This window comes from Porphyrobacter sp. MBR-155, from assembly GCF_040547625.1.
In the GTDB taxonomy this organism is placed as follows: domain Bacteria; phylum Pseudomonadota; class Alphaproteobacteria; order Sphingomonadales; family Sphingomonadaceae; genus Erythrobacter.
In genome coordinates, this window is sequence record NZ_JBEPQB010000001.1 from 225914 (window position 1) to 335563 (window position 109650).

Genomic DNA, 109650 nt, shown 5'->3' on the forward strand with positions numbered 1-109650 from the left:
AAGCATGACGAAAATTACGTGCCTAAGGAACTCGAAGGCATGGGAACCGCGCAAGCGGCAAAGATGGCCGCTGATACCACGGTGGGGCTGACGCAATGATCGCCGAAATCGGACTGGCCGCGCTGTGGCTCGCCGCTGCGCTGGCGGTGTTGCAGATGGTGTCAGGCGCGTTTGCGCTGCGTAGCGCAGAGGGCGAGGCCAATCCGCTGGCGATCTATGCTCGGCCCGCCGCTGTGGTACAGGCGCTGTTGGCGGGGCTGGCCTTCACGATGCTGGTATGGGCGTTTGCGGTCACTGATCTGTCGATCAAGCTGGTCGCGGCCAATTCGCATTCGATGAAGCCGATGATTTACAAGCTCACCGGAACATGGGGCAATCACGAAGGATCGATGCTGTTGTGGGTCGGCGTGCTGGCGCTGTCGGGCGGCTTGCTCGCCCTGTTTGAGCGCCGCCTGCAAGAACGCACCATGGGCGCGACGCTGGCCGTGCAGGGGTTTGTGGCGCTGGGGTTCTATGCGTTTCTGCTGTTGTCCTCCAACCCGTTTGAACGGCTGCCGGTGCCCGCGATCGAGGGTTCCGGGCTCAACCCGCTGTTGCAGGATATTGGTCTCGCGTTTCACCCACCCACGCTTTACGCGGGCTATGTCGGGCTGTCGGTGGCGTTCAGTCTGGCGATGGGCGCGTTGTTGACGCGTGAGGTCAATCCCACCTTCGCCCGAGTGATGCGCCCGTGGGTGCTGGGGGCGTGGGTGCTGCTGACCTTCGGGATCACGGCGGGGTCATACTGGGCCTATTATGAACTCGGCTGGGGCGGCTGGTGGTTCTGGGATCCGGTCGAAAATGCCTCGCTGATGCCGTGGCTGGCGGCGACTGCGCTGCTGCACTCTGTGGCTGTGCTCGCCGCGCGCGATGCGCTGCGCACGTGGACGATCATGCTGGGCGTGCTGGCGTTCTCGATGTCGATGCTGGGCACGTTTCTGGTGCGTTCGGGCGTGCTGACGAGCGTTCACGCCTTTGCGGTCGATCCGCAACGCGGAGCGTTCATTCTCGTTCTACTCGGCCTATATATCGGCGGGGCCTTCACGATTTTTGCCCTGCGCGCAGGCGCGGTGGCGGAAGGCAAGCGGTTTTCCTTCAGCAGCCGCGAAGGTGCGCTGGTGTTCAATAATGTGATGCTGTCGGCGATCCTCGCGATCGTGCTGCTCGGCACACTCTATCCACTGCTGACCGAGGCGTTTGATGTGCGGGTGTCGGTCGGCCCGCCCTATTTCAACCCGGCGAGCGCGATGTTCGCGATTCCGATGTTTCTGGTGATGGCGGTCGGCCCGCTGCTGCGGTGGAAGGAGGACAACCCCCGGCGCATCCGGTTTGAAGTGCTGCTCGTCGCCGCCATTTTGATCGGCGTGATCGGGCTGGTGAGTTTCTTCGGCCAATTCGCATTGCTGCCGCTGCTGGGCCTCGGGCTTGCCGCAGCGCTGGGTGTTGCTGCGTTCCTGCCGCTGCGAGGGCGCAGCCTGACCCGGGTGCCAGTGGCGACGTGGGGCATGGTGATGGCCCATTTCGGGATCGCGGTGTCGCTGTTCGGCATGGCCAGCGAAGCCGCGTTCACGCAAGAACGCCTCGCCGCAGTGGCCCCCGGCGGCAGCGATCAGGTGGGCGATTTCACCTTCACCCTTGAAAACGTAACGCCGGTGGCCGGACCGAACTGGACAGCGATTGAAGCGCGCATTGCCGTCAGCCGCGATGGCGGCGCCCCGGTCATCCTCACCCCGCAGGCGCGCAATTTCTGGTCGCCGCCGCAATCGACCAGCGAAAGCGCGCTGCTCACCCGCTGGAACGGGCAACTGTACGCGGTAATCGGCAATCAGGCCGCAGACGGACGCTGGCAGATCCGGATGTGGTGGAAGCCGTTTGTGACCTTCATCTGGTATGGCGGGCTGCTGATCGCGCTGGGCGGGGTGCTGGCGATTATCGGCAGGGTGCGGGTCGATATGAAGCGTCGCAAGGCGGTATCGCTGGGCGATGAGCGTCGCGCAGATATTGAGGCGCTGGGCACAGCGCCGGTGCCCGCGGAGTAAACGGCCATGCGCTCACGTCTGTTTCTTGGGGTGCCGCTCGCCCTGTTCGCGTTTTTCGCTGGGCTGGCGGGCTATATGCTCACTCAGGATAAATCCGAATTCGTCGAAAGCGCGATGATCGGCCAACCACTGCCCGATTTCGCGCTCAAACCCGCGTTTGATGGGCTGCCGGGGGCCGCGCGCAGCGATCTGGTTGGCGGCCAGCCGCGCCTGCTCAATATCTGGGCAAGCTGGTGCCTGCCCTGCATCGCCGAGGCCCCGCAGCTTGAAGCATTGAAGGCCCAAGGGGTAGAGATCGTCGGCATTGCCATTCGCGACCGGCCCGAAGATGTCGCCAATTTCCTCGCGCGTCATGGCAATCCCTATACCCGGATCGGCGCGGATGATATTTCCGAAGTGCAGCTTGCCATCGGCTCTTCAGGCGTGCCCGAAACCTTCGTGATCGATGCTGCGGGCGTCATCCGTTACCAGCATATCGGCGATATCCGCGAGAGTGATATTCCGGTGCTGTTGGCAGAGTTGGAGGAGGCCAGATGATCAGGGTGCTTCTTGCCTTTCTGGCGGCGCTGATCGCTTTGCCGCTCTCCGCGCAGGGCACCATGCCGCCCGCGCCCTATGCCTATAATCAGCTCGACGACCCAGCCCTGGAGGCTCAGGCAACCGCGCTGATGCACACACTGCGCTGCCTCAAATGCCAGTCGCAGTCGATCGCCGATAGTGACGCGCCGATGGCAGGCGATATGCGCCATCAGGTGCGCAGCCGCATTCTGGCAGGCGAAAGCCCCAAGGAAATCCGCGCGTGGTTGATCGCGCGATACGGCGATTACGTCAGTTACAATCCCACAATCAGCGCCAGCACATGGCCGCTTTTTGCCATCCCGGCACTGTTGATCCTGATCGTCGCTGCGGTGCTGCTGCGGCGACTGGGTAGGCGACGTAGTGATGCAGGAGATTTGCCATGATCGATGGCTGGCTGGCCGTGGGTGCATTGGCAATTGCGGCGTTTGCGTTTGCCGCGCTGGCACTGCGGCTGCCGCGCGAAGGTTTTGCGCTGTTCGGCGCGGTGCTGATGTTCGGCTTGGCCGGATACGCGTGGCAGGGTGCGCCGGGACAGCCCGCAGCGCCCAAGCAAGCGGCGGCTGCGGCGAGCAATCAGGGCGAGGCGATGGTTGAAGGCCGCGCCGCGCTGTTTGATCGCACTCTGCCGCCGCCCAATTACCTGCTGACGTCAGATGCCTTTGCCCGGCGCGGTAAATTTGCCGATGCTGCCGCGCTGCTGCAAGCCGGTTTGGAGGCAAATCCTGATGATCAGGAAAGCTGGCTCGCGCTCGGCCTTGCGCTGGTTGGCCATGCCGATGGGTTTGTAACTCCGGCGGCGTTGCAAGCGTTTGGCCGGGCGCGATCGATTGATCCTGCCCATCCGGGGGCGGAGTATTTCCTCGGTATTGCCTATCTGCAAAGCGGTGAGATCCGCGCGGCGCGCAATGTCTGGGCTGGACTGCTCGAACGCACGCCTCCCGATGCACCGTGGCAGGAGGAATTGGCGGATGATGTCGCGCGGCTGGACGATATGATCGCGCGCGCGCCGATGCTGCAAGGCCAGTGATTGCGGCGTGTTGCAGGTGCGAATGCGGAGTGCTAGGCGGCGCGCCACTCCAGCCTGAGTGCCTGTGACGAGTCGTTCTGGCGGGATGGGCAGTACCGACATACGGGAAATCCGATTGATATGACCCAAGCTGCATCACCTGCCCACCAGCCACCGTCGGGTGGGAAAAGCCACAGCGCGTCCAAAACCGCGCTGGCGGTGGGCGCGATCGGCGTCGTGTTCGGCGATATCGGCACCAGCCCGCTCTACGCGTTTCGCGAAACTTTTTCGGGAGCGCATAAGCTTGCGCTCGACAATGCCCATATTCTGGGCGTGATCAGCCTGATCTTCTGGTCGATGACGCTGGTCGTCTCGATCCAGTATGTCACCATCCTGATGCGGGCCGATAACAAGGGGCAGGGTGGTAGCTTGGCGTTGGTTGCGCTGATTTCGCGCAGTCTGTCGACATCGAAATATGCCTGGATCGCGGTGCTACTGGGCGTGTTTGCGACCAGCCTGTTCTATGGCGACAGCATGATCACCCCGGCGATTTCTGTATTGTCGGCGGTTGAGGGTTTGAGCGTTGTCGACAGCCGGTTTGAACGCTTTGTCATCCCCATCGCGCTGGTTTTGCTGGTGTTTCTGTTCGTGATACAAAAGCGCGGCACGGCCAAGGTTGGCGCGCTGTTTGCGCCGGTGATGATCGTCTATTTTACGGTCATCGCCCTGCTCGGCGGTTGGCAGATCATCCAGACCCCGGCGATTTTGTGGGCGCTTAACCCCTATCACGCGATCAACTTTTTCATGCTTGATGGCTGGCTCGCGTTCCTTGCTCTGGGCAGCGTGGTACTAGCGGTGACGGGGTCAGAGGCGCTGTATTCCGACATGGGTCATTTCGGGCGCGGGCCGATGCGGTTGTCGTGGTTCGGCTTTGTCATGCCCTGTCTGCTGCTCAACTATTTCGGTCAGGGCGCGATGGTCATGGGTCTGCCGCCCGAACAGGCTGCGCAGGCGATTGAAAGCCCGTTCTTCTTCCTAGCCTCCGAACAATGGCGTCTGCCGTTGGTATTGTTGGCCACGGTTGCCACGTTCATTGCCAGCCAGGCTGTCATTTCAGGGGCGTTTTCGATTACCCATCAGGCGATCCAGATGGGCTATATCCCGCGCCTTAGCACCCGCCACACATCGGCAACCGAAGGCGGACAGATTTATATTCCGGTGATCAACTGGGCGCTGATGGTGGCGGTGATCGTGCTGGTGCTGACATTCCAGACATCATCCAACCTTGCCAATGCCTATGGCATCGCGGTGACGGGTGCGGTGACGATCGACACGTTGTTGATGGCGGTGCTGCTGGTGGGCGTGTGGAAATGGCGCTGGTGGTACGCGACCCCGGTGGTGCTGCTGTTCCTGATTGTTGACGGGGCCTATTTCGCCGCCAACCTCACCAAGGTTGCCGATGGCGGGTGGTTCCCGCTGGTGGTCGGCCTGGTCGCATTCATCCTGCTGACGACATGGGCGCGCGGGCGCAAGCTGATGCACGAACGGATGAGCGAAAGCGCGCTACCGCTCGAAATCTTTGCCAAATCGGCCAAGAATTCCACGGTACGCGTTCCCGGCACCGCAATCTTCATGGCGTCCAGCACTGCGGGTGTGCCCTCCGCGCTGCTCCATAATATCAAGCACAACAAGGTTCTGCACGAACGCGTGGTGATCCTGACCATCAAAATTGCGGATGTGCCCTATGTTGATCCCGACGCGCGCTGCGAGATGACTGAACTTAACGACGGGTTCTATCGTGCAGTGCTGCACTATGGCTTCATGGAGGAAACCGACGTCCCGCTCGGCCTCAAGAAGATGGAGCGGTGCGGCGGCACATTCGACATGATGCAAACCAGCTTCTTCCTGTCGCGCCAGACCCTGCTGCCATCCGAAAAGCCGGGAATGCCGCTGTGGCGAGAGAAGATCTTCGCGTGGCTGCTGAGGAATTCGGCGACCGCGATGGATTTCTTCAAGCTGCCGACTAACCGTGTGGTGGAATTGGGCAGCCAGGTCGAGATTTGAAAGCTGCCAGTTCGCCCGAACATCAATCAGAATGATGCGGGCAAATCAGCGATAATTTCTGCCGCCAACTGGGAAGGTGGTTTCTGCGAACTATCGACTTCGATGTCATACCGCATTTTTGAATGTACAATCGCAAACTGTCCGCGCGCCTGACCGATGACCCGGTCGCCTCGGTTGATCTCTCTGCGCTCAAGTTCCTCAAGCGAGCAATGCAAGCCGACAAAAACGGTTGGCAGCCCGTCAAGCACGTCGCACCAGTCTTGGCGTAATTCATCCGATAGTATGACTTCATCGCAGATGAGGTCGATACCGCTGCGCGCAATGGCTGCAACGGATCGGTGATGAGCCTTCAGGCATGCAAGGCCAATCGGCCCGAAGTTGAGGCGCACAAGACCCCGTTCGTCACGGTCGAAGAAAAAGCCATCGCGATTGTTGTGGAGACGCGCGGGCAACATCGCAAATGCATCATCAATGCCCGTAACGCAATAGGGCCGCGCCAGCTGCTCCTGAAGCGCGCTTGCGATGCTTGTTTTGCCCGATGACGTTGTCCCGTTGAGAAAAATCAAACCCATTGCGCGCCTCAGCCCCCCGTCGGCGGTTCATTCTTCAGCGGTTCGTCCCGTTCTTCAAAGCTCAGCCCGTGCTTCAGCAGCATCGGGATCTGGCTGAAGGTGAACAGGAAGGTCAGCGGCAGGAACACCCACAGCTTGGCCCATAGCCAGCCTTCGAAATCCATCTGTGCGCGCAGCACTTCGTTGAGGACGGCGAGGGCGAGGAAGAACACACCCCAGTTGCGCGATAGTTTGAGCCAGCCTTGATCTGAAAGCCCTTCAAACGCGGCTTCGAGCAGGATTTTCAGCAGCGCGCGGCCCATGAAAAACCCGCCCAGCAATACCACGCCGAACACCGCGTAGATGATCGTCGGTTTCAACTGCACGAAGGTCGGGTCGCCGAAAAAGATAGTCAGGCTGCCAAAGCCGACGATCAGTGCGGTTGAAAACCACAGCATAGGCGATACCTTGCCCAGCCGCCACTTCGACACAACAAGCGCAATCACCGCTGCGACCATGAACGCGCCGGTGCCATAGATGATCGCGGCCAATTCGCCCGCAGGGCTGGGGTCTTCGGGCGCGCTCCAGCGATAGACGCCGAGAAACACCAGCAATGGCCCGTAATCGACCGCGACATTAATCCAGCTGGATGCGGCTTTTTTGGTTTCGTTCTCGCTCATTACTCTCTCAATCCGTCATTGCGAGCGGCGCAGCCGCGCGGCAATCCAGTTCCAAAGCCCCCGCCATGGCGGAGCTTGCCGCTCTGGATTGCTTCGCTGCGCTCGCAATGACAAGGTTTACTAAGCCACCCCGGCAATTACCCGCGCGACCAGATCGGGGTCGAACGGGCGCAGGTCTTCGATCTTTTCGCCCACGCCGATGGCATGGATCGGCAGGCCATATTGTTCTGCCGCGGCGACCAGCACGCCGCCGCGCGCGGTGCCATCCAGCTTGGTCATGATCAGGCCGGTGACGCCGGCCACCTCCTTGAACACCTCGATCTGGGCGAGCGCATTCTGGCCGTTGGTGGCGTCTAACACCAGCACCACGTCATGCGGAGCCTCCGCGTTCAGGCGCCCGAGCACGCGGCGGATCTTCGCCAGCTCCTCCATCAGCTCTTTCTTGTTCTGCAAGCGGCCCGCGGTGTCGACGATCAGCGCGTCGATCCCGGTGTCGGTCGCCTGTTTCACGGCATCGAACACAATCGCCGCCGGATCGCCGCCTTCCGGCCCGCGCACCAGATCAACCCCCACGCGTTCGGCCCATGTTGCCAGCTGGTCGATGGCCGCCGCGCGGAACGTGTCGCCCGCCGCCAGCAGCACGCCGTAATCATCTTCCATGAACAGGTGCGCCAGCTTGGCAATGGTGGTGGTCTTGCCGCTGCCATTCACCCCGATCACCAGGATCACCTGCGGGCGCGGGAAGGCCGTTATTTCGAGCGGTTTGGCGACCGGACGCAGGATCGCGGCGATTTCCTCAGCCACAGCTTCGCGCAGTTCGCAGGTGGTGATTTCGAGCCCGAAGCGTTTGTCCGCCAACCGTGCGCGGATGCGCCCTGCCGCTGCCGGGCCAAGGTCGGACATGATCAGCGCGTCCTCAACTTCGTCAAGCGTGGCATCATCCAGCTTCGCGCTGCCGCCCACACCTGACAGGTTGGCGGTCAGGCGCTCTGATGTCTTGGCAAAGCCGCCCAGCAGGCGCTGGGTCCAACTGGTTTCGCTCATACGAGCAGCCCTTCTTCGGTCCCGCGGATTGTGATGTCGATAGTTTCGCCTGCGCGCGCTGCGGCGGGCAGGGCAACGCGGGCGTAATTGGGGGCATAGCCGGTGCCGTCACGTTCGGCGAGGACGCAGAGAGTTTCGCCCACCAGCCCGCCCAGCCAGTTTTGGCGGCAGGCGGCGGCGCGCGCGCGAAGTTCGGCGGCGCGGGCCTTCACGAGCGCGCGCGGCAGTTGCGGCATCCGCGCGGCAGGCGTGCCGGGGCGCGGTGAGAAGGGGAAGATATGGGCGTGAACAATGCCGAGTTCGTCGATGATGCTGAGGTTGTCGGCATGGTGCGCCCCGGTTTCTGTCGGGAAGCCCGCGATCAGATCTGCGCCCACCGCGATGTCGGGCCGCAGCGCCTTTAACCGGGCGACCAGTTCCACCGCATCGCGGCGCAGATGGCGGCGCTTCATCCGCTTGAGGATCAGGTCTGCGCCGTGCTGTAACGACAGGTGCAGGTGCGGCATCACACGCTGTTCGTGGGCGATCAGTTCGAACAGGCCTCCGTCAATCTCCACCCCATCAACCGATGACAGGCGCAGGCGGGCCAGCGCAGGGAAGGCATCAAGGATTGCGCCGACCAGCACGCCGAGCCGCGGCGCGCCGGGCAGATCATGCCCCCACGAGGTCAGGTCGACCCCGGTGAGCACGATTTCGCGCGCGCCTGCCAGCAGATGCGCTTCAACCTCGCGCAGAACCTCGATCACCGCGACAGACCGGCTGACCCCGCGCCCCTGCGGGATCACGCAAAAGGTGCAGGCATGATCGCAGCCGTTTTGCACCGCGATGAAGGCGCGGGTGCGGGCAGGGGCAATCGCAGGCGCATCCCCCGCAACGTTCCACGCGCGCGGATCGAGCTTGGTTGCGTTCGCCACCAAGCCATCAACCGCGTCCATTGCGCCGATTTCGGCCCGGTCGATCTCTGCCGCGCAGCCGGTGACGATCAACCGCGCGGTGGGGTGATCGCGGCGCGCGCGGCGGATAGCCTGCCGGGTCTGGCGCAGCGCCTCACCCGTGACCGCGCAGGAATTGACCACCACAAGGTCTTGCTCGCCCGCCAGCATTGCGCGCATCCGCTCGCTCTCGGCGATGTTCATGCGGCAGCCGAGGCTGATGATATGTGGCGCGTTCACGCGTAATCGTCCCAGTTGAAACTGCCGCGAAACGCCTCGGTCGCAGACCCGCTCATCTTGATCGAGCCGCCGGGCTGCCAATCAATCACCAGATCGCCGCCGGGCAGGCTGACCCGCACCGGACTGTGCACAAGCCCACGCCGGATCGCGGCGACCGCCGTGGCGCAGGCCCCGGTGCCGCACGCCCGCGTCAAGCCAGCACCGCGTTCCCACACCCGCAGGCGCAGATGATCCGGCCCGGCCACGCTCGCCACATTCACATTCACCCGCTCTGGAAACAGCGGGTCATTTTCGATTTCGGGGCCGAGCGTGTCGAGCGGCACCGCATCGGCATCATCGACAAAGAACACCGCGTGCGGGTTGCCGACATTGACCGCCATCGGGTTTGACAGATCGTCATTCTCTATCGGCCACCCCACCGGCATCGCCAAGGTGTCCATCGGATAGGCCAGCGGGATCGCATCCCATTCAAACCGCGGCGCGCCCATATCGACCCGCGCGCCGCCGTCCAGCGGCTCCAGCGCAATTGGCCCGCCAGCGGTTTCGATGGTCACGGCCTCGCCATGCAGCAGCGCCACCGCGCGCGCCGCATTACCGCAGGCTTCCACTTCGCCGCCGTCGCTGTTGAAAATCCGCATCCGGAAAGCGAGGCGATCACTTGGTTCGAGCAGCACCAGCTGATCGCAGCCAATGCCCGTTCGCCTGTCCGCCAGCGCGCGCGCGAATTGCGGCGTTATTACCGGCAGCGCATCGGCGCGCGCGTCAAGCACGACAAAATCATTGCCGAGCCCGTGCATCTTGATGAAGGGAATACGCATTGCCACTGCTGCGCATCTATGCACCGGCAGGCTTCGCGTCCAGTCCTGTGCGCAAACACAGTATCAGGCGCGATGTCAGGCGGTGCGAGCCTGCGTCTGCGTGTCGTCCATATCGCGAACACGCTCCGGCGCTGCGGCTGTGTTCAGCTGTCCAGCCGCCCCCAGCCGTGTGCGCACCGCTGCGGCATCTTCGGGCTGGCCATAAAGATAGCCTTGCGCCTTTAACCTACCCATTGATTTGAGCGCATTGAGGATTTCCTCGTCCTCCACACCTTCTACCGTGAGGGGAAGATTAAGGCCGCGCCCAAGCGAGATAATCGCCTCGACGATACCCGACTGGCGATCAGGGTCGCGCAGTTCGCTGACAAAGCTGCGGTCGATCTTGATCCGGTCAAATGGCAGGTTGTGCAGGTGCTCAAAGCTCGAATAGCCTGTGCCGAAGTCGTCGAGGCTGATCTGAATGCCTTGATTGCGCAAGCTGGCGACCATGGATCGCACAAGCCCGATATTTTCGTGCAGACAGCTTTCAGTGATTTCGATCTCAAGCCGCTGGGGCGGGAAATTGGCTTCGACCAGCTTTTTCAGTAAGCGCTGAGCAAACCACGGATCGCGCAGCTGCACTGGTGAAATGTTGATCGACAGCGTCAGTGCATCGTCCCATTCGCGCGCGTCGCCAAAGGCCTGCTCCATCAGGCTTTCCGACATCGCGGTGATCAGACCGATTTCCTCGGCGATGGGCACGAAGATTTCAGGTTTTATCAGCCCGAGCTGCGGCGAGCGCCAGCGGGCAAGCATTTCGAAACCCAACAGGGCGCCGGTTTCCACGTCCACCTGCTGTTCGTAGAAAGGCACGAATTCGCCCCGCGCAAGTCCCTGACGAATCCCGGTTTCGATCTGGTTACGGAACCGCAATTCGTGTTCCATGCTGGCATCGAACCAGAAATAGCGGTTACGGCCCTGCTTCTTCGCATGGTAAAGCGCCATATCAGCGCGGTGCATCAACGCAGCGGCATCGACAACGGGATCGATTTTGCCCTCAGGACTATAATCAGTGGCGAGGCCGATCGACGTGGTGAGTTCGATTGTCAGTTCCGGCAACTCGAATGGGAGCGATACCCGCTCGAACAGACGTATCACCAGATCATCGACTCGTTCATGCTGCCCGGCAGGATAGGTCATGACAAACGCGAATTCGTCACCCCCCAGCCGTGCCAGCTTCGCCTCGCGCGGGAGCAGCGCCTGGACGCGCTCACACAACATCACCAGCACAGCATCGCCGATGGTATGGCCGTGCATATCATTGATATGTTTGAAATTATCAAGGTCAATCATGCAATAGGCTAGCGCTTCACCACGCATAGCAGCATGCACACGCGCCTGTTCGGTCGCCTCAACCATGCTGCGCCGATTGAGGCAGTGGGTCAGTGGATCGGTGGAAGCGAGCAAGTGAGCGCGTTCCTCGGCCCGTTTACGCTCGGCGATTTCAAGGGTGAGTTCGCGGTAACGCCGCCACCCGAAAATGACCAGCGCGACATTAAGCAGCAAGGCGTTGACCAGCAGCACATCGGGCTTGCTTTGGCTATACAGCACCGCGGCAAACGCCTTGGGCAGCACTGAGCCCCCGGTGCCAACCAGCAGGATGATGGCCGCAACTGCAATCCCCAAGGCGATGAAATCGCGCTCAGCGGTTTCGAGCGGGCTGTCTGGCTCGTGATTTTTCAAATCGTGTGCCCCGTGCGAATGGCGCTGATGGGCTGGTTATACCCGGCGACCTGCGCGATAATTCGCAGATCGCGCTAAACATCGGGTTAACCGGGGACACAAAAGGTGGCCGGGCGGGGATTGGCTTTCCAAGCCATCGTCCAACTGTGACTCCCGCTACTGCAAGTGATTCCACTTGGCCTGAAATTGCTCTAACGCGGGCGCCGAACCGCAAGGGAGCGTGTAGCAACATGGCCTATTGGCTGATGAAATCCGAACCGTTCAAATATAGCTGGGACGATCTCCTCGCTGAGGGTGAAGGCACATGGGACGGGGTGCGCAATTATCAGGCGCGCAACAATCTCGCCGCGATGCAGGTGGGGGATGAGGCGTTCTTCTACCACTCGCGCGAAGGACTGGAGGTTGTTGGCATTTGCACTGTCAGCGTGGCCGGGATCACAGATCCCACCGATGAAACCGGCAAATGGGCGGCGGTGAAAGTGAAGCCCAAGCGCAAATTCGCCTATCCGGTGCCCCTGGTGGCGATCAAGGCCGAACCGCGCCTCGCCGATATGCAGCTGATCCGCCAGTCACGCCTGTCGGTGTCCGGGGTGACGCCAGCCGAATGGCAGGTGATCTGTGAGATGGCAGAAGGCTAGAAGGGCGATCAGGCGGTCGCCTGTGCCCGTGCGCGCAGGCCGCTGATCGTCGCGCCGCTGGCGGCGATGCGTTCCAGATCGGTTTTGACATGGATCAGGCGCAGACCCGCACGGTCTTTCGCTTCGGTTAGTGCGGCGGTGAATTGCGCGGTCGTCTCGGCCGCCGCGCTCCACGCGCCGTATGCTGCGCCCAGGGCCGCGAAATCGGGGTTGGTGAGCGTGGTGGCGGACACGCGGCCGGGATACTCACGCTCCTGATGCATTCGGATCGTGCCGTAGGCGCCGTTGTCGATCACCACCACGATCAGATTTGCGCCATATTGCGCGGCGGTGGCGAGTTCCTGACCGTTCATCAGGAAATCCCCGTCTCCCGCCACGGCAACCACGGTGCGCGTCGGGTAGCGCAGCGCAGCGGCGACGGCGGCAGGCACCCCGTACCCCATCGCGCCGCAGGTGGGGGCGAGCTGGCCGGGATAGGCGGTGTAACGCCAGTAACGGTGCCACCACCCGGCAAAATTGCCCGCGCCGTTGGCGATGATGGCGTCGGTGGGCAACAGGGCGCGCATGGCAGTAACACAGACGGCCAGATCAAGCGCCGCGTCTGGCGCGGCAGGGGTGGCCCATTCGAGCCATTCGCGGTGCGCCTCAGCCCCGGCGTCGAACGGAATAATTCCCGCATCCTCCCACAGCGCGGCGCATTCGGCGAATTCATCGACCCCGCAGCACAGCGCCAGATCGGTGCGATAGACCCGGCCCAGTTCTTCTGGATCAGGGTGGATATGCACCAGCAATTGCCCCGGATGATCGAGGGTAGGGAGGGTGTAGCCCTCGGTCGTTGCCTCACCCAGCCGCGCGCCGACCGCAATGATCAGATCGGCGTTCCTGACCCGCTCGACCAGCTTGGGGTTGGGGCCATAGCCAAGGTTCCCGGCATAGACCGGACTATCGGGCGCACACGCATCCTGACGCCGGAAAGCGGTCGCCACAGGCAGTCCAATCCGTTCGGCAAACTGCTGAAAATATGCCCGCGCCTTGGCATTCCAGCCCGCGCCGCCGATGATCGCCACCGGGCTGGCCGCATCGGCGATCAGATCGAACAGCGCGCTCATCGCATCGGGGCAGGCGGCCTGCGCGCTGCGGGTGACGAATGGGCGCGGGGCGATGCTGGCAGGCACCTGTTCGACCAGCATATCTTCGGGCAGGACCAGCACCACCGGCCCCGGCCTGCCATTGATCGCGGTTGCATAGGCGCGGGCGATGTATTCGGGGATGCGTGTGGGATCATCAATCCGCGCCGCCCATTTGCAGATGGGGGAGAAAAAGGCTGTGAAATCGACCTCCTGAAACCCCTCGCGTCCCTGCATTGCGCGCGCCACATCGCCGACGAACAGGATCATCGGCTGCGAATCCTGATGCGCCACATGCACCCCGATGCTGGCATTGGTCGCGCCGGGGCCGCGGGTGACGAACGCCACACCGGGGCGGCCTGTCGTCGCCGCCTGCATCGCCCCGTCGGCGCAGGCCATGAACGCCGCGCCGCCTTCCTGTCGGCAAGTTACCACTTCGATCTGAGGCCGGTCGGGCAGCGCATCCAGCACCGCGAGAAAGCTTTCGCCCGGCACGGTGAAGATCCGTTCACACCCCTGCGCGGCAAGGCAATCGACCAGCAATGCAGCCGCGCTGTTGAAAGAATTGGGGTGCGTGGAATCAGGCACGTGACACTCTCCCGACTGGTCGTGTTCGGCGTCTACATCTGACGCCAACCGCGCGCAAACCCGCCCTATGCGCTGTGCCCGGTTAATGGGGCGGGCGTTTGTGTCCCATGCTGCGACAGCGGCCGCAAGGGCGGTTCCAAAAGGTTAAGAAAGTCTTAAATTCGATTTTCCCGCAAGAGGAGAATCAGAAATGCGTCGCAGTCTCGTGCTTAGTGATGAAAGCGCCCGCCACTGGTTCCGTTCGAGCCTGCCGCCGCATGTGAAGCGCGATTTGCTGCCGATCCCGGCTGAGGCTTTATGGCGGATGACGATGTCGGACGTGCGCGGCTTTGCCAGCACCTACGTTGCGCTTACCGCGGCGATTTTCGTCTTCATTCTCTAATCGAAATCCGGTGCGCGCAGCGCTTCGGTAGCGTGCAGCTTGCGCGCCAGCAGCGCGGCAAACAGGCACAGGATCAGGCTGACCAGCAATTGTTCCTCCAGCGGGATGCCAAAGAAACCGAGCGCGCCTGCAACCCCTGCGCCCACCACCATGAACAGCGACGAGATAAAGTTGTTGGCCGCGACCGAACGCGAAGCCTCGCTCTTGTCGACGCGGGTGGTGAGGAAGGCATAAAGCGGCACCACGAACATCCCGCCTGCCACTGCGATCAGCAGCAGATTGGCGGTCAGCGCCAGCGCCAGCGGCTGGACGAGGAACTCGGTCACGGTGAACAGTTCGCCTGACGGTTGCAGGTTCCATGCGCGGCACAGCAGATAGAAGGTGATCAGCAGGCCGCCCATCACCAAAACCGATTTGGCCGAATAGCGCGCCGAAATATCGCCTTTCAGCAGCGCGTTGATCGAAACCGATCCAATCGCAATCCCCGCCGAAAACGCCACCAGCAGCACGGCGGCCACCTGTTTGTCAGCCAGCAGCACGTTTTTGGCGAGCGGGATGAACTGCACCGACAAAATCGCCGCAATCGTCCAGAAATAACTGATTGCCAGCACCGAGTACCGCAGTTCAAGATTGCCCATCGAAAAGGCGATGAGCGATTTTGACGCGCGGATCGGGTTCCAGTCGACCTTGACCTCGGTCGTCTGCGCAGGCGCGGGCGGTACCCAGCGACACACCATGTAGCCCACCATTGCGATGGCGATTACCGCAATTGTGCTCGCCATGATTGGCAAAGCGCCGCCCAGCATCATGCCGGCCAGGATCGCCACATAGGTTCCGGCCTCAACCAGCCCGGTGCCCGCAAGCACTTCGTCTTTTTTCAAGTGTTGCGGCAGAATCGCGTATTTGATCGGGCCAAAGAAGGTGGAATGTACCCCCATCGCAAACAGCGCTGCGAACAATAGCGGGATGGCAAGCGAATCCACCTGCATCCCGCGCGCCGCCAGCACCAGACCGACCGCGCCAACCGACATGATGATGATTTCGGCAAATTTGATCCAACGGATGATTTTGGTCTTGTCGCGCATATCGGCCAGTTGGCCTGCAGTTGCGGAAAACAGCACGAAGGGCAGCACGAACACCGCGGTCGCTATTCCGCTGATGAAGGTTTCGGTCTCCGGCGAATCATACACCTGATAGACCACGAATAGCACCATCGCGTTCTTGTAGAGATTGTCGTTCAGCGCATTGAGCAACTGAGTGAGGAAAAGCGGCAGAAAACGCCGCTGGCGCAGCAGATGCGTCGATGTGGTCATGCGATGGTTTTGCTCATGCTGCCTCGCGGGTTCTTCGCGCCATAGCGCGCGCCCGCAGTTTCACAAGAGCGCCGCCGTAATCACGCTTTGTCGGGGATGGCGGGGCAGGGGGCTTTTGTCAGCGCCAAGTGCGCGCTAATGCAAGACCCAGCCATGTCGAGCCTGCCCAACATCCTTACCCTGTCGCGCATCTTTGGGGTGCCGTTGCTGGCGTTCTTCCTGTGGTGGCCCGATTGGCGGCTCGGCTATCTGATCGGCTTCGCGCTTTATTGTGTGATTGCGCTGACCGATTTCTTCGATGGCTATCTGGCCCGTGCGCAGGGGACGGTGTCGAAGCTGGGGATTTTTCTGGACCCGATCGCCGACAAGATCATGATCGCTGCGGTCATTCTGGTGCTGACCGCGCAAGGATACCTGCGCGGGCCATATGTTGGCGATATTCACGTGATCGCCGGACTGGTGATCCTGATGCGCGAAATTGCGGTCAGCGGATTGCGCGAATTTCTCGGCGGGATTCAGGTGTCGATGCCGGTATCAAAGTTGGCCAAGTGGAAGACGACATTTCAGCTGGTCGCCATGGGCGCGCTGATTCTGGGCGGGGCGGTGCATGGCCCGCCATGTCAGGCGGTGGGTGATATGTGCCGCACATTTGGCGAAAGCTGGATTCATGTGGTGGGGTTGGTGGCGCTGTGGGCCGCAGCGGCGCTGACTTGTATTACCGGGTGGGATTACCTGCGGGTCGGTTTGAAGCATATGGATTGAGCGGCGGGCACGCCGGCGACGGCCGGGAGGCGTCTGAGGGCTCTAACAAAGAATCGCGCCTTATGGCGCGTATTGCGCTCGCGCAGGTGAGCGCCTAAAACCAAGAAGCGCCAAGGTAACGGGAATGCGGTTAAAATCCGCAGCTGTCCCTGCAACTGTAAGCGGTGAGTATGCGGTGTGCGCTCCTCTAGCGGGAGCAGCCACTGGAGCGGCAACGCTCTGGGAAGGTGAGCATCGGATGCGCTGATCCGTGAGCCAGGAGACCGACCGGGGCGTGTCGCTCTTTGCTTGGCTCAGGGATTGGTCAGGCGCGGAAAAACACTTCTGTTGTGAGCGACATCACCGGGCCTTGGGGAATGAAACCCTCGCGGTCTTCATGTTGCTGATGACGGGAGAAATCCGTGAGAAATTTTGCATTTTTGAGCAGCGTCGCTGGGGCGGCGCTGGTTTGGGCTGTGCCTCTGGCTGCGCAGGACAATAGCGCGCAGGAGGAGGGCAACGTCGCGCCCCTTTTTCTCTACACCACCCGCGACGACATCATCGTCAGCGCGACGCGGTCGGGCGATCTCATCCCGCCCGAAAAATACACCGGCTCGGTCAGTGTCATCACCACGCGGCAACTCGAAAACCGCCAAACCCGCGACATTGCCGATGTGCTGCGCGATGTTCCCGGCGTTGCGGTGGCAGGCATCGCAGGCCAGACCCAGATCCGCCTGCGCGGCGCTGAGGCCAATCACGTCCTCGTGCTGGTCGACGGGATTGAAGTGTCCGATCCCTTCGCGGGCGAGTTTGATATCGGCACGCTTCAGGCCGAGGTCGGTGCGCGGGTCGAGGTGCTGCGGGGTGCGCAGTCGGCGCTCTACGGCCCGGATGCGATTGGCGGGGTGGTCGCCTACGAAAGCGCCAGCGGGCGGGCTGTTCCGGGATTGGCCGCGCGGGTCGAAGGCGGCACGCAGGCCACCGTCAACGGCGCGCTGCGTTACGGCGCGTTTGGCGATAGCTGGGACGCGGCGCTATCCGCCACGGTCGTCAGCACTGGCGGGCAGCCCAACGCCAGAGGCGGCACCCGCGATATCGGGCGCGATAGCTACACCCTTTCGGGCAAGGGCAGCGTGGACGTGACGGGCAGCTTCGCCCTGCGCGCCGCCGCCCGCTTCATCCGCACCGAGGGCGAGTTCAACGACAGCGATTTCGACTTCGCCAGCCCCACCTTCGGCCTCACCATCGACAGCCCCGGCACCGGCTACGTCAACGAGGCAGTCTATGCCCTCGTCGGCGCTCGGGCCGAGGCGCTGGAGGGGCGCTGGACGCATGATCTGTCCGCCCAGCGGGCCGAAATCGACCGCAAGACCTTTGGCCCGTTCGGCCCGACATCGGGGAGCGAGGGCGACCGGATCAAGGCGTCCTATGTCACCGCACTGCGGCTGGATACGGCGCACAACCTCACCTTCGCCGCCGATTGGGAGCGCGAGCGGTTCCGCAATGCCGACCCATCGGGGTTTGCCTTTGCCGGGCGACGCGCGATCGAGACGGTCGGGCTGGTCGGCGAATATCGCTATGCAGGCGCGGCGGTCGACCTGACGGCGGCTGTGCGTCACGATCTCAATGACAAGTTCCGCGATGCCACTACCTTCCGGGTGGGCGCGGGATACCGCCTTACCGATACCACCCGGCTGCGCGGCGCGGCGGGTTCGGGCGTCAAGAACCCCGGCTTTTTTGAACTCTACGGCTTCGTCGACGGTCGCTTCATCGGCAATGATGCGCTGCGGCCCGAAAAATCGACCGGGTGGGAAGTGGGCGTGGATCAGGACGTGGGTGACAGCGCGCGGCTATCGGTCACATATTTCGACAGCGAGTTGGAGCGCGAGATTTTCACCACCTTCCCGGCCCCCACCTTCATCGCCACTCCGGCCAACCGTGTGACGACAAGCCAGCAGCGCGGGGTGGAAGTGTCGCTGGCCGCCAAGCTGGCCGAGCAATGGCGCGTCGATGCGGCCTATAGCTACTTGGATGCCGAGGAGGATGGGGTGGAGGAAGTGCGCCGCCCTGACCATATCGCCAGCGCCGCGCTGACATGGAGCGCGCCCGGCGATGCGGCGTCGGCAACGCTGGTGGTGCGGCACAACGGCGCGACGCCCGATGTGGCCTTTACCGATCCCAGCTTTGTGCCGGTGCCGGTGCGACTGGATGATTACACGCTGGTCAACCTTAATGCGCGGGTGAAGCTGGCCGAGGGGATCAGCGGCTTTGCCCGCGTCGAAAACCTGTTTGATGAGGATTACGAACAGGTGTTCAGCTTTGTGTCGCCGGGGCGGTCTGCCGTGGTGGGAGTTGAAGCGCGGTTCTAAATCCAAGTGTGCGCTCCCGCGCAGGCGGGAGCCTTGTTCGTCATTGAACGAGATCCCCGCCTGCGCGGGGACTCACCCCTGCTTTTTCTACCCCCTCGCAATTGCAGCAAGAAATGCGTAGGGGACGCCGATGCATTTTCTCGACCAAGCCAAGATCTATGTGAAATCCGGCGGGGGCGGCCCTGGGGCCGTTTCTTTCCGGCGTGAAAAATACGTCGAATATGGCGGGCCTGACGGCGGTGACGGCGGGCGCGGGGGCGATATCGTGTTCGAAGCCGTCGCCGGCCTCAACACCCTGATCGACTTTCGCTACACCCAGCATTTCAAGGCGCCGCGCGGCGGGCACGGGATGGGCAAGGACCGTACCGGGGCCTCGGCCAAGCCGCTGGTGATCAAGGTGCCGGTCGGCACGCAGATCATTTCCGAAGACAAGGACGAAGTGCTCGCCGATTTCACCGAAGTCGGGCAGCGCGTCGTGCTGCTTGAAGGCGGGATGGGCGGGCGCGGCAATGCCAGCTACAAAACCTCCACCAACCGCGCCCCGCGCCAGCATCAGCCGGGCATCGCGGGTGAGGAATTGTGGGTGTGGCTGCGGTTGAAACTGCTCGCCGATGTCGGGCTGGTCGGCCTGCCCAATGCCGGCAAATCGACCTTCATCAACGCGGTCAGCAATGCCGGGGCCAAGGTCGGCGATTATGCCTTCACCACGCTGGTGCCCAAATTGGGCGTGGTGCGGCACAAGGGGCGCGAATTTGTGCTGGCCGACATTCCCGGCCTGATCGAAGGCGCGGCCGAAGGCGCAGGGGTGGGCGACCGTTTCCTCGGCCATATCGAACGTTGCCGCGTGCTGATCCACCTGATCGACATCACCGGCACCGAAGCGGCTGACCCGGTCGAAGCGATGCGCGTGGTCGAGGAAGAACTCGCGGCATACGGCGCGGGGCTGGAAGACAAATCGCGGCTGGTGGCGCTCAACAAGCTCGATCTGGCCGACGCCGAACTGGTTGAAGCCTTCCGCGCCGAACTGTTGGCGGCAGGGGCGGAAAAGGTGTTCGCAGTATCCGGCGCGACCGGAGCGGGCATTCCCGAACTGCTCGACGCGGTGCTCGGCTATCTACCTGATCGAACCTCAACCGAAACCAAGGCGGTCGAAATCGAAGATATGGACGCCGACGGGGCGGCCGACTGGTCGCCGCTCTGACAATCGAACACCAGATACCTTAGAGGAAGCCATGAAAATCGAGTCGCTGCTCGACTTCCGCGAAATAGACAAATGCCCCCGGCTGGTGATCAAGCTGGGGTCGGCGCTGTTGGTGCATGGCGACGGCGAATTGCGTTATGAATGGCTGCGCAGCGTCGCCGCAGAGGTGGCTGGCGCGCGCGCACGTGGGCAGGAAATCATCGTTGTGTGTTCCGGCGCGGTGGCGGTGGGCGCGGCCAAGCTGGGGCTGCCCGGCGGGGGGCGCGAAACACTTGCCCATGCACAGGCGGCGGCGTCTGTCGGGCAGGTGGTGCTGATCGCCACCTGGGCGCAGTTGCTGGCTGAACATGGGTTGATGGCCGGGCAGATGCTGCTGACACTTGACGATCTGGAGGGGCGGCGACGTTACCTCAACGCTTCGGAAACCTTGCGCCAATTGCTGGACAGCGGGGCGGTGCCGATCATCAACGAAAACGATTCCATCGCCACCTCCGAAATCCGGTTTGGCGATAATGATCGACTGGCCGCGCGGGTGGCGCAGGCGGCGTCGGCTGATGGCATCCTGCTGCTGACCGATGTCGACGGGCTGTATGATCGTGACCCCGCCCACCCCGAGGCTGAAATCCTGCCCGAAGTGCGCGGCGTGACCGATGAAATCCACGAGATGGCGAGCGGCGAATCATCGTCGGGCAAGGGTTCGGGCGGGATGACGTCCAAACTGCTCGCCGCGCAAATTGCCGAGCGTGCCGGGATCGCGCTGGCGATTATCAAGGGCGTGGACGAAATGCCGATAGCCTGCGCGATGGCGAGCGGCCTTGGCACCGTGTTCCTGCCGACGCGCGATGACAATGCGTGGAAAAGCTGGATCGGCGGGCGGCTGCGCTTCAACGGCGGGATCCGGGTGGACGCGGGCTGCGTCGCAGCGCTGGGCCGCGGCAAGAGCATCCTCGCCGCTGGAATCACCGAAGTTTACGGCAATTTCGAACGCGGCGATGTGATCAGGGTAGAAGATTTAGATGGCAGGCTGATTGCCAAGGGCATGGTCGAATATGACTGGAACGAATGCGAAGTCATCAAGGGCCTCCGCCGTGAGGAATTGGTTGAACAACTGGGCTATCTGCCGCGTTCCTGCGTGATCCACCGCGATCATCTGGTGCTGATTTGAGCATGCCCGCATGAGTGTGCTGGCGATCACAGGCGCAACCGGATTTGTCGGCAGCGCGGTGATGGAAGCGGCGCTGGCGGCAGGGTATCAGGTGCGGGCGCTGACCCGCCGTGCGCAGCCAGAATGCGCCGGGGTGGAATGGGTGCCGGGCGATCTGGCTGATCGGGCCGCGCTTGCCGCGCTGGCCCAAGGCGCGGATGCGGTGATCCACGTTGCGGGCCTTACCAACACCCCCGATCCGGCAAAGTTCGAGACGGCGAATGTCACCGGCACCGCCAATGTCATCGCCGCCGCGAAGGAGGCTGGCACCCGGCGTTTGGTGTTCGTTTCGTCACTGGCATCGCGGATGCCTGCGCTGTCAGCCTATGGCGCGTCCAAGGCGCGGGCCGAAACTTTGGTGGAAGCCAGTGGGTCAGACTGGACAATCGTGCGCCCACCTGCGGTCTATGGCCCGCGTGACCGCGATATGCTCGACCTGTTTCGCGCGGCGAAATGGGGCGTGGTGCCGTTGCCGCCGGGCGGCGCGACCTCGATCATCCACGCCGATGATCTCGCGGATTTGCTGGTGGTGCTATCAGGTAACGCCGCGCCCACGCGCAAGCAAATCTACGAACCCGATGATGGGCGCGAAGGCGGGTGGAGCCATAAGGAACTGGCGCAGGCGATCGGCCATGCGGTGGGAAAGCGCAGCGTGTTCGCCCCGCACCTGCCGCGCATGGTGCTGGAATCGGCTGCGGCTGCCGACCGCCTGCTGCGCGGTGATCGGGCCAAGCTGACGGCCGACCGGGTGGGTTATATGTGCCACCCCAACTGGATCGCACGGTTTGATCGGGCGGTGCCGCCGGGCGTCTGGCAGCCGCGCATTGCCGGTGAAGAGGGGCTGAAGGCGACCGCGCAGTGGTACGCCCGCGAAGGCTGGCTCTGAATAAATACTCGACATAGCTATCGGAAGTCTTATCGCTGGGGGTGGGGTTGCAAATAGCGGCAAAAACAATTGCCATCATTCGTATTGTAAATTGGGGGAAATCATGAAGAAATTTGCATTTATAGCCGTGCTTGGTGCTTTGGCGGCCTGCACACCGGAAGCCGAAGCTCCGACTGAGTCGGCAGTCGAAGAAACCGCAGCGGCCATGACTGCTGCTGATGGCGGCACGCCATATGGCACTTTTCGCATCACCGAATCAGACGGCAAAGTCTTCATGGAAGATATTCGCGAGGACGGCACCTGGACCAGCACCGCTGCCGATGGTGCGGTAACAACCGGAACCTGGGAACAGAAAAGTGCAAACCTGTATTGCACTACCAAGGATGAAGAAGGTGCCAAACAGGTTTGCCATGAAGAAACCATCGATGAAAACGGGGTCTGGACCTCGAAGAACCCGGATGACGGCACGGTTGTGACGGTCGAGCGGGTCGAAGCCTGATTTTTACTGATCGGCGGGAAAGCGATGTCTGGTCGCTTTTCCGCCGCATCACTTCACAAAAACGGTTCCTCGCCCGGCCTGTGGATGCCGCATTCGGTTTTGTCCCAGCCCTTCCACCGGCCTGATCGCGGGTCTTCACCGGGCGCGACCTGGGTGGTGCAGGGCGAACAGCCGATTGACGGATAGCCAGCCGCGATCAGCGGATGGCGCGGCAGGTCGTGCTGGATGAAATAGCCTTCGATCTGGCCCGCATCCCAATCGATCAGCGGGTTGATCTTGAGCCGCCCAGCTGCGTCCGACGCATCCACTTCAAACCGCGGCAGATTGGCGCGGGTGGCAGCTTGGAACGCCTTCCTGCCGGTGAAACTGGCATCGTAATGTGCCAGCGCTTTTTCCAGCGGCCGCACCTTGCGGATTTCGCAGCAACCATCGGGATCATAAGACCAGCGCAACCCGGTTTCGTCCCGCGCCGCCAGATCAGCCGGATCAGGCGTCAGCACCACAAGGTTCAGCCCCAGCAGCTGCACAAGGCGATCACGATAGGCCAGCGTCTCGGCAAAATGCTTGCCCGTGTCGAGGAACAGCACCGGCACTGACGGATCAACGCTGGCGATCAGGTGCAGCAGCACCGCGCTTTCCGCGCCGAAGCTGGACACAATCGCCAGATCGCCCGCCAGATTATCGCTGATGACGCTTTCGAGCATATCCCGCGTCGTGCTGCCCCGGAACATCCGGTTCAATCGCAAGGCATCGTGATCGGTAAAGCGCGGCGCGAGGTTCAGCGTGTCGCGGGTGCGCGCGGCGGTGGGCAGCGACAGTTCAGGCTTCATGGCGTTGGTCCGCGATGGTGCGGCGCGTATCTGCGGCGCGTTGATAGACATTGTCCCATGTGGCGAAGGCGCGGGCGGCGTCGTCTTCGTCCAGCCGCTTGTCCGGGGCGAAACTGTCAAACCCGCAGCGGCGCATATGGCTAAGCTGATCGATCAACACATCGCCCACCGCGCGCAATTCGCCCGAATAGCCCGCCTCACGCAGAATCCGCGCCGCCGAATAGCCGCGCCCGTCGGTGAAGCTGGGGAAATTGATCTCAACCAGCGCCAGCCGGTCAAGGAAGGGCAGCAACAGCCGCGCATCATCGCCCGGTTCGATCCGCACGGCGGTGGCGTTGGTCTGATCGCAGCAGGAGTCCACGGTGACGGTGCCGTGATCGACCGGTTCATCATCGCGGAACCGGAACTGCACTTCGTCGGGGCTGGTGCCGAGATCGCGGGACTCAACCATACAATGCCTCCTTGAACGGTTCCATGCCGATCCGGCGGTAGGTGTCGATGAAGCGTTCGCCATCAGTGCGCGCGCCAAGATAGACGTCGGTGACAGTCTCGACCGCCGCGATCACGCCGTCTTCGTCAAAGCCGGGGCCGGTGATCTTGGCGAGGCTGACGTCCTCCGCCTCAGACCCGCCCAAGGAAAGCTGGTAATTCTCGGTGCCTTTCCGGTCGACGCCAAGGATGCCGATATGGCCCGCGTGGTGGTGCCCGCAGGCGTTGATGCAGCCTGAAATCTTGAGCTTCAATTCGCCCACCACTTCGGTGCGTCCGCTCTTGGCAAAGCGTTCAGAAATGCGCTGCGCCAGCGGGATCGAGCGGGCATTGGCGAGGCTGCAATAATCAAGGCCGGGGCAGGCGATGATATCCTCGATCGTGTCCATGTTCGGCGCGGCGAGGCCAGCTGCATTGAGCACCGTCCAGATCGCGGGGAGATCGGCAATGCGGACGTGCGGCAGCAGCAGGTTCTGGGTGTGCATCACCCGCAGCTCGTCAAAACTGTATTCGCGCGCCAGCCGCGCCACGATCCGCATCTGATCGGCGGTGGCATCGCCGGGAATGCCGCCCACGGGTTTGAGGCTGATGACGGCGGAGACGTATCCCGGCGCCCTGTGCGGGTGGGTGTTCCGGCGCACCCACAATCCAAACCCGTCATCCCAGCGCAGGCTGGGATCTCCGGCGGCCTTGCTCTGCAATTGCTCCAGGTCCCAGCTTTCGCTGGGATGACGAAACGCGGGCGGTGCGAAATATTCCGCAATCCGCGCCAATTCCTCACGCGGCGGCTCCACCCCCACGCTCAGCAGATGGGTGAATTCCTCCTCGACCTGCCGCGTATATTCCGCCGCGCCGAGTTCGTGGACGAGGATCTTGATCCGCGCCTTGTATTTGTTGTCGCGCCGACCGTAGCGGTTGTAGACCCGCAGGCACGCCTCGGCATAGGTGATCAGCTGATCGATCGGCACGAAATCGCGCACCAGCGGCGCGATCATCGGGGTGCGGCCCATGCCGCCGCCGACATAGAATTGCGCGCCTGTTTCTCCGGCTGCGTTCCGCACAATGCGGATGCCGATATCGTGCAGCCGCATCGCCGCACGGTCTTTTGCGCTTGCGATGACGCAGAACTTGAACTTGCGCGGCAGGTAGGTGAATTCGGGGTGAAAGCTCGACCATTGGCGCAGCAATTCGGCATAGGGGCGCGGGTCGACTACCTCGTCAGCCGCCGCGCCCGCGAAGTGATCGGCGCTGATATTGCGGATGCAATTGCCGCTGGTCTGGATCGCGTGCATCTCGACTTTGGCAAGGTCAGCCAGCGCGTCGGCGGCATCCTCCAGCTTGATCCAGTTATACTGGATGTTCTGCCGGGTGGTGAAGTGGCCGTAGCCGCGGTCATATTTCTCGGCGATGTCGGCCAGCGCCTCCATCTGGCGCGCATTGAGCGTGCCATAGGGGATCGCCACGCGCAGCATATAGGCGTGAAGTTGCAGATAGAGGCCGTTCATCAGCCGCAGCGGCTTGAACTGGTCTTCGGTCAAGCGGCCTTCCATGCGGCGGCGCGCCTGATCGCGGAATTCTTCCACGCGGGCATCGACCATGGCCTGATCGTATGAGTCGTATTGGTACATCAGATCACCCAGTCCCAGCCGGTTTTATCCGCAGTCGGCACCGCCAGATCGCGCCGCACCGTCGGGCCGAGCGCGCGCACGCGGTCTTTGATATGCGCGGGGCGAACATGGCCTGCCGCGTCGATACTGGCGTCAATTGCGTATGGCACATTGACCCGGCGCGCGGCCTCTTCGCGGGCGAGGATTTCTTCTGCGTCATCACCTGCATCGACCGCATCATCGACGAACAGCGACCAGCCGGAGCCGTTCCACCACACCACCGCGCCCGAACGCAGGTCATTGCCGGTGAGGATTTTCATTGCGCGGCCTCCTTCGCGAGCGCTGCGACGGCGTCATTTTCACGCGCCGTAACCTCACCAATCACGATCAGCGCGGGGCTTTTCACCGCTTCGCGCTCAACGAGATCGGGCAGGCCTGCCAGCAGCCCGCGCAGCACCCGCATTTCGGGGCGCGCGGCGTTTTCGATCACGGCGATGGGCATATCGGGGGCAAGCCCGTCTGCCATCAGCTTCTCGGCAATTTGCGGCGCGTTGGAAACGCCCATGTAGATCACCAGCGTGCGACCCGCGCCCGCGAGGCCTGACCAGTTCTGTTCGCTCAATCCCTTGCACTGACCAGCTACAAAGCTGACGATGCTGGAAGCGTCGCGGTGCGTCAGCGCAATCCCGCTCGCTGCGGCCGCGCCGTTAGCCGCCGAAATGCCGGGGATGATTTCGACCGGAACGCCCGCCGCGCGCGCGGCCTCGGCCTCCTCACCGCCGCGCCCGAAGATGAACGGATCGCCGCCCTTCATCCGCACGACATCGCGGCCCGCCAGCGCCTCATCCACCAGCAGCGCGTTGATATCATCCTGCGCCATGGTGTGGCGCGCGCGGCGTTTGGCGACCGAGATCAGCCGCGCATCGGGTCGCACCAACGCAAGAATATCGGGGCCGACAAGGCCATCATGCACGATCACCCGCGCAGCTTCGATCAGCCGCGCGGCGCGCAGGGTGAGAAGGTCTGCCGGGCCAGGCCCCGCGCCAACCAGATAGATGGTGCCAATCTGCATGACACTGCAAATGGGCGAGCGTGCGCTGCCGTGCCAGCGAGAATGGATTGGAGCCGTAAAAGCCCAGCTATCGGATCGAGGGCTCGTCTGCCTGCTTGCGGCTTTCGAGCGCCGCGATCAGCGCCTTCATTTGTTCATTGTCGCGCAGGTTGATGTCGCGCTGCGGGAAGGGGATTTCGATCCCGTTTTCCTTGAACAGCCACCACAGGTTTTTCAGCACTTCGCTGCGGACATTGCCCACCCCGTCTTCGGGATCGGTGATCCAGCAATGGATGGTGAAATTGACCGAGCTATCACCATATTCGCTCATCCACACGGTGGGCGGCGGGGTGTCGAGCACCCGGCGCGCTTTCTTCGCCGCTTCCAGCATCAGTTTTTCGGCCAGTTCCATATCGGCATCATAACTGACCCCGACATTGACCTGAAAGCGCACATTTTTGGAAGAATAAGACCAGTTTTCAACCTGATTGATCATCAGGTTTTCGTTGGGAATCAGATATTCGCGTTCATCACGGGTGGTGACTGATACCGCGCGGATGCCGATCTTGCGGATCTGCCCAAAGGTGTGGTTGCCCGCCATGTCGCTGACCGCGATCACATCGCCCGGCTTGATCGATTTATCCATCAACAGGATGATGCCCGAAATCAGATTGCCGAAGGTCTTTTGCAGCCCGAACCCGATGGCAAGCCCGAACGCACCCGAAAACACCGTGAGCGCGGTGAGATCGATCCCGAGCAGATCGACGCCCACGAAAAACGCCGCCACCCAGATGATGATCGTGGCGATTTTCTCGGTCAGCACGCGCTGCGTGCCGTCAAGCGCGGTCAAGCGGCGCAGCGCGCTGCGCGTCAGCCGGGTGGCGAACCATGCGATGGCCAGCACCAGCAGCACGGCCACCAGTGCGAACAGGATGTCGAATGCCGATACGCGCCAGTCACCGACTGCCACCGCCCAGCTATCCAGCCGGTTGATGATCCCGCCGATGGTCTCGTTAGTCGCCGCAATATCTGCGCGCGCGCTGTCTGCGCCGCTGACGATTTCGGCCGGGGCGGGGGCTGGGGTTGGGGCCAAGACGGGGGAGGGCGTGCTCATCCGACAGTCTCCAAAGCCTGCGCCAGATCGGCGATCAGATCATCCGCATCCTCCAACCCGATGGCGAGCCGGATCGCCGGGGCGCCGGTGCCGGGCATGATGCTGCGATGATCCTCGGGCCGGATCGGCAGGGCCAGGCTTTCATACCCGCCCCAGCTATAGCCGATGCCGAACAGTTCCAGCGCATCGGCCACGCGGGCAGAGGCCTGCGGATCATCGCTCGTCAGCACGAAGGCGAACAGGCCGCACCCGCCAGTGAAATCGCGCTGCCATAGTGTGTGGCCGGGATCGGACGGCAGCAGCGGGCAGAGCACCCGCGCCACCTGTGGCTGGGTTTCCAGCCACTGCGCGATTTTGAGCGCGGTGCGGGACTGCGCGTCGAGCCTCAGACCCATGGTGCGAAGGCCCCGTGCAGCCAGCGCGGCATCATCGGGCGAAACCACCTGCCCCAGTTCCTGCGCGGTGCGGCGCAGCGCGGTGTACCAGCGTTTGCCCGCGCTCGCCGCGCCCATCATCAGATCGGAATGACCGCCGACGTGTTTCGACAGGCTCATCATCACGATATCGCAGCCGTGGCTAAGCGCGGCAAAGCCGAGCGGCCCCGCCCAGGTGTTGTCGATCAGGCTGACCGCGCCATGTTCGCGCGCGATAGCGGCAAGGGCGGGCACGTCGCACAGCTCAAACGTCAGGCTGCCGGGGCTTTCCAGCCAAACCGCGCGCACCGGATCGGCAAACAGCGCGCGGTAAGCATCGATATCGCGCGGGTCGAAGAAGGTCGTCGTCACCCCCATCCGTTTGAGCAATCCGGTCGCCATGCTGCGCGATGGGTCATAGGCATTGTCTGCCATCAACAGGTGGTCGCCGGGTTTGAGCACCGCCAGCAGGCACCCGGCAATCGCCGCCACCCCGCTGGGATAGAGCACCGTGCCGTGCGCGCCGGGTTCAATCTGCGTCAACGCTTCGGCCAGCGCCCACTGCGTCGGCGCGCCGCGCCTGCCGTAGAAGAACTGCCCGTCAGCATTGTTACCGCCCGCGGCGTGGCGATCAGCGTCCTGTTCATACAGGTGGGTCGATGCGCGCCACACCGGCGGGTTGACCACCGGCCCGGTCCATTCCTTGCGCCGGCCGCCGCGCACCAGCTTGGTCGCGGGTTTCAGATGTTTGCCATCGCCGCCGCTCATGCAGCCGGTCCTTGCGCTTTGGGCGTGGCGGGATCGGCGCTCCATTCGCTCCAGCTGCCATCATAGAGTGCAATGTCGTGCTTGCCGATCAGGTGAAGCGCGAACAACAGCACGCTCGCCGTCACCCCGCTGCCGCAGGTGGTGGTGACGGGGCGCGTCAGATCGACCCCGGCGGCGGCAAAGGCAGCGCGCAGATCAGCGGGCGATTTGTAGGTGCCGTCCGCGTTCAACACCTCGGTAAACGGCAGGTTGAGCGCGCCGGGAATGCGCCCGTTCGGCCCGCCATGCACCGGATCGGTGCCGCTGCCGAACACCCGGTCGGCACTGCGCGCGTCGAGCACCTGTTCGGCCTGCGTATCCAGATTGGCGAGCATCTGCGCCTTGCTGCGCACGCTGCGCGCCGGGGCAAGGGGGGCGGGGGATGCCGGGGCGATTTCGGGCGCGGAGCCTTCCATCGCGCGGCCCTCGCCGCGCCACTTGGCCAGCCCGCCATCAAGGATCGCGACCTTATCCCACCCGCAGGCGTGCAGCATGAACCACGCCCGCGCCGAGGTGCGGATCATGCTGTCATCATAAAGAATGATGGTGTCGTTCGGGGCGACGCCTAGTTCTCCCAGCCGCTCCGCCAGTTGTTCAGGGCGAGGCAGGGCAGCAGGCACGCTGGAGGTCTGATCGACAAGGCTGGCGAGGCCCAGAAACCGCGCGCCGGGGATATGCCCGTCGGCAAATTCAGCCGCAGCATCGCGTCCGGCAGCGGGCAGGTGATGCGAGGCATCGAGGATGGCAAGGCCCGCCGCATCGCCTTGCGCGGCAAGCCATTCGGTCGAGACCAGATCGGGGATGGGGTTTGTCATGCCGCATCCCTAGCGCGCCAGTGGCGCTGGCGCAAAGTGCAAGCTTGGCTCTATGCGCTTGCACCCATCGACCAATCGCGGCAACAGCGCGGCATGGAAAGCACACCTGAACAGCCCGCGGCCAAGCCGACACTGGCCCCGCAATTCCTTGGCAAGGATACGCCCATGCCAACCTCGCCAGAGGATGCGCGGCTCGATTACGTGCCTAACCCGCGCCCGGGCCACACCTATCTGGTGCGGTTTGCCGCGCCCGAGTTCACCTCGCTCTGCCCGGTGACGGGTCAGCCCGATTTTGCCCATCTGGTGATCGATTATGTGCCGGGTGAGACGATTGTCGAGAGCAAGAGCCTGAAATTATTCCTCGGCTCGTTCCGCAATCACAATGGCTTTCACGAAGATGTGACGGTCGGCATCGGCGCGCGGCTGTTTGATGAAATGCGCCCGCAATGGCTGCGAATTGGCGGATACTGGTATCCGCGCGGCGGCATTCCGATCGATGTATTCTGGCAATCCGGCACGCCGCCCGAAGGGGTGTGGCTGCCCGATCAGGGCGTCGCCCCCTATCGCGGGCGCGGTTGATCGTGTTCGGGTTTGCCAAGCCAAGCCCGAATCACATCGCCAGATCCAGCTGCAAGAAACGCGGCGCGGTTTTGTTCGCGGCGCGCCATTTCGCCAACGGGAATGCGCCTGCGCCCAGCGCTGCCAGCGGGATGCCCGCTTCGGCCAGCGAATAGGGTGAAATCCGATTGCGGGTCATGAACCCACCCCCGCCGTCGCTGATCAGCGTGGTTTCGAATTGCAGTCCCTGGCTGCTTTCGGAGGCATTCACCACCTTGCTCACCACCAACTGGCCGTGGCCCAGATCAAGCACCACGTCGGTGCCAACCGGCACCCCGGCCAGCCCGGTTATGCGCGCGCCCGATTTGGACAGGTTGCGCAGGATCACCTGATAATAGTGATCCTCATGAATCAACCCGACCTTGCGGAAGATCGAAATGCGATCGGAACGGTGGCGCGGCGGGCCGTTCGGGGTGACTTTCATGGCGCAGTTGCTGACCTGCGCCAGCACTTCTTCCTGCGGAAGCGCCTGCGAATAGATATAGCCTTGCACCAGATCCGCGCCGCGCTGCTTCACCAGGTCAAGCTCGTCCATTGCCTCGACCCCTTCGGCGACGGTTTCCATGCCCAGCGCCTTGGCCAGCGCAACGATGGCGGTGATGATCGCCGGGTTGGTATCGCCATTTTCGGTGCAGCCGCGCACGAAGCTCTGGTCGATCTTGAGCTTGTCGAAATGCCCGTGCTTGAGATAGCCGAGCGATGAATAACCGGTTCCGAAATCATCCAACGCCAACCGCACCCCCAGCTTTTTGAGATCGCGGAAGATCGCGTCCACTGTTTCCAGATCACCCACAAACACGCTTTCGGTGATTTCCAGCTCCAGCCGCGATGGTGACAGACCGGACACTTCGAGCGCAGCGGCGATTGTATTGCGGAACCCAGCCCGAACGAACTGCTTGGCAGAGACATTCACCGCGACCTTGATTGCCTCGGGCCATGCCATCGCGTCGATGCAGGCCTGGCGCAGTGCCATGTCTCCGATTCTGATTATCAGATCGTCATTTTCCGCAATCGGGATGAATTGCGTTGGGGAAATCACCCCCTGTTCGGCGTCATGCCAGCGCAACAGCGCCTCAAAACATTTGACCTCGTTGGTGACCGGATCGACCAGCGGCTGATAGGCGAGCGTGAGGTCGCCCCGGTCCACTGCATCGCGCAGGCGGTCGCCCAGCACCGCCGTGCGCGAGGCTTCATCGCGCAGTTCGGTTGTAAAAAAGCAGAAGGTGCCGCCGTTGGTGCCTTTGGCGGAATAGAGCGCCATGTCCGCCGCGCTTGTCAGTTCGTCGGTGTCGATCCCGTCATAAGGCGCAATCGCAATCCCCACCGACGTGCCGATAATCGCGCGGCGTCCACTGACCTGATAGGGCTGCGACACCGACTGGACGATCCGGTTGGCCAGTTCGCTCAGGATCCCGCGGTCATCCATGTCGGGCAGCAGGATCTGAAATTCATCGCCGCCCAACCGTCCGACCTCGCCGCGATCCTTGACGATAGCGGTCAGACGCTGCGCGACCTGTTTGAGCAATTCGTCGCCCGCCGGGTGGCCCATCGTGTCGTTAACCTGCTTGAACCGATCGAGATCCAGCATCATCAGCGCGCAACTGCGCTTGGTGGCCCGGAACGCGGCCAAGGTTGCGGTCAGCCGTTCGTTCAGTTTCCGACGGTTGGCCAACCCGGTCAGCTCATCAACCTGCGATTGCCGCGCGATCTGCGTTTCGTAGAAATACTGGCCCGAAATATCGACCGCGCTGCCGCGGTAGCCGAGAAATTCGCCGGTGGTATCCAGCAGCGGCCGACCATTCAGCCGCCACCAACGGGTGGTGCCGCGGCCGCCTTCGAACGCGACGATCTGTTCTTCCAGCTTCGACCGCGCCTTGAGCTTGAACGACAAGGAACGCTGGGTCGGGGCGCCCGGCTCGTTATCGATATCGCGGAACGTCTGTGCCATCGGTTTGCCGATCAGGGATTCGCCATCCTGACCAAGGTCTTCGAGCGCGCGCTGCGACAGGAACGTCAGGCGATCATCGGCATCGGTCGCCCAGAACATGCCGACGCCAAGTTCTTCTATGTCACTGAGCACTGCCGTGCGTTCGGGCCGGGCGTCACATGGCGCCGGGGCGGGAACATCGGCCTGCGCCTGCCCAGCCTGCCCGCGCACGGATTTGAAGAAGCCCAGTGCCATTGCCTGTCCCTGTTTTTACGTCGTCATTCGTGCGTGGGCTGCACTGCTGTATCGGCCACTGACCTTGGTCATAGGCAAGGTTCACCCCGCCAGCAGGCCTATAGCCCCGCCGGGATTGAAAAAACGTTACAGCAACTTGCGGTGGGGCCGTGGGCAAGAGGGTTTGTTCGTGAGGTTGGGGAGATGCCCCGTCGCTTGCGCTCGGGAGTTTCGATGGAAAACCATCCCCCGGATGGTTTTCTCTGATCGAAACTGGTGCCGGCTACAAGATTCGAACTCGTGACCCCCTGATTACAAATCAGGTGCTCTACCAACTGAGCTAAGCCGGCACATGGCTTGTCCGAACGCGCCTTAATCTTACAACGCGCCGAAAGTCCAGCCTTCGGTGTGGGCGATGGCCGGGGTTAGGCTGGGCGGGTGCCACAGATCGCGGGTTTCGTGGACGCGGCGCAGCCATGCGGCGGTGATCAGGGCGTCGGAGGCATGGTCGTCAATCGCGCCTGCGCCCTGCACCGGGGCGGTGTCCAGCGTATCGAGCGCCTTGTTCAGCGCCTCGTAAGTCCGCAGCTTGGTTGCCGCGCCGGTCATCCCGCCAAGCCGCGCCGAAAGCGAGGTGTAGATTTCAGTCACCACCGATCCGCTGTCCGGCAAGGGATCGACCGGCCACACCGGCACGCGCCCAGCCAGGCGGTGCAGCATCCGCATTCCGGTGAGGCTCGATTTGCCGACCTGCGCCGCGCCGACGAGGTTGAAATTGCTTACCGGCCGCACGCCCTGCGCCCGCTGCGCGGCCTCGGCCACCCGGAACCGCCCTTCGCGGGTGGCTGCGCCGGGCAGGTGGAAGCGGTCGCCCTGATGATCCTTGCCGTGGCGGAAATAGCGGGCGGCCTCGGCGTGGGTGACGAAACCGCCTGCCTCAAGGTTGGGATCGCCGGCGCACAGGCGGTCGATCATGGCCCACAGCGCGCGTGCATCGCCGGGGCTGGCGTCCCACCCGGGAAAGAACGCGCCTGCATCGGCGAAAGGCAGGCTGATGCCGAGGTCGAGACCGACCAAACTATCGCCGGGCAGATCGCACAGCAGCGCCAGCACTTCGCTGCGCGCCCAGCCTTTCGGATCGGGTGGGGCGATCAGCAAGGGCGGCCCGCCCTCGGCCAAGGCAACAGCGAGCGCGATGCCTTTCTGGCGCGGGCCTTTCGCGCCTGACCAGTCGATCGCGAGGAAGTGGGAGAAGCGCAAACCTAGTGTGCGCTCCCGCGCAGGCGGGAGCCTCCGGCGGCTCGGCGCAATCTCGCCCGAGATCCCCGCCTGCGCGGGGACTCACATTTCATTGTGCCGCTCGCTGCGCAGCTTGTCCCAGTACTCCAGCCGCTTCTTCACCTCACGTTCGAAACCGCGTTCGACGGGCGTGTAGAACACCTGCGGTTCCATCCCTTCGGGCCAATAATCATCGCCCGAAAAACCATCAGGCGTGTCGTGATCATAGGTATAGCCCTTGCCGTAGCCGAGGCTTTCCATCAGCCCCGTGGCCGGGTTGACGATGTTCATCGGCGGCATCAGGCTGCCGGTGTCCTTGGCCGATTTCCACGCGGCTTTCTGCGCCAGATAGGCGGCGTTGGATTTGGGCGCGGTGGCGAGATAGAGGCACGCTTGCACCAGCGCCAATTCGCCTTCGGGGCTGCCGAGGAAGCGGTAAGCCTCCATCGCTGCCATGCATTGGGGCAGGGCGTGGGGGTCAGCCAGCCCGATATCCTCCACCGCCATCCGCACCAGCCGCCGGGCGAGGAACAGCGGTTCTTCGCCAGCGGTCAGCATCCGCGCGAGGTAATAGAGCGCGGCCTGCGGATCGCTCCCGCGCACCGCTTTGTGCAGTGCGGAGATGAGGTTGTAATGCCCGTCGCGGTCCTTGTCATACACCGCGACGCGGCGTTGCAGGAACGCGCCCAGCGCCTGCGGGTCGAGCGGCTCGGAAAGCCCGGCGGCATAAAGCGTTTCGGCCTGCCCCAGCACAAACCGCCCGTCGCCATCGGCCTGCGCGATCAACGCGGTGCGGGCCTCTGGCGTGAGGGGGAGGGGGCCTTCGAGGTTTTCCGCCTTCGCCAGCAGCGCCGCCAGCGCGCCTTGATCCAGCCGGTTCAGCACCAACACCTGCGCGCGGGAAAGCAGCGCGGCGTTGAGCGCGAAGCTCGGATTCTCGGTGGTCGCGCCCACCAATGTCACCACCCCGCGTTCGACAAACGGCAGGAACCCATCCTGCTGCGCGCGGTTGAAGCGGTGAATCTCGTCCACGAACAACAGCGTCTTGCGCCCCGCGCCCGCGAATTTCTCGGCCTCGGCAAAGGCTTTCTTCAAATCCGCCACGCCCGAAAACACCGCGCTGATCGCGGCAAAGCGCATTCCCACCGAGTCGGCCAGCAGGCGGGCGATGCTGGTCTTGCCGGTGCCGGGCGGCCCCCACAGGATCATGCTGGAAAGCCGCCCCGCCGCCACCATCCGCCCGATGGCGCCTTCGGGGCCGGTCAGATGTTCCTGCCCGACGACCTCGGCCAGCGTCGCGGGGCGCAAACGGTCGGCCAGCGGCGCATCGGCGGCCGCCGCGGTCAATGATGGCTCAGGTGCGTCTTGTCCGAACAGATCAGTCATTCATCGGGCGTGATAGGCGCATGGTCGGAAAAAGAAACAGCCGACCGCTGCGCCCCTTGTCAAGATAGGTCTAAGATATATCTTGGATGTATCACAACGCACGGAGGAACGGGCAATGAGCTGGAACAGATATGGTCGCGGCAATGGCTGGGACAAATTGGGCGAAGCCATCGCAATGATGGCGGCAAGCAATGCAGCGGGCAATTTCGCCGGCCCGCGCATGAAGATGGGCTGGCGCTGGGATAACGACGAGGCCGGAGACGACGAGGATGGCTCTCGGCGTGGTCGCCGCCAACGGCGCGGGCGGATGTTTGCCACTGGCGAATTGCGGCTGGCGCTGCTGGCGCTGATCGCGGAGCAGCCTTCGCACGGTTATGAACTGATCAAGCAGATCGAGGAAATGACCGGCGGCGGCTATGCCCCCAGTCCCGGTGCAGTCTATCCGACGCTGCAACTGCTGGAAGATGAAGGCGCGATTGCCGAGGCTGAGGCTGAGGGCGCGAAAAAGCCCTTCGCTGCGACTGACGCAGGCCGCGCCGAACTCGACGAACGCAAGGACGAGGTCGATACGCTGATGCGGCGTCTGGGCCGCCATGCCGAGCGCGCGCACACGGTGCGATCACCCGATCTGTTCAGGGCGATGGGCAACCTTGCCAACGTGCTGAAAAACCGCGCGGTCAGCGGCAAGCTGGACGAACGCACGATCAACGAAATCGTCGACATGATCGACGAAATGGCCAAGCGGATCGAGCGGATTTAGGCTCGGATTGCACCCGAGGTCGCAGGCGCGTATCTTTCCTCCATTCGGGTCGCACCGGATGGGGGAGGGAACGCCTGTGAACACTGAGACAATCGGCGGCGTGCGAACGCCGTGGCACCTGTGGCTGGCGGGCATTGCCACGCTGCTGTTCAATGCGATGGGGGCGATGAGCTATACCATGACGCGGCTGGACAAGCTGGCCGATCTGGGCATGACGCTCGATCAGATCGCTTTCATGGAAAGCTATCCTGTGTGGGCCAATGGGCTGTGGGCGCTGGGTGTGTGGGGCGCGTTGGCCGGGTCGGTGCTGCTGCTGCTGCGCTCGCGTTTTGCGGTTGCAGCCATGGTGGTCGCGCTGGTCGGCCTGATCGGCACCACGTTCTATAATTATGCGCTGGTCGAGGTTCCGCCAAGCATGCAGGCTCCCGCGCTTGACGTCGCGATCTGGGCGGTGACGCTGTTTCTGCTGTTCTACGCCCGCCGTATGGCGCTGGCAGGGGTGCTGAGATAGCCCAAACGCCAAGCAGGGGTTGCAAAGCGCAGCCTTTGGCGAACCGTCAGGCCACTTTCGTCGCCGCGCTTGCCCGCGCCGCGCGGCGGGATTCTATCACCCGGATATAGGTATCGGCGACCACTTGGTTGATCGCGTCCCAGCTGTATTCGGATGCCCGCGTTTCGCCCGCCGCCCCGTGGGCCGCACGCAACGCCCGGTCGGTGCAATAGGGGGCAATCGCATCGGCAAAGGCCGCTGCGTCGGCATCGGTGCTGCCCGATGGGGCCACCAGCCGTCCGGTCACGCCCTCTGCCACCAGACTGGTGCTGCCGGTCGCGCCCGCAGCCACCACCGGCAACCCGCTCGCCATGGCTTCAAGGGTGACGTTGCCAAAGGTTTCGGTGACGGACGGGTTGAAGAATATGTCCCCACTGGCGAGCGCCTGGCCCAAACCATCACCGGTCTTGAAGCCAACGAAGGCCGCGCCGGGCAGGTTCGCTTCGAACCAGCCGCGCGCCGGGCCATCGCCGATCACCATCACCTTGTGCGAAACTTTGCGGCGGCGCAGTTCGGCGATGGTTTCGGCAAAGACATCCAGCCCCTTTTCCATCACCAACCGGCCCAGAAACACGATAGCGACATCATCATCGGCAAGCCCGATGCTGCGCCGCCATTCCGGGTCACGGCGGGCAGATGAGAAGATCGTGCGATCCACCCCCCGGCTCCACAGCCCGATATCATCGTGCATCCGCATCGCGTGTAATTCGTCGATCATGCTCTGCGACGGGGCGACCAGGGCATCGCAGCGGTGATAATAGCGCCGCAGCATATAGATGATCAGCGGTTCCAGAAACGCCATGTTGTAATAGCGCGGGTAGGTTTCAAACCGGGTGTGCACCGATGCGAGCACCGGCACATCATGCGCCAAAGCCCAGCGCAGCGCCGCGTGGCCCGATGGGTCGGGCGATGACAGGTGGACGATATTGGGCGCAAACTCAGCCAGATCACGCTTTACCCGCGCGCCCAGATGGGTCGGCATCCGGTAATCGCCGCGCCCTTTGACCGGCATCGGCACATTGGGCAGGCCGACGAGATCACCCGTGGCGGCAAAATCGGGGTTGGCGACCTTGGGCGAATAAATGCGCACCGCCGCGCCATTGCCGAGCAGCGACCGGACCAGGCGGTTCAGCGCCTGATTCGCCCCGTCGAGGGTGTAGTTATAATTGCCGCTGAACAGGGCAATACGAAGATCGGAGGTGTCCATTGATCGGCCTGATTAGTAACATTCGGTTCACTTGGCGAGAGGGGATTGGCTGCCGGATCGGGGAGGTTGGCAAATCCTTCATTGACTTGGCTCGCGCCGCCATTAGAGCGGCCAGCGGGCCACGCGGTCCCAACGCCGCGCGAGCTCTCTGCAAGGAGAGAATACATGACTGAGTATGCAAGCGGGCTCATGCACGAGCCTGCGCTTAAGCCTGAACGCCCGTTCTTTTCGTCGGGCCCCACGGCAAAATTCCCCGGCTGGTCGCTGGATAAGCTCAAAACTGAATCGCTAGGTCGCTCGCACCGCTCGTCGCTGGGCAAGGCGCGGCTGAAATATGCGATTGATCTGTCGCGCGAACTGCTGGGCATTCCCGATGATTACCTGATCGGCATCATGCCCGCGTCCGACACCGGCGCTATCGAGGCGGCGATGTGGGCGATGCTTGACCCTGCGCGCCCGGTGACGGTTGCCGCGTGGGAAAGCTTTGGCAATGTCTGGATTCAGGACGCGGTGAAGCAGCTCAAACTGCCCAACCTGCAAGTCCTCACCGCCGATTATGGCGAAATCCCCGATCTCACCACCATCCCGCAAGCCAACGACGTGGTGTTCACCTGGAACGGCACCACCAGCGGCGCGATGATCCCGAACACCGACTGGCTTGAGCCGGGCCGCGAAGGGATCACCATCAACGACGCCACCAGCGCGATCTTCGCGCAGGAAATGGACTGGTCGAAGCTGGATGCGACGACCTATTCGTGGCAGAAGGTGATGGGCAGCGAGGCGCAGCACGGGATGCTGATCCTGTCGCCCAAAGCCGTCGCCCGGATCGAAAGCTACGATCCGCCGTGGCCGCTGCCCAAATTGTTCCGCATGAAAAAGGGCGACAAGCTCAACCTCGGCATCTTCGCGGGGGAGACGATCAACACCCCGTCGATGCTGGCGACCGAGGATTATATCGCGGCGCTGGAATGGGCCAAGAGCATCGGCGGGCGCAAGGCGCTGGTCGAGCGGGCCAATGCCAATGCCGGAATCGTGAAAGACTGGATCGAGGCGACCCCGTGGCTGCGCAACATGGCGTCCGACCCGGCGCAGCAGACCAACACCGGTGTGTGCATGGTGTTTCAGGGCGAGTGGTATGACAACCTGTCGCCCGAAGATCAGGCCGCGGTGCCCAAGAAAATCGTCAAGCTGCTCGAAGACCGCAATGTCGGCTTCGATTTCAACGGCTACCGCGATGCACCGCCATCCTTGCGCATCTGGTGCGGTTCGACCGTGGAGCAGGAGGACGTGAAACGTCTGCTGCCGTGGATCGAGTGGGCCTATGAAAGCGTCAAGAACGGCTGATAGCTGCCGTTAGTCTTTGCGTCGCCCCGGCCCCGAGCCGGGGTCCCGCTTCTCTATATCCCTCCCGCAAGCGAAGCGGGATCCCGGATCAAGTCCGGGATGACGAGTGTAAGGTATTTCCCATGACCAATGCCCAAACCAAACCCCGTGTTCTCATTTCCGACAAGATGGACCCCAACGCCGCGCGCATTTTTGAAGAGCGTGGCTGCGATGTCGATGTGATCACCGGCGAAACGCCCGAACAATTGATCGCGCGCATCGGCGAATATGATGGCCTTGCGATCCGTTCGTCGACCAAGGTGACGGCGGCGATCCTTGATGCCGCCACCAATCTGAAAGTGATCGGCCGCGCCGGGATTGGCGTCGACAACGTCGATATTCCCTATGCCAGCGGCAAGGGCGTGGTGGTGATGAACACCCCGTTCGGCAATTCGATCACCACCGCCGAACACGCGATTGCGCTGATGTTCGCGCTCGCGCGGCAATTGCCCGAAGCCAACGCGAAGACGCAGGCGGGCGAATGGCCCAAAAGCGGGTTCATGGGCGTGGAACTGACCGGCAAGACGCTGGGCCTGATCGGCGCGGGCAATATCGGGTCGATCGTCGCATCACGCGCGCTGGGCCTGCGCATGAAAGTGGTCGCCTATGATCCCTTCCTGACCGAAGACCGCGCGGTCGAAATGGGCGTGGAAAAGGTCGATCTCGACACGCTGCTGAGCCGCGCCGATTTTGTCACGCTGCACACGCCCTTGACCGACGAGACGCGCAATATCCTCAATCGTGATCGGCTGGAAAACGCCAAAAAGGGCATTCGCATCATCAACTGCGCGCGCGGCGGGTTGATCGACGAAGCGGCGTTGAAGGATTGCCTCGAAAGCGGTCAGGTCGCGGGCGCGGCGCTCGATGTGTTCGCGGTTGAACCGGCCAAGGAAAACCCGCTATTCGGCGCGCCCAATTTCATCTGCACCCCGCATCTTGGCGCATCGACCACCGAAGCGCAGGTCAATGTCGCCTTGCAGGTGGCCGAACAGATGGCCGACTATCTGGTCAACGGCGGTGTCACCAACGCGCTCAACATGCCGAGCCTGTCGGCGGAAGAAGCGCCCAAGCTGCGCCCCTATATGGCGCTGGCGGAAAAGCTGGGCAGTCTGGTCGGTCAGCTTGCCCACGGCAACCTCACCCGCATCAGCATCGAACGCGAAGGCGCGGCGGCGGAATTGAATGGCAAGCCGATCACGGCGGCGGTGCTGGCGGGGTTGATGCGGCAATATTCCGACACGGTGAACATGGTCAACGCGCCGTTTCTGGCGAAAGAGCGCGGGCTGGATGTCAGCGAAATCCGCCACGAACGCGATGGCGCGTACAACACGCTGATCCGGGTGACGGTGGACACCGCGCAGGGGCAGCGTTCGGTTGCGGGCACGCTGTTCGGCAATGAAGCGCCGCGTCTGGTCGAAATTTTCGGGATCGGGATCGAAGCTGATCTGTCCGGGCACATGCTCTACATCGTCAACGACGACAAGCCGGGCTTCATTGGCCGGATCGGCACGTTGCTGGGTGCGCGCGGTATCAATATCGGCACTTTCAACCTTGGCCGACGCGAAGCGGGCGGGGAAGCGGTGCTGCTGCTCAGCCTTGACGAAGCCCTGACGCCGGACGTGGTGGCCGAGGCCGAAGCGCTTGACGGGGTGAAGCTGGTCAAGGCGCTGGGGTTTTAGGGAAGGCTTGCATTTCATCGTCACCCCGGCGAAGGCCGGGGCCCAGAAGCGCGGGGCGGGCTGGTTCCCGGCCTGCGCCGGGATGACGTACGAGTGAAAATGACCAAACCCAACGATCTCCTCCCCGAAGGCCTCGAAGACCGCCTGCCGCCCGAAGCGGCGCGGATTACGGCGGCGATGCGCGCCTGCCTCGCTGTGCTCGATGCCCACGGCTATGACCGGGTGCGCCCGCCGCTGCTCGAATTCGAAGCCTCGTTGGCAGGGCGGATGGTAGGTATCGCCAAGGGTGAAGGGCGCTCGATGTTCCGCTTCGTCGATCCGGCGAGCCTGCGGACGCTGGCGCTGCGCAGCGATATCACCCCGCAGGTCGGGCGGATTGCGGCGACCAGCCTTGCGGGTGCCGCGCGCCCGCTGCGGCTCGCCTATTGCGGCGATACGGTGGTGATCAAGGCGAGCCAGCTCGATCCCGCGCGTGAACGCCTGCAATTGGGCGCCGAACTGATCGGCGCGGATAGTGTTGCCGCCGCAAGCGAGGCGGTGATGCTGGCGGTTGAGGCGCTGAAGGCCGCCGGGCTGACCGGGATTTCGGTCGATTTCACGCTGCCTGATCTGGTCGATACGCTGAGCGCCCACGCCCTGCCTCTCGCGCCCGACAGCATCGAAGCGGTGCGGCGCGAGCTGGATACCAAGGATGCGGGCGGATTGAAGGCGGCGGGCGGTGAGGCCTATCTGCCGTTGCTCTATGCCACCGGGCCGTTTGCCACGGCGCTGGCGGCTTTGCGCGAAGTGGACGCGGGCGGGGCGCTCAAATCGCGGCTCGATGGGTTGGCGGCGATTGCAGCGGCGGTGGGTGATGCGGCCCGCATCACGCTCGACCCGACCGAACGCCACGGGTTCGAATACCAGTCATGGTTCGGGTTCACGCTCTATGCCGATGGGTTGCGCCGTGCGGCGGGGCGGGGCGGCACTTACCGGATCGCGGGGAGCAATGAACCTGCAACCGGGTTTACGCTCTATCTTGATCGGCTGGCCGAGGCCGCGCCGCAGCCCGAAGCGGCGCGGATGGTCTATCTGCCGCTGGGCCATGACCGCGCGGCGGCGGCGGCGCTGCGCGCGCAGGGCTGGCGCACGGTCGCGGGGCTGGCCGAGGATGAGGATGCGCGCGCACTGGGCTGCGGGTTTGTGCTGGACGAAGGCGGGGTTCGCGAACTTTGAAGTTATCGTCGCCCCGGCCCCCGAGCCGGGGCTTGGCTGGCCTTTTCGCCGTCATTAAGAAGTGTTATTTCACTTGGCATACCTAAGTCGGTTGTAAGGTGTTAAAGGAACGCCTTAAAGCGAATTTGGAACCTCTGGTATATGATCGCATCAATAACCGGACGCACATTTGCAGCCTTCGCAAACATTGGCCAGATGATCGCGATGCTGCATGAGATTCAAGAAAATGCTACCGAGTTAAATATCCAGTTTATGCCGTTCCCTTGGCAAACGCTAAGAGACGATCTGGAGGACATTGAGCGCATTGCTTCTGAACTTAGCTTGGATGCAACGCAAGAATCGTTGCGCTATGCAATAAATCTCTGGGAGCGCGGCTTTGGCGATGTTGGAGGCATTGTTTCGCTTTCAAAGAGTGACACTGAGCGACTATCGTGGACTCTCCAAATGGTACGGATGAATTTTTCCACCCAGATGCAATCTAGGTTGGTTTTGGTCATGGGAACGAAGCACGCTCATTATCTGAACAACGAAGACCCGCCGTTTGGCCATCGAGTGGAGGATGTTTTTCCCACCTCAAGCGAAGAGATTTCAGAAGCAGCTAAATGCCTTGCTCTACAACGGCCCACCGCAGTCGTTTTTCACTTGATGCGCGCAATGGAACTGGCGGTTCAAAGAATGGCTCAGTTGCTGGGCCGCGATAATCCTGAATCTAAAGTTTGGGGGTTCATCCTCTCGGATATTGATGCCGAAATCCAGAAAATGCCAAAAGGTGCGGATCGCGATGCATGGTCAGCTTGCCACACGCATTTATATCATGTGAAACAGGCTTGGCGGAACGACACCATGCACCCCAAAACAACCTACACCGAGGCTCAGGCCGAAGTTGTGTTTGATGCTGTCAAGTCCTTTATGACCCACCTCGCGGATTTGGCACCTTCTGGCACCCACAGATCCAGCGCCTGCAACGGATCGCTGCCATAAGATAGCGTTTGCGGGGCAGGAGCGTTGATTGGCGCCATGACGCCGCTGTGCCGCGCCGCACCATCACGCCCGCCGCGTGCCTGCATCCGTTCGCGCAAAGCGGTGCGGCAGGTTTCCGACAATTCACCAGCCTTTTCACGCAGGCAGGTGCGCATTTGCGCCCGATCACGCTGCCCGTTCTGCGCGCACAGCGCGGCAATTTCCTCGCGGCAGTCGGCAGGCAGGCGTGCGCCCGCGCGTGGATGGGCAAGGATCGGGGCCGCCAGCACAGCGGCGGCGGCAACGGCTATCATGGCTTTGGCGGAAGTGTTCATCGCAGTTCCTCACAGGTGGCTTATGCGTTCCCAACGGCGCAACCGCCATAACCCTTCGTCATTGGCCTTCGTCATTGGCCTTCGCATTTGGCCTGCGCGCGCTTGCCCTGCCGCCTTCAAACGCCTACGCGCCTGCCCGGCCAAGCGCCACCAACCAGACCGCCATCAGCTAAGGATAAACATGGCCAACGTCACCGTGATCGGCGCCCAGTGGGGCGATGAAGGCAAGGGCAAGATTGTCGACTGGCTCGCCAGCCGCGCCGACGTGGTCGTGCGCTTTCAGGGCGGGCACAATGCCGGGCATACGCTGGTGATTGACGGCACGACCTATAAACTCAGCCTGCTGCCTTCGGGGATCGTGTCGGGCACGCTGTCGGTGATCGGCAATGGCGTGGTGCTCGATCCGTGGGCGCTGCGCGACGAGGTGAAGAAGCTCGAAGGCCAGGGCATTGCGATCACTGACGAGAACCTGGCGGTGGCGGACAACTGCCCGCTGATCCTGCCGCTGCACCGCGATCTGGATGGCTTGCGAGAGACTGCGGCGGGCAAGGGCAAGATCGGCACCACCGGGCGCGGGATCGGCCCGGCGTATGAAGACAAGGTTGGCCGCCGCGCGATCCGGGTGTGCGATCTGGCGCATCTCGATTCGCTCGACCCGCAGCTTGACCGGCTGTGCGCGCATCACGATGCCTTGCTCGCAGGGTTCGGCCAGCCGCCGGTTGATCGGCCTGCGCTGCTGGAAGAATTGCGTGAAATCGCGCCGTTTGTGCTGCGCTTTGCCCAGCCGGTGTGGAAACGGTTGAAAAAGGTGCGCCGCGCGGGCGCGAAAATCCTGTTTGAAGGCGCTCAAGGGGTGCTGCTCGATGTCGATCACGGCACCTATCCGTTTGTCACATCGTCCAACACCGTCAGCGGCACCGCGGCCAGCGGCAGTGGGCTTGGCCCCAATTCGACCGGTTTTGTGCTGGGGATCGTCAAAGCCTACACAACCCGCGTCGGCTCTGGCCCGTTCCCGACCGAGTTGGAGGACGATATCGGCCAAAGGCTGGGCGAACGCGGCCACGAATTCGGCACCGTCACCGGGCGCAAGCGGCGCGTTGGCTGGTTCGATGCGGTGCTGGTGCGCCAATCCTGCGCGATTTCGGGCGTCACCGGGATTGCGCTGACCAAGATCGACGTGCTCGACGGGATGGAGCGGGTCAGCATCTGCACCGGGTACCGGCTGCGCGGGAAGGTGTATGATTACCTGCCCAGCCACGCCGCCGATCAGGCCGAATGCGAACCGATTTACGAAGATATGCCCGGTTGGAGCGAGAGCACAGCGGGCGCGCGTTCTTATGCCGATCTGCCCGCCAACGCGATCAAGTATATCCAGCGGATTCAGGAATTGATCGAATGCCCGGTGGCGCTGGTGTCAACCTCGCCCGAGCGGGACGACACGATTTTGATGCGGGATCCGTTTGTGGATTGATCGCCGGGGCGTTGCGGGGTTATCCTGCCCGGATGATCCGCCGCGCTGCCCTTGCTGTCCTTGCCCTTGCCGCCTGCGCGGGGGCGCTGCCGTCGGCGGTGCCTTTATGGGCGCGCAGCGGCGATCAGATCGCGCCGCAACGCGCCTTTACTTATGTTGATTACCTGCTGGTCGACAAATCCGAACGGCTGATGATCGGCTATGCAGGCGGCCAGCCGGTCAAGGTCTGGCGCGGCTTGCAATTCGGCGGTCAGCCGCAGGGGCACAAGCAGTTCGAAGGCGACGAACGCACGCCCGAAGGCCGCTATGTGATCGAAACGCGCAATCCCGCCAGCGCGTTTCACCTCAGCCTCAAAATATCATACCCCGCGCCCGCTGACCGCGCCTTTGCGCAGGCCTATGGCCGATCGCCCGGCGGCGAAATCTTCCTCCACGGGCAGCCTAACGCGCTGCCGATGGGCCGGATGCCGGGCGATTGGACCAATGGCTGCATCGCGTTCTCCAATGCTGAGATTGAGGAGCTGTGGCGGATCGTGCCCGATGGCACGGTGATCGAAATCAGGCCCTGACCCGCGATCAGCGATCCTTTTCGTTCAGCATCGCGATCTGCACCTGCAACCGCTTCACTTCGCGCAGCACGGTCAGCATATTCACCCGCTCGAACATCCATTGCTTCAGAAAGCCCTGCATGATCAGCAGCGCGAGCGAACTCAGCCCCCAGCCAAGGATGGCATCGGTGCCTTCGGCGGTCACTGCGCGATAGATGCAATAGGCAAGCCCCAGGCCGATGGCGATGGCGAACACAAAGCCCAGCTTGGCCCAGCCGCCCAGCGGCCCTTTCCAGCTGTCGCCGATTTGCTGGAACATGCCGCGATCCGAATCGAGGCTGGCGAGGAAGGCGTGATCGTCGGCATCAAGCGCGGCGGCGATCCGTTGGTCATTGCTATTCATAGTGTGTCTCCGTGGGTAGGTTCGGGTTGGGATTCGCCCAGTGCAACCTTCAATTTGCGGCGGGCGTGGAACAGGCGGCTTTTGGCGGTGCCTTCAGCAATGCCTGCGGCGTCGGCGATTTCGCGCAGGGTCAGGCCCTCGACAAAATACAGATGGGCGGCGAACCGCTGATCGGGCGGCAGCGCGCCAAAGGCCTGCTGCAACGCGATGCTGTCACCCTGCTGGGGCGCGGCGGGCGGTTCGGATTGATCATCCAGCGCATGGCCGGACTCCCTGGCACGCTCGCGGATCGCGGCGCGCAGGAAATCCGCGCCCTTGCGGTGCAGCACGCCAAAGGCATAGCTGCGAAACCGTGCCGGATCGCGCAGCCGGGTGATACCTTTCCAGATCCCGATCCAGCATTCCTGCACCAGATCGCGCGCGATTTCGGCATCGCCGGTATAGCGCAGCGCCGCACGCGCCAGCCGCGGGTTCCAGCGCGCATGGAGCCGCTCCATCGCGCGGCCATCACCCTGCGCCACCAGCAGCACCAGCAATTCGTCAAAAATCGCGCCGGAATTGGGGGCGGGGTCAGGGTGGGGAGAATTGTTCATCACAACAGTAGTCTCTCACAGCCACGGAAAGGTTCAATCCGGGCTGCCCGAAATCGGTGGGTGGGGGTGAAATTCTTGACCTGAATTGATTTTGTTCTATTCTTGTTCTGACATCGTTGGAGTCGCACCCATGTCGAACGACGTTTCGAAACAAGCTGATTTTTCCTATGACAGCGCCCGCGATGCCGCCGGGCCGCCCGCAAGGGTGACGATTTATGGCGGTGATGCGGGTGTGCGGGCGCAGATTGCCGCTGATCTGGGTGAAGCAGGGTTCCGCAGCATCGACGGCGGATCGGTGGCCGCGCTGATCGATGGGCCGATAGCGCTGCTTGGTAATGTAAAGGTGGTCCATTGCCCGGCAGATGGCCCGCACGGGCTGGATGGGGCGATGCTGGATGGGCTGAAGATGCTTGATACGCGGGTAGCGCGGACAGGGGCGAAACTGATCGCGGCGACCAATATGGCGGGGCTGGATTATGTGTTTGCGGTGCTGGATCAATCCGCGCCGCAGATTCTGGTGTCGCCCAGCCGCGCTGAACGCCTGATTGCGGTGGGCCGGGTGATGGGCGAAGCGGTCGCGGCGCGGGTGCGCGAAATGGGGGAGGAAGACCGCGTGGCCCTGCTGCGCCTGTCGCAGCAGGTCGAAGCGATTGCCCATTCGCTCGATCGGATATCCCACACAGCGCCGCCATCTAAGGGCGCGGGCGGGCTTGGTGAATTGAAGCGTGATTTTCACCCGCAGGAAAGCGCGCATGGCTTTGGCGAAGCGCGGGGGCAGGCGGCGCTGCCCGATCCGCGCATGGTGCGGCAGATTATTGCCAACCGTCAGGCGCGTGGGCAGTTTTTCGATCCGGCACTGTTCGGCGATCCGGCGTGGGACATGCTGCTCGATCTCACCGCCGCGCATGGTGAAGGGGCGCAGGTCTCGGTCACTTCGCTATGTATCGCAGCGGGCGTTCCGGCGACCACCGCGCTGCGCTGGCTGACGCAGATGGTTGAAAGCGGCATTTTCATGCGGGTGCCCGATCCGGCGGACAAGCGGCGGGCGTTCATCGCGCTGAGCGACAAGGCGATCACTGCGATGGCGGGCTATTTCGCACAGCTTCGCACGCCGGTTGAATTGGCGACTTAGGCATCGTCCAACAGATCGGGGCGCCAACGCAGAATCAGGGTGAGGCCGGTTGGGTGGGCGTTGTCAGCCTGAAAATTGGCGGTTGAATCGAGGCTCGCAAGGCTAGACCCCTCCTTGCCCGTTCTAGACCCTGCCTTGCCCCGTCTTGACCCCTGCTTGGTCGGCCCAGACTCCTGCTTGACCCCCGCTTGACCCCCCTCATTTGCGCCCAACATCCGCCGCGCAGCATCGGCGCGGGCACGGGCCAGAATGGCTGGCGGCACCGCGCCGTCCAGTACCAACACATCCGCTTCGCCCAGCCATCGCGCCTGCCGCAGGGTCAGGTCGTCGGGGTCTGCGCTGGTGAGCGTGAGGTCAAAAATCGCTCCCGTCTGAGCCTCAGCCTCGCCAGCCAGCCACGCCTCAACCCGCTCAAAAGATTGCGTATTTAGCGGGTCAAGCGCGCAGCCCTCCCGCAAGGCCGCATCCACCGCGCGCCGCCGTTCGGCCCCGTCAGGGAAGCGCCGCCGCAGCGCCGGACGTGCCGCCTCCAGCGCCCGCGCTAGCAGCCCCAGCGTCGCGGGCAACACCCGCTCCAGCCGCAGCCTTACGTGTTTCGCCAGCCCGGCAGACGCGCCGCCCGTGCCAATCGCGACCAGCAAGGGGCTGCGATCAAGGATGGAAGGTGTTGTAAAATCGCATAATTCTGGCCGGTCGACGACATTGACCAACATTCCGGCGCAGCGTGCATTGATCGCTGCAACCTCGCAGGCACGGGCATCATCATAGGCGATAAAGGCGATTCGCACCCCTTCATCAACCGCCCGTGCCAGATCATCCACCACCACCCCGCCAGCCCGTTCCACCAGCCGCCGTTTCGGTTCGGCAGCCGGCCCTTCGCCCAGCACCAGCACATTTTGCCCGGTGATCTGGTGGAACAGCGGCAGGCTGGCGATTGTGCTCATTGGCGGCTCAGGCGAGCCATTCGGGCACGCGTTCGGCATCCATGATCGCGCCCGCTTCGATCCGGTCGGCCACCACCGCGAACCTGTCGCCATCCACCAGCACTTCGGCCACAAAGCCGCGCGAATTGTAGGATGACGCCATGGTTGCGCCGTAAGCGCCCGCGGTGCGGAACACCGCCAGATCGCCCGCATCCAACTTGTCGCATTCGCGCCCCATCGCAAAGGTATCGCCGGTTTCGCAGATCGGGCCGACGATATTGGCGGTCATCCGCGCGCCCGAAGGCTCCACCGCCTCGAAATGGTGATAGGCCCCGTAAAGCGCCGGGCGGGCGAGATCATTCATCGCCGCATCGACGATCACGAAGGGATCATTGATCCCGCGCTTCACCCGCACCACCCGCGTCAACAGCACCCCGGCATTGCCCGCGATCACCCGCCCCGGTTCAAAGATCAGCTTGACCCCCCAGTCCCGCGTCACCCGCGCCACCATCGCGCCGTATTCGGCAGGCTGAGGCAGCACTTCGCCCACCCGGTAAGGCACGCCAAGCCCGCCGCCAAGGTCGACATGGGTAATCGTATGCCCCGCGCCGCGCAGCGCCGCAACCAGCGCGCCAAGCTTTTCAAATGCGGCCTCAAGCGGAGCAAGATCAGCCAGTTGGCTGCCAATATGCACCGCCACCCCGCGCAGGTTTACCCCCGGCAGGCCCGCCAGCTTGCCGAAAATCTGGCCTGCTTCGCTGATCGGAACGCCGAATTTGTTATCGGCCTTGCCGGTCGAAATCTTGTCATGGGTGCCCGCATCGACATCGGGATTGATGCGCAGCGTGCATTGCGCCGTCACACCCTTGGCGGCAGCGATTTCGGCAAGCTCTAAGCCCTCTTCCTCGCTTTCGATATTGAACTGCCCGATCCCGGCGTCGAGCGCGGCGATCATCTCGGCGGCGGTCTTGCCCACGCCTGAGAACACAATCATGTCGGGCGCGATTCCCGCTGCAAGCGCCCGGCGCATTTCGCCCACAGACACCACGTCGGCGCCCATACCGCAACGCTCCAGCACCTTGAGCACCGCGAGGTTGGGGTTGGATTTGACCGCGAACGCGATCAGCTTATCAGGCACATCCGCCAGCGCCTCGCGAAACACCCGCGCGTGGCGTTCCAGCGTGGCGCGCGAATAGACATAGACCGGGGTGCCGACCGCATCGGCAATCTGTGGCAGCGGCACGTTTTCGGCGTGCATCACACCGTTCGAAATCGCAAAATGGTCCATCGGGTTCGCTTTATTCGGGGGGGAGATCGAAGGGGTCGTCCTGCCGTTCTTCTGATCGGCGGCGCAGTTCCACGCTGCGTTCGGGCGCGGCGAGCGCATCGCGGCGCAGCAGTTCTTCGGCGGTTGGCTTGGTAAGCGCGCCGTAAGGAGCGGTCGGCAGGGTTGCGCCTTGGGGCGGGGTCAGCGGTGCAGGGGTGCCGCATCCGGCGAGCAGGGCGGCGAGCCCGATGAAAATCGCGATCCGCATCATTCCTCCATCCCCAGCGCAGCGCGCGCGCGGGCCACCTGCAACCGAACCTGATCGGGCGCGGTTCCGCCATAGGAGGCACGCGCCGCGACCGAGGCATCAACCGACAGCGCAGCATAGACGCTTTGATCGATCCGCGCATCAATCGCCTGTAAATCAGCCAGCGAAAGCGCATCGAGCGCCGCGCCCCGGCTTTCCGCCAGCTTTACCGCAGCGCCGGTAATATGGTGCGCCTCACGAAACGGAATGCCGGCTGCGCGCACCAGCCAATCGGCCAGATCGGTGGCGGTGGCATAGCCAAGCTCGGCCGCCGCGCGCATCCGGGCGGTGTTGAAGGTGCTTTGCGCAATCATCCCCGTCATCGCCGCGATGCTCAGCGCCATCAGGCTGGCGGCCTCGAACACCGGGGGCTTATCGTCCTGCATATCCTTGGAATAGGCGAGCGGCAGGCCTTTCATGGTGATCATCAGGCTGGTCAGCGCGCCGATCACCCGGCCCGAATGCCCACGCACCAGTTCGGCGGCATCGGGGTTTTTCTTTTGCGGCATGATTGATGAGCCGGTCGAAAGGCTATCGGGCAGGCGGATGAAGCCGAACGGCTGGCTTGCCCACAGGATCAGTTCTTCGGCCAGCCGCGACAGGTGCAGCGCGCAGGTGGAGCAGGCGTAGAGAAAATCGAGCGCGAAATCGCGGTCGGATACGGCGTCCAGCGAATTGGCGGTCGGCGCGTCAAACCCCAGCGCCTGCGCGGTCGCATCGCGGTCAATCGGAAAGCCGGTGCCTGCCAGCGCTGCCGAACCGAGCGGGGATTGGTTCATCCGCGCGCGCGCATCGGACAGCCGCGAACGATCACGCCGCAGCATTTCGAAATAGGCCATCAGATGGTGGCCCAGCGTTACCGGCTGCGCGGTTTGCAGGTGGGTGAAGCCGGGCATGATGCTGTCGGCGTGCTCGCCCGCGCGGGTGACAAGCGCGGTTTGCAATCCCGCCAGCCCTGCGTCCATCTGGTCAATCGCATCGCGCACCCACAGGCGGAAATCGGTCGCCACCTGATCGTTGCGGCTGCGCGCGGTGTGCAAGCGACCCGCAACCGCGCCGACCAATTCGGCCAGCCGCGCTTCGGTGGTCATGTGGATGTCTTCGAGATCCCAATCCTCGGGCGCGCCGTTGGCGGCATATTCGGCGGCGACTATATCCAGCCCCGCGCTGATCGTGGCGGCATCCTCAGACGAAACAATCCCTTGCGCGCCCAGCATGGCGACGTGGGCTTTGGACGCGGCGATGTCCTGTTGCCACAGCGCTTTGTCGAACGGGATCGAGGCGTTGATTTCGCGCATGATCGCGCTAGGGCCAGCGGCGAAACGCCCGCCCCACATCGCGTTTGCTGCACCATTATCGGAGCCTGTCATGTCCCGCTCGTCGCTCATTCTCGCAATTCCGCTCCTGCTGCTGGGGGCTTGCGATAGGGCCGCCGACGCGCCAGCGCAACCGGGCGCGCGCGAAGTCAATTCCGCGCCCGCTGGCACGGTGGTGCGCAGCTTTGCCGGAAGCCCGCTTCCGGCGATGCAATTTACCGACCCGGCAGGCGCGGTGCTTGATCTGGCGGCGCAAGATGGCCCGGTGCTGATCAACCTGTGGGCGACATGGTGCGCGCCCTGCGTGGTGGAAATGCCGCAGCTCGACGCGCTCGCGGGTGAACTGGAGGGCGAGGTCAGGGTCATCACCATCAGCCAGGATCTGCGCGGGGCCGATGCGGTGACGCCGTTCTTTGCGCAGCAAGGCTTTGCCCGGCTCGAACCGTGGCTCGATCCCGATGCGCAGATGTCGGCGCAGTTTTCGCCCGAAGGCCTGCTGCCGCTGACGATCCTGTTCGATGCGCAGGGGCGAGAAGTGTTGCGGGTGACGGGCGCTTACGAATGGGACAGCGCAGAGGCTATCGCGATGATTCGCGCGATGTGACGTCACGTTCGAATGCGCCCATGCTGGCGGGCTATCACGACTGTCTGCTACTGCTGATGGCTGGGGTGGCAGGATTCGAACCTGCGCATGCCGGTACCAAAAACCGGTGCCTTACCGCTTGGCTACACCCCAGCAAGAGCGGCGCTCTATAGCGTGTCCGATCAGGATGTGAAGGGGGCGAACGTGGCTGTTTGCCCCCTTTCTGATCCGGCTATCCCAGCCGCTTGCCGATGAAATCTGCGGCTGAATGGCGTTCTACTAGCTGGGTATCCTCATCGCCCCACACCTTGTTGACGATTCGCCCGCGTTTGACAGCGGGGCGCGCATAGATGTCATTTACCCAGCGGCCGACGTTTTTGTATTCGTCGATGCTGAGAAAGGTCTTGGCGTCGTTGTAGATTTCGCCAGTGGTAAAGGGCGCAAGCCACGGGAAATTGGCGATATCCGCGATGGTATATTCATCGCCCGCCAGGAAGCGGGTTTCGCCGAGCCGTTTATCTGCGACATCGAAAATCCGCTTGGTTTCCATTGCATAGCGGTTGATCGGATATTCGTATTTTTCCGGAGCATAGGCGTAGAAATGGCCAAACCCACCCCCGATGAACGGGCCGGTGCCAACCTGCCAGAACACCCAGCTGAGCACTTCGGCGCGGGCCTGCGGATCGGTGGGCAGGAAGGCGCCGAATTTTTCGGCGAGGTGCACCAGAATCGCCCCGCTTTCAAATACCCGGAACGGCTGCGGCCCGCTACGATCGATCAAGGCGGGGATTTTGGAATTGGGGTTCGCGGCGACAAACCCGCTGGTGAACTGGTCGCCGCTGCCGATATTGACCGTCCATGCATCATATTCCGCGCCCGCGTGTCCGGCTTCGATCAGTTCTTCGAGCATTACCGTCACCTTCACCCCGTTGGGCGTGGCGAGCGAATAGAGCTGGAAGGGGTGCTCCCCCACCGGCAAATCGCGTTCCTCACGCGCGCCCGCGGTCGGGCGGTTGATGCTGGCGAAGCGTCCGCCCGAAACCGTATCGGCGTTCCAGACAGCGGGCGGGGTATAGGTGGCGTCGGCCATGATTGCGGCTCCTGTTGTTGTTGCGGCAACATTTGCGCCTTGGCCGATCAAGGTGCAAGCATATCGGTGCAATCGAATGGCTTGTGGGGCGCAAAGCAGGACTTTTATCGCATCGCTAGGAACGCCGGGGATTCCCCGCTAGAGCCGGTGCGACAGCCATCCGGAGCGCGCGCGAACCATGAGCGATAACTCGCACCCCTTTTTCGATATGCACGAACACGGCTTTGTTCGCGTGGCCACCGCGACCCCGTGCAGCCGCCCGGCTGATGTCGCCTATAACACCGCAGGCGTGCTGGCCGAGGCGGAGAAGGCGCACGCGGCGGGCGTTGATCTGGTGGTGTTCCCCGAACTCACACTGTCATCTTACGCGATCGACGATCTGCTGCTGCAACACGCGCTGATCGAGCGGGTGGAGCAGGCGCTGGCCGAGGTGGTCGCGGCTTCGGCCGATCTCAACCCGGTGCTGGTGGTGGGCGCACCGCTGCGCCGTGCGGACAAGCTGTATAATTGCGCCGTGGTGATCGCGGGCGGGCAGGTGCTGGGCGTGGTGCCCAAAAGCTTCCTGCCCAATTACCGCGAGTTTTATGAAAAGCGCCATTTTGCCCACGGGCGCGGTTGCACCGATTTGTGGATCGGGGTGGCTGGGGAGGAAGTGCCGTTTGGCACCGATCTGATCTTTGCTGCGGCGAACCTGCCGGGCTTCCGGTTCGGCGTCGAAATCTGCGAGGATTTCTGGGCGCCGATCCCGCCGGGGATGACGGCGGCGATGGCGGGCGCGCTGATCCTGTGCAACCTTTCGGCCTCGCCCGTCACCATCGGGCGCGCGGATGATCGCCATCTGCACTGCCGCTCGTCTGCCAGCCGCGCCATCGCCGCCTATGTCTATTCGGCTAGCGGGCATGGCGAAAGCACCACCGATCTGGCGTGGGACGGGCAGGGCGTGATCTACGAAATGGGCGACCTTCTGGCGCAAAGCGCGCGGTTCGACCGATCTGGCGAGCTGTGCGTGGCCGATATCGACACTGACCGGATCGCTGCTGAACGCCTGCGCAATCAGACCTTTGCCGATGCGGCTGAGGCAGCGGGCCGCCCCGAAGACAGCTATCGCCGGATCGTGTTCGAACACGCCTATGCGCCTGGCGATGTCGGGCTTGTCCGTGAGATCCGGCGATTCCCCTTCGTCCCCAACCGGCCCGATAAGCTGGACGAGGATTGTTACGAGGCGTTCAATATTCAGGTCGATGCGCTGATGCGGCGGATCGAGGCGACGGGCGCGAAAAGCCTGGTGATTGGCATTTCGGGCGGGCTGGACAGCACCCACGCGCTGATCGTGGCGGCCAAGGCGTGCGACCGGCTCGGTCTGCCGCGCACCACCATTCGCGGTTATACCATGCCCGGTTTCGGCACCTCGGATCACACCAAGGGGAATGCCCACCGGCTGATGGCAGCGATGGAAATTACCGCGGGCGAGATCGACATTACCCCTGCCGCGCGGCGAATGCTCGAGGATATCGGCCACGCCTTTGCGCAGGGCGAGCCGGTGCATGATGTGACCTTTGAAAACGTGCAGGCGGGCCTGCGCACCGATTATCTGTTCCGGCTGGCGGGGCAGCATGGCGGTTTTGTTATCGGCACCGGCGACCTCAGCGAGTTGGCGCTGGGCTGGTGCACCTATGGCGTGGGCGATCACATGAGCCATTACGCGGTCAATTCGGGCGTTCCCAAAACGCTAATCCAGTATCTGATCCGCTGGGTTATCCAGACCGGGCAATTCACCGATGCCTGCGGCGAAGTGCTCGGCGCGGTGCTGGATACCGAGATTTCGCCCGAACTGGTGCCACCGGGAGCGGACGGCGCGGTGCAATCGACCGAGGAACTGGTTGGCCCGTATGAACTCAACGATTTCTTCCTCCATCACGTGATCCGCTATGGCCAGCGGCCCGGCAAGGTCGCGTTTCTGGCGTGGCACGCGTGGAAAGCGCGCGAGGAAGGGCTGTGGCCTGCGGGCTTCCCGGCGGAGGGGCGCAGCGAATATTCGCTGGCGACCATCGCGCACTGGCTCGACAAGTTTTGCGCGCGGTTCTTCGGCTTTTCGCAGTTCAAACGCTCGGCGCTGCCCAATGGGCCGAAAGTCTCATCCCAAGGCGCGCTGTCACCGCGTGGGGATTGGCGCGCGCCGTCGGATGCGGCGGCGACAGTGTGGCGCGACGAATTGCGCGGCAGCCTGCCCGATGCGGTGGTGCATGAGGTGTTTGGCGACACCGCCCGCTGATGCCCGCCAACCTGCCCGCCTCCGCGCTGGGGATCTTGCTGTTCTGCAATGTCGCCTGGGCGATGAATGTCGTGGTCAGCAAGATCGCGGTCAGCACGCTGGGCCTGCCGCCGCTGTTCTACACCGTGCTGCGATCGGGCATTGTGCTGGTGGTATTGTTCCCCCTGCTGCGCCAGATCCCGGCACGTTTGCCAGTGGTGCTGGCGATCGGCTTTGCCATTAGCGGGGGCAGTTTCGCGCTGCAATTCATGGGTTTGCAATCCGCAACCCCATCGGCGGTAGGGGTCGTGACCTTGGCCGGTGCGCCGATGACGGTGTTGTTCGCGGTGCTTTTTCTGGGCGAGCAGGTGCGCTGGCGACGCGGCATCGGGATGGCGCTGGCGCTGGGCGGGGTGGGCCTTGCGATGGGTTCACCGGCTGAGGGCAGCAGCTTTGCGGGGCTGGCACTGGCCTTTTGCGGCGTGCTGATCGGGTCGCTCGGATCGGTGTTTGTGAAGCGCATCGCAATCGGCGCGGTGGCGCTTCAGGCGTGGGCGGCGCTGATATCATTCGCCATCATGCTGCCGGTGACATTCACGTTTGAAACCGGGCAGTTGGACGCGATCCGCGCCGCGCCGCTGGCAATTGCCGGGTGCGTGGTGTTTGCCGGTGTGGTCGTTTCAATCGGCGCGCATTCGGCCTATTTCAAGCTGTTGCAGGCCCATGATGCCAACCTGATCGTGCCGCTGACCCTGCTGACCCCGCTGCTGACGATCGGGTTCGGGGCGTGGCTGACGGGGGATGCGATCGGCTGGCCTTTATTGGCGGGCGGGGCGCTGGCGATCATCGGCGTGGCGATCATCGTGGTGCGCCCCAGCCGCAACATCTTCAAACCGTTGCTGGTGCGGCCAAGGCTATGACCCAAAGCGCGATGAGTCTGACTCATCGCGCTTTGGGTAAGCCCGTGCGGCGCCTGAGCAATTCCAACGCGTGATGCGCCAGCATCTCAGCGCGCTGGTATAAGGCCCCAATGTTTCACGTGAAACACCGGGCAGGACGGGCCTAGAGGGGGCCTAGGGCGGGTCAAGCGAAGGCTGGATCCCCCGCTTTTCCCGGCTACCTCCCGGCCAATTTATCGGCTGATGCGGGTCAGCCCCGGTCCATGGAGAAGCGCCCCGGGCCAAAGCCGACCACCTGGAACATCCCGCCTGCAATCGCGAGATTCTTGAGGAAGCTGGTGAACTGCATCTGGTCGGCGAAGTCAGCGTGGAAGATGATTGCTGCAGCGATGCTGAAAAGGCCCAGCGCGGCGGCGGCGGCGCGGGTCTGATATCCCGCGATCAGCAAAACAGCCCCGCCGACTTCCAATGCGATGGTGGCATAGGTAATCACTTCGGCAAATGGCAGGCCCATGCTGGCGATGTAGCCGGTGGTGGCCTCGATCGTCGCGATCTTGCCTACGCCGGCGATCAGAAAGATCGCGGCGAGCAGCAGCCGGGCGACCAGCGCCACCGCGTCTTGTGGCAGAAAGCCGAAAATCGGGGCTGCGGGGTTGGTGTGATTGGTCATTGTGGTTCTCCTGTTGCGTCTGGTGGTCGGATCAGGCAGCGATCCTGGCCGCCTGTTCGTGTGCAGTGGTAATCTTGCTCTCGCCGTCTTCGCCCATGATCCCGTCGGCGGCGACCATCGTGACATCGGTGATACCAAGGAAGCCGAGGAAGAATATCAGCCAGCGGCTCATGAAATCAATATCGCTGCCCATCGGGGTGCCGCCGCTGGCGATGGTGATGTAGGCTTTCTTGCCGGTCAGCAGGCCTTCAGGCCCGGTCGCGGTGTAACGGAAGGTGGTGCCGGCGCGGGCCACCAGATCGGCCCAAGCCTTGAGCGTCGCAGGCGGACCGAAATTATACACCGGGCTGGCGATCACGATGGTGTCTGCCGCCTGCAATTCGGCAATCAGCGTATCGGCGATGGCGGCAAGGTCGGCCTGTTGCGGAGTGCGATCCGCCGCCGGGGTGAGGTTTGCGCCGAACCGTTCGGCGCTCACGAACGGCAGATCATTCGCGGCGAGATTGCGGGTGGTGACGCCTGCGCCGGACTTGGCGGCAAGGCCATCGACAACGCGCTGACCCAGCCCGCGCGAGATGCTGTCGCTGTCCGAACGGATGCTGGCGGTGATGTAGAGAATATTGCTCATCGGGGGATTCCTTCGATTTTGGAAACAGGGGGTGGAGCCGGCTGGCTGGGGGGGAGGGGCCAGCCGGCTCCGGGGGGAAATTACGCTGCGTCGACCAGCACCACTTCGCTGTTTTCGATTGCGGTGATGGTCACGCTATCCAATTGCGTAATCGCCACCCCGTCGCGTGCGTTGGCTTCAACCTCACCGATCCGCACCTTGCCGGTGGCGGGGACGAGGTAGAGGTGACGGTCAGAGCGGATCGGCGTGTAGGTCACGCTTTCACCCGCCCTTATCGTCGCGCCCAGCACACGGGCATCGGCGCGTATCTTCAACGCATCATCATCATTCGCCGCCCCGCTGGCCAGCGCCACGAACGCGCCGTTGCGGCTGTCCTTGGGAAACTGCCGCGCACCCCAGCTGGGTTCGCCGCCGCGTTGATCGGGGATGATCCAGATCTGGAACAGCGTGGTTTCGCCATTTTCAAGGTTGTATTCCGAATGGCGCACACCGGTGCCAGCGCTCATCACCTGGACATCGCCCGCTTCGGTGCGGCCTTCGTTGCCCATGCTGTCGCGGTGGGTAATCGCGCCGGTGCGGACATAGGTGATGATTTCCATGTCGCTGTGCGGGTGGGTGGGAAAGCCCGTGCCTGCGGCGATCCTGTCATCGTTCCACACCCGCAATGCGCCCCAGTGGACGCGGGCGGGATCGTGGTAGCTGGCAAAGGAAAAATGGTGCCGCGCATCCAGCCAACCGTGGTTGGCCGCGCCAAGCGTGTTGAAGGGTCGCAGTTCGATCATGACGGTTCTCCTGTCTGTTGAAACAGGAAATAGGAGGAATCATTCAAACGGATAAGTGCGATAAAACTTGCCAAAACGTTCGGAAAATCTGAACATATGCACCATGAAACTCGGTGAACCCACCCTCGATCAATTGCGCATCTTCATCGCCGTGGCCGAACATGGCAGCTTTGGCGGCGCGGCGCGGGCGATGGGGCGCGCGGTGTCTGCGGTATCATACGGCATCGCTCAGCTGGAGGCGCAGCTGGCGCTGACCCTGTTTGACCGCGAAGGATCGCGCCGCCCGGTGCTGACCCCGGCGGGCGCAGGCTTGCTCGCCGAAGCGCGCGGCATTGCTGACGGAGTGGATGCGCTGGTGGCCAAGGCGCACTCGCTTCACGCAGGCCAGGAACCGGCGTTGACGCTGGTGGTCGATGTGATGATGCCGGGCGAGTTGACCGCGCGGGTGCTGGGCGAATTCCGACGGATGTTCCCGACCTGCGCGCTGACCTTGCGGATCGAAGGGCTGGGTGCGGTGGCGGCCTGCGTGATTGCGGGCGGGGCCGATCTTGCCATCGGCGGCCCGGTAATCGGCGATCATCCCGCGCTGGAACGCCACGCGGTGGGCGAAATCACGCTGGTGCCGGTCGCCGCGCCCCATCATCCTTTGGCCCGCGCTGATGTCGCGCCGGGGGAAAGCCGCCGCCACCTACAACTGGTGCTGACCGATCGTTCCCCGCTGACCGAGGGGCGCGAGTTTTCCGTGCTCAGCCCGCTGACCTGGCGGTTGGGCGATCTGGGCGCGAAGCATTCCTTGCTGAAGGAAGGGCTGGGCTGGGGCAATATGCCGCGCGCGATGGTGGCGGGCGATCTGGCGGCTGGCACGCTGGTAGAACTTGACCTGCCCGAACAACCCGGCGCGCAATATCGCCTGAGCGCGCTGTGGCGGCGCGACACACGGCTTGGCCCGGCGGCGAGCTGGCTGGTCGATGCGTTCCGCGATGGGTTGGGGGCTGGGTAAGACTCAGTTTCGTCGCCCCGTGCTTGACACGGGGCTTGGCTATCTTGCGCTCGCGAGGACACATAAAAGCCCAACCCCGTGTCAGGCACGGGGTGACGGTGTTCTATCGAAAGGCCCTAAACCCCCTCCAGCGCTTCAACCACCGTGCCCGCAGCCATCCACGCCTGTTCGGCTGCGGCCAGCGCATCCGCAGCCTTGGCGCGCGCCGTCAGCAAGTCTTGCAGTTTTGCCCCGGCCTGCCCCTGCGCAGCGCTGCTCGCGGCCACAATCTGCGCGTCGAGCCGCTCGACCTCGGCAGACGCACGGGCCAGCACATTGTCGGCCTTTTCCAGCTGCGATTGGGCATAGCGCGTCTCGGCCATGGTCTTTGGCGCGCCCGGCTTGCTGCCTGCGCTGTTGCCTTTGACCCCCTCACCCTTCGGCTTCCGGCCAAGGATGAAGTCGATGTAATCATCCATGCTGCCCGCATATTCGCGCGCGGTGCCGCCATCGACCAGCACCAGCCGGTCGGCGGTGAGTTCCACCATATGGCGATCGTGGCTGATCAGGATCACCGCGCCGGTATAGGCGTTGAGCGCCTGCACCAACGCCTCACGCGCGTCGACATCCAAGTGGTTGGTCGGCTCGTCGAGGATCAGCAGATGCGGCGCGTCGCGCGTGATCAGCGCCAGCGCAAGCCGCGCACGTTCCCCGCCCGAAAGCTTCTCAACCCGCGTCTGTGCCTTTGCGCCCGAAAAGCCGAAGCGGCCCAGTTGCGCGCGCACGGCGCCGGGCGATTGCCCCTCCATCGCGCGGGTCATCAGATCGAGCGGAGTGTCCTCACCCGCCAGTTCTTCGACCTGATACTGCGTGAAATATCCGACCTTGAGCTTGCCCGGCGCATTGACCGCGCCTTCTGCCGGGGCCAGCTGCGATGCGAGCAGGCGCGCCAGCGTGGTCTTGCCATTGCCGTTGCGGCCCAACAGCGCGATCCGGTCATCCGCCTCGATCCGGAAATTCAGCCGCTTGAGGATCGGCGGTGCTTCGCCGTATCCCACCGCCGCCTGTTCCAGCGTGATCATCGGTGATCGCATCTCTGACGGATCGGGGAAATCGAAACTCAGCGTCGGGTCTTCCATCAGCGCCGCGATCGGCTGCATTTTGGCGAGCATCTTGGCGCGCGATTGCGCCTGCTTGGCGGTGGAGGCGCGCGCTGAGTTGCGGGCGACGTAATCCTGAAGGCGCGCACGCTGCGCATCCTGCGACACCTTGGCCGAGGCGAGCTGCGCGGCGCGTTCGGCGCGCTGTTTTTCAAATGCGTCATACCCGCCGGGATACAGCGTCAACTGCCCGCCTTGCAGGTGCAGGATATGGTCGACCACCTTGTTGAGCAGATCGCGTTCGTGGCTGATCACCACCAGCGTGGCGGGGTAAGACTTGAGGAAGTTCTCCAACCACAGCGTCGCTTCGAGATCGAGGTGGTTGGAAGGTTCGTCAAGCAGCAGGATGTCAGGTTCGGAAAACAGCAGCGCGCCGAGCGCGATGCGCATTTTCCAACCGCCGGAAAAACTGTCGACGGGGCGTTGCTGCATCTCGTCGTCAAAGCCGAGACCGTTGAGGATTTTGGCCGCGCGGGCAGGGGCGCTGTAGGCGTCAATCGCCAACAGGCGTTCGTGGACATCGCCCATGCGGTCCATGTCGGTGCAGGTTTCCAGCTCCGCCAGCAGCTGCGCCCGCTCGGTCGCGGCGGCGAGCACGACCTGTTCGGGGGTCATGCTGCCGCTCGGCGTTTCCTGCGCGATATAGCCGATCCGCGCGCGCGCGGGTTTGGTGATTTCGCCGTCATCCGGCTCGATCTCGCCGATCAGCGCTTTCATCAGCGTGGATTTGCCCGCGCCATTGCGGCCAATCAGGCCAACGCGCGCGCCAACCGGCACAGTCGCACTGGCGCGTTCAAGAATGGCCCGGCCGCCAAGCCGCACTGTGACTCCGTCGATGGTAAGCATGGCGGCCCCCTAACAGCCAATTGCCGCGCACCCAAAGGAAATTGCTGCGGTGCGGGATTTCTACGGCCCGAAGCGGATCGGCGTGTCGCCGCTTCGCCACGGCGCGAATTTGGGCATGATGGCGGCGAACAGGGGGGAGGCGAGGTGTCGTTCCAGCCATTCCTGCATATGCGGCAGTCCCTGCGCATCGAACCAGTCGCGATCGGTGTTGGCAAATTGCCGGATGAACGGGAACAGCGCGATGTCGGTAAGGGTGGGGCGATCACCAATCAGATAGGCGCTCATGCCAAGACGCGCATCGAGATCAAGCAACACCGACAAGCCATGCGTGCGATGATCAAGGCGGAATGTGGCCTCATCGCCGGCTGTCTCATCGGGATAGCGGTGCGGATATTTGTAGCGGTCGAGATGGTGTTTGAACGCCCCGTCATTGCGCGCGATCAGCGCCGCATCATCGCCCGCCAGCCAGTGTTCGGGATCGTGCTGCGCCAAAGCCCAGCGCATGATCGCGAGGCTTTCGTCGATCACGGTGGAGTCAGGCAACACCAGCACCGGCACGGTCGCTTTCGGCGATGCTGCGATGAGTTCTGGCGGCTTGGCAGCGAGTTTCACCTCGCGCAATTCCACCGCAATCCCCGCCACCCATAACGCCATGCGCGCCCGCATCGCATAGGGGCAGCGGCGGAAGGAATAGAGGGTAGGGATTTTGGTCACGGCTTCGGCGGAAGCACCGCGCCGACATGCACTTCGCCGCGTGCCTTGGCCAGCGCCTCCTGCCGTTGGCGTTCGGCGTAACCGGCGCGCTGTTCGGGGGTGCGTTCGTCGATGCAGGCAGGGCAGCTGACCCCGTCCTCGTAATCGGGATGGGCCAGCGCAGCAGCGTCAAGCGGGCGGCGGCAGGCGCGGCACAGCGCGTATGATCCCGGTTCCAGCCCGTGGCGCACCGTCACCCGCTCATCAAACACGAAGCATTCGCCTTGCCACAGGCTTTGCGTTTCAGGGATGTGTTCGAGATACTTCAGAATGCCGCCCTTGAGGTGGTAAACCTCCTCCACGCCTTCTGCCCGCAGGAAGCTGGTCGATTTTTCGCAGCGGATGCCCCCGGTGCAGAACATCGCTACCTTCCTCTTGCCATCGAGCAATTCGTCGCGGTGAGCGCGGAACCACGCGGGGAAATCGCGGAAACTGGGCGTCTGCGGATCGACCGCGCCCGCAAAGGTGCCGACCGCGACTTCGTAATCATTGCGGGTGTCGATCAGAACCGTATCAGGGTCAGCGATCAACGCGTTCCAGTCATGCGGATCGACATAGTGGCCGACGGCGAGCGTGGGGTCGATGTCCGGCTCGCCCATCGTCACGATTTCGCGCTTCACCCGCACTTTCATGCGGTGGAACGGCATTTCAGGCGCGGCGGAGTATTTCACGTCGAGGTCAGCGCAACCCGGCAGCGCCCGGATAGCCCCAAGCACCGAAGCCAGCGCATTGTCGGTGCCCGCAATGGTGCCGTTAATCCCTTCGCGGGCGAGCAGCAACGTGCCCTTGATGCCATGCGCCTCGCAAGCGGCGAATAGCGGCGCACGCAAGGCTTCGGGATCGGGGAAGGGCGTGAACTTGTAGAGCGCGGCGACTTGGATCAAACCCGCATCACCCAGCCATGCGTGTCGGCGATCTGGCCGTTCTGGATGCCGACCAGCCGTTCGCGCATTTTCGCCGTCATCTGCCCGATCCCGCCCGCGCCGATGTGGAACTCGCCTGCGTGTGAGGCGACTGTGCCAACCGGGGTGACAACCGCCGCAGTGCCGCAGGCCATCGTTTCGAGCAGGGTGCCGTTTTCGGCCTCTTCGCGCCACTGGTCGATCGAATAAGGCTCCTCGCGCACCTCCAGCCCTTCTTCGCGCAGCATCGCGATCAGCGAATCGCGGGTGATGCCGGGCAGGATCGTGCCGGTCAGCGGCGGGGTGATGACGCTGCCATCCGACCGGACGAAGAACAGGTTCATCCCGCCCAACTCCTCAACCCAGCGGTGTTCGATCGCGTCGAGGAACACCACCTGATCGCAGCCTTGCGCGGTCGCTTCGGCCTGCGGAACGAGGCTGGCGGCATAATTCCCGCCGGTCTTGGCCGCCCCGGTACCGCCGGGGGCTGCGCGGGTGTAACTCTGCGCGACCCAGATTTTGACCGGGTTCACGCCCTTTTTGAAGTAATTGCCGACGGCGCTGAGGATCACAATAAACTTGTATTGCCGCGCGGGCCGCACGCCGAGGAAGGCTTCGGACGCGAACATGAAGGGGCGGATGTAGAGCGCGCCGCCATCAACCGGTGGCAGCCAGGCGGCGTCGGCCACCACCGCTTCGCGCACTGCGGCGAGGAACAGTTCTTCGGGGATTTCGGGCATCGCCATGCGCCGCGCGCTGGCGTTGAACCGCGCCGCGTTGGCTTCGGGCCGGAACAGCGCGAGCCCGCCGTCGGCGTGGGCATAGGCTTTCATGCCTTCAAAGATTTCCTGCGCGTAATGCAGCACGCTGGCGGCAGGATCGAGGCTGATCGGGCCGCGCGGGCCGATGGTCGGCGTCTGCCAGCCGCCCAAGGCTTCGTCATAGTCGACCACTACCATGTGATCGGTGAACACGGTTCCAAAGCCCGGATCGGCGATCCTTACGGCGCGGATGTCATCGGGCGTAGGCGCGGGGTGGGGCGTGCGGGTGAACTGCATGATTTGCGCCTAATCCTGCGCGGGGATTTGGGCAAGATGTGTGTTGGGAGCATCACCATCGCTCGCCCCTCCACCATCCTACGGATGGTCCCCCTCCCCTGAAGGGGAGGACCAGAACGGGCTGCAGGCCCGCAAGCGCGGCCGCGCGCCCGCAGGTGCTCTGCCGCGCAGCGGCAGAAACGCGCCGAGGACGAACCCGCGGAGGCGGGTTCGAAACACAAAAAACTCAAATGAAAAGGGCAGCTCCACCTGTCGGGGAACTGCCCTTTGCATGGTCAGCGGCCGGAAGTGCCGCTCACGAAGCCTTACTCGGCCAGAGAATTACCGAGTATGCTCCGTAGGGATCTTCACCGACCTCGCTACTGAACCATGAGACATCGGATCACCTCCTTTCGCGCTTGTGAGCCAGACCCGCCGCATCACCGGGGGCCGAGAGCCGCGTTCGCCGCTGGCCTCAGGTGCATATGTGAATCATGGACGTGACAAGGACAAGACTTGTATTTAACTTTTCCCACGTCATACTGATTTTCCGCTGCGGCATGGGCGCCTGAGGGACACCTCGGGCGTTTTTTCGTTGCGGCGTTGCCTGTGGACAGGCTGTGCATGGGCCTGTGGATATTAACGTATAGAATCGGGAGTTCTTGTGTGTGTCCGCGCCTCCGCGCGGACATCCTCGGCGCTACTACCGCCGCCGTGCGGCGGAGCGCCTGCGGCTCGCGCGCTTGCGCTCGCGGGCCTGAGGCCCGGCTCGGCTCATGGCTGGCTCCGGCACCGGGCCCTCAGGGCCCGCAAGGGCGACTGCCCGCCCGCAGGGGCCCGTAGCGCAGCGAAGGAGCAGCGCCGAGGACGAACCTGCGGAGGCGGGTTCGCAACAAAGGCTACCTGCAATCCTCGATCACCCGAGTTACTTCGGCCCAAGACGGCACGATCAGCGCGGGCAGGCCGGTCGCCTCTACCGCAAACCGCCCCTTGCTGAGCGCCATTGCATCGAGCAGCGCGTCATTTGCACTGAGCGCAAGGATCACCTCACCCCCGGCGGGCTGCATGGTAAGGGTGCGGGTGGTGGTTTCGGTGCGGATGGTGACTAGCGGGCGCGGCGATCCGCTTTCGGGCAGCGACAGGATGACGCCGCGCCGATCCGCCGGGCAGCGCAGCCGCATCATCGGGCGTTCACCCGGCCCCCAAAAGGTCGCCTCGCTACGTCCGCCTTGTGCGGTGTAGCGCCAGTCACCGGCTGAGGCCGGCGCATCCATCCAGTTGTCATAGGCTGGAGATTGAATTTCCGGCGGCGGTGCGACGGGAACAGGCGCAGGGCGCGCTACGGGTTCAGGCGCAGGGGCCGATGCAGGCGCGGTGCTGGCCGGAACGCAGGCGGTCAGCATCAGGGCGGAAACGAGAACGGGGACAGCAGCTTTCATCCGCTCACTTTGCGCGCTACAGCCCGCGCTTGTCCATGCCTGAAAACTCCACTCGTCCCGCAAAGCCGCAAAAGCGCCGCGTCGATCAACTGTTGGTTGATCGTGGGCTGGCGGAAAGCCGCGCGCGGGCGCAGGCGCTGGTGATGGCGGGGCTGGTGTTCGTGGGTGAGGCGAAGATTGACAAGCCGGGGCAGCAGATTGCCGAGGACGCGGCGCTCGACGTGCGCGGGCGCGATCATCCATGGGTCAGCCGCGGGGGGGTCAAGCTGGCCCACGCGCTCGAACATTTCGGCCTCGACCCGGCGGGCGCGACCGCGATGGATATTGGTTCCTCCACCGGCGGGTTTACCGATGTGCTGCTATCGCACGGCGCGGATCACGTCTTTGCGGTCGACAGCGGCACCAACCAGCTGGCGTGGCGGCTGCGCGAAGACCCGCGTGTGACTGTGCTCGAACAGACCAGCGCGCGAATCCTGACGCCGCAGCTGATCGACCGGCCCTGCGATTGGGTGGTATGCGATGCCAGCTTCATCAGCCTCGCCAAGGTGCTCGACGTGCCGCTGAAACTCGCCGCCACGCCATGCCAGCTGGTCGCGCTGATCAAGCCGCAGTTTGAGGTCGGGCGCGATGAAGTGGGCAAGGGCGGGGTGGTGCGCGACCCTGCTTTGCACGCGCGGGTTTGCGCAGAGGTTCGTGAATGGATCGAAGGGCTTGGCTGGGATATTTCAGGCATCGTGGAAAGCCCGATTACCGGCCCGCAAGGCAATGTCGAATTCCTGATCGCTGCCCGGCGGGGGTTTACCAAAGTTCGATGAGGCCCGCCTCATCGGGCTTTGGTATAAGCCCGTGCGGCACCTGAGCATTTCCAGCGCGTGATGCGTCAGCGTCTTAGCGCGCTGGAATAGTCCATTTGGCCGAATATTGATCCGAGCAAAGGTGCGCCACCCGGCCCGGTGCACCATTAAGGGGCGGGGCGGACGGGATAAGTTGGCGCGGCGCGCTGGCTCTGTTATCGCGCAGGAAACGGGTTGGCGGGCAGAATCGCTGCGCGCTCGCGGTACGAGGGGAATTCATGAACGTCCTTGCTTCCAAAGCACAATTGCGCGCCAGTTTTTTGCGCTGGGCGCTGTTTCTGGTGCCGCTGGTGCTGTTGATCGGCTTTGTCGCTGGCCGCGTGGCGGGGCCTGACACGGCGTGGTTTGCCGGGTTGGTGAAGCCCGCAATTTACCCCCCGCCAGCGGCTTTCGGTATCGTCTGGACAGCGCTGTTCATCATGATCGGGCTGGCTTTGGCGCTGGTGGCGAGCGCGTGGGGCGCGCGCGGGCGGGGCATCGCGCTGATCGCGTTCGCGGTGCAGTTCCTGGTGACGCAAAGCTGGACCACGGTGTTTTTCGGGATGCAGGACATGCAGTCCGCGCTCTATGTGATCGCAGGCTCGGTGGTTTTGCTGCTGATCGCGCTGGCGCTGATCTGGCGGGTGCGGCGCGGGGCCGTGTGGTTGCTGCTGCCCTATCTGGCGTGGCTGTGTTTTGCAGGTGTGCTCAATTATCAGTTCATCGCGGTGAATCCCGATGGCGGCGCACGCGGGGATGGCGGCGCGCAAACGCGGGTGCAATTCTAGGCGCCCACCCACTGGACAATACGCCGCCCAATCGCCAAATAACCTGTCATGCAAAGCCAGAACCCGATCATCGCCGACCTTGTCAAAATCGCCAACAGCGCCGCCGGGACGATGGCGGGCATGACCCGCGAGGCTCGCGATAGCGCGCGGGAACGGATGCGCGAAGCGTTTGGCGGGATCGATTTCGTCAGCCGCGAAGAATTCGACACGGTCAAGGCGATGGCGCAAAAGGCGCGTGAACAGGCCGATGCGCTTGAGGCGCGGCTGGCTGCGCTGGAAGCCAAATCCACCAGGAAATAACCGCCGGGTCGCAGGCATGAACCTGCGCGCACCCGCGATTCTGCTCGCCAGCCGCCCGCAGGGGGAGACGGGTGCGATTGCGCGCCTGCTGACCGCTGAGGCCGGGTTGGTCGCGGGTTATGTCGCGGGCGGGCGCGGGCGTCAGATGCGCGCGGTGATGGTGCCGGGCAACCGCGTCGCGCTTGACCTCATCACCCGCGCCGCCAGCCAATTGCCGTTTGCGCGGCTGGAACTCGAACATTCGCGCGCCGCCTTGATGACCGAGCCGCTGCCCGCCGCTGCAATCCAGTGGGTGTGCGGGCTGACCGCCGCCGCGCTGCCCGAACGCAATGCCTATCCGGGGCTGTATGATGCGCTCGACGCGCTGCTGGATGCGGTCGCCCATGCGCCCTCGGCGCGTGGGTGGGTGAGCGGGTTGATCGCCTATGAAACGCTGTTGCTGCGCGAATTGGGCTATGGCGGCGGGCCGCCTGACAATGGCGGCGATTGGTCGGCGCAGATGCAGGCGCTGGCCGCGATGGAAGGCCTGCTCGCGCACTACCTGCTTGCAGGGCGCAAAGGCGATGTTATGGCCGCGCGGAAATTGCTGACCGAACGGTTGGCGCGCATGGTGTAAAGGGATCAACCCAGTGAAAATCGCAGTTCTGCCCGGCGACGGGATCGGCCCTGAAGTGACGGCAGAGGCGGTCGCGGTGCTTGAAAGCCTTGCGCTGCCGGAGCTGACATTGTTCACAGGCGATGTCGGCGGGATCGCCTATAAGCGCCACGGCCACCCGCTGCCGCAAGAAACGCTCGACATGGTGCGCGCGGCGGATGCCATCCTGTTCGGCGCGGTGGGCGATCCCGATTGCGACGCGCTCGATCGGCACTTGCGGCCCGAACAGGCGATCCTGGGGTTGCGCAAGCACTTGGGCCTGTTCGCCAACCTGCGCCCGGCGCGGGTGTTTGCTGGGCTGGAGCATCTCTCCCCGCTGCGCGCCGATATTGCCGCCAGCCTCGATCTGCTGATCGTGCGCGAGCTGACCGGCGATGTCTATTTCGGCGCCAAGGGCCAGCGCATCAATGATGCGGGCGAGCGTGAAGGCTGGGACGCGATGTCCTATGCCGACAACGAAGTGCGCCGCATCGCCCATGTCGCGTTCCGCGCGGCGGCGGCGAGCGGGCATCCGCTCACCAGCGTGGATAAGGCCAATGTGCTGGAAACCAGCCAGTTGTGGCGCGATGTGGTGGTGGAGGTTGCGGCGGAATATCCGGGCGTGCCGCTCGATCACATGTATGTTGATAATGCCGCGATGCAGCTGGTTAGCCATCCGGATCGGTTCGGTGTGGTGCTGACGGGCAACCTGTTTGGTGATATTCTCTCCGATCTGGCGAGCGCGGCGGTCGGCTCCATCGGGCTGTTGCCGAGTGCATCGCTGGGGGAGCGGCAGACAGCGCATGGCACCTTTGGCCTGTATGAACCGATCCACGGCAGCGCGCCGGATATCGCCGGGCAGGGTAAGGCCAATCCGATGGCAACGATCCTGTCAGCCGCGATGATGCTGCGCCATTCGTTTGGGCGTGAGGCTGAGGCTGCGCGGATCGAGGCTGCCGTCTCAGCAGCATTGGCGGACGGGTTCCTCGGCGGTGATCTGGGCGGCAGCCACGGCACCGTCGCCATCGGGGAGGCGGTGCGCGCGCGCCTCTGACACCATGCCGCTTGACCTCGCGATCATCCTGCCGACCTTGAACGAGCGCGGCAATCTCGCCCCGCTGGTCGATCGGATCGCGGATGCGCTGGGCGCGCAGGGCTGGGAAGTCATCATCGTCGATGACGACAGCCGCGATGGCACGGCGGATGAGGCCCGTGCGCTGGCGCAGACCGACCCGCGCGTGCGGGTGATCCAGCGGATCGGGCGGCGCGGGTTGGCGAGCGCCGCGATTGAGGGATTTTGCGCCACCGCCGCGCCCTATGTGGCAGTGATGGACGCCGACCATCAGCACGACCCGGCGCTGCTGCCCGCGATGCTGGCGGCGTTGAAGGCGGGGGACGCGGATATCGCCGTCGCCAGCCGATTCGCCCCCGGAGCCAGCACAGCCGATTGGGCCGCGCCCGAACGCGAGCGCCTCTCCGCCTTCGCCAACCGCCTCGCGCGCAAACTCACCGGGGTTGAACTGACCGACCCGATGAGCGGTTATTTCATGCTGCAAACCGCCCGCGCGCGCGCATTGGTGCCGCGCCTGTCAGGCATCGGGTTCAAGATTCTGCTCGACCTGCTGGCCACCGCTGATACGCCGATGCGGGTGAAAGAGTTTCCGCTGCAATTCGCCGCGCGCCTTTCAGGGACAAGCAAGCTTGACCGTGCGGTGCTGCTCGATTTCCTCGCCGGGTTGTATGACAAAACTTTGGGGCAAGTGATCCCCACCCGCTTTGCGCTGTTTGGAACGGTCGGCGCGCTGGGCGTGGTGGTGCATTTCGCCGTGCTCTCCGCGTTGTTGTTTGTGATGGGCGAAGGCTTTGCACTGGCGCAAACGGGCGCGGTGCTGGTGGCGATGAGCTTCAACTTCTGGCTCAACAACTGGCTGACCTACCGGGACAAGCGGTTGAAGGGTTGGGGGCGGGTGCTGCGCGGCTGGCTGGGTTTCTGCGCCACCTGCGCCGTGGGTGCCTTCGCCAATGTCGCGGTGGCGACTTTTCTGGAAGCGCAGGGCGTGCTGTGGGCGCTCGCCGCACTGGCGGGGATATTGGTCGGGTCGGTGTGGAACTACGCCCTGTCGAGCCGCTTCGTGTGGGGTAGGTTTTGAGTAATTCTCGTCATTGCGAGGAGCGCAGCGACGAAGCAATCCAGAGCGTCGCGCTCAACGCTCTGGATTGCTTCGCCTGCGGCTCGCAATGACGAAGGTGGGGTTCATCATCTCCACCCCATCAACCACGCCCACTTGGCGAAACTCATCGCGCCTTCCAGCGGAGCCGCGCCAAGCACTTTGTAGAACAGCGCGAACAGCCCCGCCGATGCCGCCAGTGTCCCCCACGCCAGCCATTTGCCCCAACCGGCCCGGCGCAGGTCTGACAGCGCCAGTGCCAGCGCGCCGAGCAGGAAGAACCCCGGCACGAAATAGTGGTAATAGAACTGCACCGGCTTGGGCGCGATCAGCCACAGGCCGAGCGCGGCGGCATAGCCGATCACCACGCCCAGCCGCGCCCAATCGCCGCGCCACACGCCGATCACCAGACACCACGCCAACGCGGGCAGGCCGAGCAGCATGGTGAGCGGATTGCCGATTAACAGCACCCCGCGCTGCGCCCCGTCGACGACCTCGTAAAGATACCAGATCCCGCGCGTGTTCAGCACCCATTGCTGCCAATTGCTCTGATAGGTGTGCGGCGTAAGCACCTGTTGTTGCAAGCCGAGGATCTCGCGGTGCAACCCGATCAACCCGTGCTGCGCCAGCGGAGAAGGGCGCAAGGTATCGCCCAGCCAGTAGCCCGGCACAAATGTCAGCGCATAGATCACGAGCGGCACAATGCCGAGCCACACAAACGCCTCAACCAGCGTCATCCCCGGCACCGGCGCACCGCGACGTGAGAGGAACAGCCGCCGCCGCCCGGCTGAAATGCGCGCGGCGAAGAATACCAGCCCCGGAAGCATCGCCAGCGGCACCGCGTTCCATTTTGCCGCCATCGCGCAGCCCAGCGCAATTCCGGTCAGCGCCAGCCGCCAGCGGCCGGTTTCCGGCTGACGGATTGCCCCTGCAAACTGCCACGCCGCCACCGCCAGAAACGCCGCCATGAACACATCGAGCATGGCGATGCGTGACTGGATGAACAGGTGAAACCCGGTGGCGAGCAACACCCCGAACGCGATGCAAGCGAACCGGTCTTCGCTGGCGTGCCACAGCGCCCGCATCGATGCGAACAGCGCCAGCGTGCCGAAGGCAAGCGGCATGATCCGCCACCCCAGCGGGCTATCGCCAAACATAGCCATGCCCAGCGCAATCAGATGTTTGCCCAACATCGGGTGTTCGGGGTTGAGGTAATCGCCGAACCCGCCGTTGAACAGGCTCAGCAATTCGCGCGCGGCGGGGATGTAATGCACCTCGTCAAACACGGGGATTGACGGGACCGCCAACCGCCAGCCTGCCAGCATTGCAAAGGCGGCGGTGATCGCGGCAACCCACGCCAGCGGATCGCGCGGATGCGCCGGCGCGGCGGTGTCAGCAGAAAGGGACGCGCGCGCCTCGGCCATGGTTCTTGCGATTAAGCAGCGCCTTGGCCGAGGGCAAGGAGGATTATGCGGCGCGCGCAGCAGCTTGGCGTTCGAGCCAGAACAACCGCGCGCACATCGCGGCAAGGCCGATGCTGGCGGTGGCGACAATGAACAGCGTCCACAAAGGCACGTTCATCCCCGCAGCGCGCGCGCGCGGCACAATCAGGAACAGCGCGATGGTGAGCGAGATCAGCAGATCCCACCATACCTGCACACCCCACAGGTTGCTGGTGTGGTTGACCAGCGCTGGCATGACCCCCTCGGCCCAGATGGTGACGCCGGTATAGGCGGCAAATCCGCCGCATAACGCCGCCGCGATTGCCGGGCTGCCGATGGTTTGCCGCTTGGTGAGCACCCAGACGACCGCGATCAGCGCGGCGACAAGTCCGCCTGCAAACAGGGCGACATAAGGGGTGAAGGAAATATCCATGGTGGCGTCTCCGATAAATGTAGCACTTGCTACACAGGCTTGTAGCAAGGTGTAGCAACCGCTACAAGTGCCTTATGAACGAACCTGCCAAAAAGCCGCCAATGACCAGAGATAGCCTGTTACCGCTGCTCGCCGCGCATGTTCTCACGCATGGGCTGGGTCAGGCGAGCCTGCGCCCGCTGGCCCGTGCGGCGGGGACATCCGACCGGATGCTGCTCTATCACTTTGGCAGCAAGGAAGCGCTGATGGCCGATCTGCTCGGGCATATTGCGCAAGTCTATGCCGCCGCGCTTGATGCGGCGATGGGCAGCGCGCGCGCGGCCAGCCGCGGTGAGGTTGTCGCCCGCATTCTGGCGCAGGGGGATGCACCGGCCATGCAGCCGTTCCTGGCGCTGTGGTGGGAAATCGTCGCGGGCGCGGTGCGCGGGATAGCCAGTTACCGCACAGCCGCCCGCGCGATGATGGATGAACTGCTCGGCTGGCTGGAAACCCAGATGCCCGCCGACGATCCCGATCCCAAGGGCGGCGCACGCTATCTGCTGACGTTGATCGAAGGCACGCTGATGCTCGGCGCCATCGATCACGGTGACACTGCGCATGACGGCCTGCTTGCGAGCGGGCTTTTGCGGCCCTAAGCAGCGGCGCATGAAAAAGACCACCGGAATGGATCGCGCCGCAACCGCCAACTGGCGCCCCGCCACCAAGGCGCTGCGCGGCGGCACCTGGCGCAGCGAGCATGGCGAAACGAGTGAGGCGCTGTTCCTCACCTCTGGCTATACCTATGACGATGCGCAGACCGTGGCCGACAGGTTCGCGGGCGATGCGGCCGGCATGACCTATTCGCGCCTGCAAAACCCCACTGTGGCGATGCTGGAGGAACGAATTGCGCTGATGGAGGGGGCCGAGGCTTGCCGTACGCAGGCGAGCGGCATGGCGGCGATGACGGCGGCTTTGCTGTGTCAGCTTTCCGCAGGCGATCACGTGGTTTCCGCCCGGGCTGCGTTTGGAAGCTGCCGCTGGCTGGTCGATACTCTGCTGCCCAGGTTCGGGATCGAAACCACCGTCATCGACAGCGCCGATAATGCCGCGTGGGAGGCCGCGATCCGGCCCAACACCAAGGTGTTCTTCTTTGAAACGCCTGCCAATCCGACGCTCGATATCGTTGATCTCGCGCATGTCTGCGGGGTGGCGCGCGCGCATGGGATCACCAGCGTGGTGGACAACGCCTTTGCCTCGCCGGTGTTGCAGCGCCCGATGGAGTTCGGCGCGGACGTGGTGGCCTATTCCGCGACCAAGCTGATGGACGGGCAGGGGCGGGTGCTGGCGGGTGCGATTTGCGGATCGCAGCAATGGATTGACGATGTGCTGCTGCCGTTTCAGCGCAACACCGGGCCGACGCTGTCGGCGTTCAATGCATGGGTGGTAATGAAGGGGCTGGAGACGCTGCCCCTGCGCGCCTTCAAGCAATCCGAGCAGGCGGTGGCATTGGGCGAATTCCTTGAACCGCGCGTAACCAAGGCGGGCGGGCACCTGCTCCACCCCGGCCTGCCGAGTCATCCGCGCCGCGCCCTTGCCAAGGCGCAGATGGATGCGACCGGCCCGATCTTCGCGCTCGACGTCGGCACCCGCGCGCGCGCCTTTGCGGTGCTCGATGCGCTCGCGCTGATCGATATCTCCAACAATATCGGTGACGCGCGCAGCCTGATGTGCCACCCGGCATCATCCACCCACGCCGGCATGACCGAAGAAGCCCGCGCCGATATGGGCGTGACCGAAGGCCTGCTGCGGATCAATGTCGGCCTCGAAGACATCGCCGATCTGGTCGAAGACATGGATCAGGCGCTTAAAGCGGCGGGGATTTAGCTGCAAGTGGAGTTCTACAGATGCGCGCGCTTACAACTTTGGTGCTTTTACCGTTATTCGCTGCTCCGCTAGCCGCGCAGGAAAGCGAAGCGCTTGTAAAATACTTCAATAAGTATCCATTCGACGAGGTTGACGGTTCGACTTTTCTTCAGAGATCGGAAGTTGTCAGAGTCGTTCGGCGCTCGATTCCGCAGCAATTTTTGCAGGAAATGGTTCTGTCTGATGAGCATACGGCTGGCCCAATCGATGGTCTTGACGGTTATCTTCAGATGTCGGCCTGTGAACAGCACAATTGCGACGATCACCGCTGGGTTGTCGCGGTCAAGTATGATGGATCGAAGGGAGCAGTGTGCTACTTCAATAAAGATCTCTCCAATGGGTCCCGATGGTTCGTTGATGGCCGGAAGGTATTCGAAGGATCAGTATTTTCGACTTGTGAAACTGGTCGGATGCCTTCGCCGGTTCTGAAGGCTTTGGATGAGTATGTCAGACCATTTAATTTTTAAGATCTGCTAACGGAGCAACATCATGGCAATCCGCGTTGAACTCGTATTCGATTTCGTCAGCCCCAATGCCTATCTGGTGTGGTGGCCGCTGCGCGATCTGGTTAATCGTTATGAGGCTGAACTTGACGTGATCCCGGTGTTTCTGGCCGGAATGCACAAGTTGACCGGCAACGCGCCGCCGATGATCCGCGACAGCGAGGTTAAGGGCAAGAACGACTATGCGATGCTGGAAATGCAGCGCTTTATTGCCCGCCACGGGCTGGGCAAATACCGGTTGCACCCGCAATTCCCGTTCAATTCGATTCTCCTGCAACGGATGCTGACCGCAGCCGACGAAGACGGGCGCGGGGTGCAGTTTGCCGACACGCTGCTGCGACCGATCTGGGAGGACGGGCTGGATATCACCGATCCGCAGGCCATCGGCGCAGTGCTGAACGCGGCAGGTTTTGACGCCGCCGATCTGTTCGCCCGCGCGCAGACCGATGCAGTGAAACAACGCCTTGCCGCCAACACCGACGCCGTGGTTGCGCGCGGCGCTTTCGGCATTCCCACGATGTTCGTCGGGCCAAAGGGCGGCGAAAGCGAAATGTTCTTCGGCAAGGAACGCCTCGGCCAGATCGAGGAACTGTTGGCGGGCCAATAAGACACCCGAAGGAACGAGCCATGTATGCCCTGCTAATGATTGTCGCTCCGGTCATCGCCTCTGCGCTTGCCGGGCCGCCGATTGCCGAACCGCCTGCCGCCGCGGAGCCACCGGCGGATTCGCCCGACCAAGCGCAGGGGATACTGCTGCCGATCCAAGGCGCGTCGCTTTACAGTGTAGCCCCGCTGGTCGAGTACCCGTCAGCAGCGCTACGGTATGGTATTGAGGGGCGCTGCATGGTGGCGCTCACGCTCGACCAGGACGGCGTGCCGCAGGATATCCGGCCTGACTGCACACATCCCATTTTCCGCGAAGCAGCCCGCAAGGGCGTTGCGATGGCGCGGATCAAGATCGGATCGGGTATTGAAGCCGGTGGCCGGTTCCGGATCCCCATGTCATTCCACCTTTCCTGGGAATAGCTGCGGGCGGCGAACAATCTGGCCCACCCGGCTGCGGCACTTTCAGCGAAATAGAACGGATAGCAGCATACAGCGGGGATTAAGGATACTCAGCCTCTTGTGACGGATGCGCAAATCGCTACGTTGAGAGGCGTTATGAAAGAACTCTTCCAGCACGCAGCCACCACTGACGGAGTAACCGTCCGGGTTGCCGTCAACTATCTGCCCGAACAATCGCATCCAGAGGCGGGCAAGTGGTTCTGGGTCTATCACATCCGCATCGAAAACGCCTCGCACGAACCGATGCGCCTGCGCACCAGGCATTGGCGGATCACCGATGGGCGCGGGATGGTGAACCATGTCGATGGCGAAGGCGTGGTGGGTGAACAGCCGCTGCTTTCCCCCGGGCAGAGCCATGATTACGTATCGGGCTGCCCGCTGACGACGCCGTTCGGTTCGATGGAAGGGTTCTACACCTTTGAACGGCCCGATGGATCGCCAGCCGAAGTGCGGATCCCGTTCTTCCCGCTCGCCGCGCCCGAAACGGCTGAGGGACGCAGCACGCGTTGATCCTTGCGGTCAGCCGCGCCCGCGCCTAATTCCCCTCGCGTGAAACGCACCCATCTCCCCCTGAACGCCCTGCGCGTGTTCGATGCTGCGGCGCGCCACCTGTCGTTCACCCGCGCGGCGGATGAACTGGCGGTGACCCCGGCCGCCGTCGGCCAGCAGATCCGCGCCTTGGAAGATGTGCTCGGCGTGGTCTTGTTCCGCCGCACGCCCAAGGGACTGGAATTGACGCCGGAAGGCACCGCCGGGCTTGACCCCTTGCGCGAAGGGTTCCTCAGGTTCGAGGAAAGCGTCGACGTGATGCAGGCGGGTCAGGCGTCTGACCGCTATACCATCGCCACCCCGCGCGAATTCTTCGCCGAATGGCTCGCCCCCCGGCTGGCACGGTTTCAGGCGGATACGCCGGGCATCCAGTATATCCTCGCCGCCGATGAACACGCCGATTTTGCCGAGGCGAACCTTGATCTGGCGATCCGGCTGGCCGACGGGCCGGGTGAGCTGGAGGGTGTGCCGCTGGCCCCGGCGATGCGCGTCACCGTGGCCGCGCCGCAGCACCGCGCCAATGTCTCTGGGCCGTGGATCGACTGGCCCGGCGCGCCGCTGCCCGATGGAATCAACGCTTGCGTCAAGGCAGGTAGCCCCGGTCAGGCGCTGGCTTCGGCGCTTGCGGGGATGGGGCGCACCATTCTGCCACTGGCGCTGGCCGAAGGCGCGATTGCGCGCGGCGCGCTGGAAGTGATCGAGGGGCCGGAGCCGTCCCAGCGCGGCTACTGGCTACTCGCCCCGCGCCCGCAATGGCGCAGCCGCAAGGTGCGGGCGCTGGTGGAGTTTCTGGGGTCTTAATTTGCGCAGCGCATCCGCGAGTCGTTTGTGGGCGCCCTCAGGCGCCGGGCGGCGGACGTCCGTCCGCCTTGGCTTTCCTCGCATTCGCTCCGGCGGCCGGTCGGCCTTGCGGCGGCTGCGCGCCGTTTGGTTCTAGGTCGATGGCTCTGCCTTGCGCCGCCTCCTCTCCCTCTCCTCGCGCAGCACCTTTTCCTTGATGCTTTCATACAGCCAGTGGCCGGGGATAACATCGTGCGCCTCAACCCGCATGAAGCCGCGATATTGCAGCACCCAGGCGAGCATCGAATTGGCGCGCAGGTTGGAGAGCCCCTCGGCCAGCGCACGCTCGATCGCGCAATCCTCCAGCCGCAACACCCCCCAGCGCAGCGCCTCGTCCCACGCCTCGCAAAACCCCTGCGCGCCGGGCCGCTGGCGCAGCTTGTAAATCGCCTCAAGGCTTTTGCCGATATGGGCGGCGGCGGATTTGACGATCCCGGTCGCGGCGAGATGCGCGATAAAGGCGCGCTGGAGATCGGGGGTGATCGAATTGCGGCGCGGGCGGCTGTGCGGCACGGGTTCGAAATCGAGCAGCGGATCATCGTCCGGAATGTCGATATTGGTAAGCTCCCACGCAACATCAGAGGTCGCCTGCCGCGGGACGGCGCGCTTGTTGCGCTTGGTGGGGGGAGGGAAGGAAGCATCATGCATAGGCCAGCGGGTGGCACGGATTTTCCGAGTAGGAAAATGGGGAAAGCCACCACGCCGCGTATGGCACCAAACGGCGCGCAGCGCCGCAAGCGCGACCGCGCGCCGCGCCTTATGGCGCGTAGCCAAGCAGCGCGGATGCGCTGCGCCCGGCGCTTGAGGGCGTCAACAAACAACTCGCGGAGGGGAGGGGGTAGCGTCCGTCCCCCCTTTTTGTCGCCCCGGGCTTGACCCGGGGCCCCGCTTTTTGTGTTTCACGCGAAGACGCGAAGACGCGAAGACGCGAAGACGCGAAGACGCGAAGACGCAAAGGCGCGAAGATGGAAGCGCGAGGTGCGAAGCAGGGTTTCACGCAGAGAAGAAGGGGAGACGCAGAGGGGCCTTAACTCCCCTCCCGCTGGCGGGAGGGGTCGGGGGTGGGCGAGGGGCCACCGACCGTGCGAATGGCGATGAACCGGCGCGCAGCGCCGCAAGCGCGACTGCGCGCCGCGCCTTATGGCGCGTAAGCCAAGCGGGCCGGACGGCCCGCGCCCGGCGCTTGAGGGCGGAAACAATCAACGCGCGGAGCCACGAAGCCATTTTTTGGCCAATGAATCCTTGATAGATGGCAAACTAAGTAGCTAACATGAGATAATTATTGCGCTTAGGGGCAGTTTTTTCACAATTGTTGGATCGAGGAATTACGGAATGCGTGATTTGCCGGAAATGGTTAAACAAGGTGAGCGAGCACGCCTTTTTCCCGTGTTAGCCGACACAAGCCGCGAAGGCAGAATTGCCTCGATTTTGCTCGCGTTGCTTCCAAAAATCCCGGCTTTGGCAGAAGTGCTTTTCGGCTCCACTGGTCTTCGGATTGGCAAGAGATCGCAAATTGAATCTTACACTGAGATTGTTTTGAATGACGCGTCAGAAATAAAAAACAGACCCGATGGCTTGATTGTCATTCGGAATGGAAAAAATACATGGACGGCTTTGATTGAAGCAAAAATCGGAAAATTCGATCTTCAATATGACCAAGTGACACGTTACATAGAAGCCGCGAAAGCGAACGGTATTGATGCTGTAATTACGATATCAAATCAGTTTGTTGCACGCGCTGATGTTTCGCCATTAAATATACCTAAGTCATTACTAAAAAAGGTATCATTATTTCATTGGTCATGGACTTGGATTCAAACGCAATGTGATATTTTATCGCATCAGAACCGGGTTGAAGATGATGAGCAAGATTTTCTTATTAGGGAATTCAAGCGTTTGCTGAGCCACCCTACTACTGGGATCGAGCGGTTCACGCAGATGGGGCCAAGTTGGAAAGACGTTGCACAGGCGGTCTCAAATCAAGAGACTTTGAAGCGAACAAGCTTTGAAGTAGAGGAAACGATTAATGCTTGGTTCCAAGAATTAAAAGATATGAGTTTGTTGCTTTCAAGCCATATTGGTGAGTCTGTTTTTGTAAAGGTTGAGCGAAACCTGTTGAGTGATCCAACAGCAAGACTCAAGGATGGCTGCAAGACACTCGTAGAAGATCATAGACTTGTTGGTAGTTTTGTTGTGCCAGCTGCGGCGTCAGACATAGAGTTGTGCGCGGACTTAACGCGAAGATCAATTGTTTTCAGTATGAAGCTAAAAGCTCCGCAAGATCGAAAATCCACCAAAGCACGTGTAAATTGGCTTCTTCGTATGCTTAAGGATGATGACTCGCGACTTGCAATTCGGGCGCACTGGCCGGGAAGAAGGCCGCCGACGCAGAAAGACGTAGGATTACTTCGTCTTGATCCTGACGCTATCGACAATGATAAGTCGGATGCAGCACCGCATTCGTTTGAGGTTCTCTTGATCGAAGTGGACGCTAAGCGGTTCGTTGGTCGTCGAACTTTCATTGAGACGCTTGAGGCTTGCTCAAGAGATTTCTATGACCTCGTTGGGCAAAACTTGCGATCATGGCAGGCCACGCCGCCGAAACCCGTGCGCGCGACGTTCCCGACAAATGACGAGATTGACCAGTCGGACAACGAGGCGTCTAGCGCATCAAGTGATGCGGAAGCTTAATTCACTGAAAAACAGATTCATTATAGATCTGAGTTGCGGTATGGATCCCACTCTTCGCCAGCGCGACGAACGCGGGGGTTAGTGGCCCCGCGAGTCTCTTGTTTTCGCCCTCAAGCGCCGGGCGGCGGACGTCCGTCCGCCTTGGCTTTCCTCGCATTCGCTCGGGCGGCCGGTCGGCCTTGCGGCGCTGCGCCGCCGTTATTGTGCCATAGGTTAGTTTCGCTGCGCGCCGTTTGTTGGCAGGCTCGCTGTTGTGGTGCCGCCGCCCCTCCAACACCAACCCTTGACCCCCCGCCCAAACCCGCCTAAGGGCCCGCATCTTCCGGGGTCATACCCGGATCGAGCTGAACATTGCCGGTGCGTCTCTCCCAGAGGGGCAGCCGTCAAAGTAACCCGGTGGCCGAAGGGCCGGATTTGCGGGTGGAGCGTTTCGGTCTCTTCGTCATCCCAGCGAAAGCTGGGATCTCCCGCCGCCAGCTGAGTGCTTGCGGCCCTAGGCCCCAGCTTTCGCTGGGGTGACGAATCAGGGCTTATTCTTCTCCTCCTTCAACTTCCGGCGCCCGTGTCACCCTCGTATCGATCCCTTCAGGGAAAGTGGGAACCGGTTTCCCGCCCGGAAGGGTCGACAAAAAGGTGAAGTGAGAACTTAATGCCGACAATCAACCAGCTGGTCCGCAAGGGCCGCGTTCCGCAGAAGGCCAAGTCCAAGGTCCCTGCGATGGAGCAGAACCCGCAGAAGCGCGGCGTTTGCACCCGTGTTTACACGACGACCCCGAAAAAGCCGAACTCGGCGCTGCGCAAGGTTGCCAAGGTGCGCCTGACCAACCAGCGCGAAGTGATCAGCTACATCCCCGGTGAAGGCCACAACCTGCAGGAACACAGCGTCGTACTGATCCGCGGCGGGCGTGTGCGCGATCTTCCCGGTGTGCGTTACCACGTCCTGCGCGGCGTGCTCGATACGCAGGGTGTTAAGGATCGCAAACAGAGCCGTTCCAAGTATGGGGCGAAGCGTCCGAAGTAATGGCCCTTCCGTCGTCCCGGGCTTGACCCGGGATCCCGCTGCCTTGGTTGCTCAAATGGGCACCGGAAAAGGAGCGGGGCCCCGGATCAAGTCCGGGGAGACGAATTAGAGATTTTGGAGACAAGCAAATGTCACGTCGTCGTCGTCCCGAAAAGCGGGTCATTCTGCCCGATCCCCAGTATGGTGATCAGATACTGTCGAAGTTCATGAACAACCTCATGCTCGACGGGAAAAAGGCTGTTGCTGAAAAGATCGTCTATGGCGCGCTCGCCACGGTGGAGGAAAAGTCCAAGGCCGATCCGATCCAGCTGTTCCATGATGCGCTCAACAATGTGAAGCCGCAGGTCGAAGTGCGCAGCCGCCGCGTTGGCGGGGCGACCTATCAGGTGCCGGTCGAAGTGCGGAGCGAACGCGCTCAGGCGCTGGCGATCCGCTGGCTGATCACTGCGGCGCGCGGCCGTCCGGAAACCACGATGGCAGCGCGGCTGTCGGGTGAGTTGATGGATGCCGCCAACAACCGTGGCAATGCTGTGAAAAAGCGCGAAGACGCGCACCGCATGGCTGACGCCAACCGCGCCTTCTCGCATTACCGCTGGTAAGCGCGCGGGGCAGGGGAAACGCCTGACCGCCTCCTTGTGAAAAAGGGGCGGTCGGTCTTTCCGCTGTCACAAAAGCAACTATATGGAGCGCGCGCGAGGCCTTGGTGGCCTGCTCCGCTCCAGCCAACCTGAGGAACGCATCATGGCACGCAGCCATCCGCTCGAACGCTACCGCAATATCGGCATTATGGCGCATATTGACGCCGGCAAGACCACCACCACTGAACGGATTCTGTTCTACACCGGCAAGTCCTACAAGATCGGCGAAGTGCACGATGGCGCGGCGACGATGGACTGGATGGAGCAGGAGCAAGAACGCGGTATCACCATCACCTCGGCCGCGACGACCTGTTTCTGGCAGGCCGAAGACGGCAAGGGCCCCGAACACCGCATCAACATTATCGACACCCCCGGACACGTTGACTTCACAATCGAAGTCGAACGCTCCCTGCGCGTGCTCGATGGCGCGGTCGCCTGTTTTGACGGCGTGGCCGGGGTTGAGCCCCAGTCCGAAACCGTATGGCGTCAGGCTGACAAATACGGCGTCCCCCGGATGTGCTTCATCAATAAGTTGGATCGCACCGGCGCCAACTTCAAATATTGCGTCCAGTCGATCATCGACCGTCTCGGCGCGCGTCCGGCGGTGCTTTATCTTCCGATCGGCATCGAAGCCGACCTCAAGGGTCTGGTTGATCTCGTCAACAACCGCGCGATCATCTGGAAGGACGAAGCGCTGGGCGCCGAATTCTTCTATGAAGAGATCCCCGCCGACATGGCTGACGAAGCCGCTGTCTATCGCAGCGAGTTGATCGAGCTTGCGGTTGAGCAGGACGATGACGCGATGGAGGCCTATCTCGAAGGCAACGAGCCTGATGTGGCGACGCTGAAGGCGTTGATCCGCAAGGGCACGCTCAACCAGTCTTTCGTGCCGGTTTGCTGCGGTTCTGCATTCAAGAACAAGGGCGTTCAGCCATTGCTCGATGCGGTGGTCGATTACCTGCCGTCGCCGCTCGACATCCCTGATGTTCAGGGCCTCAAGATGGACAGCAACGAGCCTGACAGCCGCCCCGCGACCGACGAAGCGCCGTTCAGCGCGCTCGCGTTCAAGGTGATGAACGATCCGTTCGTCGGCAGCCTGACCTTCATCCGCATCTATTCGGGTGTGCTGGGCAAGGGCACCTACCTGAACTCGGTCAAGGATAAGAAGGAAAAAGTCGGGCGCATGCTGGAAATGCACGCGAACGAACGCAAGGACGTGGATGAAGCCTTTGCCGGTGACATCATTGCGCTTGCGGGCATGAAGGAAACCACCACCGGCGACACGCTGTGCGCGGAAAAGGCACCGATCGTTCTCGAACGGATGGAATTCCCTGAACCGGTGATCGAATTGTCGGTGGAACCCAAGACCAAGGCTGACCAGGAAAAGATGGGCATCGCGCTCAACCGCCTGTCGGCTGAAGATCCGTCTTTCCGCGTGTCGACTGACCACGAAAGCGGCCAGACGATCATCAAGGGCATGGGCGAGTTGCACCTCGACATTCTGGTTGATCGCATGAAGCGCGAATTCAAGGTCGAGGCCAATGTCGGCGCCCCTCAGGTGGCCTACCGCGAATACCTCGCCCGCGAAGTCGAGGTGGATTACACCCACAAGAAGCAGTCGGGTGGCTCAGGCCAGTTCGGCCGCGTCAAGGTGACGGTAATCCCCGGTGAGCGTGGTCAGGGCGTGATCTTTGAAGACGTGATCAAGGGCGGGAACATCCCGCGCGAATATATCCCGGCGATTGAAAAGGGTTTCCGCGAACAGGCTGCCAGCGGGCACCTGGTCGGCTTCCCGATCATCGATTTCAGCATCAAGCTGACCGATGGTGCGTACCACGACGTCGACTCGAGCGCGATTGCGTTCGAAATCGCCGCGCGCGGTGCGATGCGTGAAGTCGCGCAGAAGGCCGGGATCAAGCTGCTCGAGCCGATCATGAAGGTCGAAGTGGTGACTCCGGATGATTATCTGGGCGACGTCATCGGCGATCTTAACAGTCGGCGCGGTCAGATTCAGGGCACCGACACGCGCGGCAATGCCCAGGCGGTCGAGGCGTTTGTCCCGCTCGCCAATATGTTCGGCTACGTCAACGAATTGCGCTCGTTCACGCAAGGGCGCGCGAATTACACCATGCAGTTCTCGCACTATGACGAGGTTCCCGCCAACGTCGCAGCCGAGGTCAAGGAGAAACTTGCCTAACCCGGCCTGACGGTTTAGGGGCGGCGCCTGATTCAGCGGGCACCGCCGTTCTCGCGCGAACACACGATTTCATTCAAGAAGGTACACCAGAGAAATGGCCAAGGAAAAATTCCAGCGGAACAAGCCGCACTGCAACATCGGCACCATCGGTCACGTTGACCATGGCAAGACCACGCTGACAGCAGCGATCACCAAGGTGATGGCCGAAGTCTATGGCGGCGCTGCCGTCGATTTCGCCAACATCGACAAGGCTCCCGAAGAGCGTGAGCGCGGGATCACCATCTCGACCGCACACGTCGAATATGAATCGGCTGCGCGTCACTATGCGCACGTCGATTGCCCGGGTCACGCCGACTACGTGAAGAACATGATCACCGGTGCCGCCCAGATGGACGGCGCTATCCTGGTGGTGAACGCAGCTGACGGCCCGATGCCCCAGACCCGTGAGCACATCCTGCTCGCCCGTCAGGTCGGCGTGCCGGCGCTGGTCGTGTACATGAACAAGGTCGATCAGGTCGATGACGAGGAAATCCTCGAACTCGTCGAACTCGAAGTGCGCGAACTGCTGTCGTCGTATGATTTTGACGGTGATAACATTCCGATCATCAAGGGTTCGGCTCTCGCCGCTCTCGAAGGCCGTGATGACGCCATCGGCAAGGATTCGATCATCGCTCTGATCGAAGCCGTCGACGCGCACATCCCGCAGCCTGACCGTCCGATCGACAAGCCGTTCCTGATGCCGATCGAAGACGTGTTCTCGATCTCGGGTCGCGGCACCGTGGTGACCGGCCGTATCGAAACCGGCATTGTGAATGTGGGCGACGAAGTCGAAATCGTCGGCATCAAGGACACCCGCAAGACCACCGTCACCGGCGTGGAAATGTTCCGCAAGCTGCTTGATCGCGGTGAAGCTGGCGACAACGTCGGCGCCCTGATCCGCGGCGTTGCCCGTGAAGACGTTGAGCGCGGCCAGGTGCTGTGCAAGCCCGGTTCGGTCAGCCCGCACACCGAGTTCAGCGCCGAAGTCTACGTGCTGTCGAAGGACGAAGGTGGCCGTCACACGCCGTTCTTCGCCAACTACCGCCCGCAGTTCTACTTCCGCACCACCGACGTGACCGGCGAAGTGATCCTTCCCGAAGGCACCGAAATGGTGATGCCGGGCGACAACGTGACCATCGGCGTCAAGTTGATCGCACCGATCGCCATGGACGAAGGCCTGCGCTTCGCAATCCGCGAAGGCGGCCGCACCGTGGGTTCGGGCGTCGTTGCCAAGATCACCAAGTAAGCTTTTGCTCCGCTAAGGGGCGAAGGTGAACGACATTGAGGCCCGGCTCTCGCATGAGAGCCGGGCCTTGTTGTATGGGGCCGCGTGGTTTTTGGTGTCGGGCGGGATGCATTTCCTTGCCGCGCAATTTCCTTACACTTGGCTCTTGCCAGAATCCTACACGCTCCGTATAGGCGCGGCTCCCGACGCAGATTCGTCTGTGTTGGAACGACATTCAATGAGGCCGCCCGCTCTCGGGAAACCGGAAAATGAGCGAGGCTGGCCTTTGTTTTTTGGGAAATGCCGGGCAACCGGAGGATCCTTGGCTCTTTCGCATCGGTAGTTGGACATGGAAGCTCAGAATATCCGTATTCGCCTCAAGGCGTTCGATCACCGCGTTCTCGACCAGGCCACTGGAGAGATCGCAGATACGGCCCGCCGCACTGGCGCTCTTATTCGTGGCCCCATTCCGCTGCCGACGCGTATCGAGAAGTTCACCGTGAACCGCGGCCCGCACGTCGACAAAAAGTCGCGCGAGCAGTTCGAGGTGCGCACCTACAAGCGGCTGCTCGATATCGTGCAGCCCAACGCCCAGACCGTCGACGCGCTGATGAAGCTCGATCTGGCAGCTGGCGTGAATGTTGAGATCAAGCTGGCGTAAGCCAGCCGAAATGCCCCCGCTTCGGCAGGGGCCTCTATCGTTCAGGCGAACTGCCTGATCTGACGATAGGGTGGATACCGCCGGATAATTATCCGGGCCGCGTCCCCCGTCTCGCTCCAGCGGCCATCCGGCCTGCCAGAGCACTCAGCCCGGACGGGGCGATGCAAGACAATTCGGGCTGAACGGGGTTGCGGCGGTTTATCGCCGTGGCCCGCCAAGCACCTGCGGATGGTCTGCGGGTGCCTCTGTTGAGGAGAAACTGACGATGCGCACCGGCGTTATCGCAAAGAAAGTCGGGATGACCCGCCTCTTCCAGGAGGACGGACGGCACGTGCCTGTGACCGTTCTCGCGCTGGAAGATTGCCAGGTAGTGTCGCACCGCACAGCTGAACGCGATGGTTATTTCGCAGTCCAGCTCGGCGCGGGCGAAGCCAAGCAAAAGAACGTTGCCAAGCCGCAGCGTGAACATTTCGCCAAGGCCGATGTCGGCCTGAAAAAGCGCGTCGCTGAATTCCGCGTCGAAAACGCCGATGGCCTCGTGCCGGTCGGTTCGACCATCAGCGCCGAACATTTCATTGCCGGCCAGATGGTCGACATTACCGGCCACACGCAGGGCAAGGGCTTTGCAGGGGCCATGAAGCGTTGGGGTTTCGGCGGTATGCGCGCCACCCACGGCGTTTCGATCTCGCACCGTGCGCATGGTTCGACCGGTCAGCGTCAGGATCCTGGTAAGGTGTTTAAGGGCAAGAAGATGGCCGGCCACATGGGCGACCGTCAGCGCACCCAGCAGAACCTCGAAATCGTCCGCACCGACGCGGAGCGCGGCCTTCTGTTCGTCAAGGGATCGGTTCCCGGCGCTAAGAATGGCTGGCTGCTGGTTCGTGACGCGGTGAAGCTGCCGCTTCCCGAAGGCGTGCCGTTCCCCGGCGCTGTCCTGTCGAAGCACGCACCTGTCGCGGAAGAGACCCCCTCGGTTGCCGAAACGGCTGCTGAAGACGTGGTCGCGGTTGAAGCTGTCGAAACCGACGCTCCGGCCACCGACGAAAATAAGGAAGGCTGAGCCATGAAAATTAAGGTTCAGAACATCGACGGCAAGGCGCTCAAGGGCGCTGGCGCTGATATCGAGCTTTCGGATGACGTGTTCGGCATCGAGCCGCGCGCCGATATCCTGCACCGGGTCGTGACCTGGCAGCTCGAAAACCGCCGCGGCACCGCCCGCCCGACGCGTGAGCGTTCGGACGTGGCCCGCACCGGCAAGAAGTTCGGCAAGCAGAAGGGCGGCGGCACCGCCCGTCACGGCGACCGCGCAGCCCCGATCTTCATCGGCGGCGGCAAGGCCCACGGCGCGCGCAAGCGTGAGTTTGAGCAATCGCTCAACAAGAAAATCCGTGCGCTCGGCCTCAAGATGGCGCTGTCATCGAAGGCCAAGGACGGGCTCGTCGTGGTTGACACGCTCGCACTCGCCGAAGCCAAGACCAAGGTGCTCAAGAGCCACCTCGCCAATGCCGGTTTTTCGGGCAAGGTGCTGGTGATCGACGGCGAGCAGGTCGATGCGGGCTTCCGCAAGGCTGCTGGCAACCTGCCGGGCATCAACGTGATGCCGGCGATGGGCGCCAATGTTTACGACATCCTCAACCATGACACGCTGGTGCTAACCAAGGCTGCTGTCGAAAAGCTGGAGGCGCGCTTCGCCCTTCCGGGAGGGGCTAACTAATGGCTAAGAAGCAGACCGTTGATGCGCGTCACTATGACGTGATCCTCAGCCCTCACATCACCGAAAAGGCAACCCTGGCGTCGGAAAACTACGCCGTGGTGTTCAAGGTTGCGGGCAGCGCGACCAAGCCGCAGATCAAGGAAGCCATCGAAGCGATCTACGACAAGAAGGTCGTCGCGGTGAACACCCTGATCATGAAGGGCAAGACCAAGCGCTGGAAGGGCAAGCCCTACACGCGCTCCGACGTGAAGAAGGCCATCGTCACCCTCGCTGAGGGTGAGATGATCGACATCACCAGCGGTATCTGAGGCCAAGGGACAGGAAACGAACAATGGCACTCAAGAATTACAAGCCGACCAGTCCCGCCCGGCGCGGTCTGATCCTGGTTGACAAGTCGGCCCTGTGGAAGGGCAAGCCGGTCAAGGCGCTTACCGAAGGCAAGCACAAGACCGGTGGCCGCAACAACAAGGGTCACGTCACATCGCGCGGGATCGCTGGCGGTCACAAGCAGAAGTACCGCTTCATCGACTTCAAGCGTCGCAAGTGGGATATGCCTGCGACTGTTGAACGTCTGGAATATGACCCCAATCGCACCGCCTTCATCGCACTGGTGAAGTACGAAGACGGCGAACAGGCCTACATCATCGCCCCGCAGCGTCTGGCTGTTGGCGATTCGGTGGTGGCTGGTGAAAAGGTCGATACCAAGCCGGGCAATGCGATGCTGCTGGGTCAGATGCCGGTCGGCACGATCTGCCACAATGTCGAAATGAAGCCGGGCAAGGGCGGTCAGATCGCCCGTTCGGCCGGCACCTATGTGCAGGTTGTTGGCCGTGATCGGACGATGGTGATTGTGCGCCTCAATTCGGGCGAACAGCGTTACCTGCGCGCCGATTGCATGGGCACTGTTGGTGCGGTGTCGAACCCCGACAACGGCAACCAGAACTTTGCCAAGGCTGGCCGCAAGCGTTGGATGGGCGTTCGCCCGCTGACCCGCGGCGTTGCCAAGAACCCGGTCGATCACCCGCACGGCGGCGGTGAAGGCCGCACTTCGGGTGGCCGCCATCCGGTTACCCCATGGGGCAAGCCGACCAAGGGTGCCCGCACACGCCATAACAAGCAGACGGACAAGATGATCATCCGTTCGCGTCACGCGAAGAAGAAGAGGTAAGAGACGATGGCACGTTCCGTCTGGAAAGGCCCGTTTGTCGAGCTGAGCCTGCTTAAGAAGGCAGAAGGCGCGCAGGAAGCGAGCAACACCAAGCCGATCAAGACTTGGTCGCGTCGCTCGACGATTCTGCCGCAGTTCGTCGGGCTCACCTTCAATGTCTATAACGGGCGCAAGTTCATTCCCGTTTCGGTTTCGGAAGAAATGGTCGGCCACAAGCTCGGTGAATTTGCGCCCACGCGCACCTTCCCCGGCCACGCTGCCGACAAGAAGGGCAAACGCTAATGGGCAAGGCAAAAGCACCCCGCCGCGTGGGCGATAACGAGGCACTGGCCGTCGGCACCACGATCCGTGGTTCGGCGCAGAAGCTCAACCTTGTTGCTGCGCTGATCCGCGGCAAGAAGGCAGAAGAGGCGTTGAATATCCTCGCCTTTTCGAAGCGGGCAATGGCGCGCGATGCGACCAAGGTGCTCGCTTCGGCGATCGCCAATGCTGAAAACAACCACAACCTCGACGTTGATGCGTTGATCGTGGCGGAAGCTTCGGTCGGCAAGTCGGTGACGATGAAGCGGTTCCACACCCGCGGCCGTGGCAAGTCGACCCGGATCCTCAAGCCGTTCAGCCGGCTGCGGATCGTCGTTCGCGAAGCAGAAGAGGCGTAAGATGGGCCAGAAGAGCAATCCGATCGGTCTGCGCCTGCAGATCAACCGCACCTGGGACAGCCGTTGGTACGCCGAAGGGCGTGACTATGCGCAGCTGCTCAAGGAAGACGTCACGATCCGCAAGTACATCATGAAGAACCTGCCGCAGGCGGCAGTTTCCAAGGTGGTGATCGAGCGTCCGGCCAAGCTGTGCCGGGTTTCGATCTATGCGGCGCGTCCCGGCGTGATCATCGGCAAGAAGGGCGCAGACATTGAAAAGCTGCGTTCGAAGCTGGCAACCATGACGCCGAGCGAAGTGAAGCTGAACATCGTTGAAATCCGCAAGCCGGAAATCGATGCCAAGCTCGTCGCGCAGGGCATTGCCGATCAGCTGGTGCGCCGCATCGCGTTCCGCCGGGCGATGAAGCGCGCGGTGCAATCGGCGCTGCGTCTGGGTGCCGAAGGCATCAAGATCGTATGTGGCGGCCGTTTGGGCGGAGCGGAAATCGCCCGCGTTGAATGGTATCGCGAAGGTCGCGTGCCGCTTCACACGCTGCGTGCCAATATCGATTACGCCGATACCGAGGCGCTGACCGCCTACGGGATCATCGGGATCAAGGTGTGGATCTTCAAGGGTGAGATCCTCGCTCATGATCCGACCGCGCAAGATCGCCTGATGCTGGAAGCGCAGACTTCCGGCGTCCGGCCGGCCCGCTAGAGGTAACAGACCATGTTGCAACCGAAAAAACACAAATTCCGCAAGGCTTTCAAGGGCCGGATCAAGGGCGACGCCAAGGGCGGCACCGATCTTAACTTTGGTTCCTACGGCCTCAAGGCGCTGGAGCCTGATCGGCTCACTGCGCGCCAGATCGAAGCTGCGCGCCGTGCGATCACCCGCCACATCCGGCGTCAGGGTCGTCTCTGGATCCGCATCTTCCCCGATGTGCCAGTGTCGAAGAAGCCTGCCGAAGTCCGTCAGGGCAAGGGCAAGGGCTCGGTCGAATATTGGGCCGCGCGGGTAAAGCCGGGCCGGATCCTGTTCGAACTCGATGGCGTTGCCGGCCCGCTCGCGGCTGAAGCGTTCGAGCGCGCAGCGATGAAGCTGCCGATCAAGACCAAGGTTGTCGCCCGTCTGGGTGACACCAGCCACCTGGGAGGCGAATAATGGCCGATATCGCGGACCTTCGCACCAAGACCGATGATCAGCTTTCCGCTGAGCTCACCGAGCTCAAGCGCGAGCAGTATAATCTGCGGTTCCAGGCTGCGACCAACCAGCTCGAAGCCCCGTCGCGTATCCGTCAGGTGCGCCGGAGCATCGCGCAGATCAAGACGCTGCAGAACCAGCGAGCGGCCACCGCCGCCGCTGCGAAGGCTTGAGGAGTAGACAATGCCAAAGCGCATCCTCGTCGGAACCGTCAGCTCCGACAAGACCGACAAGACCGTGACCGTGAAGGTCGAACGCAAGGTGAAGCACCCGCTCTACGGTAAGATCATCCGGCGCTCGAAGAAGTATCACGCGCATGATGAAAACAACGAATTCACCGTGGGTGATGTTGTGCGGATCGAAGAGACCCGTCCGATGTCCAAGACCAAGACCTGGATCGTGAAAGATCGGGTCGTCGCGGGCGGTACGCAGGCGGTTGAGGCTGACCTCGACGTCGCAGCGGCCGGGAACTGAATTAGGCGAAAACGGAACTCCCGGGCCCCAGTCGGATTGGGCGTCCCGGAAAGCCAGTGAGAAGGAACCGGATCAATGATCCAGATGCAATCCAATCTCGACGTCGCGGACAATAGCGGCGCCAAGCGCGTCCAGTGCATTAAGGTGCTGGGCGGGTCGAAGCGTCGGACCGCGTCGGTCGGCGATGTGATCGTCGTCTCCATCAAGGAGGCGCAGCCGCGCACCAAGGTCAAGAAGGGCGATGTTCATCGCGCCGTGATCGTGCGTACCCGCAAGGAAGTGCGTCGTCAGGATGGCACCGTCATCCGTTTCGACAGCAATGCTGCTGTGCTGGTGAATAAGAACGAGGAGCCGATCGGCACTCGTATTTTTGGCCCTGTGGTGCGCGAACTGCGCGGCCGCGGGTTCATGAAGATCATCAGCCTCGCGCCGGAGGTGCTGTAATGTCATCCGCCAAGATCAAGAAGGGCGACAATGTCGTTGTCCTTTCGGGCAAGGACAAGGGGCGCACCGGTACGGTCGCTCAGGTCATGCCCAAGGATAGCAAGATCGTTGTTGACGGCGTCAACATCGCTGCCCGTCACCGCAAGCCGAGCCAGGCCAACCCGCAAGGTGGTATCGACCGGTTCCCGGCCCCGATGCACATCTCGAAGGTCGCTCTGGCTGATCCCAAGGATGGCAAGCCCACCCGCGTCCGGTTTGAAACCAAGGACGGCAAGAAGGTGCGCGTTGCCGTGAAGAGTGGGGAGACCATCAATGACTGATGCCACCTACACGCCGCGGATGAAGGCGAAATACGACGCCGAAATCGTCAAGGCGATGACCGAAAAGTTCGGTTACAAGAACCGTCTCGAAGTCCCGAAGCTCGAAAAGGTCACGCTCAACATGGGTGTGGGCGAAGCGAGCCAGGACAAGAAGAAGGTTCAGATCGCTGCGGAAGAAATGGCGCTGATCGCTGGCCAGAAGCCGGTCATCACCATCGCCAAGAAGTCGATCGCCCAGTTCAAGCTGCGCGAAGGCATGCCGATCGGTTGCAAGGTCACCTTGCGCCGTGAACGCATGTACGAATTTGTCGACCGTCTGGTGACTGTCGCAATGCCGCGCATCCGCGACTTTCGCGGGCTGAATGCGCGTTCGTTCGACGGACGTGGCAATTATGCGATGGGGCTGAAGGAACAGATCGTGTTCCCCGAAATCAGCTACGACAAGATCGAAAAGGTGCGTGGGATGGACATTATCGTCACAACCACCGCCAAGACCGATGAAGAGGCGCGCGAATTGTTGCGTCTGTTCGGCTTCCCTTTCCAGGGTGAAGCCCCGAGCGCGACAACTGGCGAACAGAAGGAGGCGGCGTGAGCCACCTCATGAACGGAACACAAGGCAAGAGAGCTTAAGTCCATGGCGAAACTGAGTTCGATCAACAAGAATGAGCGGCGCAAGAAGCTCGTCAAGCAGTACGCTGCGAAGTACGAGAAGCTGAAGGCGATCGCGAACGACACCTCGCTTGACGAGTCCGAGCGCCTGGTCGCCCGGCTCAAGATGGCGGAGCTTCCGCGCAACGCAAACCCGACCCGGGTGCGCAACCGTTGCGCCACCACCGGCCGCCCGCGCGGCTATTACCGCAAGTTCGGCATCAACCGTATCGAACTGCGTCAACTCGGCAACAGCGGGATGATTCCCGGCCTGACCAAGTCGAGCTGGTGAGGACTGACAGATGGCTATGACCGATCCTCTGGGTGACATGCTCACCCGCATCCGCAACGGCCAGCGCGCGAAGAAGGACTCTGTCCTGACTCCCGCTAGCACCCTGCGTGCAAACGTGCTCGAAGTGCTTCAGCGGGAAGGCTACATCCGTGGCTTTTCCGAAGACAGCTCAGGCAAGCACAAGGCGCTGCGGATTGAACTGAAATATTTCGAAGGCGAGCCTGCGATCAAGCATGTTGCCCGCGTTTCGAAGCCTGGCCGCCGCGTCTATTCGGGCTCGAAAGAGCTGCCGACTGTGCGCAACGGTCTGGGTATCACCATCGTCTCGACACCGCGCGGTGTGCTTTCGGATGCCGAAGCGCGCAACCACAATGTCGGTGGCGAAGTGCTGGCGGAGGTGTTCTGATGAGCCGCATCGGCAAAAAGCCGGTGGCGATCCCTGGCGGGGTCTCGGCCACCATCGAGAATGGCACGCTGAGCGTAAAGGGGCCGAAGGGCACCCAGACGCTGGGGCTGTCCGATCTCATCGACTACAAGGTCGAAGAGAGCGAGATCGTCGTCAAGCCGGCCAATGACAGCAAGCAGGCGCGGGCCTTCTGGGGCATGCAGCGCACTCTGGTGTCGAACCTGGTGGAAGGCGTCAGCGCCGGTTTCACCAAGGTGCTGGTCATCAAGGGCGTCGGCTACCGTGCCAATGCGCAGGGCCGCAATCTGAAGCTGCAGCTTGGCTACAGCCACGATGTCGATCTTCCGGTGCCTGAAGGCCTGGAAGTCAAGACCCCGGACCAGACCACGGTCGAAGTTTCGGGTATCGACAAGCAGGCTGTCGGCCAGTTCGCTGCTGAAATCCGCCGCTGGCGCAAGCCCGAGCCCTACAAGGGCAAGGGGATTGCCTATCGCGGCGAGTATATCTTCCGCAAGGAAGGGAAGAAGAGGTAAGATGGCAAAGCTTTCTCTGTTCGAACGTCGCCGTCGCCGCGTCCGCACTGCGCTGCGTGCGCGTGCTGGTGGCAAGCCGCGTCTGTCGGTGCACCGCACCGGCCGCCACATCTACGCGCAAATCATCGATGATGCCGCTGGCCGCACGGTCGCCGCAGCTTCGACGCTCGGCGTCAAGGTAAGCGGCGCCAATGTCGATGCCGCTGCCGAGGTTGGCAAGGCGATTGCCGATGCTGCCAAGAAGGCGGGTGTGACCACGGTCGTGTTCGACCGCGGCGGATTCCTGTTTCATGGCCGCGTCAAGGCGCTGGCCGATGCCGCCCGTGCAAGTGGGCTGGAGTTCTGATTATGGCTGACGAGAACACCATCGAAACCCCAGCAGTTGCTGTTGAACCCGGCGCTGATGCCGGTGAAGCACAGGGCCGTCGTGGCCGGGGCCGTGGCGGCAACCGTGAAGGCGGTGACCGCGGGCGCGGGCGGGGCGGTCGTGATGACCGTCGCGGCGGCAAGCAGGAAGAAGATGATGGCATCATCGAAAAGCTGGTGCACATCAACCGTGTCTCCAAGACCGTAAAGGGCGGCAAGCGCTTCGGCTTTGCAGCGCTGGTTGTGGTTGGCGACGGTCAGGGCCGCGTCGGCTTTGGCCACGGCAAGGCCCGCGAAGTGCCCGAAGCGATCACCAAGGCGACCGCTGCGGCGCGCAAGAAGATGATCCGCGTTCCTTTGAAGGAAGGCCGCACGCTTCACCATGACGGCAATGGCCGGTTCGGTGCGGGCAAGGTGACTTTGCGCACTGCGCCGGCGGGGACTGGCATCATCGCCGGTGGCCCGATGCGCGCCGTGTTCGAAAGCCTGGGCGTTGCGGACGTGGTGACCAAGTCGGTCGGCTCTTCAAACCCCTACAACATGATCCGCGCCACCTTTGACGCGCTGACCGAGCAGACTTCGCCGAAGTCGGTGGCTCAGCGGCGCGGCAAGAAGGTTGCCGACCTTCTGGGTCGCGGCGGATCGAGTGCAGCTGAGGCGGAAGCCGATGCTGCCGCGATTGTGGAGTAAACAGGCATGGCAACCATCAAGATCAAGCAGATCGGTTCGCCGATCCGTCGTCCTGAAAGCCAGCGCAAGATCCTGATCGGTCTTGGGCTGAACAAGATGCACAAGATCGTCGAGCGCCAGGATACTCCTGAAGTTCGCGGCGCGATCGCCAAGATCCCGCATCTGGTTCAGGTGGTCGACTAAGATATGTGGCGGGGAGGAGTTCGTCCTCCCCCGTCATCCCGGCGAAGGCCGGGATCCAGGGGGCAAGCGCGTCCTCCCTGCGGCAGAGCTAACATCAGGCCCCAGCTTTCGCTGGGGTAAACTTCAGCGAGTGCACGACTATGAAACTGAATGACATCCGCGACAATGCCGGCGCCCGCAAGGGCCGTACGCGTGTCGGCCGTGGTATCGGCTCGGGCAAGGGCAAGACCTCCGGGCGCGGTCAGAAGGGCCAGAAGAGCCGTTCGGGCGTTGCCGTAAAGGGTTTTGAAGGCGGCCAGATGCCGCTCCACATGCGCCTGCCAAAGCGCGGTTTCAACAATCCCTTCGCCAAGGACTATGCCGAGGTGAACATTGGCATGATCCAGAAGTTCATCGACGCGGGCAAGCTCGATGCCAAGGCCACCATCACCGAAGCCGCTCTGCGCGCTGCTGGTCTGGTGCGCGATGGCAAGGATGGCGTGCGGCTGCTGGGCAAGGGTGCAATCACCACCAAGGCGACCTTCGCTGTAACCGGCGCGACCAAGGGCGCGATTGCTGCGGTCGAAGCTGCTGGTGGCAAGGTTGAAGTGGCCCCGGCCCCGACACCCGAGCACGAAAAGAAGCTCGCCCGCCGCGACGCGAACAGGGCTGCAAAGGCCGCGGCGGCAAAGTAATCGACGAAATGCTGAGCGCGGGGGTTCGACAACAGCCCCCGCGCTCCCTATTTACGTGTCCGCGCGCTGCGCTGCATTCCCAAAGGGATTGCGACTGGCGCAACACCGGCGCGCAGGAGATGGCCCGATCGGCGGCACCATTCGGTGGCGACCAGCGGGCGATGAGCTAGGATCGACGAGACGACATGGCATCACGCGCCGACAATATCGCGAGCAATCTGAACCTCGGCAACTTTGCCAAGGCCACTGAGCTCAAGCAACGCATCTGGTTCACCCTCGGGGCGTTGATCGTTTTCCGTTTCCTCAGCTTTGTGCCGCTGCCCGGCGTCAACCCGCTGATCCTGAGCGATCTGTACGAACAGACGCGCGGCGGGATTCTTGACCTGTTCAACGCCTTTTCGGGCGGCAGCCTTGAACGCATGAGCCTGATTGCGCTCGGCGTGATGCCCTATATCACCGCGTCGATCGTGGTGCAGATGGCCTCTGCGCTGCATCCCACGCTGGCGGCGTTGAAAAAGGAAGGTGCGAGCGGACGGCAGAAACTGAACCAGTACACGCGCTATGGCACGGTGTTCCTGTGTGCCATTCAGGGGTATTTCCTCGCTGTCGGCCTCGAAAGTTTCGCCTCGCAGAGCGATCTCGCGGCGGTGGTCAACCCCGGATACCTGTTCCGCATTGGCGCTGTCGTCAGTCTGGTCGGCGGCACCATGTTCCTGTTGTGGCTGGGCGAACAGATCACCAGTCGCGGCATTGGCAACGGCATCTCGCTGATCATCATGGCGGGCATCGTCGCCCAGTTTCCGAGCTTTGCGACCAACCTGTTCGAAGGCGGGCGGACGGGATCGATCGCGCCGGTTGTCATTATCGGCTTCATTGCGATGGTCGTGGTGTTGATCCTGCTGATCTCGTTTGTCGAGCGCGCCCAGCGCCGACTGTTGATCCAGTATCCCAAACGCGCGACCCAGCGCGGGATGATGCAGGCTGACCGTTCGCACTTGCCGCTCAAGATCAATACCGCAGGTGTGATTCCGCCGATTTTTGCCAGTTCACTGCTGCTCTTGCCGCTGACAATTTCGCAGTTTGCGGGCAATTCGGTCGATACCGAAAGCACGTTCGGCAATGTGATCGTGACACTGAACCAGTATCTCGCGCATGGGCAGCCGCTCTATATGGGGCTGTATGGAATCGGGATCATCTTCTTCTGTTTCTTCTACACCGCGGTGGTGTTCAACCCGGAAGAAACGGCGGATAATCTCAAGAAGAATGGCGGCTTCATACCCGGCATTCGTCCGGGCAAGCGCACCGCTGATTACCTTGAATATGTGCTCACCCGGATAACGGTGGTCGGCGCGATTTACCTGACGGTTGTCTGTGTGGTGCCCGAATACATGATTGCCCAGACCGGCATCCCCTTGTTCCTTGGCGGCACCAGCCTGCTGATTGTGGTGAACGTGACGGTGGATACCATCAGCCAGGTTCAATCGCATCTGCTGGCGCATCAATACGGCGATCTGATCAAGAAGGCGAAGCTCAAGGGGCGGATGCGCTGATATCGGGCGCAAGTTGACTTGACGCGCCCGGGATCATCGGTGAACCCGCAAGTCTGCAATAGTGCCACCGGCGCGCAAGTCGGGGCGACAATGGGGAACGGTTTGTGAATATCATTCTTCTTGGCCCTCCCGGTGCCGGCAAAGGCACGCAAAGCGCCGGGCTTGTTGAACGCCACGCCATGCGCCAGCTTTCAACCGGAGATATGCTGCGCGCGGCGGTCAAGGCCGGGACGCCTGTGGGCCTGAAGGCCAAGGCGGTGATGGAGCGCGGTGAGCTGGTGTCGGACGAAATCGTGTCCGACCTGATTGACGTCGAACTTGCCGCAATGGCTCCGGAAACCGGGGTCATTTTTGATGGCTACCCGCGCACGGCCGCGCAGGCCGATGCACTGGATGGGATTCTGGCGCGCAATGGCCGCACGCTCGACCGCGTGATCGAGCTTGAGGTTGACGAAGAAGCACTGGTGGAGCGCATCACGGGCCGCTTTTCCTGCGGCAATTGCGGCGCGCTGTATCACGACGTTGCCAACCCGCCGTCAATACCGGGCGTGTGCGACGTCTGTGGCAGCACCGAATTCAAGCGCCGGCCGGATGATAATGAAGAAACCGTGCGGATGCGGATGCAGGAATATCGCGCCAAGACCGCGCCAATCCTGCCCGGCTATGAAGCGCGAGGGATCGTCACCCGGGTTGACGGCATGGCCGCAATCGACACGGTTGCCGATCAGATCGACGCGATCCTTCGTGGCTGAGGCGGGCGGGGTGTCGATCAAACAGGCGCTTCGTGGTGCGACACTGGCCGCAGCCGCGCTGGCCCTATCAGCGCCTGCCGCTGCCGAATTGACTCAGACGAGCGACAGCGGCTTCGTATCGCGCCACGAAGTGGTGGTCGATGCCACCCCCAAAGACGTGTGGCTCGCGCTGATTTCCCCTGCGGGATGGTGGCGTTCTGAACATACCTGGTCGGGCGAAGCGGTGAATTTGATGCTCACCCCGCAGGCGGGCGGATGCTTTTGCGAGACGATCCCCGAGGTGGATGAGCCGGATCGCTTCACGCTGCAAGGCAGTGTCGAACATATGCGGGTGATCCAGGCCTATCCTGAACGGGCGCTGCGGATGCAGGGCGCGCTTGGCCCGCTGCAGAGCGAGCCGGTGATCGGCATCCTCACCATCGCGATCGGCGAAGTCGAAGAAGGCACCCGGATCGTGTGGGAATATAATGTCGGCGGCACAATGCGCTTTGAAGTGCCGGTGATTGCCAAGGCGGTCGACGCGGTGATGGGCGCGCAGTTGGGTGCACTCGCTGCGTTGCTGGGGCCAGTGACAGAGCAAGTTGCTGATGAGGCCGCCTCGGCCGGACAGAAGAGCGCAGAGCCCGCTGAAGATTCCAGCTCCGATAGCGAAAGCGACGCGGCACCGGATGCGCCGCCAAAGGATGCCACCGCGCCGAAGCCCGAAGCCGAGCGGAAACCGGCTACGGTTGATGATGCATTCGGCGATCTCAGCAGCGATCCAGCAGTCTGATCCGGCCGCGCGCGCGTAGAGCAGCGTGCTGAAAAGTGGGAACCGGTTTTCAGCTTTTCACGATGCGACAACAAAGGCTAGAGTGGGCGGCCTGCGTCAGATTTAACGCAGCCCGCTCTTGTGGTTGACGGCCCGCGCGAATCATCCTATGCGCCGCCCTCATTCGAAAGGTTCGAACCAGGTTCGGCAGGCATCGCCATTGCGCGTGCCGACCGAATTTTTGCTGTTTGCGATCCTGCACCGTGCAGATCGTAGGGGGCAAGTGGCCAGTAGAATGATTGAGCGTTGAGATAGGGGGAGGCCGCCCAAATGTGGTCAAGCCCCTGTGGAGCATGGAGAAATAAGTGGCTCGTATTGCCGGGGTCAATATCCCCACCAACAAGCGCGTAATCATCGCGCTCACCTATATTCACGGAATTGGCCGCACCACGGCTCTCCGGATCGTTGAAAAGCTGGGCATTGCGCACAGCGCGCGTGTGCAGGACCTCACCGACGAGGAAGTGCTGCGGATCCGTGAAACCATCGATTCCGATTTCGCCGTAGAAGGCGACCTGCGTCGCCAGACTGCGATGAATATCAAGCGGCTGATGGATTTGCGCGCCTATCGCGGCCTGCGTCATCGTAGCGGTCTGCCCGTTCGCGGTCAGCGCACTCACACCAACGCCCGCACCCGCAAGGGTAAGGCCAAGCCCATCGCGGGCAAGAAGAAGTAAGCTGGCGGCCTTTTGAGGCTGAACGCTTTTTCCTTCTGACGAGCTAGAGGACAGAAAACGATGGCACGCGAACCAGGCCGTATTCGGCGTCGTGACAAAAAGAATATCAGCAGCGGCGTTGCGCATATCAACGCCAGCTTCAACAACACCATGATCACCATCACCGATGCGCAGGGCAATGCGATCAGCTGGTCCAGCGCCGGGGCGATGGGGTTCAAGGGCAGCCGCAAGTCGACGCCCTATGCCGCGCAGGTGGCAGCCGATGATGCGGGCAAGAAAGCCGCCGAACACGGCGTGCGCACGCTTGAGGTTGAAGTGAAGGGCCCGGGTTCGGGTCGTGAAAGCGCGCTTCGCGGCCTTGCCGCTGTGGGCTTTAACATCACCTCGATCCGCGATGTGACTCCGATCCCGCACAACGGGGTTCGTCCGTCCAAGCGCCGTCGCGTCTGATCCGCCGGGATGGTGGCGGCAGATCGTGCCGTCGCCGCCCGAACGGGCCTGATGCCGCGTGACGTCCAGCGCATCTGGCCCGCCTAGAATGTGAACCGCCCGACAACGGCGAATTAGGGGAAATCCATGTCCGTCAACACGAAGAACTGGCAGGAACTCAAGAAACCCAACACCCTCGAAATCAAGGATGGCGGTGACCGCACGCGCAAGGTGACTTTCGTTGCCGAACCGCTTGAGCGTGGTTTTGGCCTGACCCTTGGCAACGCGCTGCGGCGCGTGCTGCTCTCCAGCCTTCAGGGTGCGGCGATCACCTCGATCAAGATCGAGAACGTGTTGCACGAATTTTCGTCGCTTGCCGGCGTGCGGGAAGATGTCACCGACATCGTTCTGAACGTGAAGCAGATCGCGCTGAAGATGGAAGGCGAAGGCCCCAAGCGTTTGCAGCTTTCGGCCACTGGCCCGGGCGCGGTGAAGGCGGGCGATATTGCCGTTAGCGGCGATATCGAGGTGATGAACAAGGATCTGGTGATCTGCCAGCTCGATGAAGGCGCGACGCTCAACATGGAGCTGACCGCTGATATCGGCAAGGGCTACGCGCCCGCTGTGCAGAACCGTCCGGTCGATGCGCCGATCGGGTTGATCCCGGTCGACTCGCTCTATTCGCCGGTGCGCCAGGTGAGCTACAAGGTTGAAAGCGCCCGCGTTGGGCAGGAACTCGATTACGACAAGCTCAGCCTCACCGTCGAAACCGATGGCACTGTCACCCCTGAAGACGCCGTGGCCTTTGCCGCGCGCATCCTGCAGGATCAGCTGACGCTGTTCGTCCACTTCGAAGATGGCATTCCGCAGCCAACCGGCACCATGATCGGCCATGCGGTGCAGCCCGAAGAAAGCGACGCCAACCAGCTCAACCGTTACCTGCTCAAGAAGGTGGACGAGTTGGAACTGTCGGTGCGTTCGGCCAACTGTCTCAAGAACGACAACATCATCTATATCGGCGATCTGGTTCAGAAAACCGAAGCCGAGATGCTGCGCACGCCGAACTTTGGCCGCAAGTCCTTGAACGAGATCAAGGAAGTGCTGTCCAGCATGGGTCTGCGCCTCGGCATGGACATCCCCGGCTGGCCGCCTGAGAACATCGAGGAAATGGCCAAGAAGCTCGAACAAGAGCTGTTGGGCTAAACAGAGGCGAGTCCCCGCGCAGGCGGGGACCTCCAACCGCTGGCAATTCGCTAGCGGGTTGAGGCTCCCGCCTTCGCGGGAGCGCACAGAAAGACGGGCGAAGGTGACGGCCCGCAACGGTCACCGGGATGGAGCTACCTCGCACGGGCTCTTTACGAACGAAGGATAGATACAATGCGTCATGGTATTTCAGGCCGTAAGCTGGGCCGCAAGACGGGCCATCGAAACGCCCTGTTCCGCAACATGGCGGCCGCGCTGATCAAGCACGAGCAGATCAAGACCACGCTGCCCAAGGCCAAGGAACTGCGCCCCTATCTCGAAAAGCTGATCACGCTGGCCAAGCGCGGCGGGCTTTCGAACCGTCGCTTGGCGATGGCGCGTCTGGGTGACGAAACCCAGCTCAAGAAGCTGTTTGAAGTGCTGGCCGAGCGTTATTCTGATCGCGAAGGCGGCTACACCCGCGTGCTGCGCGCCGGGGTGCGTGCAGGCGATGCGGTGCAGATGGCGATCATCGAACTGGTTGACCGTGACGAATCGGCCCGCGGTCAGGACAGCGGCCCGGTTCAGGCCGATGAGTACGAAGGCGAAGACGCGTAAACACATTGGCGATTCCCCGCGCAGGCGGGGAACTGGTGCATCTTCGGCTGAGATTCCCGCCTTCGCGGGGAATCGCGCAAGGATCAAAGGGCCGGGGCGCAAACGCTTCCGGCCCTTTTCTTTTGCGCTCTTTCATTTTCGTGGCCGCGTGGCATGACAGGGGGATGAGAACCCTGATCCTTGCCGCCGCAACCGCCGCAACCGCCCTTGCCACACCGCTTTCGGCACAAAGCCAGCAGGAGCGCCTCGACGCGCGCTACGACCGCGCGCTCGCGGCGGGCTACAAAGCGCTGATGCTGTGCAGCGCGATTGCCCATGCCGAAGCCAACGGCACTGCGCGCACGCCTGAAAGCGTTCATGAATGGGAGCTGGCGGGGATTCAGGCACCGCTGGATGATGTGGTGCGTGATCTCGATTATCAATTATTGCGTCACGCCAATGGCACGATTGAACGCGTCAGCGTGGTTTGGGATGAGGAAGCCGAACCGCGCTTTGCGATACACCTTGATGATGATCGCGGATGCGCGCTCAGCCCGATTGGCGGGGCTTTCAACCTTTATGGCCGCCCCGCCAATCCGCCCGCAAACCGGGCGCGCAGTGTGGCGCGTGTTACCGCAGCGCCTGCCGCACTGGAGCCTGCGTTCACAGGAGCCTTTGCGGGACGCTATGGAGAGGGCGTGCGAACGACGGCGGTGCTCGTGCGGCGCAATGGTGATATTATTGCCGAGCGTTACGTGACCGGCTTTGATCCGGCGACGCCGCAACGCACGTGGTCTGTTGCCAAAAGCCTTGCGGCAACCGTGATCGGTGCTGCGGTCCAGCGCGGCGATGTGGACGTGACGAGTTCCGCAGGGCTCGGCTTTGCCAAAGGCGATCCGCGCCGCGCAATTACCATCGATCACCTGCTGCGCATGACCTCGGGCCGCTATTCCGACACGCCCGGCAACCGCACCGACCCGATCTATTGGGGCGGGGCTTCGGTGCGCGAACGCGCGTTGCAATGGCCGCTGATCCATTCACCGGGCACTGTCTATCGCTACGCCAATAATGACACGCTTGCTGCAATTCAGGCGATTGGAAAAAGCCTTTCCGCGCATCCGCCAGCGGAACTGCTCGCAGATCTTGGCATGGCCCACACCGTCGCCGAAACCGATTGGCGGGGGAGCTACATCCTCTCGTCACAGGTCTGGACGACGGCGCGCGATCTGGCGCGCTTCGGCCAGCTCTATCTCAACGACGGCAAACTGCCAGATGGCACCCGCATCCTGCCCGAAGGCTGGGTGCAATATGTCTCCTCCCCCTCCGGCCCGCAGCCCGATGGGCCGTTCGGCTATGGCGCGGGGTTCTGGTTGATGAACGCATCTGACGGCGTGCCGCATGATACCTTCGCGGCTTTCGGCAATCGCGGGCAATATGTCGTGATCGTGCCGAGCCGCGACGTGGTGATCGTGCGACGGGGCGAAGATCCGGTGGGTGCCCGCTTTGACATCGCTGCCTTTACCCGCGACGTGCTGGCCGCGCTTGAGGCCGAGTAGGCGCTATCGTTCATGCAATTTGGTCTTTAGATTAACAAAACCTGCCAGGGCAATTCAGCTTCATCTCAGTGCGAATCGGTCAGATTGATCCTCGACACCCCCGCAATCGTGCGCGCGGTGCCAGACGAGGATAGATGCGATGACCACCAAGACCAACCGGCTGGCCTCCGGCACATGGGCCCGGATTTCGCTCGGCGCGGTCGCTGCCACTGCGCTGACTGCGGCCACTGCCACGCCTGCGATGGCGGATGATTACCGCGACCGTGGGGGCATCGGCGCGGGCGAGATTATTGCAGGCGCCGTGGTGATCGGCGGGATCGCGGCGCTCGCCGGGGCCTTTGATGGCGATCGGAATGACCGCCGCTATGCCTATCGCGACCGCGACTATCGCGGCGGATACGGTGGCAGCGCTAACCCGCGCGCCGCAGTGGAACGCTGCGTCAGGGCGGCAGAAAATCAGGCGCGGCGCTTTGGCGGCTATCGCTATGCCGATGTGGTCGACGTGCGCGATGTTGATCGCACCCGCAACGGGTTCCGGGTCAAGGGCCGGATTGCAGTGGAAGGCTCGCCGCGTTGGGGTGGTCGCCGCAGCGACCGCGGCAACTTCACCTGCCACATTGATGGACGCGGCGCGCCGCAGGTCAATTTCAGCGGGGTTCGGGGGCTGCGCTGATCCGCTTTCAGCTCGTCCCCCTTTCAGCGAGCTGTTCTGGTCGTCCCGCCTCGTGCAACGCAAGGCGGGGCGGCTTGTGCATTCGGTTCAGCCCAGCGCAAGCCTTGCACGGTTAGTCTGACGCCTTCAGGGTGATTGGTGGTCGCCCGCGCATCAACAGGAGAGAGCATCAATGGCTCTGAAAATCCACGTATTGGCGCTGGCTGGCGCGCTGGCAGGCACCACCATCCTTGCTGCCCCGGCTACGGCGGCTGAATTGCCTCGCGCACAGATCAATCTGGGCGCTGTGTCCGCTGCGTTTGATCACAGCCGGTTTGATCCGGCCTCTGTCACCGCCGATTACCGCTGCCGGTGGGGCTGCCGCCGTGGGCATCGTGGAGGACACTTTCGCGGGGGGCACGGGCGCAACCGCATCGGCGGCGGCGATGTGCTGATCGGTGCGGCAATTATCGGTGGGGCGATTGCCATCGCCAATGCGAACAACCGCCGCAATCGTGACCGCGACCGCGATGTTGTGATCGTCGAACGCGATGCGGATGATCCCAATTATAACCCGCGTTATCAGGAACGCCGTAACGATAATCGCCGCGCAGCACCGCGCGGCACGGGTTCGTCAGGGCTCGACAGTGCGGTTGATCAGTGCCTGACCCGGATTGAACGCGACGTGCGGGTTGATAGCGTCGATAATGTTCAACGCACTGGCGCAGGCTGGCTGGTCAGCGGCGCGCTGTTCAACGGTTCTGGCTTTCAGTGCCGGATCGGCAATAATGGCCAGATCGACGGGATCGATTATAGCGGCGGTTTTTCCAGCGCTGCGCCTGCAATCGATAGTGACCGTGCCGAAGGGCAGTGGAGCGAACAGCGCTATGCCGATGCGCGGCTCGCGATGGGCGGGATGGCGCAGCCACAGGCGGTTGCACCGTCAGCGCCCACCACACCGGTCGTTGCTGGCCCCATGCCGGCCTATCCGGGCGGGCCGATTCCCGGTGAGGAAATCCCTGAAACCATCGACGGCGATTTGTAGGCGTTAAGGCCAACAGGTTCTGATCCTTGGATCAGGTGTGCAATTCGGCGTCCAGAAACGCGGCGATGTCGACCAGGTCGACATCGCGCGCCACGTAAGCATTACCAATGGCGCGCAGCAGCAGGAACGGCAGGGTGGTGCCTTCCGCTTTCTTGTCGTGGCGCATATGATCGACCAGCCGCGCGCCATCACAGCTGAGGGCGAGGGCGGGGAGGTGCGCAGGCAATCCCGCCGCCGCTATCGCGCCTGCTGCGCGCTCGGCATCCGCCGCTGAAATCTCCCCCCGCCGCGCCGAATAGCGCGCGGCCAATGCCATGCCGAGCGCCACCGCTTCGCCGTGCAGCAGTGCCTGCGAAAACCCCGTTTCCGCCTCCAGCGCATGGCCGAAAGTGTGGCCGAGATTGAGCAGCGCGCGGCGATCCAGCGTCTCGCGTTCATCTGCGGCGACAATTGCGGCTTTCATTGCGATACTGGTGGCGATGGCGTGTTCGAGCGCGGCTGGTTCACGCGCCAGCACCGCAGCCCCGTTGGCCTCCAGCCAATCGAAAAACGCTGCATCGCCCAGCAACCCGTATTTCAGCACCTCGGCATAACCGGCGCGCATTTCGCGTTCCGGCAGGGTGGCGAGCACCAGCGGATCGATCAGCACCAGCGCGGGCTGATGGAACGCGCCGATCAGGTTCTTGCCCGCGGCGGTGTTGATCGCGGTCTTGCCGCCCACCGACGAATCAACCTGCGCCAGCAACGTCGTGGGGATCTGCACGAAGCCGCAGCCGCGCTTGGCAATCGCGCAGGCAAAGCCGACCAGATCGCCCACCACCCCGCCGCCCAATGCGAACACGTTGTCTGATCGGGTAATGCCCAAAGCCAGCAGCCAATCGCACAGCGCCTCCAGCACCGCCCAGCTTTTGGCGTCCTCCCCCGGCGCAACCACGAACCATTCGGCGGTGAAACCATGCGCGGCCAGATCAGCCTCGATCCCGGCGGCATAGAGGCGGTGGGTGTTCTGATCGGCAACGAACGGCACCTTGCGCCCGCCGGCATAGCTCGCCAGCAACCGCGCCGCTGCCGTGCCAATCCGGCCCAGCAGGCCCGGTTCAATCACCACATCATAGGCGCGGCCCGCCAGTGCCACGGGAATTACAGCCATTGGTCTATCGCCTCGATAATCGCGCGCGCGGTTTCGGCGTGGGGGCCGTTCTCGCTCATGATGCGGATGGGAGCCTCGCCATAGAAGGGCGCGCGCGTTGCGGCTAGCCGGGTCAGGATTTCGCGCGGATCGCCGCTGTTCAGCAGGGGCCGGGTGTCGCGCCGCGCGGTGCGTTCCACCAGCGTATCAATGTCGCAGTCAATCCACACCGCGATCCCGCGTTCAAGAATCGCCGCGCGGGTGTCGGGATCGATAAACGCACCGCCGCCGGTGGCGATTACCCCGTGGCCTTCGTCGATCAGCCGCGCGATCACGCGGCGTTCACCGTCGCGGAAATGCGCTTCGCCAAAGGTTTCGAAGATTTCGGGGATGGAACGCCCGGCGGCCTCCACAATGGCTTCGTCAGCGTCGATGAAACTGCGCTGCAGCAGGCTTGCCAACTTGCGGCCCACGGTGGATTTGCCCACGCCCATCAGCCCCACCAGCACCACCGGACGGGTGATGCGCGCGGCGATCGCGGCGAAATCCGGGGCGGCGATATCCTGTTCGCGTTTGGGCGGTGTTCCGATCATTGCCGCATGGCCTATAGATGGGCTAGGGCGGGCGCAATATGGCAAACCAGCGTCGCCCGCTTACGTCACTGCACGGTCTTCCCGATGCGCCTGCGCGCCAGCGCGGGCCGATGCGTTGGCTGTGGATCGCGGGCGTGGTGATAGCAGCCGCGCTGGTGCTCGCCTGGATCGATGGCGGCGAACAGGCGCTGCGACCGATTGCCGAACAGATCGAACTGCCGGAGCAGCCGCAATGAAGCCCACGCGCAACCGTTTGGGAATGGCAGCCAGCGTGCTGGCGCTGGGGCTGGCAGGCGCGATCGGCGGCGCGGGATTGGCGGGCTTTGCAGCGGCGCAGCAGCGGCCCGAATCGATCCTGCCGCCGGGGTTTGACGATCCCACGCCTGCCCCGCCGCCGCGTCCTGCGCCTGCGCCAACACCGACGCCGGGGACAACGCCCGCGCCGCCTGCAACCGGGCCTGCCGCGCTGCCGGGAATGCCCGCGCCGTCAACCGCCCCATTTAATCCTGCCGCCCTGCCGCCGCTGCCTTCGATCACCCGCGATGAACTGGCCCGGTTGCCGAGCCTCGATAAGCTCGAATCCATGTCGACCGAGGAGCTGGATCAGCTGCTCGGCCTCAAATCCAAATCCGATATTCTGCCCGGTGCGCGCCGCGCCTTGACCCGTGTGGGCGTGTTGGCGAGCGACGAAGGCGGTCTGCCCCCGGTGGCGCTGGCCAAGCAGCCCGCGGCACTGGTGCGCGCCGCGCTGGCAGGCACCAAAGGCCCGCTGGTGTCGCGCTGGGGGCATATTCTGCTGCGCCGCGCGCTGGTGAGCCGCCTCGCACCGCCGCAGGGGATGGACGCGGTGGAGTTCGCCGCGTTGCGGGCGCGGGCTCTCAACGGGATGGGCGAATATGCGCTCACCCGCGCGCTGGTGCAGGATATTGATACCGCCGACTGGTCGACCGATCTGACTTCGGAAGCGCTGATTGCCTATCTGGCGAGCGGCGATGTTACCGGCGCTTGCCCTTCGGTGCGCTTGCAAGGCTCGGTGCGCGAAGATGGCGAATGGCAGATGCTCCAGGCGATCTGCAATGCCTATGCCGGGGAAAGCGCGCTCGCCGCAGCGCAGCTTGACCGGGCGCTGGGTCGCGGCATCGCCCCGCGCATTGATGTGCTGCTGGCACGGCGGTTTGCCGGTGCAGCGGGCCGGGGCCAACGCGCGGTCGAGATCGAATGGGACGGCGTGGAAGAACTGGCCCCGTGGCGCTTTGCGTTGGCGACGGCGTTGGGGGAGCCTGTGCCTGAAGACCTGCTCAATAGCGCGCTTACCGCACGCGGCGGGGCCTATTACGCGCGTTCCGGCGCGTTACTGCCGATGCTGCCCGCGGTTCAGCGCGCGCGCTTTGCCGGGCGCGCCGCGCGCGAGGGCATATTGTCGTCCGATGCGATGGTTGACCTCTATTCCGAAGTCTATGCCGATCCGGCAGCTACCGGCGATGCCGCGCAAAACGCCGCCACTCTGCGCGAAGCCTATCTTGCGGCGGAACCATCCACGCGGATTGCGGCGATGCAGCAGCTGTGGGGGGCGGGCAATGCGCTGGGCGGGGGTGATGGCTACGGCGCGCGGGTGCTGACTGCCTATGCCGCCGCGCGCATTCCCGCCGATGCGGCGCTGGCCGATGAAGCAGGCGATCTGATTGCGGCGATGCTGACCGCCGGGCTGGATCGTGATGCCCTGGCATGGCGCGGCGTCGTCGAAGATGGCTCGCTGGGCTGGGCGCTGATCGTGCTGAGTGCGCCGCGCAGCAACGGCGTGGGGCAGGGCGCGGTGGAAAGTTTCATCAGTGATGATGACAGTACAGGATCGCGCAAATCGGCGTTTCTGGTGGCCGGGCTGGCCGGGCTTGGACGGCTGAACGCAGGTGACTCGCGCGCGCTGTCCGATAAGCTGGGCATTGATCTGGCGCGGCAGACCCGCTGGAGCCGCGCGATTGCGCGCGCTGCCGAGGTGGGCAACCCCGCTTTGGTGGCGCTGCTTGCCGGGTTGGGGATGCAGGGGTCAAGCTGGCAGCAGATGACCCCGCTGCACCTGTTCCACATCACCTCGGCGCTGAACCGCGTCGGGATGGGAGCCGAGGCCCGGATGATCGCCGCCGAGGCCGTGGCGCGCGGCTGAGACCGGCTGGTGTCCGCCGCGACTGAAGCCTTCCTCGCCATGCTTGCCGCTGAACGCGGGGCGGCGGCGAATACGCTGGCCGCCTATCGCCGCGATCTTGGCGGGGCAGAGGAAGCGATCGGCGATCTCGCCGCCGCGCCGCGCGATGCGGTGGCCAGCCTTGCCGGGGAATGGGCCGCGCTCGCCCCGGCGAGCGTCGCGCGCAAGGCATCGGCATTGCGGCAATTTTTCGGCTTTGCAGCGGATGAAGGGTGGCGGCGCGATGATCCATCGGGCGCGCTGCCTTCGCCGCGCACCCGCCGCCCGTTGCCCAAGGTGATGGGGCACGATTCCATTGCTGCGCTGTTCGCCCGCGCCGAGGAGGAAGCGGCGGGCGATGATCCCAAGGCGGTGAGGCAATTGGCGTTGATCGAACTGCTCTATGGTTCGGGCCTGCGCGCCACCGAGTTGGTGGCGCTGCCGCTGGTGGCGGTGCCGCGCGATGCGCCATTCCTCACCATCACCGGAAAGGGCGGGGCGACCCGGCTGGTGCCGGTTGGTGCGCGCGCGCTGGAGGCGCTGGCGCGCTGGGTGGCGCTGCGCCCGGCGGTGCCCGCCTCGCGCTACCTGTTCCCCTCCCGCACCGGGCAGCATCTCAGCCGGATGCGGTTGTTCCAGCTGATCAAGGGGCTGGCGGCGCGCGCCGGGCTTGATCCCGCCGCCATCAGCCCGCACGTGCTGCGCCACGCCTTTGCGACCCACCTGCTGGAAGGCGGGGCCGATCTGCGCGTGCTGCAAACGCTGCTGGGCCACGCCGATATTTCGACCACGCAGATTTACACCCACGTCGATGCCGCGCGGCTGGTTGCGCTGGTCAATTCCTGTCACCCGCTTGCCACGAAGCCCGCATCAGACTAGCGCCGTCGCATGATTTCACACCTCGATTTCGAGAAGCCGGTTGCCGCGCTTGAAGAACGCATTGATCAGCTGCGCGGTGTTGACGCATTGCATGATGTCGATGTGGCAAGCGAGATTGCCCGGCTCGAAGCCAAAAGCACCGAATTGCTCGCCAGTACCTATGCCTCGCTAACCCCGTGGCAGAAGACGCAGGTCGCCCGCCATCCGCAGCGCCCGCATTTTCACGATTATGTCGCCCATGCCTTCAGCGATTTTGTGCCCTTGGGCGGGGATCGTCTGTATGGCGATGATCAGGCGATCATGGGCGGGTTCGCGCGGCTGAACGGCCGCCGGGTGATGTTGATCGGCCACGAAAAAGGCAACGACACCCAGAGCCGGATCAAGCACAATTTCGGGATGGGCAAGCCCGAAGGCTATCGCAAGGCGATCCGGTTGATGGAGCTGGCGGGGCGATTCGGGCTGCCGGTGGTGACGCTGGTCGATACATCGGGCGCATTTCCGGGGATCGAGGCGGAAGAGCGCGGGCAGGCCGAAGCCATCGCCCGTTCGACCGAGGCCTGTCTGGCGCTCCCCGTGCCGATGGTGGCGGTAATTGTGGGCGAAGGCGGTTCGGGCGGCGCGGTGGCGCTGGCAGCGGCCA

The 109650-nt window shown here is 63.0% G+C and carries 122 protein-coding genes, 2 tRNA genes and 1 riboswitch (2 of these 125 only partly in view); of the genes, 82 read left to right on the forward strand and 42 right to left on the reverse strand.

Translation table 11 applies throughout. The annotated features are described in order from the left end of the window. The 6 genes from ccmE to ABIE62_RS01110 form a co-directional block, all read left to right on the forward strand. Window positions 1-99 carry the final stretch of a cytochrome c maturation protein CcmE gene (ccmE, locus tag ABIE62_RS01085; protein WP_354322807.1) on the forward strand. It extends 366 nt beyond the left edge of the window, so the window shows 99 of its 465 coding nt (coding positions 367-465); its start codon lies beyond the left edge, outside the window; the stop codon is at window positions 97-99. Then, on the forward strand, window positions 96-2078 hold the full coding sequence (locus ABIE62_RS01090) for a heme lyase CcmF/NrfE family subunit (RefSeq protein WP_354322809.1): 1983 nt from the start codon (window positions 96-98) through the stop codon (window positions 2076-2078). The genes ccmE and ABIE62_RS01090 overlap by 4 nt, the downstream gene beginning before the upstream one ends. A 6-nt stretch (window positions 2079-2084) precedes the next feature. After that, window positions 2085-2615: a DsbE family thiol:disulfide interchange protein gene (locus ABIE62_RS01095; RefSeq protein WP_354322810.1), complete on the forward strand. Its 531-nt coding sequence runs from the start codon at window positions 2085-2087 to the stop codon at window positions 2613-2615. Continuing rightward, complete coding sequence (locus ABIE62_RS01100) at window positions 2612-3040, forward strand: cytochrome c-type biogenesis protein (protein ID WP_354322812.1); 429 nt, start codon at window positions 2612-2614, stop codon at window positions 3038-3040. The genes ABIE62_RS01095 and ABIE62_RS01100 overlap by 4 nt, the downstream gene beginning before the upstream one ends. Then, complete coding sequence (locus ABIE62_RS01105) at window positions 3037-3684, forward strand: tetratricopeptide repeat protein (protein WP_354322814.1); 648 nt, start codon at window positions 3037-3039, stop codon at window positions 3682-3684. Before ABIE62_RS01100 ends, ABIE62_RS01105 begins: the two co-directional genes overlap by 4 nt. Before the next feature lie 120 nt (window positions 3685-3804). Then, window positions 3805-5727, forward strand: a complete 1923-nt coding sequence (locus ABIE62_RS01110; RefSeq protein ID WP_354322815.1) for a potassium transporter Kup — start codon at window positions 3805-3807, stop codon at window positions 5725-5727. A gap of 26 nt (window positions 5728-5753) precedes the next feature. On the opposite strand, the gene ABIE62_RS01115 is transcribed toward ABIE62_RS01110, so the two are convergent. From ABIE62_RS01115 to ABIE62_RS01140, 6 genes are all read right to left on the reverse strand, one after another. Beyond that, window positions 5754-6299 carry a chloramphenicol phosphotransferase CPT family protein gene (locus tag ABIE62_RS01115; RefSeq protein WP_354322817.1) on the reverse strand — a complete coding sequence of 182 codons (546 nt, stop codon included), beginning with the start codon at window positions 6297-6299 and terminating at the stop codon, window positions 5754-5756. Between the two features lie 8 nt (window positions 6300-6307). Beyond that, window positions 6308-6958: an inner membrane-spanning protein YciB gene (locus ABIE62_RS01120; RefSeq protein WP_354322818.1), complete on the reverse strand. Its 651-nt coding sequence runs from the start codon at window positions 6956-6958 to the stop codon at window positions 6308-6310. Window positions 6959-7078: 120 nt separating this feature from the next. Then, window positions 7079-8002 (reverse strand): signal recognition particle-docking protein FtsY, encoded by a 924-nt coding sequence (gene ftsY, locus ABIE62_RS01125; protein ID WP_354322819.1) that lies wholly within the window; start codon window positions 8000-8002, stop codon window positions 7079-7081. Then, the gene (locus ABIE62_RS01130) at window positions 7999-9174 is read right to left on the reverse strand and encodes a MiaB/RimO family radical SAM methylthiotransferase (protein WP_354322820.1); all 1176 of its coding nucleotides are present in this window, start codon (window positions 9172-9174) and stop codon (window positions 7999-8001) included. Before ABIE62_RS01130 ends, ftsY begins: the two co-directional genes overlap by 4 nt. Next, window positions 9171-9992 (reverse strand): diaminopimelate epimerase, encoded by an 822-nt coding sequence (gene dapF / locus ABIE62_RS01135; RefSeq protein ID WP_354323033.1) that lies wholly within the window; start codon window positions 9990-9992, stop codon window positions 9171-9173. The genes ABIE62_RS01130 and dapF overlap by 4 nt, the downstream gene beginning before the upstream one ends. Window positions 9993-10067: 75 nt before the next feature. Further along, window positions 10068-11714: a putative bifunctional diguanylate cyclase/phosphodiesterase gene (locus ABIE62_RS01140; RefSeq protein ID WP_354322821.1), complete on the reverse strand. Its 1647-nt coding sequence runs from the start codon at window positions 11712-11714 to the stop codon at window positions 10068-10070. 230 nt (window positions 11715-11944) lie between these two features. Here ABIE62_RS01140 and ABIE62_RS01145 point away from each other — a divergent pair, with 230 nt between their 5' ends. Then, window positions 11945-12352, forward strand: a complete 408-nt coding sequence (locus tag ABIE62_RS01145; protein ID WP_354322822.1) for an EVE domain-containing protein — start codon at window positions 11945-11947, stop codon at window positions 12350-12352. A gap of 8 nt (window positions 12353-12360) precedes the next feature. Here the strand turns inward: ABIE62_RS01145 and ABIE62_RS01150 are convergent, their stop codons facing one another. Continuing rightward, window positions 12361-14067, reverse strand: coding sequence for a thiamine pyrophosphate-dependent enzyme (locus ABIE62_RS01150; protein ID WP_354322824.1), 1707 nt, complete (start codon window positions 14065-14067; stop codon window positions 12361-12363). Window positions 14068-14257: 190 nt separating this feature from the next. Here ABIE62_RS01150 and ABIE62_RS01155 point away from each other — a divergent pair, with 190 nt between their 5' ends. Beyond that, complete coding sequence (locus tag ABIE62_RS01155; RefSeq protein WP_354322825.1) at window positions 14258-14449, forward strand: hypothetical protein; 192 nt, start codon at window positions 14258-14260, stop codon at window positions 14447-14449. Here ABIE62_RS01155 and ABIE62_RS01160 read toward each other — a convergent pair. Further along, window positions 14446-15762: an MFS transporter gene (locus tag ABIE62_RS01160; protein ID WP_354322827.1), complete on the reverse strand. Its 1317-nt coding sequence runs from the start codon at window positions 15760-15762 to the stop codon at window positions 14446-14448. The genes ABIE62_RS01155 and ABIE62_RS01160 overlap by 4 nt on opposite strands. A 153-nt stretch (window positions 15763-15915) precedes the next feature. Here ABIE62_RS01160 and pgsA point away from each other — a divergent pair, with 153 nt between their 5' ends. From pgsA to ABIE62_RS01190, 6 genes are all read left to right on the forward strand, one after another. Beyond that, window positions 15916-16524, forward strand: coding sequence for a CDP-diacylglycerol--glycerol-3-phosphate 3-phosphatidyltransferase (gene pgsA, locus ABIE62_RS01165; RefSeq protein ID WP_354322829.1), 609 nt, complete (start codon window positions 15916-15918; stop codon window positions 16522-16524). A 96-nt stretch (window positions 16525-16620) separates the two neighbouring features. After that, window positions 16621-16810, forward strand: a riboswitch (cobalamin riboswitch). A 133-nt stretch (window positions 16811-16943) separates the two neighbouring features. Further along, window positions 16944-18872 carry a TonB-dependent receptor plug domain-containing protein gene (locus tag ABIE62_RS01170; protein WP_354322830.1) on the forward strand — a complete coding sequence of 643 codons (1929 nt, stop codon included), beginning with the start codon at window positions 16944-16946 and terminating at the stop codon, window positions 18870-18872. 130 nt (window positions 18873-19002) lie between these two features. Next, entirely contained in the window at window positions 19003-20073 is a 1071-nt protein-coding gene (gene cgtA, locus ABIE62_RS01175) for an Obg family GTPase CgtA (protein ID WP_354322831.1), read from the forward strand. A gap of 31 nt (window positions 20074-20104) precedes the next feature. Next, window positions 20105-21238 (forward strand): glutamate 5-kinase, encoded by a 1134-nt coding sequence (gene proB / locus ABIE62_RS01180; RefSeq protein ID WP_354322833.1) that lies wholly within the window; start codon window positions 20105-20107, stop codon window positions 21236-21238. Window positions 21239-21248: 10 nt separating this feature from the next. Then, complete coding sequence (locus ABIE62_RS01185; RefSeq protein ID WP_354322835.1) at window positions 21249-22163, forward strand: NAD-dependent epimerase/dehydratase family protein; 915 nt, start codon at window positions 21249-21251, stop codon at window positions 22161-22163. A 103-nt stretch (window positions 22164-22266) separates the two neighbouring features. Further along, a complete protein-coding gene (locus ABIE62_RS01190) occupies window positions 22267-22662 on the forward strand; it encodes a hypothetical protein (protein WP_354322837.1) in 396 nt (131 codons plus the stop codon). 53 nt (window positions 22663-22715) lie between these two features. Here ABIE62_RS01190 and ABIE62_RS01195 read toward each other — a convergent pair whose 3' ends face one another. The 8 genes from ABIE62_RS01195 to ABIE62_RS01230 form a co-directional block, all read right to left on the reverse strand. Continuing rightward, window positions 22716-23492: a phosphoadenylyl-sulfate reductase gene (locus ABIE62_RS01195; protein WP_354322839.1), complete on the reverse strand. Its 777-nt coding sequence runs from the start codon at window positions 23490-23492 to the stop codon at window positions 22716-22718. Then, window positions 23482-23943 (reverse strand): DUF934 domain-containing protein, encoded by a 462-nt coding sequence (locus ABIE62_RS01200; RefSeq protein WP_354322841.1) that lies wholly within the window; start codon window positions 23941-23943, stop codon window positions 23482-23484. Before ABIE62_RS01200 ends, ABIE62_RS01195 begins: the two co-directional genes overlap by 11 nt. Further along, entirely contained in the window at window positions 23936-25609 is a 1674-nt protein-coding gene (locus tag ABIE62_RS01205) for a nitrite/sulfite reductase (protein WP_354322842.1), read from the reverse strand. Before ABIE62_RS01205 ends, ABIE62_RS01200 begins: the two co-directional genes overlap by 8 nt. After that, window positions 25609-25908, reverse strand: coding sequence for a DUF2849 domain-containing protein (locus ABIE62_RS01210; protein ID WP_354322844.1), 300 nt, complete (start codon window positions 25906-25908; stop codon window positions 25609-25611). Before ABIE62_RS01210 ends, ABIE62_RS01205 begins: the two co-directional genes overlap by 1 nt. Next, window positions 25905-26660, reverse strand: a complete 756-nt coding sequence (gene cobA, locus ABIE62_RS01215) for a uroporphyrinogen-III C-methyltransferase (protein ID WP_354322846.1) — start codon at window positions 26658-26660, stop codon at window positions 25905-25907. The genes ABIE62_RS01210 and cobA overlap by 4 nt, the downstream gene beginning before the upstream one ends. Window positions 26661-26727: 67 nt before the next feature. Continuing rightward, window positions 26728-27753, reverse strand: a complete 1026-nt coding sequence (locus tag ABIE62_RS01220; protein WP_354322848.1) for a mechanosensitive ion channel family protein — start codon at window positions 27751-27753, stop codon at window positions 26728-26730. Further along, on the reverse strand, window positions 27750-28934 hold the full coding sequence (metC, locus tag ABIE62_RS01225; protein WP_354322850.1) for a cystathionine beta-lyase: 1185 nt from the start codon (window positions 28932-28934) through the stop codon (window positions 27750-27752). The genes ABIE62_RS01220 and metC overlap by 4 nt, the downstream gene beginning before the upstream one ends. Beyond that, window positions 28931-29788 carry a sulfurtransferase gene (locus ABIE62_RS01230; RefSeq protein WP_354322852.1) on the reverse strand — a complete coding sequence of 286 codons (858 nt, stop codon included), beginning with the start codon at window positions 29786-29788 and terminating at the stop codon, window positions 28931-28933. Before ABIE62_RS01230 ends, metC begins: the two co-directional genes overlap by 4 nt. A gap of 93 nt (window positions 29789-29881) precedes the next feature. Here ABIE62_RS01230 and queF point away from each other — a divergent pair, with 93 nt between their 5' ends. Next, window positions 29882-30367: a preQ(1) synthase gene (gene queF, locus ABIE62_RS01235; protein WP_354322854.1), complete on the forward strand. Its 486-nt coding sequence runs from the start codon at window positions 29882-29884 to the stop codon at window positions 30365-30367. 31 nt (window positions 30368-30398) lie between these two features. Here the strand turns inward: queF and ABIE62_RS01240 are convergent, their stop codons facing one another. The 4 genes from ABIE62_RS01240 to ABIE62_RS01255 form a co-directional block, all read right to left on the reverse strand. Continuing rightward, window positions 30399-32588, reverse strand: a complete 2190-nt coding sequence (locus tag ABIE62_RS01240; RefSeq protein ID WP_354322856.1) for a putative bifunctional diguanylate cyclase/phosphodiesterase — start codon at window positions 32586-32588, stop codon at window positions 30399-30401. Between the two features lie 253 nt (window positions 32589-32841). Next, a tRNA-Thr gene (locus ABIE62_RS01245) sits at window positions 32842-32917 on the reverse strand. Window positions 32918-32945: 28 nt separating this feature from the next. After that, on the reverse strand, window positions 32946-33827 hold the full coding sequence (locus ABIE62_RS01250; protein WP_354322857.1) for a hypothetical protein: 882 nt from the start codon (window positions 33825-33827) through the stop codon (window positions 32946-32948). Between the two features lie 81 nt (window positions 33828-33908). Continuing rightward, entirely contained in the window at window positions 33909-35231 is a 1323-nt protein-coding gene (locus tag ABIE62_RS01255) for a replication-associated recombination protein A (protein ID WP_354322859.1), read from the reverse strand. A gap of 115 nt (window positions 35232-35346) precedes the next feature. Between ABIE62_RS01255 and ABIE62_RS01260 the strand changes: the two genes are divergently transcribed. Continuing rightward, window positions 35347-35991, forward strand: coding sequence for a PadR family transcriptional regulator (locus tag ABIE62_RS01260; RefSeq protein WP_354322861.1), 645 nt, complete (start codon window positions 35347-35349; stop codon window positions 35989-35991). Between the two features lie 76 nt (window positions 35992-36067). Continuing rightward, entirely contained in the window at window positions 36068-36502 is a 435-nt protein-coding gene (locus ABIE62_RS01265) for a hypothetical protein (protein WP_354322863.1), read from the forward strand. A gap of 46 nt (window positions 36503-36548) precedes the next feature. On the opposite strand, the gene ABIE62_RS01270 is transcribed toward ABIE62_RS01265, so the two are convergent. After that, window positions 36549-37748 carry a glycosyltransferase family 4 protein gene (locus ABIE62_RS01270; RefSeq protein WP_354322864.1) on the reverse strand — a complete coding sequence of 400 codons (1200 nt, stop codon included), beginning with the start codon at window positions 37746-37748 and terminating at the stop codon, window positions 36549-36551. A 165-nt stretch (window positions 37749-37913) separates the two neighbouring features. On the opposite strand from ABIE62_RS01270, the gene ABIE62_RS01275 reads away from it, so the two are divergent. From ABIE62_RS01275 to ABIE62_RS01305, 7 genes are all read left to right on the forward strand, one after another. Continuing rightward, window positions 37914-39092: a phosphoserine transaminase gene (locus tag ABIE62_RS01275; RefSeq protein WP_354322866.1), complete on the forward strand. Its 1179-nt coding sequence runs from the start codon at window positions 37914-37916 to the stop codon at window positions 39090-39092. A 122-nt stretch (window positions 39093-39214) separates the two neighbouring features. Continuing rightward, complete coding sequence (gene serA, locus ABIE62_RS01280) at window positions 39215-40810, forward strand: phosphoglycerate dehydrogenase (RefSeq protein WP_354322868.1); 1596 nt, start codon at window positions 39215-39217, stop codon at window positions 40808-40810. Window positions 40811-40909: 99 nt separating this feature from the next. Then, window positions 40910-42025: an ATP phosphoribosyltransferase regulatory subunit gene (locus ABIE62_RS01285; protein WP_354322869.1), complete on the forward strand. Its 1116-nt coding sequence runs from the start codon at window positions 40910-40912 to the stop codon at window positions 42023-42025. A 141-nt stretch (window positions 42026-42166) separates the two neighbouring features. Next, window positions 42167-43006: a hypothetical protein gene (locus ABIE62_RS01290; protein WP_354322871.1), complete on the forward strand. Its 840-nt coding sequence runs from the start codon at window positions 42167-42169 to the stop codon at window positions 43004-43006. 47 nt (window positions 43007-43053) lie between these two features. Beyond that, window positions 43054-43371: a hypothetical protein gene (locus tag ABIE62_RS01295; protein WP_354322872.1), complete on the forward strand. Its 318-nt coding sequence runs from the start codon at window positions 43054-43056 to the stop codon at window positions 43369-43371. 130 nt (window positions 43372-43501) lie between these two features. Further along, window positions 43502-44791, forward strand: a complete 1290-nt coding sequence (locus tag ABIE62_RS01300; protein ID WP_354322873.1) for an adenylosuccinate synthase — start codon at window positions 43502-43504, stop codon at window positions 44789-44791. A 32-nt stretch (window positions 44792-44823) separates the two neighbouring features. Continuing rightward, a complete protein-coding gene (locus ABIE62_RS01305; protein ID WP_354322874.1) occupies window positions 44824-45360 on the forward strand; it encodes a L,D-transpeptidase family protein in 537 nt (178 codons plus the stop codon). A 7-nt stretch (window positions 45361-45367) separates the two neighbouring features. On the opposite strand, the gene ABIE62_RS01310 is transcribed toward ABIE62_RS01305, so the two are convergent. Then, window positions 45368-45742, reverse strand: coding sequence for a DUF6768 family protein (locus ABIE62_RS01310; RefSeq protein ID WP_354322875.1), 375 nt, complete (start codon window positions 45740-45742; stop codon window positions 45368-45370). Continuing rightward, a complete protein-coding gene (locus ABIE62_RS01315) occupies window positions 45739-46335 on the reverse strand; it encodes an RNA polymerase sigma factor (RefSeq protein WP_354322877.1) in 597 nt (198 codons plus the stop codon). The genes ABIE62_RS01310 and ABIE62_RS01315 overlap by 4 nt, the downstream gene beginning before the upstream one ends. 130 nt (window positions 46336-46465) lie before the next feature. On the opposite strand from ABIE62_RS01315, the gene ABIE62_RS01320 reads away from it, so the two are divergent. Further along, window positions 46466-47467, forward strand: coding sequence for a MarR family transcriptional regulator (locus ABIE62_RS01320; protein WP_354322879.1), 1002 nt, complete (start codon window positions 46466-46468; stop codon window positions 47465-47467). Here the strand turns inward: ABIE62_RS01320 and ABIE62_RS01325 are convergent. Genes ABIE62_RS01325 through argH form a run of 4 tightly spaced genes read right to left on the reverse strand, consistent with a single transcriptional unit; the run spans window position 47464 to window position 51301 of the window. Beyond that, entirely contained in the window at window positions 47464-48411 is a 948-nt protein-coding gene (locus ABIE62_RS01325) for a precorrin-2 dehydrogenase/sirohydrochlorin ferrochelatase family protein (protein ID WP_354322881.1), read from the reverse strand. The genes ABIE62_RS01320 and ABIE62_RS01325 overlap by 4 nt on opposite strands. A gap of 7 nt (window positions 48412-48418) precedes the next feature. Next, window positions 48419-49678, reverse strand: coding sequence for a diaminopimelate decarboxylase (gene lysA, locus ABIE62_RS01330; RefSeq protein WP_354322882.1), 1260 nt, complete (start codon window positions 49676-49678; stop codon window positions 48419-48421). A gap of 10 nt (window positions 49679-49688) precedes the next feature. Beyond that, window positions 49689-49928, reverse strand: a complete 240-nt coding sequence (locus ABIE62_RS01335; protein WP_354322883.1) for a hypothetical protein — start codon at window positions 49926-49928, stop codon at window positions 49689-49691. Beyond that, window positions 49925-51301 (reverse strand): argininosuccinate lyase, encoded by a 1377-nt coding sequence (gene argH, locus ABIE62_RS01340; RefSeq protein ID WP_354323035.1) that lies wholly within the window; start codon window positions 51299-51301, stop codon window positions 49925-49927. Before argH ends, ABIE62_RS01335 begins: the two co-directional genes overlap by 4 nt. Before the next feature lie 31 nt (window positions 51302-51332). Here argH and ABIE62_RS01345 point away from each other — a divergent pair, with 31 nt between their 5' ends. After that, window positions 51333-51884 (forward strand): TlpA family protein disulfide reductase, encoded by a 552-nt coding sequence (locus tag ABIE62_RS01345; RefSeq protein WP_354322885.1) that lies wholly within the window; start codon window positions 51333-51335, stop codon window positions 51882-51884. A 57-nt stretch (window positions 51885-51941) separates the two neighbouring features. Here the strand turns inward: ABIE62_RS01345 and ABIE62_RS01350 are convergent. Beyond that, window positions 51942-52016, reverse strand: a tRNA-Gln gene (locus ABIE62_RS01350). 79 nt (window positions 52017-52095) lie between these two features. Then, entirely contained in the window at window positions 52096-52953 is an 858-nt protein-coding gene (gene yghU, locus ABIE62_RS01355) for a glutathione-dependent disulfide-bond oxidoreductase (protein ID WP_354322886.1), read from the reverse strand. 178 nt (window positions 52954-53131) lie between these two features. Between yghU and ABIE62_RS01360 the strand changes: the two genes are divergently transcribed. Beyond that, the gene (locus ABIE62_RS01360) at window positions 53132-55225 is read left to right on the forward strand and encodes an NAD(+) synthase (RefSeq protein ID WP_354322888.1); all 2094 of its coding nucleotides are present in this window, start codon (window positions 53132-53134) and stop codon (window positions 55223-55225) included. Beyond that, on the forward strand, window positions 55225-56124 hold the full coding sequence (locus ABIE62_RS01365) for a DMT family transporter (protein ID WP_354322890.1): 900 nt from the start codon (window positions 55225-55227) through the stop codon (window positions 56122-56124). Before ABIE62_RS01360 ends, ABIE62_RS01365 begins: the two co-directional genes overlap by 1 nt. 229 nt (window positions 56125-56353) lie before the next feature. Here the strand turns inward: ABIE62_RS01365 and ABIE62_RS01370 are convergent, their stop codons facing one another. From ABIE62_RS01370 to ABIE62_RS01380, 3 genes are all read right to left on the reverse strand, one after another. Further along, entirely contained in the window at window positions 56354-56773 is a 420-nt protein-coding gene (locus tag ABIE62_RS01370; RefSeq protein WP_354322891.1) for a DoxX family protein, read from the reverse strand. A gap of 31 nt (window positions 56774-56804) precedes the next feature. Then, window positions 56805-57401, reverse strand: coding sequence for an FMN-dependent NADH-azoreductase (locus ABIE62_RS01375; RefSeq protein ID WP_354322893.1), 597 nt, complete (start codon window positions 57399-57401; stop codon window positions 56805-56807). A gap of 80 nt (window positions 57402-57481) precedes the next feature. Then, entirely contained in the window at window positions 57482-58183 is a 702-nt protein-coding gene (locus tag ABIE62_RS01380) for a pirin family protein (protein ID WP_354322895.1), read from the reverse strand. A 103-nt stretch (window positions 58184-58286) separates the two neighbouring features. Between ABIE62_RS01380 and ABIE62_RS01385 the strand changes: the two genes are divergently transcribed. Continuing rightward, entirely contained in the window at window positions 58287-59183 is an 897-nt protein-coding gene (locus ABIE62_RS01385; RefSeq protein ID WP_354322897.1) for a LysR family transcriptional regulator, read from the forward strand. Window positions 59184-59299: 116 nt separating this feature from the next. On the opposite strand, the gene ABIE62_RS01390 is transcribed toward ABIE62_RS01385, so the two are convergent. The 5 genes from ABIE62_RS01390 to ABIE62_RS01410 all read right to left on the reverse strand — a co-directional run bounded on the left by ABIE62_RS01390 (window position 59300) and on the right by ABIE62_RS01410 (window position 65299). Continuing rightward, window positions 59300-61168 carry an ABC-F family ATP-binding cassette domain-containing protein gene (locus ABIE62_RS01390; protein ID WP_354322899.1) on the reverse strand — a complete coding sequence of 623 codons (1869 nt, stop codon included), beginning with the start codon at window positions 61166-61168 and terminating at the stop codon, window positions 59300-59302. Window positions 61169-61228: 60 nt separating this feature from the next. Then, window positions 61229-61882, reverse strand: a complete 654-nt coding sequence (locus ABIE62_RS01395; RefSeq protein ID WP_354322901.1) for a glutathione S-transferase — start codon at window positions 61880-61882, stop codon at window positions 61229-61231. Next, window positions 61879-62805 (reverse strand): oxygen-dependent tRNA uridine(34) hydroxylase TrhO, encoded by a 927-nt coding sequence (gene trhO / locus ABIE62_RS01400; protein ID WP_354322903.1) that lies wholly within the window; start codon window positions 62803-62805, stop codon window positions 61879-61881. Before trhO ends, ABIE62_RS01395 begins: the two co-directional genes overlap by 4 nt. Further along, the gene (locus ABIE62_RS01405) at window positions 62802-63881 is read right to left on the reverse strand and encodes a branched-chain amino acid aminotransferase (RefSeq protein ID WP_354322904.1); all 1080 of its coding nucleotides are present in this window, start codon (window positions 63879-63881) and stop codon (window positions 62802-62804) included. The genes trhO and ABIE62_RS01405 overlap by 4 nt, the downstream gene beginning before the upstream one ends. A gap of 878 nt (window positions 63882-64759) precedes the next feature. Continuing rightward, a complete protein-coding gene (locus ABIE62_RS01410; RefSeq protein ID WP_354322905.1) occupies window positions 64760-65299 on the reverse strand; it encodes a hypothetical protein in 540 nt (179 codons plus the stop codon). A gap of 35 nt (window positions 65300-65334) precedes the next feature. On the opposite strand from ABIE62_RS01410, the gene ABIE62_RS01415 reads away from it, so the two are divergent. The 6 genes from ABIE62_RS01415 (at window position 65335) to ABIE62_RS01440 (ending at window position 70004) form a co-directional block, all read left to right on the forward strand. Further along, window positions 65335-66114 carry a TlyA family RNA methyltransferase gene (locus ABIE62_RS01415; RefSeq protein WP_354322907.1) on the forward strand — a complete coding sequence of 260 codons (780 nt, stop codon included), beginning with the start codon at window positions 65335-65337 and terminating at the stop codon, window positions 66112-66114. Window positions 66115-66371: 257 nt separating this feature from the next. Further along, entirely contained in the window at window positions 66372-66920 is a 549-nt protein-coding gene (locus ABIE62_RS01420) for a TspO/MBR family protein (protein ID WP_354322909.1), read from the forward strand. Between the two features lie 48 nt (window positions 66921-66968). Then, window positions 66969-67220, forward strand: a complete 252-nt coding sequence (locus ABIE62_RS01425; protein WP_354322911.1) for an accessory factor UbiK family protein — start codon at window positions 66969-66971, stop codon at window positions 67218-67220. Between the two features lie 16 nt (window positions 67221-67236). Next, window positions 67237-67836, forward strand: coding sequence for a DNA repair protein RecO (gene recO, locus ABIE62_RS01430; protein ID WP_354322912.1), 600 nt, complete (start codon window positions 67237-67239; stop codon window positions 67834-67836). A gap of 13 nt (window positions 67837-67849) precedes the next feature. Beyond that, entirely contained in the window at window positions 67850-68908 is a 1059-nt protein-coding gene (gene leuB, locus ABIE62_RS01435) for a 3-isopropylmalate dehydrogenase (RefSeq protein ID WP_354322914.1), read from the forward strand. A gap of 4 nt (window positions 68909-68912) precedes the next feature. After that, window positions 68913-70004, forward strand: a complete 1092-nt coding sequence (locus tag ABIE62_RS01440) for a glycosyltransferase (protein WP_354322915.1) — start codon at window positions 68913-68915, stop codon at window positions 70002-70004. Window positions 70005-70111: 107 nt separating this feature from the next. Here ABIE62_RS01440 and ABIE62_RS01445 read toward each other — a convergent pair whose 3' ends face one another. Further along, window positions 70112-71446 (reverse strand): phospholipid carrier-dependent glycosyltransferase, encoded by a 1335-nt coding sequence (locus ABIE62_RS01445; RefSeq protein WP_354322917.1) that lies wholly within the window; start codon window positions 71444-71446, stop codon window positions 70112-70114. Between the two features lie 43 nt (window positions 71447-71489). Beyond that, on the reverse strand, window positions 71490-71897 hold the full coding sequence (locus tag ABIE62_RS01450; RefSeq protein ID WP_354322919.1) for a hypothetical protein: 408 nt from the start codon (window positions 71895-71897) through the stop codon (window positions 71490-71492). A 101-nt stretch (window positions 71898-71998) separates the two neighbouring features. Here ABIE62_RS01450 and ABIE62_RS01455 point away from each other — a divergent pair, with 101 nt between their 5' ends. From ABIE62_RS01455 to ABIE62_RS01485, 7 genes are all read left to right on the forward strand, one after another. Further along, window positions 71999-72532 carry a TetR/AcrR family transcriptional regulator gene (locus tag ABIE62_RS01455; protein ID WP_354322921.1) on the forward strand — a complete coding sequence of 178 codons (534 nt, stop codon included), beginning with the start codon at window positions 71999-72001 and terminating at the stop codon, window positions 72530-72532. 10 nt (window positions 72533-72542) lie between these two features. Then, a complete protein-coding gene (locus tag ABIE62_RS01460) occupies window positions 72543-73760 on the forward strand; it encodes a trans-sulfuration enzyme family protein (RefSeq protein ID WP_354322922.1) in 1218 nt (405 codons plus the stop codon). A gap of 20 nt (window positions 73761-73780) precedes the next feature. Continuing rightward, window positions 73781-74266: a hypothetical protein gene (locus ABIE62_RS01465; RefSeq protein ID WP_354322924.1), complete on the forward strand. Its 486-nt coding sequence runs from the start codon at window positions 73781-73783 to the stop codon at window positions 74264-74266. 22 nt (window positions 74267-74288) lie between these two features. After that, a complete protein-coding gene (locus ABIE62_RS01470) occupies window positions 74289-74909 on the forward strand; it encodes a 2-hydroxychromene-2-carboxylate isomerase (protein ID WP_354322925.1) in 621 nt (206 codons plus the stop codon). Window positions 74910-74929: 20 nt separating this feature from the next. Beyond that, a complete protein-coding gene (locus tag ABIE62_RS01475; RefSeq protein WP_354322926.1) occupies window positions 74930-75328 on the forward strand; it encodes an energy transducer TonB in 399 nt (132 codons plus the stop codon). A 135-nt stretch (window positions 75329-75463) separates the two neighbouring features. Further along, window positions 75464-75877 carry a Co2+/Mg2+ efflux facilitator ApaG/CorD gene (gene apaG, locus ABIE62_RS01480; RefSeq protein WP_354322928.1) on the forward strand — a complete coding sequence of 138 codons (414 nt, stop codon included), beginning with the start codon at window positions 75464-75466 and terminating at the stop codon, window positions 75875-75877. Between the two features lie 39 nt (window positions 75878-75916). After that, a complete protein-coding gene (locus tag ABIE62_RS01485) occupies window positions 75917-76717 on the forward strand; it encodes a LysR family transcriptional regulator (protein WP_354322930.1) in 801 nt (266 codons plus the stop codon). A 132-nt stretch (window positions 76718-76849) separates the two neighbouring features. Here the strand turns inward: ABIE62_RS01485 and ABIE62_RS01490 are convergent, their stop codons facing one another. Continuing rightward, window positions 76850-77404 carry a hypothetical protein gene (locus tag ABIE62_RS01490; protein WP_354322931.1) on the reverse strand — a complete coding sequence of 185 codons (555 nt, stop codon included), beginning with the start codon at window positions 77402-77404 and terminating at the stop codon, window positions 76850-76852. Window positions 77405-78088: 684 nt separating this feature from the next. Here ABIE62_RS01490 and ABIE62_RS01495 point away from each other — a divergent pair. The 36 genes from ABIE62_RS01495 (at window position 78089) to ABIE62_RS01670 (ending at window position 104230) form a co-directional block, all read left to right on the forward strand. Then, a complete protein-coding gene (locus tag ABIE62_RS01495; protein WP_354322932.1) occupies window positions 78089-79447 on the forward strand; it encodes a hypothetical protein in 1359 nt (452 codons plus the stop codon). Window positions 79448-80096: 649 nt separating this feature from the next. Next, window positions 80097-80468 carry a 30S ribosomal protein S12 gene (rpsL, locus tag ABIE62_RS01500; protein WP_006831873.1) on the forward strand — a complete coding sequence of 124 codons (372 nt, stop codon included), beginning with the start codon at window positions 80097-80099 and terminating at the stop codon, window positions 80466-80468. A 128-nt stretch (window positions 80469-80596) separates the two neighbouring features. Next, a complete protein-coding gene (gene rpsG, locus ABIE62_RS01505; protein WP_354322934.1) occupies window positions 80597-81067 on the forward strand; it encodes a 30S ribosomal protein S7 in 471 nt (156 codons plus the stop codon). 142 nt (window positions 81068-81209) lie between these two features. Then, window positions 81210-83303, forward strand: coding sequence for an elongation factor G (gene fusA / locus ABIE62_RS01510; RefSeq protein ID WP_354322936.1), 2094 nt, complete (start codon window positions 81210-81212; stop codon window positions 83301-83303). A 94-nt stretch (window positions 83304-83397) separates the two neighbouring features. Then, complete coding sequence (gene tuf, locus ABIE62_RS01515; RefSeq protein WP_354322937.1) at window positions 83398-84588, forward strand: elongation factor Tu; 1191 nt, start codon at window positions 83398-83400, stop codon at window positions 84586-84588. Between the two features lie 328 nt (window positions 84589-84916). Continuing rightward, on the forward strand, window positions 84917-85228 hold the full coding sequence (gene rpsJ / locus ABIE62_RS01520; protein WP_017665146.1) for a 30S ribosomal protein S10: 312 nt from the start codon (window positions 84917-84919) through the stop codon (window positions 85226-85228). A 265-nt stretch (window positions 85229-85493) separates the two neighbouring features. Continuing rightward, complete coding sequence (gene rplC / locus ABIE62_RS01525; protein WP_354322939.1) at window positions 85494-86288, forward strand: 50S ribosomal protein L3; 795 nt, start codon at window positions 85494-85496, stop codon at window positions 86286-86288. A 3-nt stretch (window positions 86289-86291) separates the two neighbouring features. After that, a complete protein-coding gene (gene rplD, locus ABIE62_RS01530; RefSeq protein ID WP_354322941.1) occupies window positions 86292-86942 on the forward strand; it encodes a 50S ribosomal protein L4 in 651 nt (216 codons plus the stop codon). Next, window positions 86942-87250: a 50S ribosomal protein L23 gene (locus ABIE62_RS01535; protein ID WP_354322942.1), complete on the forward strand. Its 309-nt coding sequence runs from the start codon at window positions 86942-86944 to the stop codon at window positions 87248-87250. The genes rplD and ABIE62_RS01535 overlap by 1 nt, the downstream gene beginning before the upstream one ends. A 23-nt stretch (window positions 87251-87273) precedes the next feature. Next, window positions 87274-88110, forward strand: a complete 837-nt coding sequence (gene rplB, locus ABIE62_RS01540) for a 50S ribosomal protein L2 (protein WP_354322944.1) — start codon at window positions 87274-87276, stop codon at window positions 88108-88110. Between the two features lie 6 nt (window positions 88111-88116). Further along, window positions 88117-88392 (forward strand): 30S ribosomal protein S19, encoded by a 276-nt coding sequence (rpsS, locus tag ABIE62_RS01545; RefSeq protein ID WP_354322946.1) that lies wholly within the window; start codon window positions 88117-88119, stop codon window positions 88390-88392. Continuing rightward, window positions 88392-88769: a 50S ribosomal protein L22 gene (gene rplV / locus ABIE62_RS01550; RefSeq protein ID WP_354322948.1), complete on the forward strand. Its 378-nt coding sequence runs from the start codon at window positions 88392-88394 to the stop codon at window positions 88767-88769. The genes rpsS and rplV overlap by 1 nt, the downstream gene beginning before the upstream one ends. A gap of 1 nt (window position 88770) precedes the next feature. Then, window positions 88771-89466, forward strand: a complete 696-nt coding sequence (gene rpsC, locus ABIE62_RS01555) for a 30S ribosomal protein S3 (protein WP_354322950.1) — start codon at window positions 88771-88773, stop codon at window positions 89464-89466. Between the two features lie 12 nt (window positions 89467-89478). Then, window positions 89479-89913, forward strand: a complete 435-nt coding sequence (rplP, locus tag ABIE62_RS01560; RefSeq protein WP_354322952.1) for a 50S ribosomal protein L16 — start codon at window positions 89479-89481, stop codon at window positions 89911-89913. Next, window positions 89913-90125, forward strand: a complete 213-nt coding sequence (gene rpmC, locus ABIE62_RS01565; RefSeq protein ID WP_354322954.1) for a 50S ribosomal protein L29 — start codon at window positions 89913-89915, stop codon at window positions 90123-90125. Before rplP ends, rpmC begins: the two co-directional genes overlap by 1 nt. 10 nt (window positions 90126-90135) lie before the next feature. Continuing rightward, on the forward strand, window positions 90136-90426 hold the full coding sequence (gene rpsQ / locus ABIE62_RS01570) for a 30S ribosomal protein S17 (RefSeq protein ID WP_354322956.1): 291 nt from the start codon (window positions 90136-90138) through the stop codon (window positions 90424-90426). A gap of 75 nt (window positions 90427-90501) precedes the next feature. Beyond that, a complete protein-coding gene (rplN, locus tag ABIE62_RS01575) occupies window positions 90502-90870 on the forward strand; it encodes a 50S ribosomal protein L14 (protein ID WP_354322958.1) in 369 nt (122 codons plus the stop codon). Next, a complete protein-coding gene (rplX, locus tag ABIE62_RS01580) occupies window positions 90870-91190 on the forward strand; it encodes a 50S ribosomal protein L24 (protein ID WP_354322959.1) in 321 nt (106 codons plus the stop codon). Before rplN ends, rplX begins: the two co-directional genes overlap by 1 nt. Next, complete coding sequence (gene rplE / locus ABIE62_RS01585; protein ID WP_354322961.1) at window positions 91183-91782, forward strand: 50S ribosomal protein L5; 600 nt, start codon at window positions 91183-91185, stop codon at window positions 91780-91782. The genes rplX and rplE overlap by 8 nt, the downstream gene beginning before the upstream one ends. Window positions 91783-91824: 42 nt before the next feature. Further along, window positions 91825-92130, forward strand: a complete 306-nt coding sequence (gene rpsN, locus ABIE62_RS01590) for a 30S ribosomal protein S14 (protein ID WP_354322963.1) — start codon at window positions 91825-91827, stop codon at window positions 92128-92130. Window positions 92131-92140: 10 nt separating this feature from the next. Then, window positions 92141-92536 carry a 30S ribosomal protein S8 gene (gene rpsH / locus ABIE62_RS01595; protein WP_354322964.1) on the forward strand — a complete coding sequence of 132 codons (396 nt, stop codon included), beginning with the start codon at window positions 92141-92143 and terminating at the stop codon, window positions 92534-92536. Next, the gene (gene rplF, locus ABIE62_RS01600; RefSeq protein WP_354322966.1) at window positions 92536-93069 is read left to right on the forward strand and encodes a 50S ribosomal protein L6; all 534 of its coding nucleotides are present in this window, start codon (window positions 92536-92538) and stop codon (window positions 93067-93069) included. Before rpsH ends, rplF begins: the two co-directional genes overlap by 1 nt. A gap of 1 nt (window position 93070) precedes the next feature. Further along, complete coding sequence (gene rplR, locus ABIE62_RS01605) at window positions 93071-93415, forward strand: 50S ribosomal protein L18 (RefSeq protein ID WP_354322968.1); 345 nt, start codon at window positions 93071-93073, stop codon at window positions 93413-93415. Window positions 93416-93417: 2 nt separating this feature from the next. Continuing rightward, a complete protein-coding gene (rpsE, locus tag ABIE62_RS01610) occupies window positions 93418-94125 on the forward strand; it encodes a 30S ribosomal protein S5 (protein WP_354322970.1) in 708 nt (235 codons plus the stop codon). Window positions 94126-94131: 6 nt separating this feature from the next. Continuing rightward, entirely contained in the window at window positions 94132-94308 is a 177-nt protein-coding gene (rpmD, locus tag ABIE62_RS01615; protein WP_354322972.1) for a 50S ribosomal protein L30, read from the forward strand. 140 nt (window positions 94309-94448) lie between these two features. After that, a complete protein-coding gene (gene rplO / locus ABIE62_RS01620; RefSeq protein WP_354322973.1) occupies window positions 94449-94982 on the forward strand; it encodes a 50S ribosomal protein L15 in 534 nt (177 codons plus the stop codon). Window positions 94983-95167: 185 nt separating this feature from the next. After that, the gene (gene secY, locus ABIE62_RS01625) at window positions 95168-96532 is read left to right on the forward strand and encodes a preprotein translocase subunit SecY (RefSeq protein ID WP_354322975.1); all 1365 of its coding nucleotides are present in this window, start codon (window positions 95168-95170) and stop codon (window positions 96530-96532) included. 104 nt (window positions 96533-96636) lie between these two features. Further along, window positions 96637-97284 carry an adenylate kinase gene (locus ABIE62_RS01630; protein WP_354322977.1) on the forward strand — a complete coding sequence of 216 codons (648 nt, stop codon included), beginning with the start codon at window positions 96637-96639 and terminating at the stop codon, window positions 97282-97284. Continuing rightward, window positions 97277-98056: an SRPBCC family protein gene (locus ABIE62_RS01635; RefSeq protein ID WP_354322979.1), complete on the forward strand. Its 780-nt coding sequence runs from the start codon at window positions 97277-97279 to the stop codon at window positions 98054-98056. The genes ABIE62_RS01630 and ABIE62_RS01635 overlap by 8 nt, the downstream gene beginning before the upstream one ends. 344 nt (window positions 98057-98400) lie before the next feature. After that, window positions 98401-98769, forward strand: coding sequence for a 30S ribosomal protein S13 (gene rpsM, locus ABIE62_RS01640; protein WP_354322981.1), 369 nt, complete (start codon window positions 98401-98403; stop codon window positions 98767-98769). A 60-nt stretch (window positions 98770-98829) separates the two neighbouring features. Further along, the gene (gene rpsK / locus ABIE62_RS01645; protein ID WP_054118179.1) at window positions 98830-99219 is read left to right on the forward strand and encodes a 30S ribosomal protein S11; all 390 of its coding nucleotides are present in this window, start codon (window positions 98830-98832) and stop codon (window positions 99217-99219) included. Between the two features lie 126 nt (window positions 99220-99345). After that, entirely contained in the window at window positions 99346-100401 is a 1056-nt protein-coding gene (locus ABIE62_RS01650) for a DNA-directed RNA polymerase subunit alpha (protein ID WP_354322984.1), read from the forward strand. 174 nt (window positions 100402-100575) lie between these two features. Next, window positions 100576-100998, forward strand: coding sequence for a 50S ribosomal protein L17 (gene rplQ / locus ABIE62_RS01655; RefSeq protein WP_354322986.1), 423 nt, complete (start codon window positions 100576-100578; stop codon window positions 100996-100998). 164 nt (window positions 100999-101162) lie between these two features. Then, the gene (locus tag ABIE62_RS01660) at window positions 101163-102533 is read left to right on the forward strand and encodes a serine hydrolase domain-containing protein (protein WP_354322987.1); all 1371 of its coding nucleotides are present in this window, start codon (window positions 101163-101165) and stop codon (window positions 102531-102533) included. A gap of 139 nt (window positions 102534-102672) precedes the next feature. After that, complete coding sequence (locus tag ABIE62_RS01665) at window positions 102673-103206, forward strand: hypothetical protein (protein WP_354322989.1); 534 nt, start codon at window positions 102673-102675, stop codon at window positions 103204-103206. A gap of 172 nt (window positions 103207-103378) precedes the next feature. Then, on the forward strand, window positions 103379-104230 hold the full coding sequence (locus tag ABIE62_RS01670) for a hypothetical protein (RefSeq protein WP_354322991.1): 852 nt from the start codon (window positions 103379-103381) through the stop codon (window positions 104228-104230). Window positions 104231-104261: 31 nt separating this feature from the next. Here ABIE62_RS01670 and aroB read toward each other — a convergent pair whose 3' ends face one another. Continuing rightward, window positions 104262-105380, reverse strand: coding sequence for a 3-dehydroquinate synthase (gene aroB / locus ABIE62_RS01675; protein WP_354322992.1), 1119 nt, complete (start codon window positions 105378-105380; stop codon window positions 104262-104264). Continuing rightward, complete coding sequence (locus ABIE62_RS01680; protein ID WP_354322994.1) at window positions 105371-105952, reverse strand: shikimate kinase; 582 nt, start codon at window positions 105950-105952, stop codon at window positions 105371-105373. The genes aroB and ABIE62_RS01680 overlap by 10 nt, the downstream gene beginning before the upstream one ends. 38 nt (window positions 105953-105990) lie before the next feature. Between ABIE62_RS01680 and ABIE62_RS01685 the strand changes: the two genes are divergently transcribed. The 4 genes in view from ABIE62_RS01685 to ABIE62_RS01700 are tightly spaced (at most 9 nt apart) and all read left to right on the forward strand, a layout consistent with a single transcriptional unit that may run on beyond the window. Beyond that, complete coding sequence (locus ABIE62_RS01685; RefSeq protein WP_354322995.1) at window positions 105991-106188, forward strand: hypothetical protein; 198 nt, start codon at window positions 105991-105993, stop codon at window positions 106186-106188. Next, entirely contained in the window at window positions 106185-108113 is a 1929-nt protein-coding gene (locus ABIE62_RS01690; RefSeq protein WP_354322997.1) for a hypothetical protein, read from the forward strand. The genes ABIE62_RS01685 and ABIE62_RS01690 overlap by 4 nt, the downstream gene beginning before the upstream one ends. 9 nt (window positions 108114-108122) lie before the next feature. Continuing rightward, window positions 108123-109010: a tyrosine recombinase gene (locus ABIE62_RS01695; protein ID WP_354322998.1), complete on the forward strand. Its 888-nt coding sequence runs from the start codon at window positions 108123-108125 to the stop codon at window positions 109008-109010. Window positions 109011-109019: 9 nt separating this feature from the next. Continuing rightward, window positions 109020-109650: the 5' portion of an acetyl-CoA carboxylase carboxyltransferase subunit alpha gene (locus ABIE62_RS01700; RefSeq protein WP_354323000.1), read on the forward strand. 314 nt of this gene lie beyond the right edge of the window; 631 of the gene's 945 nt are visible here — the first part of the coding sequence; it begins with the start codon at window positions 109020-109022; its stop codon lies beyond the right edge, outside the window.

Bases quoted from the DNA above. Each gene is read 5' to 3' on its own strand.
- ABIE62_RS01185 (WP_354322835.1), top strand. From the start codon at position 21,249: ATGAGTGTGCTGGCGATCACAGGCGCAACCGGATTTGTCGGCAGCGCG.
- ABIE62_RS01155 (WP_354322825.1), top strand. From the start codon at position 14,258: ATGCGTCGCAGTCTCGTGCTTAGTGATGAAAGCGCCCGCCACTGGTTC.
- rpsC (WP_354322950.1), top strand. From the start codon at position 88,771: ATGGGCCAGAAGAGCAATCCGATCGGTCTGCGCCTGCAGATCAACCGC.
- ABIE62_RS01100 (WP_354322812.1), top strand. From the start codon at position 2,612: ATGATCAGGGTGCTTCTTGCCTTTCTGGCGGCGCTGATCGCTTTGCCG.
- ABIE62_RS01450 (WP_354322919.1), bottom strand. From the start codon at position 71,897: ATGGATATTTCCTTCACCCCTTATGTCGCCCTGTTTGCAGGCGGACTT.
- ABIE62_RS01685 (WP_354322995.1), top strand. From the start codon at position 105,991: ATGGCAAACCAGCGTCGCCCGCTTACGTCACTGCACGGTCTTCCCGAT.
- rpsG (WP_354322934.1), top strand. From the start codon at position 80,597: ATGTCACGTCGTCGTCGTCCCGAAAAGCGGGTCATTCTGCCCGATCCC.
- ABIE62_RS01470 (WP_354322925.1), top strand. From the start codon at position 74,289: ATGGCAATCCGCGTTGAACTCGTATTCGATTTCGTCAGCCCCAATGCC.
- ABIE62_RS01300 (WP_354322873.1), top strand. From the start codon at position 43,502: ATGGCCAACGTCACCGTGATCGGCGCCCAGTGGGGCGATGAAGGCAAG.
- ABIE62_RS01370 (WP_354322891.1), bottom strand. From the start codon at position 56,773: ATGACCAATCACACCAACCCCGCAGCCCCGATTTTCGGCTTTCTGCCA.
- ABIE62_RS01095 (WP_354322810.1), top strand. From the start codon at position 2,085: ATGCGCTCACGTCTGTTTCTTGGGGTGCCGCTCGCCCTGTTCGCGTTT.
- rplD (WP_354322941.1), top strand. From the start codon at position 86,292: ATGAAAATTAAGGTTCAGAACATCGACGGCAAGGCGCTCAAGGGCGCT.
- ABIE62_RS01320 (WP_354322879.1), top strand. From the start codon at position 46,466: ATGTCGAACGACGTTTCGAAACAAGCTGATTTTTCCTATGACAGCGCC.
- ABIE62_RS01490 (WP_354322931.1), bottom strand. From the start codon at position 77,404: ATGCATGATGCTTCCTTCCCTCCCCCCACCAAGCGCAACAAGCGCGCC.
- apaG (WP_354322928.1), top strand. From the start codon at position 75,464: ATGAAAGAACTCTTCCAGCACGCAGCCACCACTGACGGAGTAACCGTC.
- ABIE62_RS01190 (WP_354322837.1), top strand. From the start codon at position 22,267: ATGAAGAAATTTGCATTTATAGCCGTGCTTGGTGCTTTGGCGGCCTGC.
- ABIE62_RS01535 (WP_354322942.1), top strand. From the start codon at position 86,942: ATGGCTAAGAAGCAGACCGTTGATGCGCGTCACTATGACGTGATCCTC.
- ABIE62_RS01105 (WP_354322814.1), top strand. From the start codon at position 3,037: ATGATCGATGGCTGGCTGGCCGTGGGTGCATTGGCAATTGCGGCGTTT.
- ABIE62_RS01260 (WP_354322861.1), top strand. From the start codon at position 35,347: ATGAGCTGGAACAGATATGGTCGCGGCAATGGCTGGGACAAATTGGGC.
- rplP (WP_354322952.1), top strand. From the start codon at position 89,479: ATGTTGCAACCGAAAAAACACAAATTCCGCAAGGCTTTCAAGGGCCGG.
- ABIE62_RS01200 (WP_354322841.1), bottom strand. From the start codon at position 23,943: ATGGTTGAGTCCCGCGATCTCGGCACCAGCCCCGACGAAGTGCAGTTC.
- ABIE62_RS01365 (WP_354322890.1), top strand. From the start codon at position 55,225: ATGCCCGCCAACCTGCCCGCCTCCGCGCTGGGGATCTTGCTGTTCTGC.
- ABIE62_RS01345 (WP_354322885.1), top strand. From the start codon at position 51,333: ATGTCCCGCTCGTCGCTCATTCTCGCAATTCCGCTCCTGCTGCTGGGG.
- ABIE62_RS01680 (WP_354322994.1), bottom strand. From the start codon at position 105,952: ATGATCGGAACACCGCCCAAACGCGAACAGGATATCGCCGCCCCGGAT.
- ABIE62_RS01440 (WP_354322915.1), top strand. From the start codon at position 68,913: ATGCCGCTTGACCTCGCGATCATCCTGCCGACCTTGAACGAGCGCGGC.
- ABIE62_RS01115 (WP_354322817.1), bottom strand. From the start codon at position 6,299: ATGGGTTTGATTTTTCTCAACGGGACAACGTCATCGGGCAAAACAAGC.
- rplE (WP_354322961.1), top strand. From the start codon at position 91,183: ATGACTGATGCCACCTACACGCCGCGGATGAAGGCGAAATACGACGCC.
- ABIE62_RS01145 (WP_354322822.1), top strand. From the start codon at position 11,945: ATGGCCTATTGGCTGATGAAATCCGAACCGTTCAAATATAGCTGGGAC.
- rplC (WP_354322939.1), top strand. From the start codon at position 85,494: ATGCGCACCGGCGTTATCGCAAAGAAAGTCGGGATGACCCGCCTCTTC.
- ABIE62_RS01425 (WP_354322911.1), top strand. From the start codon at position 66,969: ATGCAAAGCCAGAACCCGATCATCGCCGACCTTGTCAAAATCGCCAAC.
- fusA (WP_354322936.1), top strand. From the start codon at position 81,210: ATGGCACGCAGCCATCCGCTCGAACGCTACCGCAATATCGGCATTATG.
- ABIE62_RS01495 (WP_354322932.1), top strand. From the start codon at position 78,089: ATGCGTGATTTGCCGGAAATGGTTAAACAAGGTGAGCGAGCACGCCTT.
- ABIE62_RS01305 (WP_354322874.1), top strand. From the start codon at position 44,824: ATGATCCGCCGCGCTGCCCTTGCTGTCCTTGCCCTTGCCGCCTGCGCG.
- rpmD (WP_354322972.1), top strand. From the start codon at position 94,132: ATGGCAACCATCAAGATCAAGCAGATCGGTTCGCCGATCCGTCGTCCT.
- ABIE62_RS01665 (WP_354322989.1), top strand. From the start codon at position 102,673: ATGACCACCAAGACCAACCGGCTGGCCTCCGGCACATGGGCCCGGATT.
- rpsK (WP_054118179.1), top strand. From the start codon at position 98,830: ATGGCACGCGAACCAGGCCGTATTCGGCGTCGTGACAAAAAGAATATC.
- ABIE62_RS01650 (WP_354322984.1), top strand. From the start codon at position 99,346: ATGTCCGTCAACACGAAGAACTGGCAGGAACTCAAGAAACCCAACACC.
- secY (WP_354322975.1), top strand. From the start codon at position 95,168: ATGGCATCACGCGCCGACAATATCGCGAGCAATCTGAACCTCGGCAAC.
- rplF (WP_354322966.1), top strand. From the start codon at position 92,536: ATGAGCCGCATCGGCAAAAAGCCGGTGGCGATCCCTGGCGGGGTCTCG.
- rplB (WP_354322944.1), top strand. From the start codon at position 87,274: ATGGCACTCAAGAATTACAAGCCGACCAGTCCCGCCCGGCGCGGTCTG.
- rpsL (WP_006831873.1), top strand. From the start codon at position 80,097: ATGCCGACAATCAACCAGCTGGTCCGCAAGGGCCGCGTTCCGCAGAAG.
- pgsA (WP_354322829.1), top strand. From the start codon at position 15,916: ATGTCGAGCCTGCCCAACATCCTTACCCTGTCGCGCATCTTTGGGGTG.
- ABIE62_RS01325 (WP_354322881.1), bottom strand. From the start codon at position 48,411: ATGAGCACAATCGCCAGCCTGCCGCTGTTCCACCAGATCACCGGGCAA.
- ABIE62_RS01240 (WP_354322856.1), bottom strand. From the start codon at position 32,588: ATGGCACTGGGCTTCTTCAAATCCGTGCGCGGGCAGGCTGGGCAGGCG.
- cgtA (WP_354322831.1), top strand. From the start codon at position 19,003: ATGCATTTTCTCGACCAAGCCAAGATCTATGTGAAATCCGGCGGGGGC.
- rpsJ (WP_017665146.1), top strand. From the start codon at position 84,917: ATGGAAGCTCAGAATATCCGTATTCGCCTCAAGGCGTTCGATCACCGC.
- tuf (WP_354322937.1), top strand. From the start codon at position 83,398: ATGGCCAAGGAAAAATTCCAGCGGAACAAGCCGCACTGCAACATCGGC.
- ABIE62_RS01385 (WP_354322897.1), top strand. From the start codon at position 58,287: ATGAAACTCGGTGAACCCACCCTCGATCAATTGCGCATCTTCATCGCC.
- lysA (WP_354322882.1), bottom strand. From the start codon at position 49,678: ATGGACCATTTTGCGATTTCGAACGGTGTGATGCACGCCGAAAACGTG.
- ABIE62_RS01335 (WP_354322883.1), bottom strand. From the start codon at position 49,928: ATGATGCGGATCGCGATTTTCATCGGGCTCGCCGCCCTGCTCGCCGGA.
- rpmC (WP_354322954.1), top strand. From the start codon at position 89,913: ATGGCCGATATCGCGGACCTTCGCACCAAGACCGATGATCAGCTTTCC.
- rplN (WP_354322958.1), top strand. From the start codon at position 90,502: ATGATCCAGATGCAATCCAATCTCGACGTCGCGGACAATAGCGGCGCC.
- metC (WP_354322850.1), bottom strand. From the start codon at position 28,934: ATGAGCGGCGGCGATGGCAAACATCTGAAACCCGCGACCAAGCTGGTG.
- rplQ (WP_354322986.1), top strand. From the start codon at position 100,576: ATGCGTCATGGTATTTCAGGCCGTAAGCTGGGCCGCAAGACGGGCCAT.
- ABIE62_RS01315 (WP_354322877.1), bottom strand. From the start codon at position 46,335: ATGAACAATTCTCCCCACCCTGACCCCGCCCCCAATTCCGGCGCGATT.
- cobA (WP_354322846.1), bottom strand. From the start codon at position 26,660: ATGCAGATTGGCACCATCTATCTGGTTGGCGCGGGGCCTGGCCCGGCA.
- ABIE62_RS01230 (WP_354322852.1), bottom strand. From the start codon at position 29,788: ATGACAAACCCCATCCCCGATCTGGTCTCGACCGAATGGCTTGCCGCG.
- ABIE62_RS01090 (WP_354322809.1), top strand. From the start codon at position 96: ATGATCGCCGAAATCGGACTGGCCGCGCTGTGGCTCGCCGCTGCGCTG.
- ABIE62_RS01375 (WP_354322893.1), bottom strand. From the start codon at position 57,401: ATGAGCAATATTCTCTACATCACCGCCAGCATCCGTTCGGACAGCGAC.
- ABIE62_RS01120 (WP_354322818.1), bottom strand. From the start codon at position 6,958: ATGAGCGAGAACGAAACCAAAAAAGCCGCATCCAGCTGGATTAATGTC.
- ABIE62_RS01275 (WP_354322866.1), top strand. From the start codon at position 37,914: ATGACTGAGTATGCAAGCGGGCTCATGCACGAGCCTGCGCTTAAGCCT.
- ftsY (WP_354322819.1), bottom strand. From the start codon at position 8,002: ATGAGCGAAACCAGTTGGACCCAGCGCCTGCTGGGCGGCTTTGCCAAG.
- ABIE62_RS01255 (WP_354322859.1), bottom strand. From the start codon at position 35,231: ATGACTGATCTGTTCGGACAAGACGCACCTGAGCCATCATTGACCGCG.
- rpsN (WP_354322963.1), top strand. From the start codon at position 91,825: ATGGCGAAACTGAGTTCGATCAACAAGAATGAGCGGCGCAAGAAGCTC.
- ABIE62_RS01270 (WP_354322864.1), bottom strand. From the start codon at position 37,748: ATGGACACCTCCGATCTTCGTATTGCCCTGTTCAGCGGCAATTATAAC.
- ABIE62_RS01160 (WP_354322827.1), bottom strand. From the start codon at position 15,762: ATGACCACATCGACGCATCTGCTGCGCCAGCGGCGTTTTCTGCCGCTT.
- ABIE62_RS01460 (WP_354322922.1), top strand. From the start codon at position 72,543: ATGAAAAAGACCACCGGAATGGATCGCGCCGCAACCGCCAACTGGCGC.
- ABIE62_RS01445 (WP_354322917.1), bottom strand. From the start codon at position 71,446: ATGGCCGAGGCGCGCGCGTCCCTTTCTGCTGACACCGCCGCGCCGGCG.
- ABIE62_RS01390 (WP_354322899.1), bottom strand. From the start codon at position 61,168: ATGCTTACCATCGACGGAGTCACAGTGCGGCTTGGCGGCCGGGCCATT.
- rplR (WP_354322968.1), top strand. From the start codon at position 93,071: ATGGCAAAGCTTTCTCTGTTCGAACGTCGCCGTCGCCGCGTCCGCACT.
- rplO (WP_354322973.1), top strand. From the start codon at position 94,449: ATGAAACTGAATGACATCCGCGACAATGCCGGCGCCCGCAAGGGCCGT.
- ABIE62_RS01110 (WP_354322815.1), top strand. From the start codon at position 3,805: ATGACCCAAGCTGCATCACCTGCCCACCAGCCACCGTCGGGTGGGAAA.
- yghU (WP_354322886.1), bottom strand. From the start codon at position 52,953: ATGGCCGACGCCACCTATACCCCGCCCGCTGTCTGGAACGCCGATACG.
- ABIE62_RS01285 (WP_354322869.1), top strand. From the start codon at position 40,910: ATGACCAAACCCAACGATCTCCTCCCCGAAGGCCTCGAAGACCGCCTG.
- dapF (WP_354323033.1), bottom strand. From the start codon at position 9,992: ATGCGTATTCCCTTCATCAAGATGCACGGGCTCGGCAATGATTTTGTC.
- rpsQ (WP_354322956.1), top strand. From the start codon at position 90,136: ATGCCAAAGCGCATCCTCGTCGGAACCGTCAGCTCCGACAAGACCGAC.
- ABIE62_RS01310 (WP_354322875.1), bottom strand. From the start codon at position 45,742: ATGAATAGCAATGACCAACGGATCGCCGCCGCGCTTGATGCCGACGAT.
- proB (WP_354322833.1), top strand. From the start codon at position 20,105: ATGAAAATCGAGTCGCTGCTCGACTTCCGCGAAATAGACAAATGCCCC.
- ABIE62_RS01690 (WP_354322997.1), top strand. From the start codon at position 106,185: ATGAAGCCCACGCGCAACCGTTTGGGAATGGCAGCCAGCGTGCTGGCG.
- ABIE62_RS01410 (WP_354322905.1), bottom strand. From the start codon at position 65,299: ATGAAAGCTGCTGTCCCCGTTCTCGTTTCCGCCCTGATGCTGACCGCC.
- serA (WP_354322868.1), top strand. From the start codon at position 39,215: ATGACCAATGCCCAAACCAAACCCCGTGTTCTCATTTCCGACAAGATG.
- aroB (WP_354322992.1), bottom strand. From the start codon at position 105,380: ATGGCTGTAATTCCCGTGGCACTGGCGGGCCGCGCCTATGATGTGGTG.
- ABIE62_RS01455 (WP_354322921.1), top strand. From the start codon at position 71,999: ATGACCAGAGATAGCCTGTTACCGCTGCTCGCCGCGCATGTTCTCACG.
- ABIE62_RS01475 (WP_354322926.1), top strand. From the start codon at position 74,930: ATGTATGCCCTGCTAATGATTGTCGCTCCGGTCATCGCCTCTGCGCTT.
- ABIE62_RS01360 (WP_354322888.1), top strand. From the start codon at position 53,132: ATGAGCGATAACTCGCACCCCTTTTTCGATATGCACGAACACGGCTTT.
- queF (WP_354322854.1), top strand. From the start codon at position 29,882: ATGGAAAGCACACCTGAACAGCCCGCGGCCAAGCCGACACTGGCCCCG.
- rpsE (WP_354322970.1), top strand. From the start codon at position 93,418: ATGGCTGACGAGAACACCATCGAAACCCCAGCAGTTGCTGTTGAACCC.
- ABIE62_RS01290 (WP_354322871.1), top strand. From the start codon at position 42,167: ATGATCGCATCAATAACCGGACGCACATTTGCAGCCTTCGCAAACATT.
- ABIE62_RS01405 (WP_354322904.1), bottom strand. From the start codon at position 63,881: ATGCAGTTCACCCGCACGCCCCACCCCGCGCCTACGCCCGATGACATC.
- ABIE62_RS01210 (WP_354322844.1), bottom strand. From the start codon at position 25,908: ATGAAAATCCTCACCGGCAATGACCTGCGTTCGGGCGCGGTGGTGTGG.
- ABIE62_RS01670 (WP_354322991.1), top strand. From the start codon at position 103,379: ATGGCTCTGAAAATCCACGTATTGGCGCTGGCTGGCGCGCTGGCAGGC.
- ABIE62_RS01220 (WP_354322848.1), bottom strand. From the start codon at position 27,753: ATGAGCACGCCCTCCCCCGTCTTGGCCCCAACCCCAGCCCCCGCCCCG.
- ABIE62_RS01420 (WP_354322909.1), top strand. From the start codon at position 66,372: ATGAACGTCCTTGCTTCCAAAGCACAATTGCGCGCCAGTTTTTTGCGC.
- rpsH (WP_354322964.1), top strand. From the start codon at position 92,141: ATGGCTATGACCGATCCTCTGGGTGACATGCTCACCCGCATCCGCAAC.
- rplX (WP_354322959.1), top strand. From the start codon at position 90,870: ATGTCATCCGCCAAGATCAAGAAGGGCGACAATGTCGTTGTCCTTTCG.
- argH (WP_354323035.1), bottom strand. From the start codon at position 51,301: ATGTGGGGCGGGCGTTTCGCCGCTGGCCCTAGCGCGATCATGCGCGAA.
- ABIE62_RS01660 (WP_354322987.1), top strand. From the start codon at position 101,163: ATGAGAACCCTGATCCTTGCCGCCGCAACCGCCGCAACCGCCCTTGCC.
- ABIE62_RS01195 (WP_354322839.1), bottom strand. From the start codon at position 23,492: ATGAAGCCTGAACTGTCGCTGCCCACCGCCGCGCGCACCCGCGACACG.
- ABIE62_RS01415 (WP_354322907.1), top strand. From the start codon at position 65,335: ATGCCTGAAAACTCCACTCGTCCCGCAAAGCCGCAAAAGCGCCGCGTC.
- rplV (WP_354322948.1), top strand. From the start codon at position 88,392: ATGGGCAAGGCAAAAGCACCCCGCCGCGTGGGCGATAACGAGGCACTG.
- ABIE62_RS01465 (WP_354322924.1), top strand. From the start codon at position 73,781: ATGCGCGCGCTTACAACTTTGGTGCTTTTACCGTTATTCGCTGCTCCG.
- recO (WP_354322912.1), top strand. From the start codon at position 67,237: ATGAACCTGCGCGCACCCGCGATTCTGCTCGCCAGCCGCCCGCAGGGG.
- rpsS (WP_354322946.1), top strand. From the start codon at position 88,117: ATGGCACGTTCCGTCTGGAAAGGCCCGTTTGTCGAGCTGAGCCTGCTT.
- ABIE62_RS01205 (WP_354322842.1), bottom strand. From the start codon at position 25,609: ATGTACCAATACGACTCATACGATCAGGCCATGGTCGATGCCCGCGTG.
- ABIE62_RS01380 (WP_354322895.1), bottom strand. From the start codon at position 58,183: ATGATCGAACTGCGACCCTTCAACACGCTTGGCGCGGCCAACCACGGT.